Source organism: Phaeobacter sp. JH204B (genome assembly GCF_048055755.1).
Taxonomy (GTDB): Bacteria; Pseudomonadota; Alphaproteobacteria; order Rhodobacterales; family Rhodobacteraceae; genus Phaeobacter; species Phaeobacter bryozoorum.
Map to the genome: position 1 here is coordinate 57,151 of NZ_JAYMXF010000008.1, position 90,673 is coordinate 147,823.

Consider the following 90,673-nt stretch of genomic DNA (forward strand, 5'->3'; position numbering starts at 1 on the left):
ATTTCGCCAAATTTTAGTAAAGATGGGTCTCAAGTTGTTAAGAAGGTCAGTCACCATGCAGATCACCGGTCAATCAAATGTCAGCGTGTACCGTATGCTGAGCGGACATATGAATGGGCAGCAGGCCGCGCAGGCGGGCCAGCCCGGTGAGCAGACGGGTGGCCTGGAGAGTGTCGCATCGGTCGCCAAGAAAGCGGCAGCCACATCGACACAGGCAGCGTTGACCGGACCGAGCGAAGGAGCAAGCATGATGGCAGGCACCCAGTATCTACGTTCAGTGGTTCAACAGAAACTGCAGGATCTGCAGTCGGGCTACCACGCCGGGCCGCTTCCGGTCAGCGAGGTGATCGCCCAGAACCAGTATCGTGCCGCCCAGCGGGTGATCGGCTGAGGCATCCGGGAGGTTCACCCCGGCAGGCCACGCCCCGCCGCGCCGACTGCGGAACAGCAGCACAAAGAGATTTCATAGAAACCCCCGGCGTTTGTTGACAGGGGCCCCTGTCGCGGACGTCCAAAAGAAGCGCGCCGCCCGCCCCATCTAGGAGCGGGCGGCGCGCAGATCCCTGACGGGATCTGTGATCACCACAGGCGAGACGGGCGGACATCAAACCCGCCCGCGCCCAGTCTTAGCGCGGCTCAGCCAAGCGCCGCATCACAGCGGCCGCAGACGCCCGCATGGCTGTGGTTGCCCACATCCGGCAGGATTTTCCAGCAGCGCTGGCACTTATCACCATCGGCCTTCTCGAACACCACCGACACGCCGTCCACCTCGGGCATGCGGAAGGCTTCGGCCGGGGCCGGATCACCGCTGAGCACGATATCGGAGGTGATGCAGACATCGGCGAAATTCACCGATTTCAGCGCTGCCAGAACCTCAGCGTCGCGCACATGCACCACCGGCGCGGCCTCCAGTGAGGCGCCGATCACCTTGTCGACGCGCTGCACCTCAAGAGCGGCGGTAACGACGCGGCGGGCCTGACGGACCTTGGCCCATTTCGCAGCCAGCGGCTCATTCAGCCAATCGGCCGGGGTTGTCGGGATATCCTGAAGATGCAGCGAGCTGTCATCGCCAGGGAACCGCTCCAGCCAGACCTCTTCCATGGTGAAGACCAGGATCGGGGCCAGCCATGTGGTCAGCCGGTGGAACAGGATATCCAGCACCGTGCGGGCCGCACGGGCGTTCAGCGTGTCGCCGTCACAGTAGAGCGCGTCCTTGCGGATATCGAAATAGAAGGCCGACAGATCCACGGTGGCAAAGTTGAACACCGCCGAGAACACACCCTGGAAATCAAAGGCCTGATAGCCGGTGCGGACCTTGTGATCCAGCTCCGCCAGACGGTGCAGAACCCATTGTTCCAGCTCGGGCATATCGGCCGGATCCACGCGCTGATCTTCGGAGAAATCCGCAAGGCTGCCGAGCATGTAGCGCATGGTATTGCGCAGGCGGCGATAGCTGTCGGCGACACCTTTGAGGATTTCCGCCCCGATCCGCTGGTCGGCGGTGTAGTCGGTCTGTGCCACCCAGAGACGCAGGATATCGGCGCCATACTGCTGGACGATCTTCTCGGGCACAATGGTGTTGCCGAGCGATTTGGACATCTTGTTGCCCTTCTCGTCCAGCGTGAATCCATGGGTGACCACGTTGCGATAGGGCGCGCGGCCCTTGGTGCCACAGGCCTGCAACAGCGAGGAGTGGAACCAGCCGCGATGCTGGTCGGTGCCTTCCATATAGACGTCCGCGATACCGTCCTCGGTGCCGTCCTCGCGGTCACGCAGCACAAAGGCGTGGGTGGAGCCACTGTCGAACCAGACGTCGAGCACGTCAAACACCTGATCGTAATCGTCGGGGTTCGCGATGCCGTCGAGCATCTTCTCCTTGAAGCCATCCGTGTACCAGATATCGGCGCCATGTTCCTCAAACGCGGCCACGATGCGGGTGTTCAGCTCCTCATTGCGCAGGAGGAAATCGGAATCTGTCGGCAGCACGTCCTTCTTCACGAAGCAGGTGAGCGGCACGCCCCAGGCGCGCTGGCGCGACAGCACCCAGTCCGGGCGGCTTTCGATCATCGAATAGAGGCGGTTCCGGCCGGTCTGCGGCGTCCAGTGCACCAGCTGGTCGATGGAATTCAGCGCGCGGGTGCGGATGGTATCGCCCATCTCGCCCATGCCGTCGTCCAGCTCGCGGTCCACGGAGGCAAACCACTGCGGGGTGTTGCGGAACACGATCGGTGCCTTGGAGCGCCAGGAATGCGGGTAGCTGTGGGTGATGCGGCCACGGGCGATAATGCCGCCGGCCTCGACCAGCTTGGCGATCACGGCGGTGTTGGCCTTGCCTTCCTTGCCCTTCTTGTCAAAGATCTGAAGCCCGGCAAAGAACGGCACATGCGACAGGAATTCGGATTCCTCGCCCACGTTGTGGGTCATCCGGTCGATCCAGTTGCGCGCGACGAAACACTCATAGTCATCCGCACCATGGCTGGGCGCGGTGTGGACAAAGCCGGTGCCTGCATCATCGGTGACATGGTCGCCGTCGATCATCGGCACGTCATAATCCCAGAAGCCGTTCGCGCCCTCGATACCATTGAAGGGGTGTTTACAGATCAGCCCTGCAAATTCGGAGGCCTCGACATCGCGGACCTTGGTGAATTCGGTGACGCGGGATTTGCCAAGCGCATCCTCGGCCAGCGCGTTTGCAAAGAGATAGAGATCACCGGGGTTGGTCCAGCTTTCCTCTTCGGTGGCGTCCACACGATAGAGGCCGTAAGCGACCTTCGGATTGAAGGCGACGGCCTTGTTCGACGGGATCGTCCAGGGGGTGGTGGTCCAGATCACCACGCGGGCATCGGCCAGATCGCCGGTCGCATTGGCAAAGCCGAAGGGCACCCAGATGGTGTGCGATTTATGGTCGTGATACTCGATCTCGGCCTCAGCCAGCGCGGTTTTCTCAACCGGCGACCACATCACGGGTTTGGAGCCCTGATAGAGCGTGCCGTTCATCAGGAACTTCATGAATTCATCCGCGATCACCGCTTCGGCGTGGAAATCCATTGTGATATAAGGATCAGCCCAGTTGCCGGTGATGCCAAGGCGTTTGAATTCCTCGCGCTGGATATCAATCCAGCCTTCGGCGAACTTGCGGCATTCCTGACGGAAATCGACGACGTTCACCTCGTCCTTGTTCTTGCCCTTCTTGCGGTACTGCTCTTCGATCTTCCATTCGATCGGCAGGCCGTGGCAATCCCAGCCCGGCACGTAGCGCGCGTCAAAGCCCATCATCTGGTGCGAGCGGACGATCATGTCCTTGATCGTCTTGTTCAGCGCGTGGCCGATATGCAGGTGACCGTTGGCGTAAGGGGGGCCGTCATGCAGGGTGAAGGGCTTGCGCTCGGCATCGGTGCCCTTGGCGGCGGCGGCCTTTTCGCGAAGTTTGTCATAGACGCCAATCTGCGCCCAACGCTCCAGCCAGCCCGGCTCACGCTTGGGCAGGCCCGCGCGCATCGGGAAATCGGTTTTGGGCAGATTGAGGGTGTCTTTGTACTCAGGCGTCTGAGGCGTGTCGGCACACATGTGCAGCGTCCTTTGGATGATCTGGTCGTATTTTGGGATATTCGGTTCGGTGCGATGGCTCAAGCACCTTTGCCCGGCGGCTCACGTGGTCAGAGCGCCGGGGATATAATTCGAATAATGATGGCCGCAACATGGGACATGAGGGCCTTATAGGCAGGAGCGGCAGGCGGGTAAAGCGGCAGTTGTGCCGCACTGCGATGAGGGCTGTGCCCGTTCCGCACGGGGTGGGACGGGCGCTGCCCGGCCTGCGGCCAGGCAATAAGTAAGAACTAACGTACCAGCCAGATACCCAGATCCGGACGCGCCAGCATCAGCCAGAGGATCATCAGCACCGCAGCAAAGGCGGGAATGCCGCAAGCAAACCAGATAGCGAACAGCCGGTGATAGCGCGCTGGCAGCGCCTCTCCCGCCGCGGCTGCCGCCCGCGCCAGATTGCGCAGCCGCAGCTGGATCCAGACCACCGGCAGCCAGAACAGCCCGGTCAGCAAATAAAGCCCCATCGAAAGCGCCAGCCAGCCGGCGCTCAGCGGCCAGCCCAACCGCCAGGCCAGCAGCCCGCCGGTGATTGGCTGCGCAATCACGGCTGTGGCGGTGAACAGCAGGTCAGCCAGCACCACCACGCTGGCGGTGTGGGCAATCAGTGCGGCATCCCGTGTCCGGTGTGCCATCAGCATGAAAAAGGCGATGCCCGCGCCGGTGCCCAGCAGCACGCAGGCGCCGATCACATGCAGCCAGCGCAAGGCAAGGTCCAGGTCCATCTCAGCGCTCCTGCAGCAGCTGATGGGTGATCAGCGCCAGCAGCAGCCCCGGCAGCACCTTGACCAGCGGCCCCAGCGGATCCGCCCACATCTGCGGGGTGACCGCCGTGGCTGCAGTCAGGTAGATCAGCGAAACCGCTGCCATCCCCAGGCAGGCCCGCGCCGCCCAGGGCCGCCACAGGATGGCCAGCCCCAGGGCGATGTCGGCAAGCGACCAGAAGGCGACGCTGGCTTTCGCCGGCGGGCTGCCCCAGCCTGCATCCGCCAGCACCTTGGCGGCAGCCTCCAGCTGCCAAAGGCCGACCACGCCCGAGGCCAGCCAGAACAGGCTCAGCACCGCGACGGCGGCCGGCATCAGCAGCGCCATCCGCGCGTCCAGCCGCTGGGCGCGTCCCGAAGGCAGCGGCTGATAGATGGCCTTGAGCGAGGCAATCCCCTGCCCCATGGCGGCCCGGTACGGTGCGGGATCGCCGCGCACACCGCTCCGGATTTCGGCCATTGCGGTGGATCGCAGCGGGGAACGCCAGCCCAGCCGCCCCAATGCGTCAGCACATCCCGCCACCGACGGCAGCAGCCAGTCCGGCAAACGCAGCAGCCAGCCCGCCGGGGCAAACCCCAGCCACGCCCGGGTCTCTGCCAGCACCTCCGCCAGGGTTTGCGGCTGATCCTCCACCAGATCAAAGGTGCCTTGCGGCAGCTCCCCCCGCAGCGCGGCAACCACCGCCGCGGCCAGATCAGCCATGCCGATGCATTGCACCGGCGCGTCTGCCAGCGCCACGGGCTGCACCAAGGGCACCGCCGCCAGCATCCGCAGCAGACCCGTGCCGCCATAGGCATTTTGCCCGATCACCAACCCCGGCTTCAGGATCCTCAGCGGCACACCAGCGGCCTGCAAGGCGGCATCCCCGCGCCCCTTGCTGCGCATGAACTCTGTCCCGGCATCCGGACCTGCACCGGCCGCTGAAATCTGCACCACGGCGATGTTCCGCTCTGCACAAGCCACCCCCAGGGCAGCAATGGCCGTGTGATGCACGGCCTCCAGCTCGCCCGGCGCCATATCTTGCAGAATGCCAGCGCAGTTGACCACAGCGTCCGCGCCCTGCAGCAGCGGCACCCACTCTTCGGGCTGCAAAAGCTGCAGCAAGTCACCCTGCACAAACGGCACACCCGGCAGCACCCGGGCAGCCTGCACGGCGCTGCGGCCCAGGCCGGTCACATGCATTCCAGCGGCCCGCAGGGCGCGTACCACCTCGGTCCCGATAAACCCGTAGGCGCCCAGAACCAGCACCCGCTTTGCGCTCTCCGCCATCAATGAATGCCTTTTTCTGAAACATCTCCCGCTCACCATAACGGCAGCAGCCGCAGGCGCCAGCAGAGGCTTGAACAAGCGCTGCGTCAGAGACGCCCCCTTCCCTTGGTCTCTGCTTCAGCATATCTAGCGGCAGATGGCAGGCCGAAGCAGACAATGACCGAAACCACAACACAGAACCCGCTGGCGCGGTTCGAGATCACCGCAGAGCAGATCGCTCATGTGGTGGATGTGTTTTATTCCCGCGTGCGGACCCATGCGGTGCTCGGCCCGGTGTTTGCCGCCCATGTCGAGGATTGGCCTGAGCATGAGGAGAAGATCAGCCGGTTCTGGCGCAATGCGATCCTGCGGGAGAAATGCTATAGCGGCAATCCGATGCGGGTGCATGTCAGCAGGCCGGATGTGAAGGCGGAGCATTTCCCGCTCTGGCTGGGGCTGTTTCACGAGGTGTTGCAGGCGGAGCTGCCGGAACGGACAGCGCTGCAATGGGGCGCGCTGGCGGATCGGATTGGCGAGGGGTTTCGCACCGGGATCGTCGCCATGCGCCAGCCCAAAGATGCGCCACCGAAGCTGTTCTGATCCCGGAGGACGGCGGCTCTCCCGCCTCTGCGGCGGCGCTCTGGCGGGGCCAGAGCCACCTGGCAGCCTTGGGCGTGGCTCATGCTGCGCATGAGCCTCAGGCCTGCCTATTGATCCTTGGAGAACAGGCCGGTCAGGGCGCGCTGGATGACCTTACGGGTGCTTGGCTTCTGCGCCTTTGAGAAGGCCATCGGGCGGCAGACCTCCATCGCGGCGATGCCAACGCGGGCGGAGAGCGCGCCGTTCACCAGCCCTTCGCCAAAGCGGCGCGAGAGTTTCGACAACAACGATCCGCCCAGCACCGGCTCCAGCAGGTCATCGCCAACGGCCACGGCGCCGGTGGCGACCAGATGGGATAGCACAGCGCGGGTGAGCCGCCAGGAGCCGAGAAAACCGGACCGCCCGCCGTAGATATCGGCAATGCGGCGGATCATCCGCAATGAGGTCACAAGCGCGGTCACCACATCGGCCAGCGCCAGCGGCACCAGTGCGGTGACCGTGGCGACCTGACGTGCGCCACCTTCGACTACGCGCAGGGCGCGGGCATCCAGCGGCGCCAGCAGCTCCGCCTCGGCCAGTTGCAGCAGCGCGTCGGCATCCATGATATCGGCCTTGCGCTCGCTAAGCCGGGCCAGCCCCCAGGCGAGATCCTTGCGGCCGCGATAGAACCGTTCCAGCCCGGAGACATAGCTGCGCGCAGCCTTGAGATCGGCGGTGGCATCGGCGGTCCGGGCATCCGCCGCCGGCAGGGGCTGCGCAGCGCGCAGGCTTTCGACCCGGCGCAGGCGCGACAGCGCGGCCAGTTCGCGCAGACCCATCAGTAGCGCCAGCAGCAGGGCGATGGCAAAGCCTGCGCTGATGGCCCATCCCAGAAGCGGCAGGCGGTCGATCAGCCCGGTGGTGAAATCCCAGGCCGCGACGGAGATGACGGCACCTATGAGGGCCGTCAGACAGGCCCAGAACCAGCGCGCCAGCCGGGAGGGGCGACGGCTGGCCAGCTCCGCCGCCTGTGCCAGCGCGGGCTGTGGCAGGTTGCTGCTGGCGCCATCCAGATCAGGCACCGGTGGTGCGGCGGTCACATCCGGTGCGGCATCTGCCGTGGCGCTGTCGGAGAGGTCAAAAAGAACGGCGTCCTTGCGGGTCATGCTCTGTCCTTTGATGTGGCGGACGGCCGGGCCTGCGCCGCCGGTCGGGGACCAGCGGCGGGCTGCGGCGTCGGCCAGAGATACTGGATATCCGGCAGGCGCTCATCATTGGTGGCCCCATCGCTGCGCGACTGCTCCCCGAAGCCTTCGCGCCGGTAGAACCGCTGCGCCCCCTCATTGGCCTGATGGGTCCAGAGCTGCAGCGGCGACTGCACCGATTTGGCATAGTCCAGCAGCAGGCGTCCCAGCCCCTGCCCGCGTGCACGCTGCCGGATGTAGAGCGCACAGATCGTGGCGCCGTCCCGCGCCAGAAAGCCTTCGATCCGGCCGCCGATCTGCACCACGGTGACCCAGCCGCGATCAATCATGATCCCGCAGAAGCCAATCGCCTCGGCACCGGTATGGCGTTTGGGCATCCATGGCGTGTCGACTTCGAACCCGTGCAGGATTTCGGCAATCTTGCCTGCGTCAGTGCTGCGGGCCGGGCGCAGCGCGGGCGGTGGATCAGACTGTGCGACACAGGTCAAAGGCGGTCTCCGATCAGGAATTCTGCCGCCCGGTCGAGGCGGATGTGAGGTGGGCCGTCGCCCGGACGCAGGGTGAGCGGAGCCGGGGCGAAGGCCATGGCCTGATAATCGCCGTCGAGCCAGGTCTCTGCGCCCTGCCGGGCCGGGGTCAGCAGATGCGAGGGATCCTGCGGCAATGCGCCGGGATAAAAGGCCGCAGGCTTGCCGCTGTCCAGAAGCGTGCCACGCACGCAGGGCAGCTCGATCCCGTTGTGGTGGCGCAGCTCCTCCGTCGTCGCGCGCAGGGCGGCAAGCGACAGCGCCGCCGTCTCGGCCCCGGCGAAGCGGGCCCGGTCGCGGGCATCGCGGGTCAGCGCCTCGATGATGGCGGTCAGCTGCGGATGCTGCTGGTGATGCAGGTGATCGGCCTTGGTCGCCGCGAACAGGATCTTTTCCACCCGCTTGCCGCGCAGGATCTGGCGCAGAAACCCGTTGCGACCGGGACGGAAGGCGGCAAGGATATCGGTCATCGCGTGGCGCAGATCGTCGACCGCGCGGGGGCCGGAATGGATCGCGCTGAGGGCATCGACCAGCACCACTTGCCGGTCGATGCGGGCGAAATGATCGCGAAAGAAGGGTTTCACGACCTTCGACTTATAGGCCTCAAACCGGCGTTCCATCTCGCGGTGAAGCGACCGGCGCGGGGCGCTATCGCAAAGCGGGACCGGCGCGAAGGTCAGCACCGGCGACCCGGCCAGATCCCCCGGCAACAGGAAGCGCCCCGGTGTGCAGTCATAGTAGCCGGCGGCACGGGCCGCCTGCAGATAGGCGGCAAAGGCCGCGGTCAGATCCTGCGCCAGCGGTTCGTCATGGGGGGCTGTGGCGTCAACCTTCTGCGCGAGGTCCAGAAACGCCGCCGCCTGCGACCGACTGCGGATGCGGGTCAGCACCTCATCGCACCACTGGGCGTATGTCTTGTCCAGCAGCGCCAGATCCAGGAGCCATTCACCGGGATAATCGACAATGTCCAGATGCAGGGTGCGTGGTCCCTGAAAGCCCGACAGCAGACCGTTTGGCTGCACCTTCAGACTGAGGCGCAGTTCGGAGACGGCCCGCGTGCTGTCGGGCCAGAAGGGGCGCGGCCCGGTCAGGGCGCCAAGATGGTTTTCGTAGTCAAATCGGGGCACGGTATCATCGGGCTGGGGTTGCAGAAACGCCGTCTCGACCCGCCCTTCGCGCACCGCCGAGAGCTGCACCATCCGCCCCCGGTTCATCAGGTTGGCCACCAGTGAGGTGATGAACACGGTCTTGCCGGCGCGGGCAAGACCCGTGACGCCAAGGCGGATCGACGGTTCAAACAGGCTCTCCGAAAGGGCGGCGCCCGCCTCTTCGACGCTGCGCAAGACCCCGTCTGCCAGTGATGATAATCCCAAAGGTTTGCCCCGTCTTGCCGACCCTTTGCGGGGTCAGATCCTTGTTCGATTTGATCAAGATAAGGGCTGACCGGGTATGATACCACCCCGGCAGGCCGCCATCCGGGACTTGTGCCGCCGCGATTGCCGCGTTACTTGCCCGCTCATGCCGCGTTTTGCTTTGAAAGTCGAATATCACGGCGCACCCTTTGCCGGGTGGCAGCGCCAGAAGGATCAGCCCTCGGTTCAGGGGGCGATCGAGGATGCGCTTGCGCGGCTCGAACCCGGCCCCCATACCATTGCCGCAGCAGGCCGCACCGATACCGGGGTGCATGGTCTGGGTCAGGTGGCCCATTGCGACATGGAAAAGGACTGGGATCCCTTCCGCCTGTCCGAGGCGCTGAATTACCATCTGAAGCCTGCCCCCGTGGCGATTGTGGATTGCGCCCGTGTGGACGACGATTGGCACGCGCGGTTCTCGGCCATTGAGCGGCAGTATCTGTTCCGCATCCTGATCCGCCGCGCGCCTGCCACCCATGACGCCGGACAGGTCTGGCAGCTGAGCCATGATCTGGATGCAGACGCCATGCAGGAGGCCGCGCACCATCTGATCGGCCAGCATGATTTCACCACGTTTCGCTCCTCAATCTGCCAGGCGGCCAGCCCGCTCAAGACGCTGGACGAGCTGCGCGTCGAACGGGTTCAGGGCTTTTCGGGGCCGGAGATCCATTTCCATGTGCGGGCGCGGTCGTTCCTGCACAATCAGGTGCGCAGTTTTGTCGGCACGCTGGAGCGGGTCGGCGCCGGAGCCTGGTCGCCTGAGGATGTGAAATCTGCGCTTGAGGCGACGGACAGGGCCGCCTGTGGACCGGTCTGCCCGGGGCATGGGCTCTATCTTGCGCGGGTCGGATATCCTGACGACCCCTTCTCCGCAACCTGACAAACTGCTGTAATAGTTTCAGAAATCACCTTTCACGGCAGCGGCGATCCGCTGTTGCGGAGGGCGGCATATTTTTTCAGTTTTTTTGGCGCCCTACGGGAACCAACCGTTCGGTTACGCGTTTCGTCACAGATCATATGCTTAATCGGTGGGTGATGACGTGGAAAAAGAGATGGAACTTCTTGGTACTTTGCTGCGGCATTCCACGTTGCCGCTGTCGCTGATCAATCCCGAAGCCGAGGAGCTGGAGCTGGTTTTTGTCAACCGGGCCTTTGAACAGGCAACGGGCTACCGGGCGCAGGATGTGATCGACCGGCCGTGCCCGCTGTTCCAGGGCCCTGCGGTTCAGGAAAGTTCGGTGAGCCTGCTGAAACACGCCCGCGATATGTGCAGACGCGGGTCGCAAACGCTGTGGAACTACAATGCCGAGGGCGAGCCCTTTGAATGTCTGACCTATATCGACCCGATCACCGTTTCACCGGGCAATGTGGTCCTGCTGGGCTGTCACTTTCCGCTGTCGCCGCAGCTGTCATCATCACCGCCGCCGACGGCCAACCGCGAGGATGCTGGCGCGCCGCAAGCTGAGGCAGAGAGAGCCGCCGATGGTGGTTCGAACCGGGCCGAGGAAGTGATTGGCCTTCAGGATCAGAAAGATGAGCTGCTGGACTATGCCCGCAAGGCGCTGATGCGCTGTCTGGAGATGCGCCGCAACACGCTCTACAGCCGGATTGATCTCTACTTCAATCGCCGTCGCGGCAATCTTCTGGGAGCGGAACCGCAGGATGTCGATGCCGCCGCCATGGCCCGCGATCCGTTGCTGGGACCGCGGGCGAGTCAGGCCTGACGACCCGGCCCGCATTCAGTGATCAGGCCGTCGGCTGACGGCCAGAGCGACGTTTTCAGCCGCGACCGCGATAGGGCGGCACGCCCTGATCCGGGATCCAGACGCCCTCCGGCAGCGGTCCGGTCTGCCAGAAGACATCAATCGGAATGCCGCCACGCGGGTACCAATAGCCGCCGATCCGCAGCCACTGCGGCTCAAGGTAATCGGCCAGCCGACGCGCAATGGACACGGTGCAATCTTCGTGGAAGGCGCCGTGGTTGCGGAAGGAGCCCAGAAACAGCTTGAGCGATTTGCTCTCGACCAGCCATTTGCCCGGCACGTAGTCGATGACCAGATGGGCAAAATCGGGCTGGCCGGTCATCGGGCAGAGTGATGTGAACTCCGGCGCGGTGAAGCGCACGTTGTAGGCGACGTCGGCCTGCGGGTTCTGCACCCGCTCCAGCTCTGCTTCGTCGGGGTTGCTGGGCATTACGGTCGCGCCGCCCAGCTGTTTCAGATCCTTGTAGATATCGTCACTCATCTTCTTTTCTCCTCAGGTCTCTCGGCCTAGACACCGCGTTTGTTGCCCCAGACCAGCACATGAAGCTGTGGCAGCACACGGGGGGTAAACCAGCGGTCTCCGGTTACCTTTTCAATCAGCCATTGCAGACGTTCCGTGGCGGCGGTCAGGTCCACCGGTTTATCCGGGTCCACCTCCGGGTTGCCGGGTTGCAGGTAGAGCGGCAGGTCCGGCAGGCGTTTTGCAACGGCCCGCGCCCAGTCATAATCCCGGTCGTCGAAGATCACGATCTTTACCACGGTTTGCCCGCACCCCTTTGCAGCCTGAAGGCAGTGGTCAAATTTCTGCCAATCCACCTTATGGCCGCTGGAGGGTGGTTTCGGGCTGAGCACCAGCGTGTCCAGCTGGGCAAACCAGGGCTGGTTGATCGAGCCCTGCGTCTCGCAGGCAAAGCGATAGCCCTCGGCCTTTCCCCGTGCGATCAGCTCGGCAAAGTCCTGAATGGCCGGGTTGCCACCCGAGAGCGAGACGGTCAGCGGCTGACCGCCGCTGAGCTGCGTGACCTCTGCCCAGACATCGCTGGTGGTCATCGGGATCCAGGTCTCGCGGTATTTGCTGTCAACCGCGTGGAGACTGTCGCACCAGCTGCATCGGTAATCGCAGCCGCCAGTGCGGACAAAGACGGTCGGCTCCCCGATCAGGGCGCCTTCTCCCTGGATCGTGGGTCCGAAGATTTCGGCAATGCGCAGGCTCATGGTCGGTACTCGGCCCATGTTTTCGGGGTCTCCGATACCCGCACCGCAGCGGTTTCGGGCCAGCGCGCGACACACCATTCGTAGAAATGACGGGCCATGTTCTCGGCGGTCGAGGGGCCGTCCATCACATCGTTCAGATGGCGATGATCAAAGCTGCCGTCGATGTAATTCTTCAGCGGTGCCAGCTCGTGATAATCGCGGACAAAACCGTCGCTGTTCAACTTGGCGCCGGCCAGTTCGACCACGACGATGTAATTGTGCCCATGCAGCCGCGCGCATTGGTGATCAGCTGGCAGATGGGTCAGCTGATGTGAAGCGGAGAAGTGGAACTCCTTGGTAATGCGGAACATCAGGCGGCCCCTTCCTTGATGGCTGTGCGCCAGAAATCGGGGTCCGCGTAAACTGTCGGATCCTCAACGCCTGCCAGATCGAAGGCCTCACGGCGTTCAACGCAGGTGCCGCAGCGCCCGCAATGATGTTCGCCACCCTTGTAGCAGGACCAGGTCTCGGCAAAGGGCGTGTTCACCGCCGCACCTGCGGTGACAATGTCGCCTTTGGAGCGATGCACGAACGGTGTCACCAGCGCCACGTCGGCATAGCCATCCAGCGCCATGCGCTGCATCGCGTCAAAAGCATCGGTGAAGGCCGGGCGGCAGTCCGGGTAAATGAAGTGATCGCCGCCATGCACCGCCGTTGCCACAGCCGTGTCGCCCTTGGCGGCGGCAATCCCGTAGGCAATGGTTAGCATGATGGCATTGCGGTTGGGCACCACCGTAACCTTCATGGTCTCTTCGGCGTAGTGGCCATCCGGTACATCAATATCGTCCGTCAGGGCAGAGCCGCTGAGTGCCGCGCCGATCGAACGCATATCAATGATCTCGTGGGGAACCCCGAGCCGCTCTGCGCAGGCGGCAGCATAGTCGAGTTCCTTGCGGTGGCGCTGTCCGTAGTCGAATGAGACAAGGCGCGACAGCTGCCCTTTGGCAGCGAGTACATGGGCGAGGGATACCGAATCCAATCCGCCCGAGCAGATGACAAGTGTTTTCAAGTTTTCAGTCCTTGTTTTGATATCCGGGTAGGCTGCGACCGGAAAGGCGTGCGTATAGCGACTGCGGTTAACTACGGCAAGATATCCACAGTATTTTTCCGCGACGTCAGATCAGCCGATGATCTGACCAGTTCACGCGGTGAAATCTCATTCTTTCAACGGATTGGGCTTAACATGAGAAAGGCGCCCTCCACCGGGAGCGCGCCTGACTATTTCTGGAGGCCTATTTTTTTGGTCGGAGCCTCGCCGCTCAGCCCGGATTGGGGGGCAAGCGTTAACCCAGATTCTCCTGACTGTAGGCTTTCAGCTCGGCGCGGGCGACCTGCCTGCGGTGCACCGCATCCGGCCCATCGGCAAGGCGCAGGGTGCGCACATGGGTCCAGGCCTGCGCCAGCGGCGTGTCCTGGCTGATGCCCTGCCCTCCGTGAATCTGCACCGCCTCGTCGATCACCTTCAACGCGACACGGGGGGCAACCACCTTGATCTGGCTGATCCAGGGTGCTGCGGCGCGTGCATCGCCCTGATCCATGTACCATGCCGCCTTGAGACAGAGGAGCCGGGCCATTTCGATCTCCATCCGGCATTCGGCGATGATATCGTAGTTGGCGCCAAGCTGGGCCAGCGGCTTGCCAAAGGCCTCGCGGCGCAGCGAGCGGCGGCAGAGCTGTTCCAGCGCGCTTTCGGCCTGGCCGATGGCGCGCATACAATGGTGAATGCGCCCCGGCCCAAGACGGCCCTGCGCGATTTCAAATCCGCGCCCCTCGCCCAGCAGCATGTTTTCAGCAGGCACACGCACGTCTGAGAAGCGGATGTGCATATGGCCGTGGGGGGCGTCATCGTGACCGTAGACCTCCATCGGGCGCAGCACCTCGATCCCCGGTGCATCCGCAGGCACCACGATCATCGACTGGCGCTTGTGTTTGGGCAGCTCGTCGCCGCCGGTGCGCACCATGACGATATAGACCTTGCAGCGCGGATCCCCTGCCCCTGAGGCCCACCATTTTTCGCCGTTCAGCACATAGTCATCGCCGTCGCGCAGGCAGGACATGGCGATATTGGTGGCGTCCGAGCTGGCGACATCCGGCTCCGTCATCAGATAGGCCGAGCGGATCTCGCCCTGAAGGAGCGGCGCCAGCCATTGCTGTTTCATCGCCTCGGTGCCGTAGCGCTCAAACACTTCCATATTGCCGGTGTCGGGCGCGGAGCAGTTGAACACCTCTGCCCCCAGCGGGGTTTTTCCCATTTCCTCAGCAAAGTAAGCATATTCGACGGTCGAGAGGCCAAAGCCCTTGTCACTGTCGGTGAGCCAGAAATTCCACAGGCCGTCGGCCTTGGCCTTGGCTTTCAGGCCTTCGAGGATCTCGGCCTGCCGATCGGTGTATTGCCAGCGATCCCCCTTGCCGATCTCGGCATGATACTCGGCCTCCATCGGCATGATCTCGTCGCGGATCATCGCCGCCACCCGATCCAGAAGCGCGCGGTTTTCGCTGCGCATACCCAAGTTCATGTCCATCCCGGCGCCTCTTCGTGTTGTTTCCCTTGGCGGCAGCATGGCGCGGGGGTTGTGCCGCTGTCCAGCCGCGTGACGGGACGTCACAGATGGATAGGCATCGCAGGACAGAAAAACGGGCCCCGAAGGGCCCGTTTCGCAAGTGGTTACTCTGCCGCCTCGGCGTAGTCTTCCATCGGTGGGCAGGTGCAGACCAGATGGCGGTCACCGTAAGCATTGTCGACGCGGTTGACCGGCGGCCAGTATTTGTCGACCCGGAACGCGCCCGGAGGGAAGCAGCCCTGTTCGCGGGAATAGGGGCGATCCCAGTCCTTAACGAGATCTTCCATCGTGTGAGGCGCGTTTTTCAATGCGTTATTCTCCGCATCCATTTCGCCTGCCTCAACTGCGCGGATTTCCTCGCGGATCGACAGCATGGCCTCGCAGAAACGGTCCAGCTCGGCCTTGGTCTCGGACTCGGTGGGTTCCACCATCAGGGTGCCCGCGACGGGCCAGGACATTGTTGGTGCGTGGAAACCGCTGTCGATCAGGCGCTTGGCCACATCGTCAACAGTGACATTGGCGCTGGCCTCAAACGGGCGGGTGTCCAGAATACACTCATGCGCAACGCGGCCTGTCGGCCCCTTGTAGAGTACGTCATAGGCGCCTTCGAGACGCTTGGCGATGTAGTTGGCGTTGAGGATCGCCACCTTTGTCGCCTGCGTCAGGCCCGCACCACCCATCATCAGGCAATAGGCCCAGCTGATGGTCAGGATAGAGGCCGACCCGAAAGGCGCAGCCGAGACCGGCCCTTCCTGACCACCGGTTTCCGGGTGGCCGGGCAGATGCGGTTGCAGATGCGCCTTCACGCCAATCGGTCCCATGCCGGGGCCACCACCACCGTGGGGAATGGCAAAGGTCTTGTGCAGGTTCAGGTGGCTCACATCGCCGCCCAGATCGCCGGGACGGGACAGGCCCACCATGGCGTTCATATTGGCACCGTCGATATAAACCTGACCGCCGTGATCATGGGTAATTTTGCAGACCTCATGCACGGTTTCCTCGAACACGCCGTGGGTCGAGGGATAGGTGATCATGCAGCCTGCGAGGTTTTCGGCGTGTTTCTCCGCCTTTTCGCGGAAATCCTCGAGGTCGATATCGCCGTTTTCTGCGGATTTCACCACGACAACCTTCCACCCCACCATCTGGGCGGAGGCCGGGTTGGTGCCATGGGCCGACATCGGGATCAGACAGATGTTGCGGTGGCCCTGACCGTTGGCACGGTGATAGGCCGCAATGGACAGAAGGCCCGCGTATTCCCCCTGCGCGCCAGAGTTGGGCTGCATGGAGATCGCATCATAGCCGGTGATCTGGCACAGTTTCTCGGACAGATCGCTGACCATCTCTGCATAGCCCTGCATCTGATCGGCAGGGGCAAAGGGGTGGATATTGGCGAACTCCGGCCAGCTGAGCGGCATCATCTCGGCGGCGGCATTGAGCTTCATCGTGCAGGAGCCAAGCGGGATCATCGCCCGGTCCAGCGCCAGATCACGATCCGCGAGGCGGCGCATGTAGCGCATCATCTCGGTTTCGGCCCGGTTCATGTGGAAGATCGGATGCGTCAGATAGTCAGACGTGCGGTGCATGTTTTCCGGCACGCGGTATTCATGGGTGAAGTCTTCGTCCTTGCGTCGGATGCCAAAGGCGCGCCAGACCGCTTCGATGGTCTCAGAACGGGTGACCTCATCCAATGTGATACCAACGCGGGTTTCGCCAACGCGGCGCAGGTTCAGCCCCTCGTCCACCGCCGATTTCAGCACCGCCGATTGCAGCGGCCCCACATCAACGGTGATCGTGTCGAAGAAGGATCGGGGATCAACGCTGAACCCTGCCCCTTCCAGTCCACGGGCCAGACGCACGGTCTTGCGATGGATGCGCTGCGCGATGGCTTTCAGCCCCTTGGGGCCGTGGAAGACCGCGTACATCGACGCCATCACCGCCAGCAGAGCCTGTGCAGTACAGACGTTGGAGGTCGCCTTTTCGCGGCGGATGTGCTGTTCACGGGTCTGTAGCGACAGGCGATAGGCGCGGTTGCCATGAGCATCAACCGAGACACCGACAATCCGGCCGGGGATCGAGCGTTTGTAAGCATCCTTGGTCGCCATATAGGCCGCATGTGGACCGCCTGCACCCACCGGCACGCCAAAGCGCTGGGTCGAGCCGACAGCGATATCGGCACCCATGGCGCCCGGCTCTTTCAGCAGCGTCAGGGACAGCGGGTCGGCTGCAACGATGCCGATGGCCTTATGCGCGTGCAGCTGCGCGATGTGGTCGGTGAAATCGCGCACATGACCGTAGGTGCCGGGGTATTGGAACAGCGCGCCAAAGACCTTATCCGCCTCCAGCTTGTCGGGGTTGCCGACGATGACCTCGATCCCCAGCGGCTCGGCGCGGGTCTGGATCACGGCAATGTTCTGCGGGTGACAATCGCGGTCGACAAAAAACGCCTTGGCCTTCGATTTGGCGACCCGCTGCGCGACGGTCATTGCCTCAGCGCAGGCTGTGGCCTCGTCCAGAAGCGAGGCATTGGCGATTTCCAGACCGGTCAGATCCGAGATCATGGTCTGGAAGTTCAACAGCGCCTCAAGACGGCCCTGCGAGATTTCGGGCTGATAGGGCGTGTAGGCGGTGTACCAGGCCGGGTTTTCCAGAATATTGCGCTGAATGGCGGGTGGGGTCACGGTGCCGTGGTAGCCCTGCCCGATCAGCGAGGTTTTCAGAACGTTCTTGCCTGCGACCTCACGCATGTGATGCTGCAGCTCGCGTTCCGACAGAGGACGGCCAAACTCCAGCGCGGCGGCCTGACGGATGGTGGCAGGCACCGTTTCGTCAATCAGCGCATCCAGGCTCTCGGCGCCAACCACGGCAAGCATGTCGTCCATCTCTTCGGGAGACGGGCCGATATGGCGGCGGTTGGCAAAGTCATACGGCAGATAGTCCGTGGGTTCAAAAGACATGTGTCGCCCTCTTCAGCAACAGGAGGTTAAGGCAGCGGAATGCTGCGGGCTGGCCCGGTGGTGCGGATTGGCACCGCGATAGGTGCGGGAACAGCGATCAAAAAACCCCGCCGCGCGGAAGGGCGCAGGCGGGGTGAAAGGATCAGCCGATGAAGTCCTTGTAGCCGGCTTCATCCATGTAATCGTCCATCGGGGACAGATCGGACGGCTTGATCTTGAAGAACCAGGCGTCGCCCTGAGGGTCTTCGTTGATCTTGCCGGGGTTGTCGATCAGAGCGTCGTTCACCTCGACGATCTCGCCGTCCAGCGGCGCCAGGATATCGGAGGCTGCCTTTACGGATTCGATGACCACGATTTCATCATCCTTGGAGACTTCGGTGCCGACCTCGGGCAGTTCCACAAAGACCACATCGCCCAGCTGCTCTGCCGCGTGGGTTGTGATGCCCACCGTGATCAGATCATCGCTCTCGGCCAGCAGCCATTCGTGTTCTTCGGTGTATTTCATCAGTCTCTTCCTTTGGAGATCGCGCCGATCTCAGCGCTTATGGCAGCGCGCCCTGGTGGACGGCTGCGGTTTGGGTGTCAAAATCTGCGGCATCACGGGCATGGCACGAGCCGCCGAAGCCAAGCACCGCCCGCAGGGAACTGCCCCGGCCAGCCCGACTGGCGCCGGTATCGTTCCTATTTGCCTGGTCTCAGCAGTCATGCCGATCCATCCCATGAGTTCAGGGCCGGTCCGATCAGGAATGATGGCATGGTCCCGGCATCCAATCGTCACGCAGGCAGAACCTGCGCAATGTGATGCCCCCTCTGTCCCTTTGCCTGAGATCGTTATCCCTTCGGCGCCCTGGTGTGATCAGGGTCTCTCCAGAGTACGTCACGTTTACGGTCCCTTTGGCCTGAGAGTTTCCGGGGCGGTTGCTCCTTCGGCACCAGTGTCGGCAGGCAATTCCTGCTGCAATGGTTCTCCCGCATACGCCTGTATACGGTACCAATAACGGATGTCTCGTTCAAGCTGCAATCGCGGTCTCGAACGCATTTGAACCGCCGCAATCAGGCACCGCCGGCCGACCGCGCAACGGCCCTGCCGGAACCGGTCAAACATCAGTAAAGGTTAAAGTATTCAGCCTGCTCCCATTCGCTGACGGTATCGAGGTAGCGGGACCATTCGACCTCTTTCAGATGGGCGAGATAGTCGACCACATCGCCCCCCAGAGCGATGCGAAACAGGTCGGATCCGCTGAAGGCCTGCAACGCCTGTCCAAGCGAGCGCGGCAGCTTTTGCGCGTCGTCGGAATAGGGCGATGCCGTGGGCGGCGGCGCGCGTCGCCCGGAGGCCAGCCCCTCGCTGCCCGCGATGATCTGCGCGGCCAGCGCGAAATAAGGATTGGCACTGCTGTCGGGCGCGCGATTCTCGATCCGGCTGGAGAGGTCGCCGGGGCGCATCAGGCCGCGCAGCATGGCGCCGCGATTGTCCTCTCCCCATTGTATCCGGTTGGGCGCCAGCTGGTATGGCAGATACCTCTTGTAGCTATTGACCGTAGGGGCAACCAGCAGCGAGGCCGCCTCGGCATGGGCGAGCAGCCCGGCGATCCAGCCACTGGCCTCTTCCGTCAGCTCGCCCTCAACCTCGGGCATGAACAGATTGCGCCCGGTGCTGGGATCTATCAGCGACTGATGGATGTGCCAGCCATTGGCCATCGCGTGATCCTGCCGCGGCTTGGCCATGAAACTGGCGTGTAACCCCTGAGCGGCACAGACTTCCTTGACCATGGTGCGGAACATCACCATCGCGTCCGCCTGCGTCATCGGATCGGCCGGATCGAAGGTGAACTCGAACTGGCTCGGACCCATCTCGATCTCGACAGTGCGCACCGGCAGGCCAAGCGCCTGCGCATTGCGTCGTAACCTGTCCAGAATCGCCTCGGCCTCGCCGTAGCGGGTTTCGGTGAGATACTGGTAGCCCTGAATGAGGTTCCGGGTCTCGATCGGAGCCCCGGGCATCCCCTGCTGCGCATGGCCCAGCGCCGGGTCCACACGTTCGAAGATCTGGAATTCGACCTCCAGCCCGACCACGGTCTTCAGCCCCTGTTCTGCCAATGTCTCCACCGCCCGTTCCAGCACATAGGCCGATCCGAAGGGGACGACGTCGCCATCGTGGAACGCGACATGACAGAAGATCCAGGCCGAATGTGGGGACCATGGCAGCACGCGAAAGGTCTCCGGGCGCGGCACCAGCAGCACATCGCTGGCGCCCTGCATCGGCGTCACAACCTCCTCGGGGTTTTCGCTCCACACCGGGAAGGCGGTGCGATGGGCGGTATCCTTCAGCAACAGTGTCGACGGCACCGCGATTCCCTGCTCAAACAGCGACCTCAGGCCGGCGGCGACCAGCGTCTTACCCCGCAGAATGCCGTGTTGATCGGCAAAGAGGACGCGCACGGTTTCCACGCGCGCGGCTTCGCATTGCGCCAGCACCGCCTCGCCCGCGTGACAGGCCTGCTCTGTCAGCAACCCCTTGCGCGCAAGCGCCCCCTTGATGAGTGACGTCGTCATCTTGTGATCTGACCTTCTTCTGTCCACGCCTTCGATATGTGCCCCGCCGCTCATGACGTTGCGTCGGTCTTCCCCATATCACACCCTTTGCAATGTTTTTGTTATGCAATTGGATAATTTAAGCTTGAACTAAAAAACTAGTTCAGGTCCAGTCTCTTATCAGAGGCGAGGCACATAAAGCTGCGAATTGAACGCAGGGCACAGCGCAGGGCCGAAGACTGAAACTGACAGACAACCCAGGGTGACGGAGGCAGGGGCACCGACAGAACACCGATGATGTCTCAGACCGATGCGGACACGGGCCGTACCTTGTTCGATCTGCGGTCGGTGCTACCGGGATACGATCCATTTGATCCCCTCCCCCGGTGCAAGCAGGCGCGCTGACAAGTATTTTTTGGATGAGAAGATGAGTGAACAAGACCGTAATATTTCCTCAAGCTTTGCCAAGGGGCTGGCTGTTCTGGCGGCGTTTGACGCGGCTACTCCGACGCTGACGCTGGCAGATATCGCACGGCGCACCGGTCAGGATCGTGCCACGGCGCGGCGCGGGGCGCTGACGCTTGTACAGGCCGGGTATCTGCGCCAGCAGGGCCGGGTCCTGTCGCTGACGCCGCAGGTGCTGGCGCTGTCCGGCGGGTTTCTTCAGGCCAATCAGTTTGGCCGCAAGGTGCAGCCGGTGCTGAACCGTCATGCCCGCAGCCTTGGCGCTGAGATTACACTTGCGACGTTGGATCAGGGGCGGGTGTTGCTGCTGGCGCAATCCACGGTCGAACATGCACCGGTCACCTATGGGTTTACCGCCGGCGCTCATATCCCGCTGGTCCATACCAGCCTGGGGCGGATGCTGATGGGCTGCCTGTCGGACGACGCGGCTGCCGAAACGTTGGCGACGGCGGATATCCCCCGCCACACCGAGCAATCCCTGATCGAGGTGGATCAAATCCTCGACCGGGTGCGCACCGCGCGGCAGCGGGGCTATGCGGTGACCGACAGTGAGTTCGAAACCGGGATCATCGGTTACGCCGTGCCGGTCTCGCGCCCCGATCAACGGCCTATCGTGGTTGGCAGTTCGTCCCCGCGGGGGATGAACCCGGCACAGGACACCGAAATCTCGCTGCGCGCGTTGCAGCTCTGCGCGGCGGAGCTGCGCCAGAGCCAGGCGCTGGCAGATCTGTAACGCTGCCCGCATCCGATATTCAAAATTTCGCGAAGGATGTTATCCGCAGCGCCCCTCTTGGACCCCCATCGGCAAGCCCGCATAAATACGGCACCCATCACGAAAGGATCGCCGATGACCGCGCCGCGTTATTTCACCCCCAAGGGAGGCCACCCCGGTCAGGAGCAGCTGCTGACCGACCGCGCCATGTTCACCGATGCCTATGCCGTCATCCCCAAAGGCACAATGCGCGATATCACCACCTCATATCTGCCGGGTTGGCAGGGGATGCGGATGTGGGTCATCGCCCGCCCCCTGAGTGGCTTTGCCGAGACGTTCTCGCAATATATCGTTGAGCTGCAACCGGATGGCGGCTCCGACAGTCCCGAACATGACAGCGCCGCGCAATCCGTGCTGTTCGTGACGGAGGGCAAGCTGGATCTGACCGTCGATGGCGTCGCGCATCACCTGGAACCGGGCGGCTATGCCTATATCCCGGCCGGGGCGGCCTGGACCCTGCACAACAGCAGCGACAGCACAGCAGGGTTTCACTGGATCCGCAAACGCTGGGAACCGGCGCCCGGCGTCGAGAAACCCGCAGTTCTGGTCACCAACGAGCGCGACATTGCCCCCAGCGTCATGCCCGACACCGAGGGTCGCTGGGCCACCACCCGTTTTGTCGATCCGGCAGATCTGTCGCATGACATGCATGTCACTATCGTGACCTTTGAACCGGGCGGCGTCATCCCTTTCCCCGAGACCCATGTGATGGAACACGGGCTCTATGTTCTGGAGGGCAAGGCCGTCTACCGCCTTAACCAGGATTGGGTCGAAGTTGAGGCCGGTGATTTCATGTGGCTGCGCGCCTTCTGCCCGCAGGCCTGCTATGCCGGGGGACCGGGACGCTTCCGTTACCTGCTATACAAGGACGTCAACCGGCACATGCCGCTAAGCCCGCCGCGCTAACCAAGGCGGCGCATCGCCATTGCCAGAACGCACAGCTGCGCTAAGGTAGGTGACATGTTGCAAGACAGTCTCGCGGGTCGATCTCGCCCCGCGAGGTCAGCCATGGAGCCTGCGCCAATGTCGATCATTTCTATCGTGTTCACAGGTCTTGCGCTGGGGCTGATAAGCCTGCTGGCGGTGCTGAGCACCCGTGCGGGTCGCCCGGCAACCATCGCCGCCGCTGCCGCCGCCCCGCGCAGGGCCGCTGGCCGCAAGATGGCTGGCGTCGCCTTTGCCGTGGTGACGGGACCGTTGCTGCTCACCCTGCCGGGTCCGGCTGATGCTGGCACCGAATCGGAGGCACAGGTGACCGTGGTCAATGTGCTGGGGCGCAGCTGGCATGTGGCCCCGGAGGTGACAGACACAGGTCGCAACACTGGCAGCGCGACGGGACGCTACATGGCGCAGCGCCAGAACGCGGAGCTACAGCCGTTTCGCCCGCCTGCGGTACTGACAGCGCGGCAGGCCGTGCGCGCCTTTCACGCTGCAACCGGGTGCCGGGCCCGGGTCGAGACGATGGTGCGCTCCATCAATGGGACGTATTTCGCACGGTTGGCCTGCCCCTAGGCGCACTCCGCCGTGGTTCGCGTGGCCCCGCCCAGCGGCACAGGCGTCGATTTGAAACACCGCGCGGGAAATTGTGACCGAAACCGGAGCAGGATTGCCGCTCTAGCGGATTGAGCCGCGCGCCGCGCCCTGTCATAGCTTGGCCATGAAACTTGCAATCAACGGATTCGGCCGCATCGGCCGCGCTATTCTGCGCCAGATCCTGACGACGCCGCGCGGTGCCGGGATTGAGCTGGTCTGCATCAACGATATCGCACCCTTGGACATGTGCGCCTATCTGTTTCAATACGATAGCACCTTTGGCCCCTATCCCGATGCGGTTGCGATCGAGGGCAACAACCTGCGGATTGCCGACCGGGTGATCCGGTTCCACCAGACAGCCGACCTCAGCACGCTGGATCTGACAGGCGTCGATGTGGTGCTGGAATGCACCGGCATCGCGCGAACATCGGATGTGGCGGGACGGGGGCTGACGGCCGGGGCGCGCAAGGTGCTGATCTCCGGCCCCTCGCCCGCCGCCGAACGCACGATTGTGCTGGGCGCAAACGAGGCCGATCTGGGCGATGGCGCGATCATCTCCAATGCCTCCTGCACCACCAACGGGCTGGCCCCGCTGGTCAAGCTGCTGGACATGCTGCTGGGCATCGACAGCGCCCATATGACCACGATCCACTGCTACACCAATTCGCAGCCGATGGTGGACGCACCGCGCGGCGATTTTGCCCGCTCCCGTGCCGGGGCGCTGTCGATGGTGCCAACCACGACTTCTGCCACCCATCTGATCGACGAGGTACTGCCGCATCTGGCTGGTCGCATCAGTGGTGCTGCGGTGCGAGTGCCAACCGCCAGCGTGTCTGCGGTGGATCTGGTGGTCAGGACCAGCCACCCGATGGCGGCAGACTTCGCCGATACCACCCTGCGCACTGCGATCGAGGCTTCGCAGGTTCTGGGATGGACCGAGCAGCCGCTGGTCTCATCCGATCTGCGTGCCCGAGCTGAATCGCTGGTCCTTGCCGGACCGGAAACCCGTCGGATCGGCAATCACCAGCTGCGGGTGTTTGGCTGGTATGACAATGAATGGGGATTTTCCGCGCGAATGCTGGATATGGCCGCGCTGATGGCAGGGCAGAGCTGAAAAGAGGCGACTGTCTGCGACCATGAACAAAGGGGCCGCGCATATCTGCTGCGGCCCCTGTTCGTTGCACACTCAAGAGCTGCGGTTACTCGCCCGGCAGGCTACCGCGCCCCTGTCCTGACAGGCCGCCAGAGACCTCTTCCGTGGCCTCGCTGGCAAGCTCCTGCGGCAGCACCAGATTGAGCACAACCGCAATGAGCGCCGCCGGCAGCAAGCCCGAGGTCATCAGGACCCGCAGCGTATCCGGCAGGTGCTGCACCGCACCCGGTTCCAGCTGCAGCCCCAATCCGATGGAGAGGGAAATGGCAAAGATCACCATATTGCGGCGGTTCCAGTCGACATCCGACAGCATCGAAATACCAGCAGCCACCACCATGCCGAACATGACGATGACACCGCCTCCCAGCACCTCAATCGGAATGGTGCGGATGATCGCGCCAACCTTCGGGACCAGCCCGCAGAGGATCAGGAACAGCGCGCCGATGGTGACCACATGACGGCTCATGACGCCGGTCATGGCGATCAGGCCCACGTTCTGGCTGAAGGAGGTATTGGGCAACCCGCCAAACACGCCCGCCAGCGCCGAGCCGAAACCGTCCGCATAGGTGGCACCGGAAATCTCCTTGTCGGTGGCTTCCCGGCCTGCACCGCCACGGGCGATACCGCTGACATCGCCCACGGTTTCAACCGCCGATACCAGCCCCATCAGGCAAAAGCCGACAATCGCGGCAAAGGAAAACTCGATCCCGTATTTGAACGGCATCGGCAGCGCAAAGGCGCTGGCGCGCGACCAGCTGGTGCCAATGGCCTCGACCGTGACCATGCCCATCATCATCGCATAGAGATAGCCGACAATCAGCCCGAGCAGCACCGCCGAGATCGACAGCATCCCGCGGGCAAAGAACTTCAGACCCAGGGTGACGATGATCACCACCAGCGCTGCCGACCAGTTCAGCAGCGAGCCATATTCCGGTGTCCCGATCGCTGGCACGCCTCCGGCGGCATATTGAATGCCGACCTTGACCAGCGCCAGACCGATCATGGTGACCACCAGCCCGGTGACCAGCGGCGGCAGGGCAAAGCGGATACGCCCGATCACCAGCCCCAATGCGGCATGAAACAGCCCGCCGATCAGCACCCCGCCGAACAGCGCCGCCAGCGCATCAACCCCCTTGCCCGCGACCAGCGGGATCATGATCGGCAAGAAGGCAAAACTGGTGCCCTGCACAATCGGCAGCGCCGCACCAATCGGCCCGATGGTCAATGTTTGCAGCAGCGTCGCCGCCCCGGCAAACAGCATCGACATTTGGATCAGATAGAGCAGTTCGGGAAAATCGGGGGAATTAGAGCCAAAGCCAAATCCCGCCGCCCCGGCCACGATGATCGCCGGGGTGACATTTGAGACAAACATGGCCAGCACATGCTGGATGCCCAGTGGCACAGCCTTTGCCAGCGGTGGAGTGTAATTGGGATCGCGCAGCTGCGCCGGCGTTCCGATTGAGCCATCGGCCATGGATCTGGTCCTCTCTGTTGTTGCTTATTCTGTTGATCTTGGTCGGTGTTGTGATGACACTCTCATTTGGCGGAGTGCCTGTTGCGAAAGAAAAAGGCGCAAGACCCGCTGGGTCGCTGCGCCTTTGATTGTCAGATCAGGGTCGGATCACCTGATAGGGGCTTTCAAACCAGTGTTCTTCCAGATTGGCGCCCTCTCCGATCCGATCCACCACGGCAAACAGGCCCGGCGCCGTCAGTGGCGTCAGCACCCCGTGCCAAGTGCCCCGGTGGAAGTTGATCGCCTGTCCGGGTTGCGTTTCAAAGGCAAGCGGCAGTCCCGGCACACCACCGCGATCCGGGGCGACGATCACCAGAAATCCGGTTTCACTCATCGGGATGAAGGCCTGACTGCCGTCCGGGTGGCGCTCGACCATCCGCAGTGGCATCGGCAGTTCACGCGGCTCGGCGTTGAACAGGCTGAGACCCGCACGACCGGCGCTGAACTCCATGGTGGCCCGATCGTGATACCGTCCGCAGAGCCCCTGGTTGATGATCTTGTCCGGCGCTCCGGTGCAGTCGATCAGATCGCCAAAGGGGGCAAAGCCCTCGGCTGTGATCGGCTGGATCTCAAGCATCTTCATCGCGGTCTCCGGCATAGCTGGCAGTCCCTCACGGCAGCACATCCCGCAGGCGGAACTCGGCGATACGTTCGACCTGCCGACAGGCTTCGGCAAATTCGCTGTCGCGATCATTGGCGATACGCCGTTCAAATGCTGCAAGAATCGACGTCTTATCGTGGTCGCGCACCGCAATGATGAAGGGAAAGCCGTGTTTTTCCACATAGGCGCTGTTCAATTGCGTAAACCGTGTGCGTTCCGCATCAGTCAGCGCATCCAGCCCGGCGGAGGCCTGCTCGCTGGTGCTCTCCGCCGTGAGACGTTTGGCGGCGGCCAGCTTGCCTGCGAGATCCGGGTGCGCTGTCAGCACGCCCAACCGCTCCGCCTCGCTGGCAGAGCGGAACATCCGGCACAGCGCATTATGCAGCCCTGCCGCGCGGTCATGGGCTGGTCCCAGTTCCAGACCATGCGCCCGTTCGGCAATCCAGGGGGAGTGTTCAAAGATCCCGCCATAGGCCTCGACAAATCGCGCGCGGCTCATCTGGCTGGGGAGTTCACGGCGCTGATGTGGATGGGTTTTCGCCCAATGATCCGCGATATCAATGCGGCGCGGACACCAGACCCCGTCGACCCCCCGGATATAGTCGATAAACCGTTTCAGCCCCGCTGCCTTGCCGGGGCGGCCGATCAGGCGGCAATGCAGCCCGATCGACATCATTTTCGGCGCACCTTCTTCACCCTCGGCATAGAGCAGGTCAAAGGCGTCCTTGAGATACTGATAAAACTGTTCGCCAGTGATGTAGCCAGGTGCGGTGGCAAAGCGCATGTCGTTGGCTTCCAGCGTATAGGGGATGATCAGCTGATCGCGTTCGCCGACCTCCAGCCAATAGGGCAGATCATCGTCGTAGGTGTCCGAGATATAGTCAAAACCGCCCTCCTCCGCCACCAGACGCACGGTGTTCTCACTGCACCGGCCAGTGTACCAGCCACGCGGACGCTCTCCGACCACCTCGGTATGCAGGCGGATCGCCTCGGCAATGGCGGCGCGTTCGTCGGCCTCTGCCATATCCTTGTGTTCGACCCATTTCAGCCCGTGTGACGCGATCTCCCACTGCGCAGCCTTCATCGCCGCGACCTGTTCGGGAGAGCGCGCCAATGCGCTGGCGACACCATAGATGGTGACCGGGATATCCGCAGCGGTGAACATGCGATGCAGACGCCAGAACCCGGCGCGGGCGCCGTAGTCGTAGATCGATTCCATGTTCCAGTGCCGCTGTCCTGGCCAGGGCGCCGCCCCGGCGATGTCAGACAGAAACGCCTCCGACCCCGCATCGCCATGCAGGATATTGTTCTCCCCGCCCTCTTCATAGTTCAACACGAACTGCACCGCGACCTTGGCATTGCCGGGCCAGGCTGCATCGGGCGGCGTCGCGCCATATCCGATCATGTTGCGGGGGTATCTGTTCATTGCCGGGGGCCTCTTTTCAAACAACTCCAGGTCATTACTATGGCAGAAGATCACGGCTATCTTTCAAATTTTCCCGAATACACTATCAGATTGCACAGGTTTGCAGGCCCCGCCGCCATCAGGCAGAGGTAGCCCTATAGCAGGAGGACTTAAGAATGAGCACAAGGACAGAGCCCGGGTATCTCACCACACATGTGCTGGACACCGCGCGCGGCTGCCCCGCCGCCGGACTGCCGATCCGGCTGTACCGGCTGGATGCAGGCGGGCGCACCGAGATCGCGCAGATGCTGACAAATGCCGATGGGCGGACCGACAGTCCGATCCTGCCGAAGAAGGATTTTGTGACCGGTCTCTACGAGCTGGTGTTCGAGGCCGGGGAATACCTGCGCACCAATGGCCAGGCCTCCGGCGAGATGCTGTTTCTGGACGAAATTCCGATCCGCTTTGGCATCACCGATGAGAGCGCGCATTACCACGTGCCCCTGCTGCTGTCGCCTTTCGGCTATTCCACCTATCGCGGCAGCTGAGCGCCGCCGCGCCCTGGCGCGGCCATGCCCAACGGACACGGCGCTCCGACAGGAGCGCCGGGGCGGGCGGGAGCTGCTGCGGGTCGCTCAGGTCTCGGGCGTTCCTGCCTGCGCGGGGTCGGCAGCACGCCCCGGTTGCGCGCCATCGACACGCTGCCCATCAACACGCAGCACTGAGGCCAGCCGCGCGGTCATATATTCCATGAACAATCTGGTCTTCGGATCCTGATGGCGGCGATGGGTATAAAGACAGGCCAGCTGGACGGGCACCGGTGGCGTGGCCTCGGCGACCGGCACCAGACGTCCTGCCGCCAGATGCTCGGCAACCTCGAAGAGGGGTTTCAGGATCACGCCCTCCCCTGCCAGCGCCCAATCGGTCAGCACATCGCCATCATCGCATTCGTAGCGCCCGCTCACCGCAAAACGGCGCGGGCCATCGCCGGTCTGCAACAGCCACTGAAACTCGCTGGCGCCGGGGTAGCGCAGGTTCAGACAATTATGCCCATCCCGCAGCAGCGCGTCACCATCTGCGGGCAACCCGCGCCGCGCGACATAGGCGGGCGCGGCGCAGAGCACCCGCTGGCAATCCGCAATCTTGCGAATGCGTAGGTTGCTGTCCTCTGGCTGGCCCAGGAAGAATGCCAGATCCAGCCCCTCGCTGGTGAGATCCACCGCACGGTCCGACAGCCGCAGACGCAGGTTGATCTCCGGGTAGGCGGCCAGGAATTCCGGCGTCTGCGGCGCCAGCAGCCGCCGCCCCAGCCCCAGAGGTGCCGCCACAAACAGGGTGCCGCGCGGGGTATCGGTCAGATGCATCACCCTGGCCTCCGCCAGATCCACCGCATCCAATACCGCAACCGCCCCGTCATAGAAGGCACGCCCCTGCTCGGTTGCGGTGAGATTGCGGGTGGTGCGCTGGAACAGCCGCACGCCGAGGTATTCCTCCAGCTGCGAGATCCGCGCCGAGGTGACTGCAGGCGACACCCTGAGGTCGCGCCCTGCGGCCGACATCGAGCCCAGTTCATAGACCCGAACGAAGGTGCGGATATTGTCGAGGTAAGACATGACAGAGGCCTGCGATTGTTCCAGATTTTTTGATACAGTTTGGCAGTATATGGGAATACCGAAGAAACCCCGCTTTGCCTAGTGTGGCAGGGCTGCGCTAGGCCAGATTGCGCCCCGCCCGGCCCGAACCACCGGGCGGCATCGGCGCCCGCAGGACGCGCAGCGACTGACTGTTAACCCAGCCCCGGCCGCAGCAATGCGCATTGGGCGACAAAGGACCGGATCTGAATGTTTGAGCTGTTGATGATGTGGGATTGGCTGGGCTTTGCCATCCGCTGGCTGCATGTGATCACCGCCATCGCCTGGATCGGCTCCTCCTTCTATTTCATCGCGCTGGATCTGGGGCTGCGCAAGGCACCGGATCTGCCGGTGGGCGCCCATGGCGAGGAATGGCAGGTCCATGGTGGCGGTTTTTATCACATCCGCAAATATCTGGTCGCCCCCGCCGAGATGCCTGACCATCTGACCTGGTTCAAATGGGAAAGCTATATGACATGGCTTTCGGGTTTTGCGCTGTTGATGGTGGTCTATTGGGTCGGTGGCGAGCTGTATCTCATCGACCAGTCGAAGGCGGATCTGGCGCTGTGGCAGGGGATCCTGATTTCAGCCGCGACGCTCTCGGTGGGCTGGCTGGTCTATGACCGTCTGTGCAAATCCGGTCTGGCTGAGCGCCCGACCCTGCTGATGGTGCTGTTGTTCGTGATGCTCGTGGCCATGGGCTGGGGTCTCAATCAGGTGTTCACCGGTCGCGCCATGATGCTGCATCTCGGTGCCTTTACCGCCACCATCATGACGGCGAATGTGTTTTTCATCATCATGCCCAACCAGCGCATCGTGGTGAAGGATCTGCAGGAAGGCCGCGCGCCGGACGCCAAATATGGCAAGATCGCCAAGCTGCGCTCGACCCATAACAACTATCTGACGCTGCCGGTGGTGTTTCTGATGCTGTCGAACCACTACCCGCTGGCTTTTGCCAGCGAATACAACTGGCTGATCGCGGCGCTGGTGTTCCTGATGGGGGTGACCATCCGGCATTATTTCAACACACGCCACGCCCGTGCCGGTGATCCGACCTGGACCTGGCTGGCGACGGCGCTGTTGTTCCTGGGCGTGATCATCCTGTCATCGCTGGGGCTTGAGCATGAGGGCGACGATGCCCCGGAGGAGGCGGCGCTGAGCGGCACCGCGCTGACCATGGCCCAGACCGAAGGCTTTGCCGAGGTGCATGAAATCGTTCTGGGCCGATGCAGCATGTGCCATGCCCGCGAACCCTTCTGGGACGGGATCCGCACCGCCCCCAAGGGTGTCTTGCTGGAGACTGAAGCGGATGTGGCCCGCCGCGCCGGTGAGATTTACCTGCAGGCGGGTGTGACCCATGCGATGCCACCTGCCAATATCACCTATATGGCGCCCGAGGATCGCGCTGCGATCCGGGCCTGGTTCCGCGCCGCGCAGATGTAGCCGGTCGTCAGCCCGTCAGCTCCAACCGGGGGCGCGCATCAGCGCCGATCTGTCGCCGATCTGTCAGAGGCTTGATCACGAATTGGCGCGGGAACCTATCACGCGACATTGACGTTACACACCGGGTTTGCCCTATGTTAGGTCTGATCCCGGTCCACATGTCTCGGTGGCGTCAGCGCCGATCCGCCCGAGACCGGGGACCGATCTTGTAGCCTGTCCGGAGCGTCCCATGTTCTATCGCCGATCCTTCCGCCGCTCCCTTTGCCATGTCACTCAACCTCGGGGTTTTGCTCAGCTGGGCCGCAAGGTCGCCCTGGCAACGGCCTTGTTCTTTGGCGGCACATTGGCGCTGTCTGCGGCGGACGCCCGGCTGGTCGCGCCGGGGTCGGACGGCGATTTGCGCGACCTCCTGCAGGATGCTTCTGCCACGCTGGCGACCAGCGCACGCGGCGAGACCGGCGTGCAGCCGCTGATGGCGGCGGCGCTCTCGGATTATCGCACGCTGGTGCAGGTGCTTTACGATCAGGGATATTTCTCACCGGTGGTGCAGATAAGCGTCGATGGGCGCGAGGCGGCCCGGATCCAGCCCCTGAACCTTCCGCGTGAGATCAAGAAGATAGACATCACCGTCAAGGCAGGTCCGAAATTCACCTTTGGCACCGCTGAGATTGCCCCCCTCCCACAGCGGCGAGCGGTTGAGATCCCCGAAGAATTTGCCACCGGTCGCACCGCCACCACCGCAGTCCTGCGCGATGCCGCAAACGCGGGTGTGGAAAACTGGCGCTATGCCGGTCACCCGCAGGCCAAGGTCGGCGCGCAGTCGATCACCGCCAACCATGTGGCCGCCAGACTGAATGCGAGTCTGCGCCTGGCGCCGGGACCGCAGCTGCGTTTTGGTCGTTTGAAACTGGCCACACCCTCGAACGTGCGGGCAGAGGCGATACAGCGGATCGCAGGCTTCCCGACAGGCGAGGTGTTTCACCCCGATCTTCTGTCGCGGTCCGCGACACGGTTGCGCCGCACCGGGGCTTTTGCCGCTGTCACCATTCGCCCTGCCGAACGCGCCAATCCCGACGGTACGCTGGATTATGTCGCCAGGATCGAGGATCAGCCGCCCCGGCGATTTACCTTTGGGGCTGAGCTCAGCTCCTCTGACGGGCTGGAGGTGAGTGGTTCCTGGATGCACCGCAATCTCTTTGGCGGTGCGGAGCGCCTGCGATTTGAGGCCCGGTTGTCGGGCATTGGCAGTGCAAATGATCTGGACGGGCGCGTGGCGCTGCGGCTGGACCGGCCTGCCGCTTTTGGTCCCGATGACAGCCAGTTCTACCTGCTTGAGGCCGAGAGGCTGGACGAAGAACATTACACCGCCACCCGTGGACTGGGCGCGGTCGGTCTGCGCCGGGTCTATTCCGACCAGCTTTTTGCCGAGGCCTCCGTTGGCTTTGAGAGCGTGCTCGCCGAAGACGTCTTCGGCAAGCGACGTTTCAAATATCTGGTCGGGCAGCTGCGGGCGGAATACGATGGGCGCGACAGCAGCCTGAGCGCCACCAGCGGATATTATCTGGATGCCCGCGCCCTGCCCTTTATCGGCGTGGATGGCAGCAAATCCGGGCTTCAGCTGAAATTCGACGGGCGCGCCTATAAGGCGCTTGGCAGCAGTGACCGCATCGTGCTGGCCGGGCGGTTGCAGATGGGATCGGTCATCGGCCCGTCGCTGTCTGAGGTTTCGCCAACCCTGCTGTTTTATTCCGGCGGCGCAGGATCGGTGCGCGGTCAGGAGTTCCAGTCGCTGGGCGTGCCTGCGGCGGGCGGGATCTCCGGCGGGCGCGGCTATCTGGCCCTATCGGGCGAGGTACGCGGGCGGATCGGCGAGAAATTCACCCTTGTCGGCTTTTACGATGTCGGGCTGGTGGATGCGGAGAGTTTTGTCTCCTCGGACTCGGCCCGACATGCCGGCGCCGGGTTCGGGCTGCGCTACGACGTGGCCGGGATCGGCGCTATCCGTCTGGATCTGGCCTATCCGGTAGACGGTGGCAGCGACGACGGCTTGCAATTCTACATCGGGATAGGACAGGCATTTTGAAACATCTTCTTGCAGCCCTCCGCCCTGCCACCCTGTTCTCGCCGCTGCTCCTGGCTGTGGCGCTGACAATGGCCCCTCCGGAAACATCCGCGCAGGAGCGCCAAGAGAGCGGTGGCCTGCTGGTTGATTTTCTCGAAGACACGCTCTCGGGCGAGAGCCGCGCGATCCGCGTTACCGGGCTGGAGGGGGCGCTGTCCTCTCAGGCTACGCTGCAAAAGCTGACCGTGGCAGATAGCGAAGGCATCTGGCTGACCATTGAGGGCGCAGAACTGGACTGGAACCGCCTAGGCCTGCTGCGCGGTGATTTCTCCATCAACACGCTAAAGGCGGATCGCATTCATATCGAACGCGCACCCGCTGCGCCGCTGGACGACCCCAACCTGCCAACCCCCGAGGCGGCGCCGTTCCAGCTGCCGGAGCTGCCGGTGTCGATCAATATCGGTGAAATCAAGGTTGGGCGGCTGACTCTTGGGCAGGATCTGGTCGGGGTGGCGGCGGTGCTGACCCTTGATGGTTCGATGAGCCTTGCCAATGGCGCGCTCGACAGCGCCTTACAGATCACCCGGTTGGACCGCGACAGTGATCAGCTCACCCTGGAGGCGGGTTTTGCCAATGACACCGGCAATATCACGGTTGATATGGTGTTGCAGGAGGAAGACGGCGGGCTTGTGTCCACCGCGCTTGGCCTGCCGGGCGGCCCCGATATCCGTCTCGCCCTGCAAGGACGCGGACCGGTTGAGGATTTCAGCGCCGAACTGGCACTGGATACCGACGGCACCCGACGCCTCGGCGGTACTGTTGTTCTGTCGCCTGCCGGCGACGCCCCGGCGGATCCCAGCGCGGGCAGCCGCCCCATTGGCTTTCGTGCGGATCTGAACGGCGATATCACCGCGCTGGTCGATCCGGTCTATCAGCCGTTCTTCGGCCCAGACATGCGCGCCCGGCTGCGCGGCCAGACCCGCGCCATGGGCGGGGTGATGATCGACGATCTGGCGCTTTCGACACAGGCGCTGGAGGTTTCCGGTTTTGTTGAAATGGCCGCCGGTGGCGAACTCGAAAGCGCCGATCTGAGCACTGCGGTCACCCCTCCGCCGGGACAGGAAGCGGTGGTCCTGCCGGTGGCAGGCGGTTCGACCACGGTCACCGACCTTGCGCTCCATGCACGGAAACCCGCCGGCCGCGACTGGACCGTGACCGCACGGATGAAACGGCTGGCCAACCCCGCGCTGCGCATTGCCCGTGCCGAGTTGGAGATGACCGGCACCCTGGACCAGAGCAGCGGTCTGGCGCTGGATGGGCAGATCGCCGCCGCGCTGACCGGGCTGCGCCCCACCGACCCTGCATTGGCCGAGGCCCTGGGGGCGGCAATCACCTTTGACGGGCAGGTCACCACAGATGGACCCGGCGCGCTGCGTATCACCAATATGCTGCTGTTGGGCGCGGATTACGGTGCGACCGGGGCGGTCACCATCGACGGTCTGGAAAGCGGGCTGCGCATCTCCGCCGATATTGACGCCAACGCCCAGAATCTTGCGCGTTTCTCCAGCCTTGCGGGACAATCTCTGGACGGGCGGATGACTGCAAAGGCCGTCGGCTCCACCACCCCGCTGTCTGGGGCCTTTGACATTGACCTCGCAGTTCGGGGTCAGGACCTCTCGGCGGGATTGCGGCCTGTCGATGACCTGATCGGCGGCACCACCACCATTGCGCTCAAGGCCGGCCGGGACGAGGCCGGGCTCAGCATCGACCGCTTCGCGCTGGAGGCCAAAGGGCTGAGCGCGCGGGCCAATGGGCAACTGGGCAGCACCAGCGGCAACCTGTCCCTCGGCGCCACGCTGAAGCAGCTGGAGAAGGTCCTGCCGCAGGCCCCCGGAGCGCTGCAATTCAGCGCGGATATCACTCGCGAGAACCAGACGTTTTCTGGCATTGCCGAGCTGCAAGGCCCGAAATCCTCCCGCGCGGAACTGACCGGCCAGATCAATATCAACGGCGATGGCGATCTGGAGTTCGACGCCGCGATCAACGCGCTTGAACGTTTTGTACCGACCCTCGCCGGATCATTGAGCGCCAAGGGCACTGCCAGCCGCCGCGCCGGGGTCTGGACCTTTGACGGCGCGGCCGAAGGACCGGCGGGGCTGTCGGCTGATCTCGATGGTACGGTCTCGGAAAACAAAGGGGACGCCGATATCACCTTTGACGCGCTGGTGGCCGAGGTACAGCGCTTCGTTCCCGGGCTGCCGGGGCGGCTGACCGCCGAAGGCACCGCCCGTCGCCGCGATGGGGTCTGGCAGATCGATAGCCGCGCGATTGGCCCGGCTGGCGTCACCAGCACCGTTGCGGGCAGCTGGGACGAGGTGCAGGGCCGTGCCGATATTGATGCCAAGGGACAGCTGCGTTTGGAGGGGCTGAACCCCTTCATGTCACCCAATCTGATCCGTGGCCCCGCCCAGTTCGATCTCTCGCTGGAAGGGGAGCCATCGCTGGCCAACCTCAGCGGGCAGATCCGTACCAGTGGGACGTCGCTGGCAATACCGGCTGCCGCCCAGCGGATAGATGACATCACCGCCACCGTCTCTATTGCGCGGTCCAGAGCCGATCTTCAGCTGACGGCGCAGCCCCGCGATGGCGGCCAGCTGCGGGTCAGCGGACCCATCGGGCTGATCGCGCCCTTTGATGCGCAGTTGCAGATCGCGCTCACCAATGTCGGTCTCAGCGATCAGCTGTCCTATGACACGCAACTCTCTGGTGCGCTGTCTCTGACCGGGGGGCTGATCGGAACCAAAAGCCTGTCAGGGCGGATTGATGTGGGCGAGACCAATATCAACCTTGCGACCGCAGGCGGCTCCGTTACCGCAGCGCCGATCCCGGATATCCGCCATCAGGGTGAGCCTGCCGAGGTGCGCCGCACGCGCGCGCGTGCCGGGCTGATCAACACCGGCGGCGGCGGTGGCGGGGCTGGCCGAACCCTGCTTGACGTGCTGATCAGCGCGCCCAATCGCATCAACGCCCGTGGGCGTGGCGTTCGTGCCGAGCTGGGCGGCCAGATCCAGCTGCGCGGCAGCACCGCGAACCTGGCGCCATCAGGCCAGATCAGCCTGATCCGTGGCACCTTTGATATTCTTGGACGACGGCTGGCGCTTGATGAGGGGCAGATCACCTTGCAAGGCGACCTGCGCCCCTATCTGCTCTTGCGCTCCTCGGCAGCGACCTCCGAAGGCACCGCGACGCTCGAACTCTCCGGGCTGATCGACAGCCCCTCAATCAAGGTGACCTCCGAGCCGGAACGCCCAAGCGAGGAGGCATTGGCGCTATTGCTGTTTGGCGACAATATTCAGGACCTCTCCCCGCTGGCACTGGCACGGCTGGCGAGCTCCGTGGCCACGCTCAGCGGGCGCGGCGGCAGCAATCGGGCCGAGAGCAAACTGCGCGATGAAACCGGCGCCAGCAATGTTGAGCTGGGTCTCGACAATATCGGCGCGGGCCTTCTGGATATCGGCGGCTATGTGTCGGAGAACGTCTATACCGATTTCAATGTCAACACCCGCGGCGACAGTGAGCTGAGCATCAATCTGGATGTGAGCAAGAGCCTCACCGTCACCGGCAAGGTGGATGGCGAAGGCGAGACCGGGATCGGCCTCTTCTTCAAACGCGACTATTGATCTGCGCCCCAGCCATGGGCGCGGTTCAGCGACTGCGGCCGGCCATTTCGATTGCAAAACGCGCCGCCCCGCTGACGCCTGCGGCATCGTCGGTGATCAACCACAGCGGCGTGGTTTCACACCGGCTCTGCACGCCGGTCGCAGGTTGCAGGAAGCTTTTGAGGAATATCTCGCAGGCCGGGGTGCCGAGCACGCCCCGTGCCACGCTGCCGGCAAAGAAGATCCCCTGTCCCGGCATATAGGTCGGCACCAATTCGCGGGCAAAATCCCCCAGCAGCCGCGCCCAGCTGGTCACCGTCTCTGCGGCAGGGCTGTCGGCATCGGCAAGATAATCCGCGACGATCTGCGCGCCGCCCTCTGCCGCGACGCCATGCAGCGCCTGATGATAGCGCACCAGCCCGCGCCCGGAGAACAGATCCTCATTGGTTGCAAAACCGGCAGCTCGCTCTCCAAGCCGTTCGGCCAGACCATGCGCGACAGGCGCCGACAGGCTGGTATGGCCCATCTCGGCCTCGGCAGTGTGGCCATCCACCGACAAGGACACGTTGAAGCCGGTGCCAATGCCCGCCACCAGCGCCTGCTGTCCGCGCTGGTGTCCCGCCCGCAGCGACGACAGCTGGCCGGGGATCAGTGCGGGCAGCGAATGCCCGAGCGCGGCCAGATCGTTGATCACGTCAACCCGCGCGCCCTCGCCTAGCTGCAACTGTCGGCCCAGGTCCTCTGCCGTCCCCTGCCAGTTGCGGTTGGTCAGCTGATATTCGTTGCCATAGACAGGCCCCGCCACCGCGATGCAGGCACCGGCCAAAGGCGGCAGATCGGGCTGCGAGCAATAGGCTGCAAGCACGTCATCGAGACTGGAAAAGCTATCATTAGCAAAGCTTTGCAGCGCCGTGACGCCGATTTCAGGACCGGCAAGGGCCAGCCGCGTATTGCTGCCGCCCACGTCGCCAACCAGCACTGTCATGTCCGAGCCCATGTGCTCTGTCCCTCTGCATGTCCGATTTTTGCGAGACACTGCCGTATTCAGCGTCGAAATGCAATTCTGCGACGGTCATAGTTTTAGCGCTAACATAATGCAATATACTTGCCACGGATCGATGTTTTTGCACAGTTGGAACTGTCCGACCAGGAGCCACGATGACCGGCACAGATGATCCTCCCAGCCCCGCCGCGCCGAAAGCGCCCGATGGGATGACCCGCCGGTTTCGTGCCCGTCTTGCGGATCGGTTCGACAGCAGGATCGTCATGCCATTTGATCGCCTGCGGTTTCGTGCAACGCTCCGGCACCTGTCGGGGCCGCGCCAAATTCATCAACCGCGCGAAGCGGTTACCGTGGTCGCGCTGGTGCGGGACGGAGCCTATTACCTTGATGTTTTTCTCGCCCATTACCGCGCGCTTGGGGCGGCGCATTTCGTCTTCTGCGACACCGGCTCCAGCGACGGCACGCTGGCCCGGCTGGCGGCAGAACCGGATGTCACGGTGCTGCAATCCCGCCTGCCCTGGGGCCGCTTTGAAAATATCTTTCGCGGTTATGCGGCGCGGAAGTTTTGCGCCGGTCGCTGGTGTCTTTTCGCCGATATGGACGAAATCCTTGAATTCGAGGGGCAGGCGCAGCTCGGCCTGACCGGGCTGGTGCGCTATCTGGATCGGCACGGGTATAGCGCGATGATGGCGCAGATGCTGGAAATGTTTCCCAAGGCGCCGCTGCAATCGGTCGCGCAGCACGCCTACCCGGAGGTGCAGCAGAGCTTCTGCCACTACGACATCAGCGCGGTGCGCGCCCTGCCCTATCATGATCCGGCTACCGGGCTGGGGTTCTTCCTGTCCCAGAACCGGCTGCCAGATGCGCCCGCGCCTGCACCCAGAATGCAGTTCGGTGGCATTCGCGGCGCGGTTTTTGGAGAGAACTGTTGCCTCAGCAAACACCCGTTGGTTTTTGTCGGTGCAGACGTCGGCCCGGCGGTGCATCCGCATCTGTCGACCGGTGTGCAGGTCGCCGACACGATGGCAGTTCTGAAACACTATAAATTTGCCAATGATCCGATGGCGCGGGATCAGGCCTCCCTGTCCCGCGCGGCCATCTCCCATGGCGAGGATGCGCTGCGTGTTGCGGGCTTTGCCACGACGCCGGATCTCAGCCTATGGTCCGAAAAGGCTCAGCGCTATGACGGGCCGGAAACCGGGCCGCAACAGCTGCGCGAGGCCGGTTTCCTGCAGGTTTCCCCGCGTTATCTGGCGGAGAGCGCAGCATGACCCGAGATGTGCAGGATCCGCCGGTCGCCGCCCAGACGCCGCCGATTGTCGATGCTGTCGTCATCGGCCGCAACGAAGGGGCGCGGCTGCTGGCCTGCCTGCGCAGCCTGCAAGGTCAGCTGCGTCAGGTGATCTACGTCGACAGCGGGTCGACGGATGGGTCGGTCGCCGCGGCCGAGGCGCTGGGGGTAAAGGTTGTCAGCCTCGATATGAGCGAGCGGTTCACCGCTGCCCGCGCCCGCAATGCAGGTCTGGCCCATCTCGACGGCGACTGTACCTATGTGCAGCTGGTGGATGGCGATTGCGAGGTGGTGCCGGGCTGGATCGCCAGCGCAACCGCGCGGCTGGAGGCTGATCCCCGGCTGGCGGTGGTCTGTGGGCGGCGGCGCGAACGTCACCCCGACAGCTCGATCTACAACCAGCTCTGCGATCACGAATGGGACACTCCGGTCGGCCCGGCGAAGGCCTGTGGCGGCGACGCCCTGATGCGGCTTCGCGCCCTGCAGGAGGTTGGCGGCTATCGCAACGACCTGATCGCGGGCGAAGAGCCTGAGCTGTGCCTGCGTCTGGCACGCGCCGGGTGGTCAATCTGGCGGCTGGATGTCGAGATGACATTACACGATGCCCAGATGCTGCGGTTTTCGCAGTGGTGGCAGCGCAGCCGCCGTGCGGGTTTCGCCTTTGCCGAGGGGGCGGCGCTGCATGGCGCCGGTCCCGAACGCCATTGGGTTGCGGAAACCCGGCGGGCGCTGATCTGGGGCGCCGGAATCCCGGCCTTCATCCTGATGCTGCTGCCGTTTTCCGGTTGGGCGCTGCTATTGTTGCTGGTCTACCCGGTGCAGTTCCTGCGGCTGGCTGCCCGGATGGGCCGTCGTCGCGCATTCTATTCCATTCTCGGCAAATTTGCCGAGGCACAGGGCGCGATGGAATATCACTGGCTGCGGCTGCGGGGGCGCAAACGCGGATTGATGGAATACAAATAACTGCCGCTATACCGGCCAGGTCAGGCCAGTTTCCGTCAGGGGTGGCGCAGCCTCAGCGCGTGAAGCAGCTGACCCGGCAGGATTGCCAGACAGCGCAGATAGCGCGGACCCAGGCGGCGCGGGCTGCTCAGCGCCCGCCACAGCCATTCCAGGGCCAATCGGCGCACCCAGGCGGGCGCTCTTTTCTGATGGCCGCCCAGAAAATCAAGCCCCGCGCCAACTGAGGCAAAGCCGACCTCGGGCGCAAGAGCGCGACCACGGGCGGCCAAGATCTCCTGTTTGGGGGCGCCAAGCGCCAGAAAACACAGGCCAATCTGCTTGCGCGCAAGCTCGCGCAGGATCTGCTCCGCAGCCTCGCTGCCGGGGTCAAAGCCCGTCGGCGGCGCGTGGCACCAGGCGATTTCAAGCCCCGGCACCTCAGCTTTCAATGCCGCGGAGGCATCCTGAAGCGCGGCTTCGGTGCTGCCCACAAGGGCAACAGGCACCCCGGCGCGCGCGGCCCAACGACAAAGCGGCAGCACCATGTCAGAGCCCGGCATCAGCGTCACCGGTCGTTGTGCCAGCCGTGACAGCCAGACAATGGGCCGCCCATCAGCCACCACGAAATCCTGTGCGGCATAGGCTTTCAGAAAGGCAGGCGAGCTGTGCATTTTCACCAGGTGATCCAAATTCACCGTCGCCAGCGCAAAGCCACGACGGGTCTGGAAATGCCCCATCACCGCCTGTTCCAGCCGCGCCGGATCGGCAATGTTCACATCAATCCGTGTGTCCCGAATATCAAAATACACCCGCATCCCCCCTCATGCGCCAGAAGCGACGCCCCTCTTCGATCACATGGCCTTGAATCTGTTTCAAGAGTTTACCTCAGAATACGAATGCGGGCGACAGCGCAGACATCTGGGGCTAAACTCATGGTCACGGGGGCAAATACAGGAGCGCAGGGCCGCACGCGATGCCAAATGCTTTGGCCTATCTTATGCTGATCGCCTGGCCGGTGATCGCATACAAACTGTTTCGGCGTCTGCCGTTGCAGCAGGCTATTCTTTGGTGCGTCATCGGCGGCTATCTGTTCCTGCCACCGCTTGCGGTGTTCGACCTGCCATTGGTCCCGGATATGGACAAGGATTCCATTCCGGCCGTCGTCGCTTTTGTGATCTGTGTCTATATCCTGCGTAAGCGGGTGGAGATCTGGCCCCGCCATCCGGTGATGCGGGCGCTTGTGGCTCTCTTTCTCGGTTCGGTCATTGCAACCGTGCTGACCAATGGTGACCCGATCGTGTTCCGCGTTCTTGAAAACGCCGAACCCATCGTCTTTCCGACCTATGCCCTGCCCGGGCTGCGCTGGCGCGACCTCGGATCGGTGATGATCAACCAGTTGATCGTCTTGCTGCCATTCTTTCTGGCGCGCCGCTACCTCTCACATCCCGACCAGCAGCGGCAGCTGGTGATGGTGCTGATGGTGGCCGGGCTGATCTATTCGATACCTTCGCTGCTCGAAGTCCGGTTCAGCCCGCAGATCAACACCTGGGTTTATGGATTCTTTCAGCATGATTTCAGCCAGACCATGCGTCAGGGCGGGTTCCGACCGATTGTATTCCTGCCCCATAGTCTGTGGCTGGCGCTGTTCGTGCTGATGTCAGTGATGGCCGCAACATCGCTGGCCCGGAGTGCCGAAGGCCCGGACAAGCGACGCTATACCATGGCGGCGATTTACCTTTTTGCGGTGCTGATCCTGTGCAAGAGCATCGCCTCGCTGGTCTATGGCCTGATCTTCACACCCTTTGTGGCGATGGCTTCCTACCGGATGCAGATGCGGCTGGCGCTGGCATTGGGGGTGGTGGCGATTGTCTATCCGATGCTGCGCAACCTTGGGCTGGTGCCCGTGGATGCCATCCTTGCGCAGGCGCAGGCCTTCAGTCCCGAACGGGCGCAATCGCTGGGCTTTCGGTTCACCAATGAGGCGCTGATGCTGGATCGCGCCGCCGACAAACCCTGGTTCGGCTGGGGCGGCTGGGGGCGCAATCTGGTACGCAACCTCGAAAGTGGAGAGATCGAATCGATCCCGGACGGTCGCTGGATCCTTGTCTTTGGTACCTTTGGCTGGGTTGGCTATATCGCGGAGATGGGCCTTCTGGCCGGGCCCTTGGTGCTGCTGTGGCAACAGATGCGCCGCCATGCGGCTGCAACACTGTCGCCCTTTGCCGCGCCTCTGGCGCTGATGCTGGCGGCGACGCTGGTCGATATGCTGCTGAACGCGACGCTGACCCCGGTGACATGGCTCTGTGCCGGGTCGGTGCTTGGCTATGCTGAGCGCCTGCGATACCCCGGCCTGTTCACGCCAAAGCGGCAGCTGTTCGACGGCCATCAGGCGCTCGCCACCGCGCCGCTGGCCAAGGCACGGCGCAGTGTGCTGTGATGCCGCATTCTCTTCGCAATTCAGGCCGAATTGGACACAATCTGTCCCTATCGATACCGTATATATTTTGCAGGGTTCACACTGCGCACAGGGTAATCCGTCGGCTTGGGGGCCAGCGGGCGCACGCCCTGTTCACAGATTGGGGACCAATTCGTGCCACTGTTGCAAGACCTTTGCGCTCGCAGGGTCAGTGTTGTTGATTGGTTAGGGTTACGTTCGGGCAAGGCTCTTGTTTCGGACACATGGGTTGAGGACGATTGGGGCAATTGAAAACATCCGCGAAAACCACAGATCGCACTCCGTTTGACGCGTCACGCTACAGCGGCGATATCGCCATTGTCGGCATGTCGCTCTGCGTGCCGGGAGCGCAGTCGCCGCAAGCGTTCTGGCAAAACCTGCGTGACGGTGTGGAATCGATCAAACCCGTCAGCGAACAGGATCTGCTGGCCGCAGGCGAAGACCCCGAGACGCTGTCCGACCCCAATTACGTCGCCGCTACCGCTGCGCTGGACGGCTACGCCGAATTTGACGCCGAGTTCTTTGGCTTCAGCCCAAAAGAGGCGGCCATTCTCGACCCTCAGCACCGCAAATTCCTCGAAGTCGCCTGGGGCGCGATGGAGGATGCAGGTCACCCGCCCGAAAGCCTGAACGGCCCCATCGGGGTTTATGCGGGCTGCGGCATGGGCAGCTATTTCTACTTCAACATCTGCTCCAATAAACCGCTGGTGGATGACGTGGGCATGTTCCTGCTGCGCCATACCGGCAACGACAAGGATTTCCTGTCGACCCGCGTCAGCCATGTCTTTGATCTGAAGGGACCATCGGTCAACATTCAGACGGCCTGCTCCACCTCGCTGGTGGCGGTGCATTATGCCAGCAAGGCCCTGCGCGAGGGCGACTGCGACATGGCTCTTGCCGGCGGCGTCACCATCGAACTGCCACAGGGCCGCGGCTACCTGTTCAAGGAAAACGAGATCCTGTCGCCCGACGGCCACTGCCACGCCTTTGACCACCGCGCACAGGGCACGGTCTTTGGCTCCGGTGCCGGAGCGGTTGCCCTGCGCAGGCTGGAAGATGCGCTGGCCGATGGCGATCATATCTGGGCGGTGATCAAAGGCTCTGCGATCAACAATGATGGCGCCGACAAGGCCGGCTATCTGGCCCCCTCGGTCGAGGGGCAAGCCAGCGCCGTGCGACAGGCGCTGCGCGCCGCCAAGACCCCGCCGGACACCATCGACTATGTCGAATGCCACGGCACTGGCACCTATCTTGGTGACCCGATCGAGGTCACCGCGCTGACCGAAGCCTACCGCGAAACCACCGCCGCCGTGGGTTACTGCCGTATCGGATCGGTCAAGACCAATATCGGCCATCTGGATACCGCCGCCGGCGTCGCCGGGCTGATCAAGACCGCCTTGTCGCTGCATCATGGTCAGATCCCGCCCAGCCTCGGCTATGAGGCACCCAATCCGGCGATTGATTTTGAAACCGCGCCTTTTGTGGTCAATGACCGGTTGCGAGACTGGACCTCGGCCAAGGGACCGCGCCGCGCTGCGGTCAACGCCCTCGGGGTGGGCGGCACCAATGCCCATGTCGTGCTGGAACAGGCCGCACCCCGCCCCGCACCGGAGGACAGCGATTTTCCGTTTCAGGTGCTCTGCCTCTCGGGCCATTCGAAGGCCGCGCTGAATGCCAATGCCAGTGCCCTGGCCGCGCATCTGCGCGCGAACCCGGATCTGCCTCTGGCCGATGTGGCCTATACGCTGAAGGAGGGCCGCCGCAGCTTTGCCAAGCGTCGCACCCTGGTGGCCGAAACCGCCGAGGAGGCCGCCGCGCTGCTTGAGGCGGGCGACCCCAGACGCGTGTTTGACCACGACAGCGCCGACCGTCCGCCGGAGGTGGTTTTCATGTTCCCCGGCGGCGGCGCGCAATATGCGGGTATGGCGCGGGATCTCTACGAAACCGAGCCTGTCTTTGCCGATTGGATGGACCGGGGCCTCGACCACCTTCAGGCGCAGCTGGACTATGACATCCGCGCGCTGTGGCTGCCGGAACCGGGGGAAGAAGACGCCGCCAATGCCCGGCTGCAACAGCCGTCGGTGCAATTGCCGCTGATCATGATCGTGGAATTTGCGCTGGCGCAGCTCTGGATCAGCTGGGGCATCCGCCCTGCCGCGCTGGTGGGACATTCGATGGGTGAAAACACCGCCGCCTGTCTGGCCGGTGTGCTGTCGTTTGAGGATTGCATCGATCTGGTGCTGCTGCGCGGACGGCTGTTCGACAAGGTGCCCGCCGGCGGGATGCTGTCGATTTCCCTGCCGCTGGACGAGGTTGAGGCCCGGCTTTCGCCGGATCTGGACATCGCCAGCGTCAATGCCCCACGCCTCACTGCCGTGTCCGGCCCGCAGGAGGCGCTGGATGCGCTTGCGGCTCAGCTCACCGCCGATGAGGTGGATCACCAGCGGATCCAGATTGATATTGCCGCCCATAGCCGGATGCTGGAGGGCATTCTGGATGAATACCGCCAGTTCCTGCGCGGGTTGACCCTGACAGCACCGGGACGCCCGATCCTGTCGAACCGCAGCGGCCAGATCCTGACCGACGCCGAGGCCACCGATCCCGAATACTGGGTTGCCCAGCTGCGCAATACGGTCATGTTTGCCGCCTGTCTTGATACGCTGGCTGACGTGCCGAACCGGATCTATCTGGAGGTCGGCCCCGGTAAGGCGCTGTCCTCGCTGGCGCAGATGGCGCCGAAGATCAAACCCGGTCAGGTGCTCAGCTCATTGCGCCATCCCGAGCAGATGATGGCGGATGATGCCTATTTCTTTGGGGTGATCGGACGGCTCTGGGCCTGCGGGCTGGACGCCGATTGGGATCAGATCTGGGGCGATGCACGGCGTCAGCGCCTGCCGCTGCCAACCTATGCGTTTCAGCGCAGCCGCTATTTCATCGAGCCCGCGGCCCCGGCCCGCGCCGAGGCTGCCATCATCACCCCGGCCCGCCACGACCAGCTGTCGCACTGGGGATCGCGCCCCAGCTGGCGGCCCGCATTGGCAAGCTGCGATCTGGACGTCACCGGCGAACTGGATCAGCAGCCCGAAACCTGGTTGCTGTTTGAAGACGACGCCGGACTCTGCTCTGAACTGGCCGCAAGGCTGGATCAGGCTGGCCACCGGGTGGTGCGGGTGCGCCCCGGCGACACCTATGCGCAACTGAGCGAGACCCGCTATATGCTGGCGCCCGAACAGGGGCGCGCGGGCTACGATGCGCTGCTTGCCGATCTGGCGCTGGCCGATCTTCTGCCCAGCCGTATCGGCCATTTCTGGCTGGTGACCGAGGGCGAGACCTTCCGGCCCGGCGCCTCCTTCTTTGATCGCAATCTGGAGATGGGATTTTATGCGCTGACCGCGCTGGGGCAGGCTCTGGCCCAGATCGACCTACCGCAGCCACTGCATATGACAGTGTTCACCACCGGCGCGGCCCAGCTGCGCGACGAACCGCTGCCCTACCCCGAAAAGGCGATGATCGCGGGCCCTGCCGGTGTGCTGCCGCGCGAAATTCCCGGCCTCACCTGCGCCACAGTCGATATCGAACTGCCGCGCCGCCCCGGTGGGCTGCGGCGCTGGCTGGCGGAGGACCAGCCCGCGTCGATTGCGGATCGCCTGCTGGAGGAGCTGCTGGCGGAGCCTGCAAATGACACCGCACTCTGGCGTGGTGACAAGCGCTACACCCTGCGGTGGCGCCCTGTGGAGCTGTCGGAGGAGGATCAGATCACATCGTCACTCCCCGGCTTCCGCGAGGGTGGCACCTATCTGATCACCGGCGGCTACGGCGGCATCGGACGCACCATCGCCGCGGATCTGATGCAGAGCTATGGCGCCAATGTGGTGCTGATCTCGCGCGGTGGCCTGCCCCCGCGTGACCAGTGGGACAGCTATCTGAACCGCCACAGCCCGGCCAATACAACCGCCCAGCGCATCCGCGCCGTGATGGCATTGGACGCCATTGGCAGGGGCCGGGTCTTGCCGCTGGCAGCCGATGTCTGCAACAGCGAACAGATGCGCGCCGCCGTCGCCAAGGCCGAGACCGCCTTTGGCCCAATCACCGGTGTCATCCATGGCGCAGGCCAGATCAATGACGCGCCGGTTCTGGCCAAGACCGAGGACGACATTTCCCAGGTGCTCGCCCCGAAAGTCAGCGGGTTGCGGGTACTGGACGCCATTTTCGGCACCGACACGCTGGAGCTGATGGTGCTGTTCTCCTCCTCCTCGACGGTGACGCGCCCGATCGGCCAGGTCGATTACGTCGCCGCGAATGAATATCTCAACGCCTTTGCCAAGCACCGCACCGGTGCCGGGGCTGCGGGCAACACAACCCGTGTCGTTGCCGTCGATTGGGGGGTCTGGGCAGATGTCGGCATGGCGGCAGATGCCATTGGCGCCCGCCAGCAGGAGGCCGGTGATGATCCGATCCCCTGTGATCAGCCGTTGTTTGACAGACGCCAGTTTGCCCCGGATGGCGGGGTGCTGTTTCATCGTCGGCTGAGCAGCGACCAGTGGATCCTTGATGAACACCGCACCAAGGATGGCACTGCATTGATCCCCGGCACCGGCTATATCGAATATGCCGCCGAGGCACTTGCCGAACTGGGGCATGAGGCGCCTTTTGCCCTGCGTGATCTCTATTTCCTGCGCCCGCTCGTGGTCTCGGAGACAGCCGCCTGCGATATGGTCGTGCGGCTGCTGCCGGTCGAGCGCGGTTATGAGTTTGCCGTCTACAGCCGCACGGCGGAGGGCTATGCCCTGCATGTTCAGGCGCTGCTGGAGACGGATATCGCGGCGCGGCAGCCCGGTCGGCACCCCCTGCCCGATCTGCTACCGGTGGCCATCGAAACGTCACCCTGTACCAAGCGCGAACGGCTACGGACACCACAGGAGGCGCATCTGAAGTTCGGCCCGCGCTGGCATGTCCTGCAACAGATGCGACAGGGGACGGGCGAAGGCATTGCCCGGCTGCAACTGCCGGCCATCGCCGCCAAGGACGGCACGCTGCTGCCACCCGGCCTGATGGATCTTGCCACCGGATGGGCGATTGACCTGATTCCCGCCTATCGCGGTGCCGCGCTCTGGGTGCCGGTGTCCTATGACGGTATCGAGGTCTTTGCTCCGCTGCCCTGCGACGTGCTCAGCCATATGCGGCTGATGGACAGCGATGCGACCAGTGCCCGGTTCGACATCACCCTGACCACCGAAGATGGCACCGTGCTGGTTGAGGTCCGGGGCTTTCAGATGCAGCAGCTGCCCGGTGCAACCAAACTGGCCCCGGCAGAGGGAGCAGACGCCAGCGGCGCGGATCTGGGGCTGGCCGCATCGCCGGGCGCACAGCCGCTGTCGCCCGAGGAACGCCGACTGCATCGCAATATCAGCCAGGGCATCCGCGCCGAAGAAGGCCCGGACGCGCTGCGCCGGGCGCTGGCGACTGGCCTGTCGCAGGTGGTGGTATCCTCCCTCGCGCTGCCGGATCTGATGGCACAGGCCGATCAGCCTCCGCAGCAAGCGCGCGAGGACAGCCAGAGCTTTGAACGGCCACAGCTCGACACCGACTACCTCGCCCCGCGCAACGCGGTTGAGGAGGAGATCGCGGCGCAGTTTGCCCGGCTGCTTGGGGTGGCGCAGGTCGGGGTCGACGACAGCTTCTTCGACCTTGGCGGCCATTCCCTTGTCGCGGTCCGGCTCTTTGCACAGATCAAGCGCAGCTTTGGAGTCGATCTGGCGATTTCCACCCTGTTTGAGGCCCCCTCCGTCGCGAGGCTCGCCGAACTGGTGATCGCCCGCACCGGCGGCGGCCTCACCACCGAAACCTCTGCCGACCACACAGGCACGCCCCAGGCCGAGACGCCGACATATACCCATCTGGTGCAGCTCCACCCCGGCGATGGCACCGGGCGACGGCCTTTCTTTCTGGTGGCCGGCATGTTCGGCAACGTTCTGAACCTGCGCCATCTGGCGCTGATGGTTGGCAAGGACCGCCCGGTCTACGGGCTGCAGGCCCGTGGCCTGATCGGCGACGACGCCCCGCATGACCGGCTTGATGCGGCAGCGCGCGACTATCTCGCCGAAATCCGCAGCATCCAGCCGGAGGGGCCTTATCTATTGGGCGGGTTTTCCGGCGGCGGGCTGACCGCCTATGAAATGGCCCAGCAATTGCGCGCCTGCGGCGAAGACACCGCCGCGCTGATCCTGCTGGACACACCGTTGCCGATGCGACCTGAGCTGAACCACCGCGACAAGGCGCTGATCAAATGGGCCGAGCTGCGCCGCAAGGGCATCGGGTATCTGGGCGAATGGATCGGCAATCGCATCGCCTGGGAGATCGAAAAACGCCGGTATGCCGCCAGCGATGACAGCAGCGCACCGGTGTTCAACAACCGCAAGGTCGAACTGGCCTTCCGCGCCGCCTTGCCCGCCTATGAGCTGCGCCCGTGGAGCGGACCTCTCACATTGTTCCGCCCGCCGCTTGATCGCCATTGGCAGGTCTCGGCAGGGAACTGGGTCAGCCGCGAGCGCGAATATGTCTACGACGACAACGACTGGACCCGCTGGGCGCCAGCGATCGAGGTCGTCGAGGTGCCGGGTGATCACGACAGCATGGTGCTGGTGCCCAACGTCAGCGTGCTGGCAGGCGAGGTCAAGGCGCGGCTTGATGCAGCCGACGCCGCCGCGCTGCGCCAAAGCGCGCCAAAGGCGGCAGAATGACCATGACCGACAGCCCCGCCCCACAGCAGACGGAGACCTGCGCGCGCCCGGCAGCCGGGGCCGAACCGGCGCGTATTCTGACCATCATCCTGAACTACAAGACGCCCGAAATGACGCTGGACTGTGCCGCCGCCGCGCTGGAGCAGATGAACGCGCTGCAAGGTGAGGTGGTGATCATAGACAATGGCTCTGGCGATGGGTCCTATGACAAATTGCTGACGGCGGTGCAGGAGCGTGGCTGGCTGGACAGCGGCCGCCTGCGCCTGATCGCCAGCGACCGCAACGGCGGGTTTGGGGCGGGCATGAACATCGGCTTTCGCCTCGGCCTCGCCGATGGCAGCGCGCCTGAGTTTTATTATCTGCTGAACTCGGATGCCTTTGTGCAGCCGGGAGCGATCCGCGCATTGCGGGATTTCTTGCAGGCCACACCAACCGCCGGGCTGGTCGGCTCTTATGTGCGGGGCACCGATGGGACGCCCCATTGCACCGCCTTCCGGTTCCCGACCATTGCGGGGGAATTCGAATCCTCGGTGCGGACCGGCATCGTGACCCGCCTGCTGAAAGATGCCGTGGTGCCCATGGAGATCCCGACCGAGCCAACCCAGCTGGATTGGACCGCTGGTGCCAGCCTGATGATCCGACGCGAGGTGATCGAGGCGGTTGGAGGTTTTGACGAGACCTTCTTTCTCTATTTCGAGGAAACCGAATTGTGCCACCGTGCCGCCCGCGCCGGATGGAGCACGCATTATCTGCCGGAAAGCGAGGTGGCCCATGTGGGATCCGCCTCAACCGGGATGAAGGATTGGCAGCGCACACCGCAATACTGGTTCGACAGCAGGCTGCATTACTTTCTCAGCACCCATGGGCGCGCCTATACGGTCGGAGCCACATTGGCGCTGATCACGGGCAGCCTGCTCTATGGGCTGCGGCGGCTGGTGTCGGACAAACCCGCCTCGGATCCGCCCCATTTTCTGCGGGACCTGATTGTGCATCATAGCCGCGCGATCTTTCGCCGCCGCCAAACCCAGCCTATGGAAACGCGCCAGACCCCGTCTCAACCGGAGGAGCAGAAATGACCCCATTCTCCTGTATCGTGCTTGGCAATGAATCGCTGCTTGTCGCCTGTGCCGACACCCTGATGGCCCGTGGCCACAGCATCGCCGCCGTGGTGACCAAAGACGCCGAAATCCGCCAGTGGGCCGCTGACAAGGGGCTGAGCGTGCTGGAGGATGCGCGCGACTTTGGCGGATCGGTGGACTGGCTGCTGTCGATCGCCAATCTCGAAATCATCCCCGACAGCGTGCTGACCCGCGCGACCAAGGGCGGCGTCAATTTCCATGATGGACCGTTGCCGCGCTATGCCGGTCTCAATACGCCGAACTGGGCCCTGATCGAAGGGGCGACGGAATACGGTATCACCTGGCATATGATCGAGGGCGGTGTGGATGAGGGCGATATCCTCGCCCAGCGCCTGTTTGAGATTGCCGGGGATGAGACGGCCTATAGTCTCAACGCCAAATGCTACGCCGCGGCGATGGACAGCTTCGGCGATGTGCTGAGCCAGCTGGAAACCGACACGCTGGCGCGGCAGGCGCAGGATTTCAGCACCCGCAAGCTCTATACCCGCGCTGATCGGCCCGAAGCCGGCGCCCTGCTGGACCTGTCGCAGCCCGCGGCTGATGTGCACCGGCTGATCCGCGCGCTTGATTTCAACGGCTATTGGAACCCGCTCTGCGCGGCCAAGCTACATCTGGGCACGGAGGACAGCGCGCCGGTGGTGCTGATCGGCTCTGCCGAGGTGGTGCCGGGATCGGCGGCACCGGGCACCGTGCTAGCCGTCGACGACACCAGCGTCACGCTGGCCTGCGGCGACGGCGCGCTGCGGCTGCTGGGGTTGCACCATAGCGATGGTCGCCTGATCCGCGCCGGCACCCATGTCCAAACCGGGGATGTGCTGCGGCAGCTGGATGCGGAGACGCGCCGCGATCTGACAGGGCGGCTGGCCGCAACACAGGCAAGCGAAGCCAGATGGCGCGCGGCCCTCGCCGCGCTGCCTGCCACGGATCTGCCGCTTGCCAGACCCGCGGGCGATGCCAGAGCCGATATCACCAGCCACGCGCTGAACCTGCCCGACGGCCATGCCATGACGGAAGCCGATGCGGTGACCACGGCGCTTGCCCTGGCGCTGTGCAGTTCAGGGTCCGAGGCTGCGGGGATCGCGCTTAGCAATGATGCGCTGCAACAGGCGGCGGTCACAGGGATGATCTGTGACTGGGTGCCGATGCAATCCAGCCGCGACAGCTACCTGGCAGACCTGCAAACCCGCCTGCGCGAGGATCTCGACAGCATCCGCAACAGCGGCGGATTCGCATCCGATCTGATCGCCCGCGCGCCAGAGCTGCGGCAGACCGCAGGCAGCGGCCTTTGCCCCGACATCGGCTGCAATCTGGGGAGCAACCGGCCCATTGCGGGATGTGCGGCGACGCTTTGCCTGACGGATGGCAGGCTGACTCTGGAGGCTGATAGCACACGCCTTGATGCGCAGGCCGTCGACCTGCTGATCGCTCGGATCAACATGCTGGTAGCAGCGCGCGACGCAGCGGCCGAGGGGACTTTTGCCGATCTGCCCGTGCTGCCAGAGACCGAACGGCAACAGATGCTGGTGGCCTGGAATGAAACCGCTCTGACCGGGACGCAGGACACCACCATCCCGGCAGAATTTGCAGCCCAGGTGGCGCGGACCCCGGAGGCCACAGCGCTGGTCTACGAAAATCAAAGCCTGACCTACGCGGAGCTATCTGAGGAGGTGGAACAACTGGCGGCGCTGCTGCGCCACCGGGGTGTTGCGCCGGGCAGCCATGTCGGCATCTATCTGGGGCGGAGCCCTGCGCTGGTCATCGCGGCGCTGGCGACCATGGCCGCGGGCGGGGCCTATGTGCCGCTTGATCCGGCCTATCCGGCGGATCGGATCGCGCATTTCATCACCGACAGCGCGGCCAGTGTGATCCTGACCGACAGCCGTCTGCGCGACCAGCTGCCCGGCACCGCATCTGCCGATGTTCTCTGTCTGGATGATCTGCCGGAGACACTCGCAGGCAGCGGTGGGCCGACCACCCAGCCGGGACCGCAGGATCTGGCTTATCTGATCTATACCTCCGGCTCTACCGGCACCCCAAAGGGGGTGATGGTGCGCCATGGCAATGTGGCAAATTTCTTTGCCGCGATGGACCAGCGGGTTCCGCATCAGCCGGGCGATTGCTGGCTGGCAGTGACCAGCCTGTCGTTTGATATCTCCGTGCTTGAGCTGTTCTGGACCCTGTCGCGCGGCTTCAAGCTGGTGCTGTCCAGTGATGAGGCACGGTTGCAGCTGTCCAATGGCCCCATCGCAACCAGCGACCGGGGCATGGACTTCAACCTGTTCTACTGGGGCAATGACGACGGCCCCGGTCCGCGCAAATATGAACTGCTGCTGGAGGGCGCGAAATTCGCCGATCAGCACGGGTTCAACGCGGTCTGGACACCGGAGCGGCATTTTCACGCCTTTGGCGGCCCCTATCCGAACCCGGCGGTAACCGGCGCGGCGGTGGCTGCGGTGACGAAGAATATCGGTGTGCGCGCGGGCTCCTGCGTGGCGCCGCTGCACCACCCGGCCCGCATTGCCGAGGAATGGTCGGTGATCGACAATCTGACCGGCGGCCGCGCCGGTATTGGCTTTGCCTCGGGCTGGCAGCCGGATGATTTCATCCTGCGCCCCGAAAACACCCCCCCCGCCAACAAACCTGCGCTGTTTGAGGCGATCGAGACCGTGCGCAAGCTCTGGCGCGGCGAGGAGGTTGCCTTCCCGCGCAAGGATGGCGGCGACCACGCGGTGCTGACCCAGCCGCGCCCGGTGTCAAAGGAACTGCCGGTCTGGGTGACAACGGCCGGCAACCCCGAGACCTGGCGCGAAGCTGGCAGCATCGGGGCCAATGTGCTGACCCATCTGCTGGGCCAGAGCATCGACGAAGTCGCGGGCAAGATCGCCATATACCACGACGCCCTGCGCGCGGCTGGTCATGATCCGCGCGATCACAAGGTCACGTTGATGCTACACAGCTATCTTGCCGATACCCGCGAGGAAGCCCGCGCCACGGCCCGTGAACCGATGAAGGATTACCTGCGCGCAGCGGCCGGTCTGATCAAGCAATACGCCTGGGCCTTCCCCGCGTTCAAGAAACCCGAGGGGGTGAAAAACCCGTTTGAAATGGATCTCGGGATGCTCTCGACAGAGGAGCTGGAGGCCATTCTGGACTTCGCCTTTGAACGGTATTTCGAAGACTCCGGCCTGTTTGGAACCATTGCCGATGCCATGCAGCGGGTCGAACAGCTGAAGCGGATTGGCGTTGATGAAATCGCCTGTCTGATCGACTACGGCATCGCGCCCGAGGTGGTGCTGGAGGGGCTGAAACCCCTTGCGGAGGTGCTGCGTCTTGCCAATGCCCCGCAGGAACTGGCGGCGGAGGATGTCTCGCTGGCGGCGCAGATCCTGCGCCATGGCGTCACCCATATGCAATGCACCCCGTCGATGGCGCGGATGATCACCGCGGATGCCGATGCGCGCCCGGTGCTGGGGCGGCTGTCGCACCTGCTGATCGGCGGGGAGGCGCTGCCGGGAGATCTGGTCGCGGATCTGCGCGGGGCGACCAGCGCAGAGATCCACAATATGTACGGACCGACGGAGACCACGATCTGGTCAACCATGCAGACCCTATCCGGCGTGCCCGCCGGGACCGCCCAAATCGGGGCGCCGATTGCCAATACCACTGTTTATGTCGTCAAGGAGGATCTGTCCCCGCAGCCGGTCGGAGTGCCGGGGGAGCTGCTGATCGGCGGCGCAGGCGTCACCGCCGGGTATTGGCAGCGCCCCGAGCTGACTGCGGAACGGTTTATTCCCGATCCCTTTAGCGATGCGGGCGCCGGGGTGACCTCGACCCATCTTTATCGCACCGGCGATCTGGTCCGCTGGCGCGGCGATGGCCAGCTGGAATTCCTCGGCCGTAGTGACCATCAGGTCAAGATCCGGGGCCAGCGGATCGAGCTGGGCGAAATCGAGGCCGCGCTTGCAGCCATGGACGGGATAACCGGCGCGGTTGTGGTGGCGCGCGACAGCGGGGCAGACACCCGGCTGGTTGCCTATGTCACCGGCGCGCTGCCGCCGGATCAGGCAGCGCTCAAGGCCGCGCTGGCGCAGCAGCTCGCTGCCGTCATGGTGCCAAGCCATATCGAACATCTCGCCGCCTTCCCGCTGACGCCGAACAAGAAGATCGACCGCAAGGCCCTGCCAGACCCGAAACCGGTGCGGATCACTGCTTCCACCTCGGACACCCCGCTCAGCGCCGGAGCACAGAGCAAGATTGCCGAGATCTGGGCCGGGATCCTTGGGGTCAGCGGTATCGGGGCGGAGGACAATTTCTTCACCCTCGGCGGTCATTCCTTGCTGGCTGTGCAGGCCCACCGCGACATTCGCGGCGCTCTGGATGTGCCGAAGCTCTCGATCACGGATATCTTCCGGTTTCCGACGCTGTCGGGGCTGGCCAGCCATATCGACACGCTGACCGGAGCGGCCCCGGCAGAGGACACCGCCGCCCCCGCCGTCGATGCGGCGGCAAAATCCGATATGATGTCGAAACGCCGCGCGATGCGGGCCAACCGCAAGGCCCGCAGCGGATGAGCCTTGCCGATCCGCTCTCACGCAGCGCCCGGCACAAGGCGCTGATCCGCCGGTTGTTTGACGCCTGTGTCGTGGTGGAAACCTGCGATCCGCAGGACGATCCGCCTCCGCCCTTCCCTGAGGAGGCCGCCTGCCTGTCGCCAAATGCCGTCGAGAAGCGGCGGCGCGAGTTTGCGGCGGGCCGCGCTGCCGCGCATCGCGCGATGTCGTCCCTCGGCATGACGCCCAGCGCCATTCCGGTCGGCCCCAAACGGGCGCCGGTCTGGCCGCCTGAGGTTGTCGGCTCGATCAGCCATTGTCACAGCGCCGCCGTCGCCGTTATGGCCCTGCCCCAACAGATGCGCGGGATCGGGGTCGACGTGGAGGAGGACACGCCGCTGGCGGATGACCTGATCCCGCAGATCTGCCGCCCGGCCGAGCGTGACTGGCTCGCACAACAAAACAGCCCCGGCCAGCTCGCCAAAGTGATATTCTCGGCCAAGGAAGCGGCTTATAAATGTCAATACCGCCTGAGCGAGCGGTTCTTTGGCTTTGACGGGATGGAACTGGAGATGGATTTGGCGCAGGGCACCGATCAGATCAGCGGGACGTTTTGCGCGCGGTTCACGGCGGATCAGCTGCCGTTTCGAAAAGGCGACGCCATTGACGGGCGTTTTGTTATCGGGGAGGGGCTGATCGCGACCGCCGCACAGCTGCCACAGGTACGATGATCGGACGGCGCGGATTTCTCGCCCTCTTGTCGCTGCTGCCACTGCGCGCGCAGGCCAGCCCCTTTGCCCTGCCCTTGTTGAAGGCCCCGACGGGCCCAATGCGGGTGTTCCACCTTGGCCATTCGCTGGTTGGTCGCGATATGCCGCATATGGTGTGGCAGCTGGCACCGGAAGGGCACAGCTACAACAGCCAGCTGGGGTCGGGCACCCCGTTGCAGGATCACTGGGAGCCGGATCTGGATATCCTGCATTTCGATCAAGTCAATCACCCTCCGGTCTGGCGAGATGCACGCGAGGCGGTTGGCTCCGGTGAGTATGACGCCGTGATCCTGACGGAGATGGTCGAACTGCGCGACGCGCTGCGCTATTTCAAAGGCGCGCGATACTTTCGCCGCTGGGCTGATCTGGCCCGGGCGGGGTCGGATCGGACGCGGATATACCTCTATGAGACCTGGCACCCGCTGGATACGCCGGATGGCTGGCTGAAGCGGATCGACGGTGATCTGGAACAGCTCTGGCTGGGCGGGCTGGCCGGATCTGACAGCCGCCGCAATCCGAGACGTCCCGCCTATCTGATCCCGGCAGGACAGGTGATGGCCGCCGTCGTGCGCGCTGCTGAGGCCGGACAGATTGACGGGTTGACCCGCCGCGAAGACCTGTTTGCCCGCACCGATGAGGGCGCGCTGGATCAGATCCATATCAACGATCTGGGCGCCTATATCGTGGTGCTTACCCATGTGAGCACATTGTATCATCGCTCCCCGGTTGGCCTGCCGCATCAGCTGCAACGCGCCGATGGCTCGCCTGCGGATGCTTTCAGCGCCAAAGCCGCGCGGCAGGTGCAGGAGATCGTCTGGCAGGTGGTCACGCGCCACCCCCGCACCGGTGTTTCCCCATGACGCTGGCAGATCTGGTGGCCAGTGTCGTCATGGTCGGGCATTCCCTGTTCGGACCCGACAATCCGGTGATGCTGGACCAGCTCCTGGCCCGGCAACCGGCCGCGACTGCCGGACAGATCGCCGAAGAGGTCAGGGTCGAGGCGCAGATCATCAACGGCGCGCCGCTCAGCTACAATTGGACACATGCCGATCAGGCCGAGGGGATCAATGCCCGCACCCGTCTGGCCGAAGGCGTGGATGCGCTGATCGTGACCGAGGCGATCCCCCTCGCCAACCACCTGAAGTGGAGCGATACCGAGGGGGCGCTGACGCAGTTCTACAACCTTGCCCACACCGCCAACCCTGAGGTTGAGGTCTATCTGCAGGAAACCTGGCACAGCCTGAACAGCGGAACCGGGGTTGAGGTGCCTTTTGATCCGGGGGCGACAATGCAATGGCGCGACCGGCTGGCCGCGGATCTGCCGCGCTGGCAAAAGGTCGTCGACACGGTCAACAAAAAGACCGGCGGAGAGATCAGGCTGCTCAAGGCCGGTCAGGCGATGGCGCGACTGGATGACGCCATACAGGCAGGTACGGTGCCGGGCCTTGCGCGGATCGAAGATGTCTTTGCCGATGATATCCACCCCAATGATCTTGGGTTTTATTTTCTGTCCGCGCTGCAATACGCGGTGCTGACCGGTCAGTCTCCGGTGGGGCTGCCGCACCAGCTGCGCTCCAAATGGGGCGGTCGCTACGAGGCGCCCGCGCCGGACCTGGCGCGACGACTGCAGGAGATCGCCTGGGATGCCGCTCAGGACCGAACGCAGCGGGCAGCCCTGCCTGCCGATCCGCCGCCGCTGCCCGACGACCCGATGCTGCCTGCGCTGAACCGAGTGGTTCCGGCCAGCCAGACCAGCGCGCCGCGCGACATCGCCGCAGCGCAGGGGCTACCCCAGGGCGCCGAGGTGCCGCATCAGCCGATTGCGATGAACCTGGCCTCGATTGCCGATTGGAGCCCGCAGGCTCCGTTTCTCGACCATTTCAAAACTGCCCGTCCGTGGATTGGTCATCTGGCCGGGCAATGGGGGGGCGCGGATTATGCCGATCTTGCAGCAGCGGGATATCTGGACCCTGATGGCTGGCCGACCGCAATTCCACCGGAGCTTGGCTCGGTCGGGACGCTGATCCTCACCGATTTGCCTGCGGAGGCCGCCAGCCTCTCTGGGCGCTATGTCCTGCTGTTTGACGGCGACGGGATTGTCGAGGTGACGGGCCGGGCCAAGAACATCCGCTACGGCAAGACCGAAATCCGCTTTGACTATACGCCCGGTCCCGGCGCGGTCGAAATCCGCATTCAGCGCAGCGACCGGCAGGGAACCGGTGACTATATCCGCAACATCGCGGTGGTGATGGAAAAACACCTACCGGACTGGCAGGCCGGCGCCATCTTCAATCCGGATTTCATGGCGCGGATGCGTGGGTTTGCAGCGCTGCGATTCATGGACTGGATGGCCACCAACGACAGCACGCAGGTTGGCTGGGAGGATCGCCCAAGGGTGCAGGACTACAGCTGGGCGGCCAAAGGTGCGCCAGCGGAGGTGCTGGTGGCGCTGGCCAATCAGCTTGGCACCGCGCCCTGGTTCACCCTGCCCCATATGGCCGACGACAGCTATGTCCGTAACTACGCGCGGCTGGTGCGGGAGCAGCTGGACCCCGCGCTGACCGCCTATGTGGAATATTCCAACGAGGTCTGGAACTGGCAATTCGAACAGGCGGTCTGGGCTGATGATCAGGCCCGCGGCCGCTGGGGTGGCCAGGATCTGTGGATGCAATTCTACGGTGGCCGCGCTGCCGAGGTTGCCGCGATCTGGACGGAGGTTTTTGGCGCGGCGGCCGATGACCGGCTGGTGCGCGTTATCTCTACCCAGACCGGGTGGCTGGGGCTGGAGGAACAGGTGCTGACCGCGCCGCTCTGGGTTGCCGAAGATGCCACGCGCCGACCGCCGGCCCGCGCTTTTGACGCCTATGCGGTGACCGGCTATTTCGGCGGCGTTCTCGGCCTGCCGGAACGCGCGCCAATTCTGCGCGCCTGGATTGCCCAGAGCCGCGAGCAGGCTGAGGCCGCCGCCAGGGCCAAGGGTCTCAGCGGAACCGCCGCAGCCGATTTTGTCGAGGCGCATCAATATGATGCCGCCAGCGCATTGGCCGCGGCAGAATTGCAGGACGGGCTGGTCTCCGGCAGTTCAGACGACACGATCAGCGATCTTCTGGGGCGGGTTCTGCCCTATCATGCCAAAGTTGCAGAGGCCAACGGGCTCGACCTGATCATGTATGAGGGCGGCAGCCACGTGGTTGGCTTGGGTCCGATGGTCGATGACGACATGCTGACCGGTTTTTTCAGCCATTTCAATTACACCGAGGAGATGGGCGGCCTGTATCGCAGCCTGTTGCAGGGCTGGCCCGCCTTGGGCGGAAGTCTGTTCACCGCCTATTCGGATGTTTCGACACCCGGAAAATGGGGCAGCTGGGGCAGCCTGCGCTATCTGACCGACGACAACCCGCGCTGGCGCGCTGTGGAGGCGGCGAAATGAAACCGCTGTTGAGCGTGCTGATCCCCGCACATAATGAGGCGGGCTATATCGGGTCGTGTCTGTCGGCGCTGTTTGCCAGTGATCCGCTGCCGGATGGTGCCACCGCCGAGGTCTTGGTGATCGCCAACGGTTGCACTGACACCACGGTCGCGGCGGCGCAGGCGGTGACGGTGCCGCCCGGGTGGGATTGCAGGGTGATTGATCGGCGCGAGGGCGGCAAGATCGGGGCTCTTCAACAGGGAGAAGCGCAGGCCACCGGTGGCATCTTGGTGTATCTTGACGCCGATGTGTGTGTCACCCCACCGCTGATGGCGCAGATATGCCACGCGCTGGATTGCACCGCGCCGCGCTATGCCAGCGGGTCGCCCCGGCTGGCTCCGGCCAAGAGCCTGATCAGCCGCCTTTACGGGCGGTTCTGGGAAACACTGCCCTTTGTCCAGCAGGGGGTGCCGGGGTTTGGCCTCTTTGCGATGAACCGGGCCGGGCGCGGGCGCTGGGAAGACTGGCCGGACATAATCGCCGACGATATCTACGCGCGCCTCAGCTTTGCGCCGCACGAGCGGCTCCGGCTGGAGGCAAGCTACCAATGGCCGCTGATCGAGGGGTTTCGCAATCTGGTGCGCGTGCGCAGACGCCAGAATGCCGGGGTTGCAGAGATTGCCGCGCGGTTCCCCGCACTGCTGGCCAATGAGGACGTCACCCGCCCTGGCCCCGCAGCAATTGTCGCGCGGGCGCTGCGCGACCCGGCGGGATTTATGTCCTATGCGGCTGTTGCCATCGCGGTGAAGTCGCCGATGTTTCGCGGCCGACAGGAAACCCGCTGGACGCGGGGCCGCTAGGCGGGCCATTGCGCTGGCCTAGCTGGACTGCCCAGCAATCGCCGATCGGAAATGCGCCGCCAGCTTTGCGGCCTCTGTGTCGCTGTCGTGCCGCTCGAGAACCCGGGCGCGCCCGGCCTGCCCCATGGCAACCCGTTTGGCATGGGGCGTCGCTGCCAGATCCCGGATGGCCTGCGCCAGAGCAGCAGGATCACCCGCAGGCACCAGCCAGCCGGTCTCTCCCGGCAGCACCAGTTCAGGCGTGCCCGCGATATAGGTGGCAATAACCGGACGTGCGGCTGCCATGGCCTCCATCACCACCATGGGCAGACCTTCGGCAAAGGAGGGCATCACCAGCGCCTGCGCGCGGGCCAGTTCGGCCCTGACATCAGCCTCGGAGAGCCAGCCGGTCAGCGTGACATGATCGCCAAGCCGGTGCTTCGCTATGGCGGCCTCCAGATCGGGGCGCATCTCACCATCGCCGATCAGCGCAAGATGCAGATCGGGATAATCCGCGACCAGATGCGCCATGGCCTCGATCAGCATCATCTGGCCTTTCTGCTCCACAAAGCGACCGATGGCGGCAATCCGCAATGCGCCTTCCGGCAATGGCGCGGGATCCGCAAAACGTGCAGGCTCAATCCCGCAATGCACCACCTTCAACCGCTCCCAGCTGCCAAAGGCCGCCCAGCGGCTCAGTTGACTGCGGCCAAAGCTGCTGATGGCTACCGCAAATCTGGCGCGGTTCAGTTTCTCCCCCAGGGACAAGGGTTGCGGCGCGTCGAATTCCTCTGGCCCGTGGGTGGTGAAACTATAGCCCCGCCCGCCCAATTCAGAGGCCAGAAGTGCAACGGTGGTCGCATTGGTGCCGAAATGCGCGTGCAGGTGGGCGATCTCCTGCTGCGCGGCATAATCGGCGACGTAGGCAGCCTCGGCCAGATAGATCAGATGACGCAGACGCCCCGCCTGCGACGCCGCCCCCAGGCGCCAGGCCATGCGGAGCGCGCCGATCAGACGTCGCGGCGTCCTGCGAGCAGACCGCATCAGCGCCCGGAGCAGACCGATTGCACCCCGGTCGAGGACGTAGATGGTGCGCGCCTGCTCGGCCTGATCGCCGGGATCCACCAGAGGGGCACTGCTGCGCCGCATGGCGATCCGATGGATCACGTGACCCTGGCGCTCCAGCGCCTGTACCTCGCGCCGGATGAAACTATGCGACGGCTGCGGATAGGTATTGAGAATATACGCTATTTTCACGAGGACGATGGCCCATTTTATGCAAGACTTGTCGCAGGCTATCGTCAGTTGTCGCACTTGCCCAGCATTGCCGCGATCATGCCGCGGAATTGACGACTTTGAGGATCAGTATCGCAAGTGTATCGCAAAACCTCGAGGATATTGATGCAGCAGGTCCTGTCGCTTTTCCAAGGAGAACGCCTCGCCGCCCGCGTGTTGCGCTCGGCCTCCTGGCTGATGATCGGCTATGGCGGCAGTCAGGCGCTGCGGCTGGCGGCGAATCTGGTGATGACGCGGCTGCTGTTCCCCGAAGCCTTTGGCCTGATGGCGCTGGTCAGCGTTGTGGTCACCGGGCTGGCGCTGTTTTCCGATATGGGGATCGGTCCGTCCATTGCCCAGAGCAAGCGCGGTGACGATCCGGATTTCCTCGACACGGCCTGGAGCGTGCAGGTGGTGCGTGGCTTTGTCCTGTGGGGGTTGACCCTGCTGTTGGCCTGGCCTGTTTCGCAATTCTATGGCGCAGCGGAATTGCTGTGGTACCTGCCGATTGCCGGTATCGCGCTGGTGCTCAACGGATTTGACCCGATCCGCGTTGAGACGGCGCATCGCCATTTGCTGGTCGGTCGACTAACGGCACTGGAGCTGATCAGCCAGGCCATTGGCATTGGCGCCATGGTTCTGCTGGCCTGGTGGACGCAATCGGTTCTGGCACTGGTCCTGGGCAGTGTCCTGCAGGCAGGCGTATTCCTGCTGAGCGTGCATCTGGGACTGCCGGGACGGCCCAGCCGGTTTCGATGGGAGCCGACGGCGCTGCGTGAATTGCTGCATTTCGGCAAATGGATTTTTCTGTCGACCGCCTTCTGGTTTCTGACCTCGCAGGGCGATCGGGCCATTCTGGGCAAGTTCGTCCCGCTGGACGTGCTTGGTATCTACAATATCGGATTTTTCCTGGCGAGCTTCCCGATGGCACTCGGCCATGCGGTGAACCAGCGGCTGATGATCCCGGTTTACCGCGACAAGCCTGCCCATGCCGCACCGGAGTACCGGCGCAAACAGCGCCAGCTGCGCGCCGGGCTGAGCATGATGATCCTGTCGATCCTGCTGACGATGGCCTGGCTTGGCCCCTGGCTTGTCGATCTGCTCTATGATGCGCGATATGGCGATGCCGGTCCGATGGTGGTTCTGATCGCGCTTGCCATGGCCCCGGCTGTGATCACCATGACCTATGATCAGGCCGCGTTGGCCGCCGGGGACAGCCGGTCATTCTTTGTTTTTACGGCGGCGCGGGGGATTGCGCAGACGGTGCTGTTTCTGGCCGGGGTGATGCTGTTTGGACTGACAGGCGGGATCGCCGCGCTGGGGCTGGCGATGGTAATGGCCTATCCGGTGATGATCTGGCTGGCCTGCAAACACCATGTCTGGGATCCGTTGCATGACCTGCTGTTTATGGTTCTGGCTCTGATGGTTGGCCTGTCCGCGATCTGGTGGCACTGGGACAGGCTGACGGCGATGATCGCCGCAGTTGGCTAAGAACCAGGACCGAACGCCTCTTTCAGCTGCTTGCTTCGGCCCCCGGCGGGCGCTGCCTGTTGAAGCCTCTGCGCAGCCGCGCGAGGAAGCCGCGCCGCCGGGGTGCCGTGTCCAGATAGGGGATCGCAACAACCGGTGTCAGGCCGGTCTCCCGCTCCATCTGCGCCACGCTGCGCAGCACCGGGTGCCGCAGCTCAAGCAGGAAGGCGATACCAAGGGCCAGTCCGATACTGGCAACACCGCCCATCAGTGCCTTTTTCTTGCGCCCGCCTGTTGCCGGATAGTCCGGAAGCGGCGCGGATTCGATGATATTCAAGCGCTCCGACTGGCGCGAGGCCTCCAGGCGAAAGCCCACTTCCGCCTCGGTCCGGCGCTGAGAAATCGCATCCAGCTCGCTTTGCAGCTGGCTCATCCTGCGTTCATAGACGCCAAGCTGGCGCTCCACCTCCGGTGTGGTTTCCAGCGATCGCTCAAGCGTCGACCTGCGGTTCAGCAGCAGTTCGCGCTGCGCGTCCAGCGTGGCCAGTTTCTCCTCAAAGACTTCAAGCATGCGACGGGCTGTGGCCTGACGCTGGTTCGATGTGGTCTGATCCGCCTGTCTGCGCAGCTCGATCTGCTCGCGCTCGATCTCCAGCAAGCCGGTATTGAGCGATGAAATCTCCTCGCGGCGCATCTCGATCCCGCCGGGAAGTGCGACGTTATTGGCGTTGCGATAGGCGGTGATCTCATTCTCGAGCTCGGCCACCTCACCGATGAGCGCGGCTTCCTTGTCGGCAAAAAAGGTCAGGGTTTCCCGGGCCTGTTCGATGCGCGAGCTCTGGCTCAGTTCAATCGTGCGGGTGGCGAATTCACTGGCAACGGCCTGCGCCTGTTCCGGCGTCGGCATCAGCGCCGAGATGGTCAGCACCGAAATCGTGCCGTCATCGGCAAACCCCTCCCGCGCGGCAGCAACCCCGGTCAGCGAGACGGAGTCGCGCAGCAGCGCCACCTTTTCAGAGGGGACAAGGCCTGGCAGTTCCTTGTAGAGACCGTATTTCTCGATGATTTCCAGGACCGAACCACGCGCCATCAGACGCTGCTCGATCAGTTGCAGCCGCCGCGCCGAAGATCCGTCAACGGTGGATTTGGCAAGTTCGTCGGCGATCTTCGGCCGGGTGATCTGCAGGACCGCCGAGCTTTCGTAGAAATGCTGCTGCTTTGCCGCGACCCATAGCGACACCATGGCACCCAGCAGGACAACCCAAAGGATCACCGACGCGCGCCGTCGCAGCATATCCAAAATGTCATCCAGAGTGCGGATCGGTCCCATGTGTCGGCTCGTTTGATGGTTGGTTGCGGTTGGTCGTCGGTTCAGAAACGGCGCGCGCGCCGGGAGGCGGGATCAGGGACCTCGGCGAGGTCCCCGGTCGGATCTATTGGCCAAATTGCAGCAAACCGGCGCCCCGCGCGCGGTTCAGGCTGACGCCCAGCAACTGGGTTTGACCATCAAAGAGTTTTTCACAGGCCGCGAGATGTGCCGCCGTGGTACGGGTGCCGTCGGCAATCAGCAGAACGCCATCGACCTGCGGCAGAAAGGCGGCGGTATCGTCATGTTCCAGAACCGGCGGCAGATCGAACAATGTCACATCCGCGCCCGTGCTTAGCACCATGTCGTCGATCACGCTGGCGCACCGCCCGTCATGCAGGATTTCGGCGGCGTTGCGGTCCGGGGCTGCGGTCAGCCCGACGGCCAGGGAGGCGGCGGGGCGGATCAGATGCTCTGCCAGCGTCAGCTCCCCTGATAGAAAGCCCGGCATATCGCCGGCCGGTGGCAGTTTCAGCGCGGAGGCGACACCGGGTCTGCGAAAATTCAGATCCATCAGCACCGTGCGTGTCCCCGGAACCCGCGCCATGCTGAGCGCGAGGTTGACGGCAGAGAACGTGGCCCCGCACCCGGCTGTCGGCGCCGCGATGGCAACCCGCTTCCAGCCCTGTGCCTTCAGACTGTGAAGCAGGCGGGTGCGCAGCAGGTCAAAGGCGTTTGCGGTGGGGGAGTTGCGAAAGAAATTCACCAGCGGCGAGCGCGCCACCTGATGACCACGAATGTCCAGTGGGACGCGGTGGAGACGCTCCCACATCTCGGGCAGGGTCGCGGGCAGGCGCTGCGGCTTTGGATCCGTATCTGAGATCCCTTCGAGCGGCCTGTTTCTGCTGCTCTCAGGGCGCCGGGCAAAACGTCTGCCTTCATCGGCCTGCGCGCTGCGCGCGGCAGCCGCCATTTCTCGGGCACTTTCACCGCCCTGTTGTGGCGCGTTCGGCGCAGACTGAGGCTGCCCGGTCAGAGCCGTGTCATGCTCTGGGTCCGAGGAGTTGCGCCCCTTGCGGCGGCGAAATCTCTTAAAGCCTTGTTGCGTCATTGCAATGGGGTCGTCCCACTCCAGTTTCTGTCCACAGGTGCCAGGGGCCTCCGCGTCGTTGATCGCATCTTTCATGAAACCCCCTCGCAGTTCTACCACGTTAGGCAAGATGCGCCTATAGTCCGGCCCATCACAGTTAGATGCGATCGGTTAATATCCCGTGCCTCGCAGAACGACACCCACCGTCCGCAGCAAAAGATCAACATCCGTGCGCAGGCTCAGGTCGCCGTGATAGCTGGTATCGGCGCGGGCGCGGGTGGCAAATCCACTTTCATTGCGCACCGAGACCTGCCAGAGACCGGTAATCCCGGGTTTGAGATCGAAATAGGCGGTGGCATCGCCGTAGAGCGACAGTTGATCCGGCATCATCGGACGCGGGCCAACCAGGCTCATCTCACCGATCAGAACATTCCACAGCTGTGGCAGCTCATCCAGTGACGTGGTGCGCAGGAAGCGGCCGACCGGCGTGATGCGCGGATCTGCCTTCAGCTTCTGCGTCTCGTCCCATTCGCGCCGCATGGCCGGATTGCTGGCGAGATAACGCTCCAGCAGCTTGTCGGCATCGCGCACCATGGTGCGCAGCTTCAGGATCGAGAATACCCGCCCGCGCAGACCAAGGCGATCCTGCGTGTAGAAGGGATTGCCCCCTTCCAGCCAAAGCGCAAGCGCGGCCATCAGGATCAAGGGCAGGCTGATCGGCAGCGTGAGCAGAACCAGCGTGATATCGAGCATACGTTTGCCGAAAACGGCATAACCCTGACGAGACATTTTCGAGGACTGGGCCTGAACGTCGGCGCGCAGTCCGGTCAGGTGACTGTCGAGCGCCCGGCGCGGCGAAGATGATCGCGCCGAAAGCTCTGCATTCATATTGGCAACGGACTTGGCGACAGACACAAAACGCGCTTCCCTGACCAATGCCACAGGATAGCCGTTTCCGACCAACGGCCAGCGCGACCATGTCGCCCGACCGACCGAAACACCAGACGGGCGAGCAGCCCCCTCTTGCACGAAATCCTTCATTTCCAACCCCAATCTAGGACCGCCCCCGCGATCCTCACCCGTGCGCTGAAACAACAGCGACATTGCCCCGCGAAAGCGGGCGTACTCGCACCAATCTGAGTATCCCGGCACGACAGCGCCCCGGGTCCCAAGTCCAATAAGATCGATGGTTCTTCTCCAGCCGCACCCCCATGAGGCTGGCACCTTCGTCCCAATCAGGCGGCCCGTTCAGGTCGCCCTCCGAACCGCAATTGCGGCCATTTCTTAATAAAGCAATTTTACGCAAATCTCAGTAAAATCGGAGATACGGCAGTATTCGCTCAATTTTCAGTAAATCAGGGCGCCAACTGAGAAACAATTCCCCTAAAGGATAGGAACTATCTCCACAGCCTACCCAAAAGTATAAGGAATCAACCAAGACTCATGGCTAAATTCGAGTCCAGGCCCGGCTTATCCAATAAGGAATGTTAACCTTCTTCATCGGGCGGCTGGATCCGTTAACCATTTCCCCGCCATTGCCGAAACAAAATTAGCGCCAATCCGGGCCCGATTGTCGCCTGAAGCCAAATGGCGCCAAATCCGGGGCTGACGTTGATCATTGACCCGGAACTTGGCAAGGAGGGGCCTGGTGCCGGAAACCGCCGTCACCACATTCCCGTTTCGGGATCTGGGCAAAAGGACATCGACATGTGCGCTGCATCTTCTGAGCCATCCTCTGCATCAACCGCCGGGGCCGCCCCGATGAAATCTGCCAACTGGGTGGCTGCGGATCACGCAGACGGTCGCTTGATGGTCTGGCTGATGAACGAAGGGGACGCCGTGCAACATGTCTCCGCCAGCACAGGCGCCGATTTGATGGCGGATCTGGCAGGGCTGGTTGGCACGCTGCATGGCTGCGCCCCGGAGACGCCGATCCTGCTCAATGATGACAGCCTGCGGGGCGGCACGACGGGCACGATCGCGGTGCCTGCCAAGGTCACGGAGCTGCCGATGGGAGAGGCGATGCTGGGGACGCATCCGCTGCGGTTGCTTGGCGGGCTGTCACAAAGCGCCCCTGTTGGAGTGATGCGCGGTGCCGTCAATCGCATTGCGGGGTTCCTCAGCCTCAACCCCGACTGGGACGGCGTGATCTGCATTGCCGGGGCGACGACCCATTGGGCACTGATCAGCGCAGAGGAAGTGGTCAGTTTTCAGAGCTTTCTGACACCCGGACTGTGGCGCAGCCTGGCGCCGGGATTGGGCATTGAGGGGGGCGCAGAATTTCAGAGTGCCGAGCGCACCGCTCTGACAGCGGCGATGGAAACCATCCAGTCCAAACCTGAAGCCCTGGCCGCGCGTTTGGCCGAGCTTCAGGTTCTGCGGGACGGATCAGACAGCGAAATCTCTGCGCGTCTTTGGGGGCTGCTCCTTGGTGCAGAGCTGTCGGCGGCGCGCCCCTATTGGTTAGGGCAGAATGTTGCACTGATCGCAGCTGCGCCGCTGGATGTGCCCTATTGTCTTGCGCTCAATCACCAGGGCGTGCCGGTTACCCGTACCGACGCCGATCGCATGGCTCTGGCCGGTCTGGTCCGGGCCTGGCGGGGCATCACATCCTAGGATCTGCCAGAGCGCCTATGGCAGCGGATTGGTCTGGAACAGCCGGATCTTCAAACCGCCATGGGCCACCGGCGGACCAAAGGGTTTGAAGGGCAAATTCGTCGCCTTGGCCAAGGAGGTCTCGCTGGTAACGATGCCGACGCGCCAACCACTGAAACGGGCCATCAGCGTTTCCCCAAGCGCCGCATAGAGCGCATAGAGCAGCTTCTTGTTGCCGATCCGCGCGCCATAAGGCGGGTTCACGATCACCAGACCCGGTTTGCCCTCCGGACCCAGATCCGGTGGCGTCAGTTCGCTGACCGCCTGCTGAACAATGGTCACCAGATCGCCGACCCCTGCCCGTTCGGCATTGGCGGCGGCCATGTCAACCGCGCCATCATTGCGGTCGGATCCGTAGCAGCGTGCGCTGGTCTGGCGCGGGTTCTGCTCAGCACGCAGGGCCTGCCAGGCATCGGGATCAAAGCTGGCCATCTGTTCAAACGCAAAACTGCGGCTGCGGCCGGGAAACAGCCCTCTGGCGATCTCGGCCGCCTCGATCACAAACGTGCCGGAGCCGCACATCGGATCCACCACGGGCTCCTGCCCGTCATACCCGCAGTCCCGCAGGAACAGAGCGGCGAGGTTCTCGCGCATCGGCGCCTTGCCCACGGCTGTCTTGTGACCGCGCTTGTGCAGCCCCTCGCCGGAGGTATCGACGCTGAAGGTGCAGAGATTATCCTCGATCCGCAGTTTCACCGTGATGGGGGCATCGGCGCTGATCTCGGCGCCAAGCTCCTCCGTGATCGCACGTTCGATACGCTGGGTGGCCGCACCTGCGTGGTAGATCTTAGATTTCTTGTTGGTTGTGGTCTCCACGCGGACCGGGACATCCGCGCGCAGCACATCCGACCAGGGAAATTTGCGGGCGCGCTTGTCGAGCTGCGCGAGGTGAAACGCACGGAAAGAACCGATACGGGCCAGCACGCGCGCGGCACCGCGCAATTGCAGATTGGCGCGCCAGACATCGGGCCAGCCGCCTTCAAAAGTGACGCCACCGGGTACCGTTTTGGCACCGGCAAAGCCAGCCTCCGTCGCTTCGCGCTGCAGGGTCTGCTCCATCCCCGGAGGGGCGGTCAGGAAGATCTCGAATGTATCACATGTATCCATGACCTCTCCTTAGCGGCAAAACCCCCTGTCAGCGACGGCAAATTTCGCCATTCGGCGCGGCGGCGATGGCCGCTACCGTTGCCGTGCACGCAAGTGCGGATCGCGCACAGTGGGATTCCCGCGACGATTGCCGCGCTGCAGCACCGCAGAGCCCATCCGCACGGTCAGATCACTCGCCTCAAGGTGGATTTACTTACCTTTAAAATTCAGCACCTTACGACAAACTAAAAAATTAGTTTGACAAGATAGACTGCGGTATGGAACCTGTTTGTCAGCCGGGTGCCACGGGGCATCTTTGGCCACAATAAATCACTAGGGAGGAGAAAGATGCGGAAGTATCTTTTGTCCGCAGCCGCGGTTATTGCCGTGGTCGCGGGACAGGCAGCCTATGCCGATGAGGCCGCTGCCAAGAAATGGATCGACGAAGAGTTCCAGCCCTCGGTTCTGACCAAGGATGAACAGCTCTCGGAGATGCAATGGTTCATCAAGGCGTCCGAGCCGTTCAAGGGCATGGAAATCAACGTCCTGTCCGAAGGCATTCCGACGCATAGCTACGAATCCGAGGTGCTGACCAAGGCGTTCGAGGAAATCACCGGCATCAAGGTGAATCACCAGATCCTCGGCGAGGGTGAAGTGGTTCAGGCCGTGCAGACGCAAATGCAGACCAAGCGGAACCTGTATGACGCCTATGTCAACGATTCCGACCTGATCGGCACCCACTCGCGCCTGCAACTGGCCTATAACCTGACCGACATGATGGAAGGCGACTTCTTCGACGTCACCAACCCCGGTCTGGATCTCGGCGATTTCATGGGCACCCAGTTCACCACGGGTCCCGATGGCGATCTCTACCAGCTGCCTGATCAGCAGTTTGCGAACCTCTACTGGTTCCGCAAGGACTGGTTTGACCGCGAAGACCTGCAGGCCGCGTTCAAAGAAAAATACGGCTATGACCTGGGCGTTCCGGTCAACTGGTCCGCATATGAAGACATCGCCGAATTCTTCAGCGAAGACGTCAAGGAAATCGACGGGACCACAATCTTTGGTCACATGGACTACGGCAAGCGCGCGCCTGACCTTGGCTGGCGGATGACCGACGCCTGGCTGTCGATGGCCGGTGCCGGTTCGAAAGGTGAGCCGAACGGTGTGCCGATCGACGAATGGGGCATCCGCATGGAAGCGGATTCCTGCAACCCTGCCGGTGCAAGCGTGACCCGCGGTGGTGCTGCCAATGGTCCGGCTGCGGTCTATGCGATCCGCAAGTGGGACGAATGGCTGCGCAAATACGCCCCTCCGGGTGCTGCATCCTATGACTTCTACCAGTCGCTGCCCGCTCTGGCACAGGGCAACGTAGCCCAGCAGATCTTCTGGTACACCGCCTTCACCGCCGACATGGTGAAGCCGAAGTCCGAAGGCAACAACACCGTTGACGACGAGGGCAACCCGCTGTGGCGGATGGCGCCCAGCCCGCACGGTCCCTACTGGGAAGAAGGCCAGAAGGTTGGCTATCAGGACGTGGGTTCCTGGACCTTCCTGAAATCCACCCCGGTTGATCGCGCCAAGGCGGCCTGGCTCTATGCTCAGTTTGTTGTGTCCAAGACCGTTGACGTGAAAAAATCCCACGTTGGTCTGACCTTCATCCGTGACTCTTCCGTGAACCACGAGAGCTTCACCGAGCGTGCGCCCAAGCTGGGTGGTCTGGTCGAATTCTACCGTTCGCCCGACCGCGTTGCATGGTCCCCGACCGGCGTAAACGTGCCTGACTATCCGAAGCTGGCCCAGATCTGGTGGCAGCAGATCGGTGACGTGAACTCCGGCGCCTTCACCCCGCAGGAAGCCATGGACCGTCTGGCCGAGGAAATGGACATCACCATGGCCCGTATGCAGCGTGCAGACGAGCAGGCGAATGTCTATGGCGGCTGCGGCCCGCGTCTGAACGAAGAGAAAGACGCCGAGTGGTGGTATGCCAATGGCGGCGCCAAGCCGAAACTGGAGAATGAGAAGCCGCAGGGCCAGACCGTCAACTATGACGAGCTGGTTGCCCGCTGGGCATCTGAGTAACCCCCTCCTCCCCGTGGGGAGCGCGCGGATCTATCCGCTGCGCTCCCCGCTTTCGCCCCGGAGCGTGGCTGGCCCTCTCCGGGGCAATTTTTTCCCAAAATTAGATCGCGCATGCCGCGCGCAACAGGCCGTCCGCCGGAAAGTCAAAGCAAGATGGCACTCGAACTCAGAAACGTGACCAAACGCGTCGGCGCCCAGCTGCATATCAAGGAAACCTCCCTTGTGCTGGAGCCAGGTCACTTCAACGTCCTTCTGGGCGCCACCGGGTCAGGCAAGACCTCTCTTATCAAGATGATGGCGGGTCTTGACCCGATTGCCAGCGGACAGGTGCTGATGGATGGTCAGGATGTGACCTCGCTCAGCACTCAGAAGCGCAATATCAGCCTGGTGCACCAGTTTTTCATCAACTACCCCCATATGACCGTCTACGAGAACATCGCCTCGCCGCTGAAGGTGGCTGGTATGGCGAAGTCCGAGATCGAAGGCCGCGTCGAAGAAGCCGCAGACATCCTGCAGCTGCGCCCGATGCTGCACCGTCGCCCGCATGAGCTGTCCGGTGGTCAGCAGCAGCGAACCGCGCTGGCCCGCGCAATTGCCAAGGAAAGCCGTGCGGTGTTCCTGGATGAGCCGCTGGCGAACCTCGACTACAAGCTGCGCGAAGAGCTGCGCGATCAGCTGCCCGAGCTGTTTGCTGGTCGTGGCGCCGTTGTGGTCTATGCAACCTCCGAACCGGAAGAGGCGCTGCTGCTGGGTGGGAAGACCGCGCTGATGCAGGATGGCCGCGTCACCCAGTTCGGCACCACTGCCGATATCTATCGCAACCCCGATAATGTCGCAGCGGCGCGCGTATTCTCCGATCCGCCGATCAACACCGCCCCAATCGTGAAGCAGGGCAGCACAGCGCGCCTGGGCAATGACGTCAGCTGGTCGCTGACCGGCGCGGCGGCAGATCTGGCAGATGGCCCCTACACCATCGCGATCCGCCCTTACCACGTTCTGCCGATCGCCAGCCCTGCGACCACGGTGCAGCTGTCGGGCCGGGTGCAGGTGACGGAGTTGTCCGGCTCTGAAAGCAGTGCCCATTTCGACATGGGCTTGGATGCAGATCACGGCAGCTGGGTCTCCCTTGCTGCGGGGGTTCACCCCTATGAGGTCGGCGAACTGCATGATTTTTATATGGATCCCTCGGCGGCATATGTCTTTGCCCCTGATGGCTCCCGCGTGGCGTGAGGCGCAAATGGCAAAAATTACACTCTCAAAACTGCGGCACAGCTATGTGCCGACCCCCTCAAGCGAATCCGACTACGCCCTGAAGGAAATCGACCTCGACTGGACCGATGGCGGTGCCTATGCCCTGCTTGGTCCTTCGGGTTGCGGCAAGTCCACGCTGCTGAACATCATATCCGGCCTGTTGGTGCCCTCCGAAGGGCAGATCCTCTTTGACGGCAAGGATGTCACCAAACTGCCCCCAGATCAGCGCAATATTGCGCAGGTGTTCCAGTTTCCGGTGATCTACGACACCATGACCGTTTACGACAACCTCGCCTTTCCGCTGCGCAACCGCGGCCGTGACGAGGCAACGGTCAAAGAGCGCGTGATGGCCATTGCCGAGATGCTGGAAGTGACTGATCTGCTCAACACCCGCGCCGCAGGGTTGAGCCCGGACAACAAGCAGAAGATCTCCATGGGCCGGGGTCTGGTGCGCGAGGATGTGAACGTCGTGATGTTCGACGAGCCGCTCACCGTGATCGACCCGCATCTGAAGTGGAAACTGCGTTCGAAGCTGAAAGAACTGCATCAGCGCGTGAAGGCCACGATGATCTATGTGACCCATGACCAGACAGAGGCGCTGACCTTTGCCGATCAGGTGGTGGTGATGCAGGATGGTCTGGTGGTACAGATCGGCACCCCGGTTGAGCTGTTCGAACGCCCCGCACATACGTTTGTTGGCCATTTCATCGGCTCACCTGGCATGAACGTGCTGCCTTGCGACCTGCGCGCAGGCCAGCCCTATATCGGCACCCAGCCGATTGCACTGGAAGGCCCGATTTTGGGTGACGCCAAAGGCAAGACCGAGGTCGGCATCCGGCCCGAGTTTGTCACGCTCGCCGCGAACGGCCTGCCTGCAACTGTGACCAAGGTTTCGGATGTCGGGCGGCACACCGTTGTCGAATGTGAAGCTGAAGGCCAGCGGATCAATGCCGTGATCGAAGGTGCAGGCCCCGCCAAGGGCGAGGCGGTCCACCTGTCCTTCCGTCAGGACCAGACCCGGCTTTATGTCGATGGCTGGATCGCGACAGAAGCTGCCCAATCTGCCACCGCGACCGAGGAGCAGGCATAATGAAAACCGAAAACCAAAAGGCGTGGTTCTTTGTCCTGCCTGTCCTTCTGCTCGTTGCCTTCAACGCGCTGATCCCGATGATGACCGTCGTCAACTACTCCGTTCAGGAGACATTCGGCGACAACGTGTTCTTCTGGCAGGGGCTCGACTGGTTCCAGCAGATCCTGCGCTCTGACCGGTTCCATGCCGCGCTGGGACGCCAGTTCCTGTTCACCTTCCTGATCCTGATCATCGAGGTGCCGCTGGGCATCGCCATTGCGCTGTCGATGCCACGCAAGGGGTTCTGGGTGCCGGTCTGTCTGGTGACCATGGCGCTGCCGATGCTGATCCCGTGGAATGTGGTCGGCGCGATGTGGAACATCTTCACCCTGCCGGATATCGGCCTCCTGGGGTATTTCCTGAACCACGTGCTGGGCATCAACTATGATATGACACAGGACCCGATTGCGGCTTGGGTGACCATCGTGACCATGGATGTCTGGCACTGGACCTCGCTGGTGGTACTGCTGAGCTATGCCGGTCTCGTGTCGATCCCCGACGCCTATTATCAGGCGGCCAAGATCGACGGCGCCTCCAACTGGGCCGTGTTCCGGTTCATCCAGCTGCCGAAGATGAAGACGGTGCTGACCATCGCGATCCTGTTGCGGTTCATGGACAGCTTCAACATCTACACCGAGCCGTTTGTTCTGACCGGCGGCGGACCCGGCAATTCCACCACGCTGTTGTCGATCGACCTGGTGAAGATCGCCCTTGGTCAGTTCGACCTAGGCCCGGCTGCCGCCATGTCGCTCATCTATTTCGCAATCACGCTTCTGGTCAGCTGGCTGTTTTACACGCTGATGACCAAAGACGACCAGAATTGAGGATCTGATACGATGCAAAAACGTACCATCGTCCCCATCGTCTATATCCTGTTCCTCATGCTGCCGATTTACTGGCTGGTGGCGATGAGCTTCAAGACGACGAATGAAATCCTGTCCGGGTTCTCGCTGTTCCCGCAAACCTTTACGCTTGAGAACTATGCAACGATCTTTACCGATCCGAGCTGGTACTGGGGCTACATCAACTCGATCATCTATGTGTCGATCAATACGGTGATCTCCGTCGCTGTTGCCCTGCCTGCGGCCTATGCGTTCTCGCGCTACCGCTTTCTTGGCGACAAGCAGCTGTTTTTCTGGCTGCTGACCAACCGGATGGCGCCGGCCGCGGTGTTTGCGCTGCCGTTCTTCCAGCTTTATTCCGCTGTCGGCCTGTTCGACACCCATCTCGCGGTGGCTCTGGCGCACTGCCTGTTCAACATTCCACTGGCGGTCTGGATCCTTGAAGGGTTCATGGGCGGCATCCCCAAAGAGCTGGATGAAACCGCCTATGTGGACGGCTATTCCTTCCCGCGCTTCTTTGCCACGATCTTCATCCCGTCGATCAAGGCAGGCGTCGGCGTGGCGGCTTTCTTCTGCTTCATGTTCTCTTGGGTGGAACTGCTGCTGGCCAAGACATTGACCGCCGTTGCCGCAAAACCCATCGCGGCCACCATGACCAAAACCGCCTCAAGTGCCGGGTATGAGCTGGGCCTGCTGGCGGCCGCGGGCACATTGACAATCATTCCGGGCGCGATCGTGATCTATTTCGTCCGCAACTACATCGCAAAAGGCTTTGCGATGGGGAGGGTATAATGCTGAGTTGGATGGCCTGGACCTGGCCCACCGCCCTTGTGTTCATCGGGATCTTTTCGGCCATCGGCCTGATGATCGTTCTGGAAATCCGTCAACCCGGAGGCGACACCCGCAAAGGCGCGCTGGGGCTGGTGACAACCCGTGGCGACCGGCTGTTCATCAGCCTGCTGGGCACCTCCTACATCTTCCTGGCCTGGCTGGGTCTAGTGGGGATGCCGCTGTGGTGGCCGCTGGGGCTCTCGATCGGCTGGTTTGTCTTCACCTTCTGGAAGGTCTGACCGCAGTTCATTGGCAAGGGGCCCCTTGGCGGGCCCTTTGTCGCAAGACCATCACCGTGTTTTTCGCGGTCTCGGGACCACTCTCTTAAAAAAGTAGTTTTCAAACCTCCCCCCAATCCCCTAGCATGATCAAAGCCCAGGACAACCGGACAGACATGATGCGAAAGAAACAGGACAACCCGCTTTTGACAGAGGTTGAACTCGAATTCATGACTGTTGTCTGGGAAACCGGCGGCGGCACGGTGCGCGATATCCTGGCCGAACTGAACAAAAGCCAGGAACGGGCCTACACATCGGTCGCGACTGTGCTGAAGATTATGGAACAAAAAGGGTTTCTGAGCAGCGAACGAGCTGACAGATCCTTGGTCTACCGTCCTGCGGTGCCCAAGGCGGATTATCAGAAAACCACTCTCAAGAACCTTTCGAGCAAGCTCTTCAACGGCGCCCCGGCGGCCCTCGTCGCCCGCCTGGTGGATGACGAGGATGTCACCGACGAGATGCTCGTGGAGATACGGGCCTTGCTGAATGAAAGGTTGGGGGACGATGAACGCTGAGAGTTTTCTGAACGCCTATATTGACCTGAATTTACTGCTCCTTGCCGGCACCGTTCTTTGGCTGGCTCTGCGGGCGATCCTGGCACGCAGTCGGCTGGGCCCGGCGTTTCGCCCACAGCTCAGGCTGCTGAACGGCATGACGCTTTTGCTGACGGTGTCACCGATACTGGTGGTTGCTCTGACCACCTATGTCGTCTCCCAGCCGCCCACCCTGTCGGACATGCTGGTGGCGCAGTATCTGCAGGGCAATGTCAACATGAGCGCCACACGGTTTGAGAGCATCCTTGGCCTGCGCGAAGATCTGGTGAGGGCGTTGATGGCGCAGACCAGCCTCTGGGCGCAGCTTGCCATTGCCGCGCTCATTGTCGGTGCCCTCCTTTCCCTCGCGCAGCTGGGCTTGGCCGTGCTGCGGCTGCGAGCGGGATTGCGACAGGCCTATATCTGGAAGCGTCTTGGCCGTATCGAAATCCGCATCAGCGACCGGAGCACAGTCGCCTTCTCCACGCGCGGCCTGTTTACCCGCTATGTTGTGCTGCCCTCCGCGCTGGTCACAAACCCATCGGATCTGCGGTTGAGCGTTGCCCATGAATTGCAGCATTTCCGCCAGTGGGATGTGGAATGCGAATTCCTGCTGGAGGCACTGCGCCCCTTCCTGTTCTGGAACCCCGCCTATCACCTCTGGCGTCGTGAAGTGCAGATGCTGCGGGAATTTGCCTGTGACCAGGCGCTGATGACGCGCGGGCAGCGGGATATCCGCGCCTACTGCGAATGTCTGATCCGGGCCTGCACCCTGGCGGCGCGGGATCCGATCCGCTTCGTGCAGCGCAGCCCCTCGGTCGCATTGGTAGATCGGCGCGAACTGCGCCGTGGGGCCACGCTGGCCCGGCGCATTGATGTGGTCACCGCAGCGCAGCAGCCCCAAGATCCCCATATGTTCGGCTGGATGCTGGTTTCGACGATGCTGGCGACCGGGGTGATTGCCACCGCGCTCCTGATGCAGCGGCCCGGCGACTGGAGCCATGACCGGATCATGTTGTCGACCATCGTCAATCTCGAGCGGATGGCCCACCGCAACGCTGTGACCGATACCAATCAGACGGCTGTCACTGCCTTGCAGGGTGGGTTCATGACGCTCACCAAATAACCCCTTTCGGTGGTTCACGACCTGCGACGGCTGTCAGAACTGCATCCATTTCTGCTGATCGAGACATCCTCTAGGGCGTACCGGTGAGTTTGCGCAGCTGCGGTGTCGATCCCGGAAAAACAAACACCCGATCACAAAAAATCGCCCGATCTGAAAATCAGACCGGGCGCTTCTGTCTCATGTCTTGATGCGGTCAGCCGTAGGCTGAGTGAGCGCCAGCAGCCCCATCCGCCGCCCAGTCACCTGAGCCTGCGCTGGCTGCGCCATTGCCGAGCTGGAACCGCGAAACCACGCCGGTCAGCGCCTGTGCTTCATGTTGCAGCAGCTGGCTGGCGGCAGAGGCTTCCTCGGACATTGCGGCGTTTTGCTGAGTGGTGCCATCTAGACGCCCCATAGCGCCGTTGATGTTCTCCAACCCTTTGGATTGTTTCTGCACGCCATCTGCGATTTCAGTGATGAGGTCGGATACATTCGTGACCTTTTCGATGATCCCGCTGAGCGCATCCCCCGCACGCCCGACCATGGCCACCCCGTTTGCGACATGTTCCTCGCTTGCCGACGTCAGCCCCTTGATCTGCCCAGCAGCTTTGGAGGCCCGCATCGCGAGGGCACGCACCTCAGAGGCGACAACTGCAAAACCAGCACCGGCCTCACCGGCCCGTGCCGCCTCGACGCCTGCGTTCAGTGCCAGAAGATTGGTCTGGAAGGCGATATCGTCAATCATGTTGATAATCTGCGAAATCTGCTCGGAGGCATCCTGAATCTGGTCCATCGCCTGGACCGCAGACGTCACGATATGGTTGCTGTGTTCGGCCTCGTCGCGTGTACCGCGCATGGTCTCATCGACCTGCCCGGCCCGGTCGGCGGTCTCTCGAATGCTATTGGTCAGGTCCTGCAGCGCTGCTGCGGTTTCCTCCAAAGTGCCGGCCTGCGCTTCGGTCCGATGCGCCATTTCCTCGGCGGAGGCACGCTGCTCTTCGGAAAACTTGTCGACGTTATGAGCCGCATCCACCACCTCAGACAGTGAATCGCGCAGGTTGACCAGGCTGCGATTGAAATTCTCGCGCAGCGTTTCGTAGTGCTCCGCAAAAGGTTGTTGGATGTCGCAGGCCAGGTTGCCGCGCTGCAACTCGGCCAGGGCGCCGCTCATCTCCTCGACAACCGCAGCGGTCTGTTTTGCGGCTTCTTCTTCGCGCTCGGCGGCCTCATCCGCGATCAGCAGCTTGTCGCGGAACATATCCAGACTCCGGGCCAGATCGCCCAGCTCATCACCACGGCCACGGCCGCTGATTTCACTTGCGTAATCTTCGGCAGCCAGCGCATTCGTAGCCTCGCGCAGCGCCAGAATCGGGCGGGTGACATGGCGTGCCGCGACGAAAGACACCACGATAGCAATCAGGACCGAAACCCCGATCATCAGCATCGCCACAAGCCGGATGTCGCGAACCTTTGCAAAAGCTGCCTGTTCTTCGGTCTGTAGCACCAAAGACCAGTCAAAGCCCGCAATGTCCAATGGCCGCACCATGGCAATGATGGGTTTACCAGAGATGGATGTGGCGCCCTCAAACAGACCGCTATCGCCCGCCGCGGCCGCCTTGGTTACGGCGTTCTCCGGCAGGGCATCGCCAATGGCAAACTCCCCTTCGATCACCGAAGTACTGCGTGCGGTGCCGTCGCTGCCAACCAGGAAGATGTTCTGATGCCCATCGACGTCCATGTTGGATGTCAGCGCGGCCACGACTGCAGCGCTTGAAATCTGAACCGCCATCACGCCGATGACTTCTTTTTTCTTGTTGAATACCGGCACCGCCATAAAGGCACCTGCACCGCCGCCGCCCGGCGCATAGGTCGCAAAATCAGCGGTCACAACCTGACCTTCCTCGGCGTTGAGCGCTGCGCTGAACACTTTGCCTAGGCCGCTTTCGGCATTCTCGCCCGAACCGAATTGCTGAATGAAGTCTTCGCGTTTCTTTACCGAATACATCAGCTGGCCGGATGCGTTCAGAAGATAGAGATCCTCATAACCGTTGACCTCCAGCGACTGCAGGAAAGTCGGGTGATAGGTCGCATGGGACTGGCTGTAATAGGAGCCATCGCCCGGATCGCTCAGCAGATGACGTTCGTTCGCCGCGTTGGGGTTTTCCTCGATGTAGTGACGCCGCAGGAACCCAACCGGCTCTTCTTCGATCATCGTGTAGACGCGGTCGAAGTTGCTGATGGCCCGGAATACCGTTGGCTGCGACGCGTTGATCGACAAGTCGCGGCGCGCGGCCTCCATCATGAAGCTCAACGCCTGCTCACCGGAACGGGCGGTGGTCGCTTTCGACGCATAAACGAAATCGCGAATGCTCTTCTCCGCCATCGAATAGACGAGGAATGAGACTGTCACCAGAAACGTTGCCGTCAAGGCCACCATAATCAGGGGCAATTTCAGCTTGAGCGAGAGTTTCGGGGCCTTGGGCATGACGCGCATGTCTCCTCTTAAAAGTGCCGATTCTGTCGCAAGGCGACCGAATAGCCTAAGAGATAGCCAGACAATTCCTTCTATTTCGTTCACGTTCGGTTTGCGAACAACTGTGGAAAAAACAACGCCGCGCCTTTCGGCACGGCGAAAACGACAATAGATGCAGACGGTTGTGTCAGAAGCGATCCGCTGCAAAGGCAGAGAGGTCGATGGCGGGCCGACGCGCCTCGACCAGATCCGCGACCAGCTCGGCCGTGGCCGCCGATTGTGTCAGGCCGACATGGCCATGGCCAAAGGCATAGATCACGCGCGTGTCACGGGTGGCCGTACCGATCACTGGCAGGCTATCGGGCAATGAGGGGCGATAACCCATCCACTGGGTGCCATTGGCCGTGTCCAGTTCGGGCATGAACTGCGCGGCCTTTGCCAGGAGCGTGTCCGCGCGTTTGAAGTTCGCAGGCAGTTTCAGCCCGCCCAGTTCAACCGCACCGCCGACACGGACTCCCCCGCGAATCCGGCTCACCACAAAGCCATGTCGGCTGAAGGTAATATGCGTGCGCAGATCAAAACACCCCGCCGGCAGGGTCGTATTATAGCCGCGCTCGGTTTCCAGCGGCAGCCGGTCCCCCAGCCTGCGTGCCAGGTGATGTGACCAGGCACCGGCGGCTATCACGACATGATCCGCCAAGAGCGGCTCGCTCTCTGTCATGATGCGAATGCCATCGTCGCCGGTCTCCAGATCGCGCACATCGCCCTTGCGAAACTGGCCACCTCGCGCTGTGAAGGCCTGAAACAGATGCTCAACCCAGGCCTTGGGGTCGCAGGTGTTCATCCAGTCGGGCGTGAACCCTGCGTGGGTAAACCGGGAGCTGAGACCGGGTTGGATCTCGGCGATTTCAGCCGGGCTGTGGAGCAGAGAAAACCGGATGCCGTGATCACGGCGCAGCTGCCAGCCGTATTGGCTGGCCACGAACTCGGCCTCGGATTCATATAGCTGCAGGGCGCCTTCGCGCTGGATCATCGCTTCGCCGCCGATATCGGAGATCTGGCGTTCCGTCGCGGCCTTGGCAAGGTGCATCAGAGCGGCCTGGGCCTTTACCACGGCCTGATAACGATCCCGCCAGCTGGCCCGCCAGAAGCGGATCAACCAGGGCGTCAGCTGCAGGGCGTAGGCAGGCGGCACAGACAGCGGGCCAAGCGGATCAAGGAGCCAGCCCGGCGCCTTTTTCATGATGCCGGGCGTCGCAAGCGGCTCAACATCGGTGAAGGCAAAGGCCCCGGCGTTGCCTGCGGAGGTTTCCTCGGCCACGCCCTTGCGATCCAGCAGGACAACCTGCCCGCCGCTGGCTGCAAGCTCGCTTTGCAACCGCAGAGCCGTGCTGACACCCACGACACCTGCACCGATAACCACAACCGTCTTTGTCATCTGCCCCCCATTCGTGACTGTGGCGAGGCCCCCGCCCCGCCACCTGCTAACCGGCGTTACGCCAAGGTATAGGCAGTTTTGACTTTTGTATAAAAGTCTTTCGCATGGCTGCCCTGCTCGCGGGCGCCAAAACTGGACCCTTTGGTGCCGCCAAATGGAACGTGATAATCCACCCCGGCGGTCGGAAGATTCACCATCGCCATGCCGGCCTCGACATTGGCCTTGAAATGCGTCGCATATTTAAGCGATCCGGTGCAAATCCCTGCGCTGAGACCAAACGGTGTGTCATTGGCAACCATCAGCGCCTCGTCATAGTCGGCAACGCGAATAACCGATGCCAGCGGGCCAAAGACCTCTTCCTGATTGATGCGCATCTCGTTCGAGGTCTCGGTCACCAGAGCAGGCGAAAGATAAAATCCCTTGGTGCTGCGCTGAAGCGTCTGGCCTCCGAGCACCCGCCCGCCTTCGCTGGCGGCGACATCTATATAGTAGAGATCCTTCTCCAGCTGCCGCTCATCCACAACCGGGCCAATCTGGGTCTCCTGATCCAGCGCATTGCCGACCCGAAGATCTGTCATCCGCTGGCCCAGAGCCGCGACAAAACGGTCGTGGATGCCTTCGGTCACGATCAGCCGCGAAGAGGCCGTGCAGCGCTGACCGGTGGAGAAGAACGCGCCATTGAGGCTGGCCTCGACCGCGGTCTCCAAATCGGCATCATCCAGCACCACCATTGGGTTTTTGCCACCCATTTCCAGCTGCAGCTTCTTGCGCTGCGCGCCGCAGGCAGCCGCAATGGCGCTGCCGGTCTCGACCGAACCGGTAAAGGAGACAGCATCAACATCACGGCTGTCCACAAGCCGCTGACCAACGGTGCTGCCGGAGCCAAAGACAATGTTGAAGACACCATCGGGCAGACCGGAGCGGCTGATGATCTCGGCCAGCGCGTGGGCGCAACCCGGTGTCAGCTCGGCCGGTTTCAGAACAACCGCATTGCCATAGGCCAGTGCCGGGGCGACTTTCCAGGCCGGGATGGCGATGGGGAAGTTCCAGGGCGTGATGAGGCCGACAACGCCGACCGGAGAGCGGGTCACCTCGACACCGACGCCGGGGCGAACCGAGGCAAGTATCTCACCCGCCTGGCGCAGGGTTTCACCCGCGAAGAACTTGAAAATCTGCCCGGCCCGCGCTGCCTCGCCGATGCCTTCGGGCAGCGTCTTGCCTTCTTCGCGCGACAGCAGCCGACCCAGTTCGGCCTTGCGGGCCAGGATTTCGGTGCCGATGGCGTCCAATACATCAAATCGCTGTTGCGGCGTGCTGGCGGCCCAGCTCGGGGCGGCGGCCTTCGCTGCGGCAATGGCGCGATCCATGTCTTCGGCCTGGCTGTTGGCGGCGTAGCCCAACATGTCCTGCGTGTCGGACGGGTTGATATTGGCGCTGGCGGCGGCGGTCTCCGACCAGTCGCCGGCGATCAGGTTGCGATAGTCCATCAAAATACCTCTTGGGTGGTGATCCCCGCCCGATAGGGGTCTGCGGGATCAAAGTTCAAAACTGTGTCTCCGGTCACAAAGGCCGTGCCGGTTATGGTCGCAATCACTCCGCCGCTGGAGCCTCTGCGGTATTGCAGCGAATAGGTGCTGCCGATCACGCTTTCCTGAATCCAGGTCACGCCGGGCGCAAGATCGCCATCAGCAGCAAGGCAGGCCAGTTTCGCCGCCGAACCGGTGCCACAGGGCGAGCGGTCATAGGCTGTTCCCGGGCAAAGCACGAAGTTGCGTGCATGCCCTTCGGAGGTCAGCGGTGGCGCGACATACTCGACGTGGTCGATCATGGCGCCGTCGCGCCCGGTGATCCCCTGCTCGGCCAAGGCAAGCCGCAAATCAACGGCCCGCGCGGTCAGCTGGTCGATATGGGCCAAAGTGAGTGGTGCCGGTGCATCGGAGGTCAGGAAGAACCAGTTTCCACCCCAGGCGATATCGCCCGTGACGGGGCCTTGATCTGGCACCTCGACCACGACGTTGGCGCGATAGCGGTAGCTCTCGACATTTTCGACAGCGGCGCGATTGGCGGACTGCAAATGGACGCCGACGGTCCCAACCGGCGTTTCGATATGATGTCGGCCCAGATCAAGGCGCCCGAGATGATGCAGGCTCACTGCGGTTCCTATGGTGGCATGGCCACACATGCCCAAGGGCCCGACCGGGTTGAAATAGATGACACCGACGGCGCAGCCGGGATCTGTCGGCGGCACCAGCAGGGCACCAACGATGGCGTCGTGACCACGTGGCTCCGACAGTACCGATGTGCAAAAGCTCCGATGCTCGCGGAACAGGCGCTCGGCCCGCTCCGCCAGTGATCCACTGCCAAGGTCCGGCCCGCCCGAGAGGATCAGACGGGTCGGCTCTCCAGCGGTATGGCTGTCGATTACCCGCATAGCGCCGCAACATCGGGTTGCTGGCTCCAGTCGGCGTACCAGCTGCGGAAGAGGTCATATTGCGCTTCGACATAGGCTTTCTGGCTGGCGCTGAGCCGGTCGCTTTCGTTGAAATGCAGCTGGTATTCGCTGTCGCCGTTCAGCACCATCAGGTGCTTGTAGTAGAGAACCAGATCCGCACCTTCGTCGAAGGAGGACAGCACCGCCAGTGCAGCTTCCAGTTCAAGCGCCTGCCGACGGGCTGTTGCATTGCCCTTAGCCGCCAACTGGCAAAGCGAAACAAGATGCAGCACCTCTGCAGGCAGCGCATTGCCGATCCCGGTGATTGCGCCCCCGGCCCCACAGTTCACATAGCCGTGGAACACGGTGGTATCGACGCCGATCATCAGGGTAACGCTGCTGTCCTGCGAGGTGATGTTCTCGGCTGCATACCGCAGGTCCTCAGCGCCGCCGAATTCCTTAAATCCGATCAGGTTCGGATGGTCACGACGCAGGTCAAAGAACAGATCAGCGCGCGTAGCGAACCCATAATAGGGGCTGTTGTAGATCACCGCAGGCAGCGTGGGTGCGGCAGAGAGCACGGCTGCGAAATGGTCGCGCTGCGCGGCCACGGAACTGCCGCGCGACAGAACGCGCGGTATCACCATCAGACCGGCGGCCCCGACCTCGGCGGCATGAGCGGCATGGGCAGCGGCCTGCGCCGTATTGACAGCGCCAGTACCGACGATAGTCGGCACGCCAGCGGCAACCAATCGGGCAACGCCTTCCATCCGCTCGGCATCGCTGATCAGTGGCCAGTCTCCCATCGATCCGCAATAGACCACCGCCGACATGCCCTTCGAAATCAGCTCCTGCCCCTTTTTGACCAGCGCATCGAAGTCCGGTCGGCGGTCGGCGGTGCAGGGGGTCATCAGGGCCGGGATACAGCCGGAGAATACGGGGTGTGTCATTGTTGGATCCTCTTCAATGGATATGAACCCGAGGGTGCTGGCTCTCGGCGCTATGCTTTATTGCATAATACATATTGGATCCAATATTCAATATGATATTTATCTGCACTTTCCCCGCAGTGACGATCAAGGGTATAAACCGGACAAGGAGCGAAGATATGAAGTTGAAATCCGTTGATATATCCAAGACCGCGTCTGCCTCGACGATCGTCTTTGACGCCCTGCGCAAGGCGATTATCGAAGGAGACCTGAAGGAAGGTGAGCCGCTGCGGCAGGATGAGATTGCCCAGATGTTCAACACCAGCCGAATCCCCGTGCGCGAAGCGATTTCCAGACTTGAGGAACAGGGCCTGGTCAAAACCCAGCGCTACAAGGGCGCTGTCGTCTCAGGCCTGTCGGCGCAGGAAGCCAAGGAGATTTTCGATTTCCGCGCGGTTCTGGAATCGGAGGTGATCCGCCGTGCTGTCCCGCGGATGTCGCCTTTGGCGCTGGCCAATGCCAAGGCCTGCCTGGAAGCGTTCTCGCAGTCGGAAGATCCGATGACCTGGGGCGAGTTGAACCGGGATTTCCACTCCACACTCTATCGAGAGAGCGGGTTGCAATACCACATGGATGTGATCGACAATGCGATGGACCGCGTTGACAGCTACCTGAGGGCGCAGCTGGTGCTGACCAATGGTAACGAACGGGCCAATCGTGAGCACATCGCTATCTGGGAGGCCTGTGTTGCAGGCGACGCTGACCTTGCAGCGGCGCTCACACGTGACCACATCACCGGCTCCTGCGAAACGCTGCTGCAACGATTGGAGGATTTCGGCTAAGCGCCCGGAGCCGCCGCAATCTCCCTTAAGACGTCTTGAGCGCCTTCTTGCGACGCCGCCGCTCGGATAAAATGAAGCCCAGCACCGACCAGGGATGCTTCAAGGCCGATTTGTCCAGTTTCCGCAACCCGCCCTTCAGATAGGTGCGGCGAAGTTGCCGTTCCTCAAGTCGGCTGCGAATGGCCTCGAGAATCGGGTCACCTTCGGTCAGACCGAAAACCTGCGCATCGGACAGGCGCTGGCGCAAAAGCGAAACCTCGCGGCCGACCTCTGCCAGACGTTTTTTTCGAAAAGCCTCGGCATCTGTGATGGATTGCTGCGTGCTGGTCTGCCCCATACCGACCCGATAGATGATAAGATCTTCGTCGATGAATGCGACGCGCCCCTCCAGCGCAGCACGGAACCCAAGCACAAGGTCCTCGTAGCAGTCTGCATATTGGATCGGACCATACTTGCGGAAGAGATCCTTGTGCCAGGCACAGGTCGCCCCAAGGAACAACTGCATTGAACAGGCCGCGGACATGGCATCGGTCCGGGTGTAGAATGTTGCCTTGGCATAGGTTTTGGGCATCGGTTTGCCGTCCAATGTCTCGACCTGGCCGTGCGAGAAGACCAGAAGCGGATCGTCACGCTCAAAGACTTCAATGGTCCGTGCCACGCGTCCCGGAAGAGAGATATCATCGCCGGACGCGGCAATGATGACGTCACCTGTACTCAGGTTGAAGCATCGTTCGATATGTTTGTTGACGCCCAGGTTCTGCGGGTTCTTGTTAAGCACAACGGAATGTGGCCCGGAGTAATCGGCGACCAGCGCCTCCATCGCCTCAAAGGTGCCATCCTGCGAACAATCGTCCGACAGCAGAATCTCGATAGGATCGCAGTCTTGTGCCAGCACGGCCTCAACCGCCTCTTTCACATAGTCCCGCTGATTGTAGGTAAGAAGCACAACTGAGTAGCTGTATCTGTTCATTTCAACCCAATCCAACCTGCACGCACGCGCAGAAAATCCATTGCTGTTGCCCCTGCGGGTCTCAGGCCTGTCTTACCACCTGGACGCCGACGCCGTTAGACCACCAATACTGCAGTTTGCAAGAAGGAGCCATGCCCGACAGCTGCGGTTGCCCGTGTGCGCAGCCAATGACACTGCCTGCCCGCTGGCACCGCAATCGAGTGATCCCGGCGGTCTTCTGGCGGTTACAGCCACGTAGGCCAAGTTCCGCAATGCAGGCGCGGCATGCGCCAATTCGATTGATCGGAGATGACAATATGGTAGACAGCTGTGCCAATAGACCAGACTGGATCGCTCTTATTCGATGATAGATCCGACGTTTGCTCCGATCAGCTGCCAAAGCCGGTCGTTGCCACAAGACCGGAGTACGGATTTGCCACTCAGCGATTGCAAATTTATTGACCTGCCCAAGATCGAAGACGCACGCGGCAACCTGACATTTGTCGAAGGGATGAACCACATCCCGTTTGATATCAAACGCGTCTACTACCTCTACGATGTGCCGGGCGGATCGGATCGCGGCGCGCATGCGCACAAGGGTCTGCACCAGTTCATGATCGCGATGTCCGGCAGCTTTGACGTTGTTCTGGATGACGGGTTCGACAAGAAACGCTTTCATCTGAACCGCTCATATTTCGGCATCTACATCTGCCCGATGATGTGGCGATATCTCGATAACTTCTCCTCCGGTGCGGTCTGCATGGTGATGGCATCCGCGCCTTATGACGAAGGCGATTATATTCGCGACTACACCGACTTCCGGCAGGCCGTGGGGGCAACGTGATGCAGGTTCCGTTTCTCGATCTGAAAGCGGCCTATGATGAGCTGGCAGTGCGCAGCGAACCCCGGATGCTGGAGAGCCTGCGCTCCGGCTGGTATATCCTCGGCCCGGATGTTGCCGGGTTCGAGCAGGCGTTTGCCCGCTACTGCGGCGTCTCGCATGCGCTTGGTGTTGCGAACGGGCTGGATGCCTTGCGCCTGGCACTTGTGGCGCTGGAAATCGGGCCGGGAGATCGGGTGCTGGTTCCCTCCAACACCTATATCGCCACCTGGCTGGCAGTATCGCAATGTGGCGCGATCCCGGTACCGGTGGAGCCTGATCCGGCAACCCATAATATCACGGCTGACGGCATACGCGCCGCCATGGTGCCCGGCGCCAAGGCGGTTATTCCCGTTCACCTATATGGCCAGCCCGCAGACATGACCGCGATCATGGCGGTTGCCCGCGAATTGGGGCTGAAGGTGATCGAGGACGCCGCGCAGGCGCATGGCGCGCGCTGGGACGGACGCTCCATCGGCGGAACCGGTGATATCGTCTGCTGGAGTTTTTATCCGGGGAAGAACCTCGGAGCATTGGGAGACGGCGGCGCGGTCACCACCAATGACGATGCACTGGCCGACCGGCTATCGCTGCTGCGCAATTACGGGTCTCACGAAAAATACCGCAATGAGGTTGCAGGGTTCAACAGCCGCCTCGATCCGGTTCAGGCCAGCTTCCTGACCGTGAAGCTGGCGGTGCTGGAAGACTGGAACGCACGGCGGGCGCAGATCGCCGCGCGCTACCTGTCGGAATTGTGCGATCTTGGCATTGCGCTGCCCAATGTCGCGGCCAAGGCCGATCCCGTCTGGCATCTGTTTGTGGTGCGGCACCCGGACCGGGACCGGCTGGCGAAAGATCTGGCCGATGTCGGCGTCCAGACCCTGGTGCATTATCCGATCCCGCCACATGCGCAGGCGGCTTATGCTTCCTTGGGTCTGACGGATTCGATGCTGCCACTGGCAACGCAGCTGGCCCGGGAGGTGATCAGCCTACCCATCGGCCCGCATCAAAGCCACGCGCAGACCGATCATGTGATCAGCTGCCTCAGGCGGCTGGCCTGACCCCTGCCCCCTGCCCAGGTCAGAGCATGGTGCCATCAGGGATTTATCGGCTGGAAAGCATTGTCGAGATGATCGACCACCTCAACCCTTGCCGGGCTGCGCAGGAGCTTTGCGTATTTGTATTTGAAGGCACCGCTGGACAGTTCCACAATCCGCCCGGCCACCCAGCCGGGGTCAAGCATGGTCGATGTGTCTTCTGTGGTGCCGTCCCAGAAATTCGTACGTATCGCTGACGGAGCGACGACCAGCACCTTGCCGATCCCGTCGCCGCGCACCAGCGCCGCCCCCAACATGCCAAGACCGGCCTTGGTCGCGCAGTAGGCAGGCATTCCCGCCTGCGGTTTATACTGTGAGCTTGAGGTGATCAGCATCAGTTTGAGCGGTCCGGACGCCTGCCGGACCAGTCGCTGGATCAGCATCATAGGCCCCAGCAATCCGACATTGGTCATCTGCGCAAGCGCGGCATCCTCTAGCGAGGCAATCGTCCCCTGCTGCAAAAAGCCCGCGCAATAGATCAGGGTCTGCACATCTCCGACCTGCCGCGCCAACCGATCCAGTTCCGTGATCAGATCGCTGGAATCCTCAGTCACCGAAAGTGCATGAAACCGTGCGCCGCTGAAGCCCGGATCGGCCCGTCCGGTGATGGTGACCCGGTGTCCCTCGGCAACGTAGTGCCGCGCCAGTTCTAGACCGACGCCAGAGCTGCCGCCGACAATCAGAATGTTCTTCTTCACAGTCACCTCGCGCCCGCATCCGCAAAGCAACTGATAGCCCTGCCCAGGAACATCCGCAACATCGCCTGCGACGCCGTCGCCGATCGACACAGAGGCAGGATTCAAGGCGGATCCCAGCCCGCAACCGCTTGCGATGAACATCTGCCGGAGCCGCGGAAACCATTGTCAGGCAGCGGCCAAATCCACGCTGGAGGCTGTACTCCCTGCCACTTGGAGCGGCGGTTTGGGCCCGATTTGGCCGTTTCAACTAAACTTTAAGCACCATCTTCTAATTTAGTCGCTCAGATCTGGACGGCTCCAGCACCGGTACAAACAACGCGTCTTGCGTATTGTACAGTAACCCGAGGTGAAAATTGGTAACTAGAACAATTGAATCGTTTTACCTCGGAACGTTTTCCGATCTGGATCCAAACGAAGCCAACTTTGCATCTGAAAACTCCTCCATCCTGGTTGGCGCCACGTTCGGCAGCTCGGGCGCGCCGCTTTATGACAACATCGACAGCCTCACAGTAAACGACCTCAACAGTGACGGGCAGCTCCTTGAGAACGACAACGGACAAAGCGCCGATCAGCTGATCTATGGCGGAATATCCTCCGATATCGACAGCGCCATCGACTACAATGTCCTTGTCACCTATTCCGATGGCACCACGGCTACGACGCAGATGCTGATCCTGTAGGATACATCAGGTCGGGTGTTCCTTAACCCCTACAGAGAAGGTGACCCTGCCAACAACGTTCTCGACGACAAGCCGATCGAATCCATTCAGCTCACGTCAGTCATCGGTGACAACTACTCCTTTGCCTTTGCCGACCTCGAACAGGATGCCTTTATCGACGGCACGGTCGACGGCACCGCAGGGAATGACAGCATCGGCGCCAGCTATATCGATGCCGACGGCACCCTGATGAACGCCTATGGCGGCGACGATACCGTGGATGCTGGAGCGGGCGACGATACAATCTATGCCGTAGCCGGCAACGACAGCATCGTCGCGGGCGCGGGCAACGATATCGTCTACGGCGGAAGCGGCAGCGATACCCTGATCGGCGGAGACGGCAAAGACACGATCTACGGCGGAACCGAGGCCGACCTGATGACTGGCGGCGCAGGCGACGACGTCTTTGTCACAGGTGCTGGCGATACAGCACAGGGCGGGACCGGCGACGATACCTTCTATAACTATGCACCAGAAGGCATAGGCGGCACGATCAGCATCATCGGTGGCGAAGGGGACGAAGACGGGAATGGCGACTGGCTACGACTGACGTTTGAGGACGGCGGCGCCTGGGAAAACGATCCGCTTACCGTCACGCTAACCAGTAGCGAGGCCGGTTCCGTGACCGGTGGCAGTTCGACCATCAATTTCTCCGAGATTGAATTCATCTCCACAGGCCTTGGAAACGACACCATCGACCTGTCGAGTGGCAGCACCGGTATGCGGATTGATGCCTCATCTGGGGATGACAGCGTGACCGGCGGCACCGGCGCCGACACAATTGATGGCGGTAGCGGCAACGACGTTCTGGGCGGCGGTGCCGGGGCCGACACAATCGATGGCGGTACAGGCGACGACGTGCTGGACGGCGGCGGCGGCGCCGACACAATCGATGGCGGCAGCGGCAATGATACGCTTCTGGCCAATTTCGGCGCCGACACCTTTATCGGAGGTGCCGGGATTGACACCTACGATATCGTCAATTCTGATGCGTCGTATGTCAACTTCAACATCGATCTCACGACCGGTACGGACCAGCACGGCAACACCTATAGCGGGATCGAGAACATTCTCGGCGGCACAGCCAATGACAGCCTGACAGGCGACGGCGCCAATAACCTGCTGGACGGCGGCGCGGGCGCGGACACGATTTCGGGCGGTACTGGCGCTGATAGCCTGTCGGGCGGGGACGATGCCGACACGTTTGTGGTCGAGGACGGCTTTGGCGCGGACACGATCATCGGCGGCGAAGGGGTCACCACCGGCACGGATTACGACACTATCGACCTCTCCGCCGTGACCAACCCGGTCACCGTGACCTTCACCGGCTCCGGCGCGGGCACGATCAGCGATGGCACCAGTACGCTCACCTTCTCCGAAATCGAGCGCGTAATCCTGGGCGATTCAGCCGATGTGGTGGACGCCACCAACGACGCAGGCGGGATCGAGATTATCGCAGGCGGCGGCAACGACACCGTGACCGGCGGATCCGGGAACGATACAATC

At 62.8% G+C, this 90,673-nt stretch carries 69 protein-coding genes and 1 riboswitch (1 of these 70 cut by a window edge); of the genes, 37 read left to right on the plus strand and 32 right to left on the minus strand.

Translation table 11 applies throughout. The features are described from left to right. Nucleotides 1-391, plus strand: partial view of a hypothetical protein gene (locus tag VXL81_RS03785; RefSeq protein ID WP_374015375.1) — the 3' portion only. 5 nt of this gene lie to the left of the window's left edge; the window shows 391 of its 396 coding nt (coding positions 6-396); the start codon falls outside the window, past its left edge; it ends in the stop codon at nt 389-391. Nucleotides 392-636: 245 nt separating this feature from the next. Here the strand turns inward: VXL81_RS03785 and ileS are convergent, their stop codons facing one another. The 3 genes from ileS to VXL81_RS03800 all read right to left on the minus strand — a co-directional run bounded on the left by ileS (nt 637) and on the right by VXL81_RS03800 (nt 5,634). Beyond that, nucleotides 637-3,567 (minus strand): isoleucine--tRNA ligase, encoded by a 2,931-nt coding sequence (ileS, locus tag VXL81_RS03790; RefSeq protein ID WP_416552976.1) that lies wholly within the window; start codon nt 3,565-3,567, stop codon nt 637-639. A 269-nt stretch (nt 3,568-3,836) separates the two neighbouring features. Next, on the minus strand, nt 3,837-4,325 hold the full coding sequence (locus VXL81_RS03795; protein ID WP_416552979.1) for a DUF2269 family protein: 489 nt from the start codon (nt 4,323-4,325) through the stop codon (nt 3,837-3,839). A 1-nt stretch (nt 4,326) separates the two neighbouring features. Then, nucleotides 4,327-5,634 carry an SDR family oxidoreductase gene (locus VXL81_RS03800; RefSeq protein WP_416552981.1) on the minus strand — a complete coding sequence of 436 codons (1,308 nt, stop codon included), beginning with the start codon at nt 5,632-5,634 and terminating at the stop codon, nt 4,327-4,329. A gap of 156 nt (nt 5,635-5,790) precedes the next feature. Here VXL81_RS03800 and VXL81_RS03805 point away from each other — a divergent pair, with 156 nt between their 5' ends. Then, a complete protein-coding gene (locus tag VXL81_RS03805) occupies nt 5,791-6,213 on the plus strand; it encodes a group III truncated hemoglobin (RefSeq protein WP_416552983.1) in 423 nt (140 codons plus the stop codon). A gap of 107 nt (nt 6,214-6,320) precedes the next feature. Here the strand turns inward: VXL81_RS03805 and VXL81_RS03810 are convergent, their stop codons facing one another. Genes VXL81_RS03810 through VXL81_RS03820 form a run of 3 tightly spaced genes read right to left on the minus strand, consistent with a single transcriptional unit; the run spans nt 6,321 to nt 9,297 of the window. Beyond that, entirely contained in the window at nt 6,321-7,358 is a 1,038-nt protein-coding gene (locus tag VXL81_RS03810; protein ID WP_416552985.1) for a YcjF family protein, read from the minus strand. After that, nucleotides 7,355-7,885: a GNAT family N-acetyltransferase gene (locus VXL81_RS03815; RefSeq protein WP_416540616.1), complete on the minus strand. Its 531-nt coding sequence runs from the start codon at nt 7,883-7,885 to the stop codon at nt 7,355-7,357. The genes VXL81_RS03810 and VXL81_RS03815 overlap by 4 nt, the downstream gene beginning before the upstream one ends. Continuing rightward, complete coding sequence (locus VXL81_RS03820; protein WP_416552987.1) at nt 7,882-9,297, minus strand: YcjX family protein; 1,416 nt, start codon at nt 9,295-9,297, stop codon at nt 7,882-7,884. The genes VXL81_RS03815 and VXL81_RS03820 overlap by 4 nt, the downstream gene beginning before the upstream one ends. A gap of 145 nt (nt 9,298-9,442) precedes the next feature. On the opposite strand from VXL81_RS03820, the gene truA reads away from it, so the two are divergent. Both truA and VXL81_RS03830 read left to right on the plus strand, forming a co-directional pair. Next, a complete protein-coding gene (gene truA / locus VXL81_RS03825) occupies nt 9,443-10,216 on the plus strand; it encodes a tRNA pseudouridine(38-40) synthase TruA (protein WP_416536332.1) in 774 nt (257 codons plus the stop codon). 172 nt (nt 10,217-10,388) lie between these two features. Beyond that, nucleotides 10,389-11,060 carry a PAS domain-containing protein gene (locus tag VXL81_RS03830; RefSeq protein WP_340544569.1) on the plus strand — a complete coding sequence of 224 codons (672 nt, stop codon included), beginning with the start codon at nt 10,389-10,391 and terminating at the stop codon, nt 11,058-11,060. Nucleotides 11,061-11,115: 55 nt separating this feature from the next. Here the strand turns inward: VXL81_RS03830 and queF are convergent, their stop codons facing one another. The 8 genes from queF to VXL81_RS03870 form a co-directional block, all read right to left on the minus strand. Further along, complete coding sequence (gene queF, locus VXL81_RS03835; RefSeq protein ID WP_340544567.1) at nt 11,116-11,580, minus strand: preQ(1) synthase; 465 nt, start codon at nt 11,578-11,580, stop codon at nt 11,116-11,118. A gap of 26 nt (nt 11,581-11,606) precedes the next feature. Continuing rightward, entirely contained in the window at nt 11,607-12,314 is a 708-nt protein-coding gene (gene queE, locus VXL81_RS03840; protein ID WP_340546281.1) for a 7-carboxy-7-deazaguanine synthase QueE, read from the minus strand. After that, nucleotides 12,311-12,664, minus strand: a complete 354-nt coding sequence (queD, locus tag VXL81_RS03845) for a 6-carboxytetrahydropterin synthase QueD (RefSeq protein ID WP_260075073.1) — start codon at nt 12,662-12,664, stop codon at nt 12,311-12,313. The genes queE and queD overlap by 4 nt, the downstream gene beginning before the upstream one ends. After that, the gene (gene queC, locus VXL81_RS03850; RefSeq protein ID WP_416537298.1) at nt 12,664-13,362 is read right to left on the minus strand and encodes a 7-cyano-7-deazaguanine synthase QueC; all 699 of its coding nucleotides are present in this window, start codon (nt 13,360-13,362) and stop codon (nt 12,664-12,666) included. The genes queD and queC overlap by 1 nt, the downstream gene beginning before the upstream one ends. Nucleotides 13,363-13,636: 274 nt before the next feature. Beyond that, entirely contained in the window at nt 13,637-14,875 is a 1,239-nt protein-coding gene (locus tag VXL81_RS03855; protein ID WP_416552989.1) for an acyl-CoA dehydrogenase family protein, read from the minus strand. 143 nt (nt 14,876-15,018) lie between these two features. Further along, nucleotides 15,019-17,868 (minus strand): aminomethyl-transferring glycine dehydrogenase, encoded by a 2,850-nt coding sequence (gcvP, locus tag VXL81_RS03860; RefSeq protein WP_416552991.1) that lies wholly within the window; start codon nt 17,866-17,868, stop codon nt 15,019-15,021. Nucleotides 17,869-18,010: 142 nt separating this feature from the next. Further along, nucleotides 18,011-18,373, minus strand: coding sequence for a glycine cleavage system protein GcvH (gene gcvH / locus VXL81_RS03865; protein WP_340544561.1), 363 nt, complete (start codon nt 18,371-18,373; stop codon nt 18,011-18,013). A gap of 295 nt (nt 18,374-18,668) precedes the next feature. Further along, nucleotides 18,669-18,749: riboswitch (glycine riboswitch) on the minus strand. A gap of 223 nt (nt 18,750-18,972) precedes the next feature. Continuing rightward, entirely contained in the window at nt 18,973-20,424 is a 1,452-nt protein-coding gene (locus VXL81_RS03870; RefSeq protein WP_416536329.1) for a glutamine synthetase family protein, read from the minus strand. A 406-nt stretch (nt 20,425-20,830) separates the two neighbouring features. Between VXL81_RS03870 and VXL81_RS03875 the strand changes: the two genes are divergently transcribed. The 4 genes from VXL81_RS03875 (at nt 20,831) to VXL81_RS03890 (ending at nt 24,287) form a co-directional block, all read left to right on the plus strand. Beyond that, the gene (locus VXL81_RS03875; RefSeq protein ID WP_416552993.1) at nt 20,831-21,601 is read left to right on the plus strand and encodes an IclR family transcriptional regulator; all 771 of its coding nucleotides are present in this window, start codon (nt 20,831-20,833) and stop codon (nt 21,599-21,601) included. A gap of 114 nt (nt 21,602-21,715) precedes the next feature. Continuing rightward, nucleotides 21,716-22,546 carry a bifunctional allantoicase/(S)-ureidoglycine aminohydrolase gene (locus VXL81_RS03880; RefSeq protein WP_416542525.1) on the plus strand — a complete coding sequence of 277 codons (831 nt, stop codon included), beginning with the start codon at nt 21,716-21,718 and terminating at the stop codon, nt 22,544-22,546. Nucleotides 22,547-22,663: 117 nt separating this feature from the next. Next, on the plus strand, nt 22,664-23,152 hold the full coding sequence (locus tag VXL81_RS03885) for a hypothetical protein (RefSeq protein ID WP_416552995.1): 489 nt from the start codon (nt 22,664-22,666) through the stop codon (nt 23,150-23,152). A gap of 145 nt (nt 23,153-23,297) precedes the next feature. After that, a complete protein-coding gene (locus VXL81_RS03890; protein ID WP_416536326.1) occupies nt 23,298-24,287 on the plus strand; it encodes a type I glyceraldehyde-3-phosphate dehydrogenase in 990 nt (329 codons plus the stop codon). 85 nt (nt 24,288-24,372) lie between these two features. Here VXL81_RS03890 and VXL81_RS03895 read toward each other — a convergent pair whose 3' ends face one another. The 3 genes from VXL81_RS03895 to puuE form a co-directional block, all read right to left on the minus strand. Further along, complete coding sequence (locus VXL81_RS03895; RefSeq protein ID WP_340544553.1) at nt 24,373-25,800, minus strand: uracil-xanthine permease family protein; 1,428 nt, start codon at nt 25,798-25,800, stop codon at nt 24,373-24,375. A gap of 136 nt (nt 25,801-25,936) precedes the next feature. Beyond that, nucleotides 25,937-26,422: an ureidoglycolate lyase gene (locus VXL81_RS03900; RefSeq protein ID WP_340546280.1), complete on the minus strand. Its 486-nt coding sequence runs from the start codon at nt 26,420-26,422 to the stop codon at nt 25,937-25,939. A gap of 28 nt (nt 26,423-26,450) precedes the next feature. Then, nucleotides 26,451-27,866: an allantoinase PuuE gene (gene puuE, locus VXL81_RS03905; protein WP_416552996.1), complete on the minus strand. Its 1,416-nt coding sequence runs from the start codon at nt 27,864-27,866 to the stop codon at nt 26,451-26,453. Between the two features lie 155 nt (nt 27,867-28,021). Between puuE and uraH the strand changes: the two genes are divergently transcribed. Further along, the gene (gene uraH, locus VXL81_RS03910; RefSeq protein WP_340544551.1) at nt 28,022-28,393 is read left to right on the plus strand and encodes a hydroxyisourate hydrolase; all 372 of its coding nucleotides are present in this window, start codon (nt 28,022-28,024) and stop codon (nt 28,391-28,393) included. Nucleotides 28,394-28,480: 87 nt separating this feature from the next. On the opposite strand, the gene VXL81_RS03915 is transcribed toward uraH, so the two are convergent. Next, nucleotides 28,481-29,458 carry a LysR family transcriptional regulator gene (locus tag VXL81_RS03915; protein ID WP_416552998.1) on the minus strand — a complete coding sequence of 326 codons (978 nt, stop codon included), beginning with the start codon at nt 29,456-29,458 and terminating at the stop codon, nt 28,481-28,483. Nucleotides 29,459-29,686: 228 nt separating this feature from the next. On the opposite strand from VXL81_RS03915, the gene VXL81_RS03920 reads away from it, so the two are divergent. The 3 genes from VXL81_RS03920 to VXL81_RS03930 all read left to right on the plus strand — a co-directional run bounded on the left by VXL81_RS03920 (nt 29,687) and on the right by VXL81_RS03930 (nt 36,661). Further along, entirely contained in the window at nt 29,687-30,919 is a 1,233-nt protein-coding gene (locus VXL81_RS03920) for a urate hydroxylase PuuD (RefSeq protein WP_340544549.1), read from the plus strand. 229 nt (nt 30,920-31,148) lie between these two features. Continuing rightward, the gene (locus VXL81_RS03925; RefSeq protein WP_340544548.1) at nt 31,149-33,002 is read left to right on the plus strand and encodes an autotransporter assembly complex protein TamA; all 1,854 of its coding nucleotides are present in this window, start codon (nt 31,149-31,151) and stop codon (nt 33,000-33,002) included. After that, nucleotides 32,999-36,661 (plus strand): translocation/assembly module TamB domain-containing protein, encoded by a 3,663-nt coding sequence (locus VXL81_RS03930; RefSeq protein ID WP_416553000.1) that lies wholly within the window; start codon nt 32,999-33,001, stop codon nt 36,659-36,661. Before VXL81_RS03925 ends, VXL81_RS03930 begins: the two co-directional genes overlap by 4 nt. Nucleotides 36,662-36,686: 25 nt before the next feature. On the opposite strand, the gene VXL81_RS03935 is transcribed toward VXL81_RS03930, so the two are convergent. Then, on the minus strand, nt 36,687-37,637 hold the full coding sequence (locus VXL81_RS03935) for a glucokinase (RefSeq protein WP_416553002.1): 951 nt from the start codon (nt 37,635-37,637) through the stop codon (nt 36,687-36,689). Nucleotides 37,638-37,798: 161 nt separating this feature from the next. Between VXL81_RS03935 and VXL81_RS03940 the strand changes: the two genes are divergently transcribed. Next, entirely contained in the window at nt 37,799-38,914 is a 1,116-nt protein-coding gene (locus tag VXL81_RS03940; RefSeq protein ID WP_416553004.1) for a glycosyltransferase family 2 protein, read from the plus strand. Further along, nucleotides 38,911-39,897 carry a glycosyltransferase gene (locus tag VXL81_RS03945; RefSeq protein ID WP_416553006.1) on the plus strand — a complete coding sequence of 329 codons (987 nt, stop codon included), beginning with the start codon at nt 38,911-38,913 and terminating at the stop codon, nt 39,895-39,897. The genes VXL81_RS03940 and VXL81_RS03945 overlap by 4 nt, the downstream gene beginning before the upstream one ends. Nucleotides 39,898-39,932: 35 nt before the next feature. Here the strand turns inward: VXL81_RS03945 and VXL81_RS03950 are convergent, their stop codons facing one another. Continuing rightward, on the minus strand, nt 39,933-40,685 hold the full coding sequence (locus VXL81_RS03950) for a WecB/TagA/CpsF family glycosyltransferase (RefSeq protein WP_416553008.1): 753 nt from the start codon (nt 40,683-40,685) through the stop codon (nt 39,933-39,935). Between the two features lie 164 nt (nt 40,686-40,849). Between VXL81_RS03950 and VXL81_RS03955 the strand changes: the two genes are divergently transcribed. From VXL81_RS03955 to VXL81_RS03990, 8 genes are all read left to right on the plus strand, one after another. Further along, nucleotides 40,850-42,313, plus strand: a complete 1,464-nt coding sequence (locus tag VXL81_RS03955; protein WP_416553010.1) for a hypothetical protein — start codon at nt 40,850-40,852, stop codon at nt 42,311-42,313. A gap of 266 nt (nt 42,314-42,579) precedes the next feature. Next, a complete protein-coding gene (locus tag VXL81_RS03960; protein ID WP_416553012.1) occupies nt 42,580-49,071 on the plus strand; it encodes a type I polyketide synthase in 6,492 nt (2,163 codons plus the stop codon). A 110-nt stretch (nt 49,072-49,181) separates the two neighbouring features. Beyond that, a complete protein-coding gene (locus VXL81_RS03965; protein WP_416553045.1) occupies nt 49,182-50,147 on the plus strand; it encodes a glycosyltransferase family 2 protein in 966 nt (321 codons plus the stop codon). Beyond that, the gene (locus tag VXL81_RS03970; protein ID WP_416553014.1) at nt 50,144-54,781 is read left to right on the plus strand and encodes a MupA/Atu3671 family FMN-dependent luciferase-like monooxygenase; all 4,638 of its coding nucleotides are present in this window, start codon (nt 50,144-50,146) and stop codon (nt 54,779-54,781) included. The genes VXL81_RS03965 and VXL81_RS03970 overlap by 4 nt, the downstream gene beginning before the upstream one ends. Further along, on the plus strand, nt 54,778-55,491 hold the full coding sequence (locus VXL81_RS03975) for a 4'-phosphopantetheinyl transferase family protein (RefSeq protein ID WP_340544530.1): 714 nt from the start codon (nt 54,778-54,780) through the stop codon (nt 55,489-55,491). The genes VXL81_RS03970 and VXL81_RS03975 overlap by 4 nt, the downstream gene beginning before the upstream one ends. Further along, nucleotides 55,488-56,390, plus strand: coding sequence for a hypothetical protein (locus VXL81_RS03980; protein WP_416553016.1), 903 nt, complete (start codon nt 55,488-55,490; stop codon nt 56,388-56,390). The genes VXL81_RS03975 and VXL81_RS03980 overlap by 4 nt, the downstream gene beginning before the upstream one ends. Then, nucleotides 56,387-58,960, plus strand: coding sequence for a hypothetical protein (locus tag VXL81_RS03985; RefSeq protein ID WP_416553018.1), 2,574 nt, complete (start codon nt 56,387-56,389; stop codon nt 58,958-58,960). Before VXL81_RS03980 ends, VXL81_RS03985 begins: the two co-directional genes overlap by 4 nt. Next, complete coding sequence (locus VXL81_RS03990) at nt 58,957-59,799, plus strand: glycosyltransferase (protein ID WP_416553020.1); 843 nt, start codon at nt 58,957-58,959, stop codon at nt 59,797-59,799. Before VXL81_RS03985 ends, VXL81_RS03990 begins: the two co-directional genes overlap by 4 nt. An 18-nt stretch (nt 59,800-59,817) precedes the next feature. Here VXL81_RS03990 and VXL81_RS03995 read toward each other — a convergent pair whose 3' ends face one another. After that, nucleotides 59,818-61,035, minus strand: a complete 1,218-nt coding sequence (locus tag VXL81_RS03995) for a glycosyltransferase (RefSeq protein WP_416553022.1) — start codon at nt 61,033-61,035, stop codon at nt 59,818-59,820. Nucleotides 61,036-61,179: 144 nt separating this feature from the next. On the opposite strand from VXL81_RS03995, the gene VXL81_RS04000 reads away from it, so the two are divergent. Then, nucleotides 61,180-62,544, plus strand: a complete 1,365-nt coding sequence (locus tag VXL81_RS04000) for an oligosaccharide flippase family protein (RefSeq protein WP_416537280.1) — start codon at nt 61,180-61,182, stop codon at nt 62,542-62,544. A 22-nt stretch (nt 62,545-62,566) separates the two neighbouring features. Here VXL81_RS04000 and VXL81_RS04005 read toward each other — a convergent pair whose 3' ends face one another. From VXL81_RS04005 to VXL81_RS04015, 3 genes are all read right to left on the minus strand, one after another. Next, a complete protein-coding gene (locus VXL81_RS04005; RefSeq protein ID WP_416553024.1) occupies nt 62,567-63,853 on the minus strand; it encodes a DUF874 domain-containing protein in 1,287 nt (428 codons plus the stop codon). Nucleotides 63,854-63,956: 103 nt separating this feature from the next. Continuing rightward, a complete protein-coding gene (locus VXL81_RS04010) occupies nt 63,957-65,015 on the minus strand; it encodes a CpsD/CapB family tyrosine-protein kinase (RefSeq protein ID WP_416537279.1) in 1,059 nt (352 codons plus the stop codon). 75 nt (nt 65,016-65,090) lie between these two features. After that, complete coding sequence (locus VXL81_RS04015; protein WP_416553026.1) at nt 65,091-65,834, minus strand: sugar transferase; 744 nt, start codon at nt 65,832-65,834, stop codon at nt 65,091-65,093. Nucleotides 65,835-66,680: 846 nt separating this feature from the next. Between VXL81_RS04015 and VXL81_RS04020 the strand changes: the two genes are divergently transcribed. Beyond that, nucleotides 66,681-67,535 (plus strand): 2-dehydro-3-deoxygalactonokinase, encoded by an 855-nt coding sequence (locus VXL81_RS04020; protein ID WP_416553028.1) that lies wholly within the window; start codon nt 66,681-66,683, stop codon nt 67,533-67,535. A gap of 15 nt (nt 67,536-67,550) precedes the next feature. On the opposite strand, the gene VXL81_RS04025 is transcribed toward VXL81_RS04020, so the two are convergent. Continuing rightward, nucleotides 67,551-68,681: a THUMP domain-containing class I SAM-dependent RNA methyltransferase gene (locus VXL81_RS04025; RefSeq protein ID WP_416553030.1), complete on the minus strand. Its 1,131-nt coding sequence runs from the start codon at nt 68,679-68,681 to the stop codon at nt 67,551-67,553. Between the two features lie 327 nt (nt 68,682-69,008). On the opposite strand from VXL81_RS04025, the gene VXL81_RS04030 reads away from it, so the two are divergent. The 8 genes from VXL81_RS04030 (at nt 69,009) to VXL81_RS04065 (ending at nt 76,732) form a co-directional block, all read left to right on the plus strand. Beyond that, nucleotides 69,009-70,742 carry an ABC transporter substrate-binding protein gene (locus tag VXL81_RS04030; RefSeq protein WP_340544511.1) on the plus strand — a complete coding sequence of 578 codons (1,734 nt, stop codon included), beginning with the start codon at nt 69,009-69,011 and terminating at the stop codon, nt 70,740-70,742. A 153-nt stretch (nt 70,743-70,895) separates the two neighbouring features. Continuing rightward, the gene (locus VXL81_RS04035; RefSeq protein WP_340544508.1) at nt 70,896-71,972 is read left to right on the plus strand and encodes an ABC transporter ATP-binding protein; all 1,077 of its coding nucleotides are present in this window, start codon (nt 70,896-70,898) and stop codon (nt 71,970-71,972) included. Nucleotides 71,973-71,979: 7 nt separating this feature from the next. Beyond that, nucleotides 71,980-73,083 carry an ABC transporter ATP-binding protein gene (locus tag VXL81_RS04040; RefSeq protein ID WP_340544505.1) on the plus strand — a complete coding sequence of 368 codons (1,104 nt, stop codon included), beginning with the start codon at nt 71,980-71,982 and terminating at the stop codon, nt 73,081-73,083. Next, nucleotides 73,083-73,946: a carbohydrate ABC transporter permease gene (locus VXL81_RS04045; RefSeq protein ID WP_340544503.1), complete on the plus strand. Its 864-nt coding sequence runs from the start codon at nt 73,083-73,085 to the stop codon at nt 73,944-73,946. The genes VXL81_RS04040 and VXL81_RS04045 overlap by 1 nt, the downstream gene beginning before the upstream one ends. Before the next feature lie 12 nt (nt 73,947-73,958). Further along, nucleotides 73,959-74,756: a carbohydrate ABC transporter permease gene (locus tag VXL81_RS04050; protein ID WP_008561997.1), complete on the plus strand. Its 798-nt coding sequence runs from the start codon at nt 73,959-73,961 to the stop codon at nt 74,754-74,756. Then, nucleotides 74,756-75,034, plus strand: coding sequence for a DUF2160 domain-containing protein (locus tag VXL81_RS04055; RefSeq protein WP_340544496.1), 279 nt, complete (start codon nt 74,756-74,758; stop codon nt 75,032-75,034). The genes VXL81_RS04050 and VXL81_RS04055 overlap by 1 nt, the downstream gene beginning before the upstream one ends. Nucleotides 75,035-75,192: 158 nt before the next feature. Further along, nucleotides 75,193-75,588: a BlaI/MecI/CopY family transcriptional regulator gene (locus tag VXL81_RS04060; RefSeq protein ID WP_340544494.1), complete on the plus strand. Its 396-nt coding sequence runs from the start codon at nt 75,193-75,195 to the stop codon at nt 75,586-75,588. After that, a complete protein-coding gene (locus VXL81_RS04065) occupies nt 75,578-76,732 on the plus strand; it encodes a M56 family metallopeptidase (RefSeq protein ID WP_340544492.1) in 1,155 nt (384 codons plus the stop codon). The genes VXL81_RS04060 and VXL81_RS04065 overlap by 11 nt, the downstream gene beginning before the upstream one ends. A gap of 193 nt (nt 76,733-76,925) precedes the next feature. Here VXL81_RS04065 and VXL81_RS04070 read toward each other — a convergent pair whose 3' ends face one another. From VXL81_RS04070 to VXL81_RS04090, 5 genes are all read right to left on the minus strand, one after another. Further along, on the minus strand, nt 76,926-79,205 hold the full coding sequence (locus tag VXL81_RS04070) for a methyl-accepting chemotaxis protein (RefSeq protein WP_416542545.1): 2,280 nt from the start codon (nt 79,203-79,205) through the stop codon (nt 76,926-76,928). 166 nt (nt 79,206-79,371) lie between these two features. Next, on the minus strand, nt 79,372-80,622 hold the full coding sequence (locus VXL81_RS04075; protein ID WP_416553033.1) for an NAD(P)/FAD-dependent oxidoreductase: 1,251 nt from the start codon (nt 80,620-80,622) through the stop codon (nt 79,372-79,374). A 56-nt stretch (nt 80,623-80,678) separates the two neighbouring features. Then, nucleotides 80,679-82,109 (minus strand): aldehyde dehydrogenase family protein, encoded by a 1,431-nt coding sequence (locus tag VXL81_RS04080; protein WP_416553035.1) that lies wholly within the window; start codon nt 82,107-82,109, stop codon nt 80,679-80,681. After that, nucleotides 82,109-83,053, minus strand: coding sequence for a proline racemase family protein (locus VXL81_RS04085; RefSeq protein WP_416540647.1), 945 nt, complete (start codon nt 83,051-83,053; stop codon nt 82,109-82,111). The genes VXL81_RS04080 and VXL81_RS04085 overlap by 1 nt, the downstream gene beginning before the upstream one ends. Then, a complete protein-coding gene (locus VXL81_RS04090) occupies nt 83,044-84,003 on the minus strand; it encodes a dihydrodipicolinate synthase family protein (protein ID WP_340544485.1) in 960 nt (319 codons plus the stop codon). Before VXL81_RS04090 ends, VXL81_RS04085 begins: the two co-directional genes overlap by 10 nt. A 158-nt stretch (nt 84,004-84,161) precedes the next feature. On the opposite strand from VXL81_RS04090, the gene VXL81_RS04095 reads away from it, so the two are divergent. After that, entirely contained in the window at nt 84,162-84,824 is a 663-nt protein-coding gene (locus VXL81_RS04095; protein ID WP_340544483.1) for a GntR family transcriptional regulator, read from the plus strand. Between the two features lie 25 nt (nt 84,825-84,849). On the opposite strand, the gene VXL81_RS04100 is transcribed toward VXL81_RS04095, so the two are convergent. Then, nucleotides 84,850-85,794: a glycosyltransferase gene (locus VXL81_RS04100; RefSeq protein WP_340544482.1), complete on the minus strand. Its 945-nt coding sequence runs from the start codon at nt 85,792-85,794 to the stop codon at nt 84,850-84,852. A 412-nt stretch (nt 85,795-86,206) separates the two neighbouring features. Here VXL81_RS04100 and VXL81_RS04105 point away from each other — a divergent pair, with 412 nt between their 5' ends. Together VXL81_RS04105 and VXL81_RS04110 are read left to right on the plus strand one after the other, a co-directional pair. After that, nucleotides 86,207-86,617 (plus strand): sugar 3,4-ketoisomerase, encoded by a 411-nt coding sequence (locus tag VXL81_RS04105; RefSeq protein WP_340544481.1) that lies wholly within the window; start codon nt 86,207-86,209, stop codon nt 86,615-86,617. After that, a complete protein-coding gene (locus VXL81_RS04110) occupies nt 86,617-87,714 on the plus strand; it encodes a DegT/DnrJ/EryC1/StrS family aminotransferase (RefSeq protein ID WP_416553037.1) in 1,098 nt (365 codons plus the stop codon). Before VXL81_RS04105 ends, VXL81_RS04110 begins: the two co-directional genes overlap by 1 nt. Before the next feature lie 35 nt (nt 87,715-87,749). Here VXL81_RS04110 and VXL81_RS04115 read toward each other — a convergent pair whose 3' ends face one another. Further along, nucleotides 87,750-88,553, minus strand: coding sequence for an SDR family NAD(P)-dependent oxidoreductase (locus tag VXL81_RS04115; protein ID WP_416553039.1), 804 nt, complete (start codon nt 88,551-88,553; stop codon nt 87,750-87,752). A 248-nt stretch (nt 88,554-88,801) separates the two neighbouring features. Here VXL81_RS04115 and VXL81_RS04120 point away from each other — a divergent pair, with 248 nt between their 5' ends. Beyond that, complete coding sequence (locus tag VXL81_RS04120; protein WP_416553041.1) at nt 88,802-89,128, plus strand: hypothetical protein; 327 nt, start codon at nt 88,802-88,804, stop codon at nt 89,126-89,128. 15 nt (nt 89,129-89,143) lie between these two features. Further along, on the plus strand, nt 89,144-90,673 hold a 1,530-nt coding region (locus VXL81_RS04125), incomplete at its 3' end, for a calcium-binding protein (RefSeq protein ID WP_416553043.1).

Coding starts and splice junctions, on each gene's coding strand:
- VXL81_RS03880 (WP_416542525.1), top strand. CDS start 21,716: ATGACCGCGCCGCGTTATTTCACCCCCAAGGGAGGCCACCCCGGTCAG.
- VXL81_RS03800 (WP_416552981.1), bottom strand. CDS start 5,634: ATGGCGGAGAGCGCAAAGCGGGTGCTGGTTCTGGGCGCCTACGGGTTT.
- VXL81_RS03805 (WP_416552983.1), top strand. CDS start 5,791: ATGACCGAAACCACAACACAGAACCCGCTGGCGCGGTTCGAGATCACC.
- VXL81_RS03830 (WP_340544569.1), top strand. CDS start 10,389: ATGGAACTTCTTGGTACTTTGCTGCGGCATTCCACGTTGCCGCTGTCG.
- VXL81_RS03955 (WP_416553010.1), top strand. CDS start 40,850: ATGCCAAATGCTTTGGCCTATCTTATGCTGATCGCCTGGCCGGTGATC.
- VXL81_RS03810 (WP_416552985.1), bottom strand. CDS start 7,358: ATGACCCGCAAGGACGCCGTTCTTTTTGACCTCTCCGACAGCGCCACG.
- queF (WP_340544567.1), bottom strand. CDS start 11,580: ATGAGTGACGATATCTACAAGGATCTGAAACAGCTGGGCGGCGCGACC.
- VXL81_RS03975 (WP_340544530.1), top strand. CDS start 54,778: ATGAGCCTTGCCGATCCGCTCTCACGCAGCGCCCGGCACAAGGCGCTG.
- VXL81_RS04035 (WP_340544508.1), top strand. CDS start 70,896: ATGGCACTCGAACTCAGAAACGTGACCAAACGCGTCGGCGCCCAGCTG.
- VXL81_RS03935 (WP_416553002.1), bottom strand. CDS start 37,637: ATGGGCTCGGACATGACAGTGCTGGTTGGCGACGTGGGCGGCAGCAAT.
- VXL81_RS03965 (WP_416553045.1), top strand. CDS start 49,182: ATGACGCTGGACTGTGCCGCCGCCGCGCTGGAGCAGATGAACGCGCTG.
- VXL81_RS04060 (WP_340544494.1), top strand. CDS start 75,193: ATGCGAAAGAAACAGGACAACCCGCTTTTGACAGAGGTTGAACTCGAA.
- VXL81_RS03900 (WP_340546280.1), bottom strand. CDS start 26,422: ATGAAGATGCTTGAGATCCAGCCGATCACAGCCGAGGGCTTTGCCCCC.
- VXL81_RS03795 (WP_416552979.1), bottom strand. CDS start 4,325: ATGGACCTGGACCTTGCCTTGCGCTGGCTGCATGTGATCGGCGCCTGC.
- VXL81_RS04090 (WP_340544485.1), bottom strand. CDS start 84,003: ATGACACACCCCGTATTCTCCGGCTGTATCCCGGCCCTGATGACCCCC.
- VXL81_RS03925 (WP_340544548.1), top strand. CDS start 31,149: ATGTTCTATCGCCGATCCTTCCGCCGCTCCCTTTGCCATGTCACTCAA.
- VXL81_RS03890 (WP_416536326.1), top strand. CDS start 23,298: ATGAAACTTGCAATCAACGGATTCGGCCGCATCGGCCGCGCTATTCTG.
- VXL81_RS03895 (WP_340544553.1), bottom strand. CDS start 25,800: ATGGCCGATGGCTCAATCGGAACGCCGGCGCAGCTGCGCGATCCCAAT.
- VXL81_RS04010 (WP_416537279.1), bottom strand. CDS start 65,015: ATGAAAGATGCGATCAACGACGCGGAGGCCCCTGGCACCTGTGGACAG.
- truA (WP_416536332.1), top strand. CDS start 9,443: ATGCCGCGTTTTGCTTTGAAAGTCGAATATCACGGCGCACCCTTTGCC.
- VXL81_RS03855 (WP_416552989.1), bottom strand. CDS start 14,875: ATGGACATGAACTTGGGTATGCGCAGCGAAAACCGCGCGCTTCTGGAT.
- VXL81_RS04085 (WP_416540647.1), bottom strand. CDS start 83,053: ATGCGGGTAATCGACAGCCATACCGCTGGAGAGCCGACCCGTCTGATC.
- VXL81_RS04030 (WP_340544511.1), top strand. CDS start 69,009: ATGCGGAAGTATCTTTTGTCCGCAGCCGCGGTTATTGCCGTGGTCGCG.
- VXL81_RS04050 (WP_008561997.1), top strand. CDS start 73,959: ATGCAAAAACGTACCATCGTCCCCATCGTCTATATCCTGTTCCTCATG.
- VXL81_RS04025 (WP_416553030.1), bottom strand. CDS start 68,681: ATGGATACATGTGATACATTCGAGATCTTCCTGACCGCCCCTCCGGGG.
- VXL81_RS04070 (WP_416542545.1), bottom strand. CDS start 79,205: ATGCGCGTCATGCCCAAGGCCCCGAAACTCTCGCTCAAGCTGAAATTG.
- VXL81_RS04020 (WP_416553028.1), top strand. CDS start 66,681: ATGAAATCTGCCAACTGGGTGGCTGCGGATCACGCAGACGGTCGCTTG.
- VXL81_RS04000 (WP_416537280.1), top strand. CDS start 61,180: ATGCAGCAGGTCCTGTCGCTTTTCCAAGGAGAACGCCTCGCCGCCCGC.
- VXL81_RS04065 (WP_340544492.1), top strand. CDS start 75,578: ATGAACGCTGAGAGTTTTCTGAACGCCTATATTGACCTGAATTTACTG.
- VXL81_RS04075 (WP_416553033.1), bottom strand. CDS start 80,622: ATGACAAAGACGGTTGTGGTTATCGGTGCAGGTGTCGTGGGTGTCAGC.
- VXL81_RS04080 (WP_416553035.1), bottom strand. CDS start 82,109: ATGGACTATCGCAACCTGATCGCCGGCGACTGGTCGGAGACCGCCGCC.
- queD (WP_260075073.1), bottom strand. CDS start 12,664: ATGTTCCGCATTACCAAGGAGTTCCACTTCTCCGCTTCACATCAGCTG.
- VXL81_RS04040 (WP_340544505.1), top strand. CDS start 71,980: ATGGCAAAAATTACACTCTCAAAACTGCGGCACAGCTATGTGCCGACC.
- VXL81_RS03915 (WP_416552998.1), bottom strand. CDS start 29,458: ATGTCTTACCTCGACAATATCCGCACCTTCGTTCGGGTCTATGAACTG.
- VXL81_RS03875 (WP_416552993.1), top strand. CDS start 20,831: ATGAGTGAACAAGACCGTAATATTTCCTCAAGCTTTGCCAAGGGGCTG.
- gcvH (WP_340544561.1), bottom strand. CDS start 18,373: ATGAAATACACCGAAGAACACGAATGGCTGCTGGCCGAGAGCGATGAT.
- VXL81_RS03920 (WP_340544549.1), top strand. CDS start 29,687: ATGTTTGAGCTGTTGATGATGTGGGATTGGCTGGGCTTTGCCATCCGC.
- puuE (WP_416552996.1), bottom strand. CDS start 27,866: ATGAACAGATACCCCCGCAACATGATCGGATATGGCGCGACGCCGCCC.
- VXL81_RS04100 (WP_340544482.1), bottom strand. CDS start 85,794: ATGAACAGATACAGCTACTCAGTTGTGCTTCTTACCTACAATCAGCGG.
- VXL81_RS04095 (WP_340544483.1), top strand. CDS start 84,162: ATGAAGTTGAAATCCGTTGATATATCCAAGACCGCGTCTGCCTCGACG.
- VXL81_RS04005 (WP_416553024.1), bottom strand. CDS start 63,853: ATGGGACCGATCCGCACTCTGGATGACATTTTGGATATGCTGCGACGG.
- VXL81_RS03945 (WP_416553006.1), top strand. CDS start 38,911: ATGACCCGAGATGTGCAGGATCCGCCGGTCGCCGCCCAGACGCCGCCG.
- uraH (WP_340544551.1), top strand. CDS start 28,022: ATGAGCACAAGGACAGAGCCCGGGTATCTCACCACACATGTGCTGGAC.
- VXL81_RS03990 (WP_416553020.1), top strand. CDS start 58,957: ATGAAACCGCTGTTGAGCGTGCTGATCCCCGCACATAATGAGGCGGGC.
- VXL81_RS03870 (WP_416536329.1), bottom strand. CDS start 20,424: ATGACGACGTCACTCATCAAGGGGGCGCTTGCGCGCAAGGGGTTGCTG.
- VXL81_RS04110 (WP_416553037.1), top strand. CDS start 86,617: ATGCAGGTTCCGTTTCTCGATCTGAAAGCGGCCTATGATGAGCTGGCA.
- VXL81_RS04045 (WP_340544503.1), top strand. CDS start 73,083: ATGAAAACCGAAAACCAAAAGGCGTGGTTCTTTGTCCTGCCTGTCCTT.
- VXL81_RS03885 (WP_416552995.1), top strand. CDS start 22,664: ATGTCGATCATTTCTATCGTGTTCACAGGTCTTGCGCTGGGGCTGATA.
- VXL81_RS03940 (WP_416553004.1), top strand. CDS start 37,799: ATGACCGGCACAGATGATCCTCCCAGCCCCGCCGCGCCGAAAGCGCCC.
- gcvP (WP_416552991.1), bottom strand. CDS start 17,868: ATGTCTTTTGAACCCACGGACTATCTGCCGTATGACTTTGCCAACCGC.
- VXL81_RS03970 (WP_416553014.1), top strand. CDS start 50,144: ATGACCCCATTCTCCTGTATCGTGCTTGGCAATGAATCGCTGCTTGTC.
- VXL81_RS03980 (WP_416553016.1), top strand. CDS start 55,488: ATGATCGGACGGCGCGGATTTCTCGCCCTCTTGTCGCTGCTGCCACTG.
- VXL81_RS03985 (WP_416553018.1), top strand. CDS start 56,387: ATGACGCTGGCAGATCTGGTGGCCAGTGTCGTCATGGTCGGGCATTCC.
- queE (WP_340546281.1), bottom strand. CDS start 12,314: ATGAGCCTGCGCATTGCCGAAATCTTCGGACCCACGATCCAGGGAGAA.
- VXL81_RS04055 (WP_340544496.1), top strand. CDS start 74,756: ATGCTGAGTTGGATGGCCTGGACCTGGCCCACCGCCCTTGTGTTCATC.
- ileS (WP_416552976.1), bottom strand. CDS start 3,567: ATGTGTGCCGACACGCCTCAGACGCCTGAGTACAAAGACACCCTCAAT.